Origin of the sequence: Alishewanella sp. BS5-314 (assembly GCF_025377695.1) — a bacterium.
Lineage (GTDB): Bacteria > Pseudomonadota > Gammaproteobacteria > Enterobacterales > Alteromonadaceae > Alishewanella > Alishewanella aestuarii.
This window is the reverse complement of record NZ_JACEHJ010000001.1, coordinates 633,394-748,736: the sequence shown is the minus strand read 5'-3', so window position 1 is coordinate 748,736 and position 115,343 is coordinate 633,394. Positions and strand designations below refer to the sequence as shown.

At 52.2% G+C, this 115,343-nt stretch carries 103 protein-coding genes, 1 tRNA gene and 1 riboswitch (2 of these 105 only partly in view); of the genes, 73 read left to right on the top strand and 31 right to left on the bottom strand.

Going from position 1 to position 115,343, the window contains the following annotated elements; genetic code table 11:
• Nucleotides 1-494, bottom strand: the beginning of a protein-coding gene (locus H1D31_RS03435) for a M3 family metallopeptidase (RefSeq protein ID WP_261256084.1). The gene continues 1,675 nt to the left of window position 1, outside the view; the window shows 494 of its 2,169 coding nt (coding positions 1-494); its start codon is at nucleotides 492-494; the stop codon falls past the left edge of the window.
• A 175-nt stretch (nucleotides 495-669) separates the two neighbouring features.
• Nucleotides 670-2,580, bottom strand: coding sequence for an ATP-binding protein (locus H1D31_RS03430; protein WP_261256081.1), 1,911 nt, complete (start codon nucleotides 2,578-2,580; stop codon nucleotides 670-672).
• A gap of 148 nt (nucleotides 2,581-2,728) precedes the next feature.
• Here H1D31_RS03430 and H1D31_RS03425 point away from each other — a divergent pair.
• Both H1D31_RS03425 and H1D31_RS03420 read left to right on the top strand, forming a co-directional pair.
• Nucleotides 2,729-2,805 (top strand) — tRNA-Arg (locus H1D31_RS03425).
• 549 nt (nucleotides 2,806-3,354) lie between these two features.
• Nucleotides 3,355-3,768, top strand: coding sequence for a GNAT family N-acetyltransferase (locus H1D31_RS03420; RefSeq protein ID WP_261256077.1), 414 nt, complete (start codon nucleotides 3,355-3,357; stop codon nucleotides 3,766-3,768).
• A gap of 20 nt (nucleotides 3,769-3,788) precedes the next feature.
• Here H1D31_RS03420 and H1D31_RS03415 read toward each other — a convergent pair whose 3' ends face one another.
• Complete coding sequence (locus H1D31_RS03415) at nucleotides 3,789-4,283, bottom strand: hypothetical protein (protein ID WP_261256074.1); 495 nt, start codon at nucleotides 4,281-4,283, stop codon at nucleotides 3,789-3,791.
• 139 nt (nucleotides 4,284-4,422) lie between these two features.
• Entirely contained in the window at nucleotides 4,423-5,331 is a 909-nt protein-coding gene (locus tag H1D31_RS03410) for a LysR family transcriptional regulator (RefSeq protein WP_008950860.1), read from the bottom strand.
• Between the two features lie 112 nt (nucleotides 5,332-5,443).
• On the opposite strand from H1D31_RS03410, the gene H1D31_RS03405 reads away from it, so the two are divergent.
• The 4 genes from H1D31_RS03405 to H1D31_RS03390 all read left to right on the top strand — a co-directional run bounded on the left by H1D31_RS03405 (nucleotide 5,444) and on the right by H1D31_RS03390 (nucleotide 11,090).
• Nucleotides 5,444-8,194: a TonB-dependent receptor gene (locus H1D31_RS03405; protein ID WP_261256069.1), complete on the top strand. Its 2,751-nt coding sequence runs from the start codon at nucleotides 5,444-5,446 to the stop codon at nucleotides 8,192-8,194.
• A gap of 42 nt (nucleotides 8,195-8,236) precedes the next feature.
• Nucleotides 8,237-9,109, top strand: a complete 873-nt coding sequence (locus tag H1D31_RS03400; RefSeq protein WP_261256066.1) for an N-formylglutamate amidohydrolase — start codon at nucleotides 8,237-8,239, stop codon at nucleotides 9,107-9,109.
• Nucleotides 9,110-9,113: 4 nt separating this feature from the next.
• Nucleotides 9,114-10,547, top strand: coding sequence for a YfcC family protein (locus H1D31_RS03395; RefSeq protein ID WP_261256063.1), 1,434 nt, complete (start codon nucleotides 9,114-9,116; stop codon nucleotides 10,545-10,547).
• 195 nt (nucleotides 10,548-10,742) lie between these two features.
• Entirely contained in the window at nucleotides 10,743-11,090 is a 348-nt protein-coding gene (locus tag H1D31_RS03390) for a BON domain-containing protein (protein ID WP_261256059.1), read from the top strand.
• Between the two features lie 118 nt (nucleotides 11,091-11,208).
• On the opposite strand, the gene H1D31_RS03385 is transcribed toward H1D31_RS03390, so the two are convergent.
• The 3 genes from H1D31_RS03385 to msrA all read right to left on the bottom strand — a co-directional run bounded on the left by H1D31_RS03385 (nucleotide 11,209) and on the right by msrA (nucleotide 13,384).
• Nucleotides 11,209-11,601 carry a PRC-barrel domain-containing protein gene (locus tag H1D31_RS03385; RefSeq protein WP_261256057.1) on the bottom strand — a complete coding sequence of 131 codons (393 nt, stop codon included), beginning with the start codon at nucleotides 11,599-11,601 and terminating at the stop codon, nucleotides 11,209-11,211.
• Nucleotides 11,598-11,792 (bottom strand): hypothetical protein, encoded by a 195-nt coding sequence (locus H1D31_RS03380; protein ID WP_261256054.1) that lies wholly within the window; start codon nucleotides 11,790-11,792, stop codon nucleotides 11,598-11,600. The genes H1D31_RS03385 and H1D31_RS03380 overlap by 4 nt, the downstream gene beginning before the upstream one ends.
• 296 nt (nucleotides 11,793-12,088) lie before the next feature.
• The gene (gene msrA / locus H1D31_RS03375) at nucleotides 12,089-13,384 is read right to left on the bottom strand and encodes a peptide-methionine (S)-S-oxide reductase MsrA (RefSeq protein ID WP_261256052.1); all 1,296 of its coding nucleotides are present in this window, start codon (nucleotides 13,382-13,384) and stop codon (nucleotides 12,089-12,091) included.
• Nucleotides 13,385-13,586: 202 nt separating this feature from the next.
• Here msrA and H1D31_RS03370 point away from each other — a divergent pair, with 202 nt between their 5' ends.
• The 6 genes from H1D31_RS03370 to H1D31_RS03345 all read left to right on the top strand — a co-directional run bounded on the left by H1D31_RS03370 (nucleotide 13,587) and on the right by H1D31_RS03345 (nucleotide 22,966).
• Nucleotides 13,587-14,582 carry a catalase family peroxidase gene (locus H1D31_RS03370; RefSeq protein WP_261256050.1) on the top strand — a complete coding sequence of 332 codons (996 nt, stop codon included), beginning with the start codon at nucleotides 13,587-13,589 and terminating at the stop codon, nucleotides 14,580-14,582.
• Nucleotides 14,575-15,102 (top strand): cytochrome b, encoded by a 528-nt coding sequence (locus H1D31_RS03365; RefSeq protein ID WP_261256047.1) that lies wholly within the window; start codon nucleotides 14,575-14,577, stop codon nucleotides 15,100-15,102. The genes H1D31_RS03370 and H1D31_RS03365 overlap by 8 nt, the downstream gene beginning before the upstream one ends.
• Nucleotides 15,103-15,333: 231 nt before the next feature.
• Complete coding sequence (locus H1D31_RS03360; RefSeq protein ID WP_261256044.1) at nucleotides 15,334-16,500, top strand: metallophosphoesterase; 1,167 nt, start codon at nucleotides 15,334-15,336, stop codon at nucleotides 16,498-16,500.
• Nucleotides 16,500-17,735, top strand: a complete 1,236-nt coding sequence (locus H1D31_RS03355) for a M43 family zinc metalloprotease (RefSeq protein ID WP_261256041.1) — start codon at nucleotides 16,500-16,502, stop codon at nucleotides 17,733-17,735. Before H1D31_RS03360 ends, H1D31_RS03355 begins: the two co-directional genes overlap by 1 nt.
• A 218-nt stretch (nucleotides 17,736-17,953) precedes the next feature.
• Entirely contained in the window at nucleotides 17,954-20,713 is a 2,760-nt protein-coding gene (locus H1D31_RS03350) for a TonB-dependent receptor domain-containing protein (protein ID WP_261256038.1), read from the top strand.
• Nucleotides 20,714-20,842: 129 nt separating this feature from the next.
• Nucleotides 20,843-22,966, top strand: a complete 2,124-nt coding sequence (locus H1D31_RS03345) for a winged helix-turn-helix domain-containing protein (RefSeq protein WP_261256035.1) — start codon at nucleotides 20,843-20,845, stop codon at nucleotides 22,964-22,966.
• A gap of 7 nt (nucleotides 22,967-22,973) precedes the next feature.
• Here H1D31_RS03345 and H1D31_RS03340 read toward each other — a convergent pair whose 3' ends face one another.
• Both H1D31_RS03340 and H1D31_RS03335 read right to left on the bottom strand, forming a co-directional pair.
• Nucleotides 22,974-24,287 (bottom strand): serine hydrolase domain-containing protein, encoded by a 1,314-nt coding sequence (locus H1D31_RS03340; protein WP_261256030.1) that lies wholly within the window; start codon nucleotides 24,285-24,287, stop codon nucleotides 22,974-22,976.
• A 97-nt stretch (nucleotides 24,288-24,384) separates the two neighbouring features.
• Nucleotides 24,385-26,655 carry a TonB-dependent receptor gene (locus H1D31_RS03335; protein WP_261256028.1) on the bottom strand — a complete coding sequence of 757 codons (2,271 nt, stop codon included), beginning with the start codon at nucleotides 26,653-26,655 and terminating at the stop codon, nucleotides 24,385-24,387.
• Between the two features lie 249 nt (nucleotides 26,656-26,904).
• Between H1D31_RS03335 and H1D31_RS03330 the strand changes: the two genes are divergently transcribed.
• Nucleotides 26,905-27,936, top strand: coding sequence for a LacI family DNA-binding transcriptional regulator (locus H1D31_RS03330; protein WP_039928601.1), 1,032 nt, complete (start codon nucleotides 26,905-26,907; stop codon nucleotides 27,934-27,936).
• Nucleotides 27,937-27,943: 7 nt separating this feature from the next.
• Here the strand turns inward: H1D31_RS03330 and pgmB are convergent, their stop codons facing one another.
• Both pgmB and H1D31_RS03320 read right to left on the bottom strand, forming a co-directional pair.
• Nucleotides 27,944-28,588, bottom strand: a complete 645-nt coding sequence (gene pgmB, locus H1D31_RS03325; RefSeq protein ID WP_261256017.1) for a beta-phosphoglucomutase — start codon at nucleotides 28,586-28,588, stop codon at nucleotides 27,944-27,946.
• Nucleotides 28,585-30,891 (bottom strand): glycoside hydrolase family 65 protein, encoded by a 2,307-nt coding sequence (locus H1D31_RS03320; protein ID WP_261256013.1) that lies wholly within the window; start codon nucleotides 30,889-30,891, stop codon nucleotides 28,585-28,587. The genes pgmB and H1D31_RS03320 overlap by 4 nt, the downstream gene beginning before the upstream one ends.
• Nucleotides 30,892-31,072: 181 nt before the next feature.
• On the opposite strand from H1D31_RS03320, the gene H1D31_RS03315 reads away from it, so the two are divergent.
• On the top strand, nucleotides 31,073-32,302 hold the full coding sequence (locus H1D31_RS03315) for an MFS transporter (protein ID WP_261256010.1): 1,230 nt from the start codon (nucleotides 31,073-31,075) through the stop codon (nucleotides 32,300-32,302).
• A gap of 82 nt (nucleotides 32,303-32,384) precedes the next feature.
• Here the strand turns inward: H1D31_RS03315 and H1D31_RS03310 are convergent, their stop codons facing one another.
• The gene (locus H1D31_RS03310; protein ID WP_261256008.1) at nucleotides 32,385-34,148 is read right to left on the bottom strand and encodes an alpha-amylase domain-containing protein; all 1,764 of its coding nucleotides are present in this window, start codon (nucleotides 34,146-34,148) and stop codon (nucleotides 32,385-32,387) included.
• A 361-nt stretch (nucleotides 34,149-34,509) separates the two neighbouring features.
• Nucleotides 34,510-35,382 carry a DMT family transporter gene (locus tag H1D31_RS03305; RefSeq protein WP_261256006.1) on the bottom strand — a complete coding sequence of 291 codons (873 nt, stop codon included), beginning with the start codon at nucleotides 35,380-35,382 and terminating at the stop codon, nucleotides 34,510-34,512.
• Nucleotides 35,383-35,519: 137 nt separating this feature from the next.
• On the opposite strand from H1D31_RS03305, the gene H1D31_RS03300 reads away from it, so the two are divergent.
• Nucleotides 35,520-35,849: a hypothetical protein gene (locus tag H1D31_RS03300; protein WP_261256003.1), complete on the top strand. Its 330-nt coding sequence runs from the start codon at nucleotides 35,520-35,522 to the stop codon at nucleotides 35,847-35,849.
• Here H1D31_RS03300 and H1D31_RS03295 read toward each other — a convergent pair.
• Both H1D31_RS03295 and H1D31_RS03290 read right to left on the bottom strand, forming a co-directional pair.
• Complete coding sequence (locus tag H1D31_RS03295; protein ID WP_261256001.1) at nucleotides 35,836-36,852, bottom strand: AraC family transcriptional regulator; 1,017 nt, start codon at nucleotides 36,850-36,852, stop codon at nucleotides 35,836-35,838. The genes H1D31_RS03300 and H1D31_RS03295 overlap by 14 nt on opposite strands.
• Before the next feature lie 4 nt (nucleotides 36,853-36,856).
• Nucleotides 36,857-37,756 carry a GGDEF domain-containing protein gene (locus tag H1D31_RS03290; protein ID WP_261255999.1) on the bottom strand — a complete coding sequence of 300 codons (900 nt, stop codon included), beginning with the start codon at nucleotides 37,754-37,756 and terminating at the stop codon, nucleotides 36,857-36,859.
• 226 nt (nucleotides 37,757-37,982) lie between these two features.
• Here H1D31_RS03290 and H1D31_RS03285 point away from each other — a divergent pair, with 226 nt between their 5' ends.
• The 3 genes from H1D31_RS03285 (at nucleotide 37,983) to H1D31_RS03275 (ending at nucleotide 43,683) form a co-directional block, all read left to right on the top strand.
• Nucleotides 37,983-40,817: a TonB-dependent receptor gene (locus H1D31_RS03285; RefSeq protein ID WP_261255996.1), complete on the top strand. Its 2,835-nt coding sequence runs from the start codon at nucleotides 37,983-37,985 to the stop codon at nucleotides 40,815-40,817.
• 62 nt (nucleotides 40,818-40,879) lie between these two features.
• Nucleotides 40,880-42,289, top strand: a complete 1,410-nt coding sequence (locus H1D31_RS03280) for a purple acid phosphatase family protein (RefSeq protein WP_261255994.1) — start codon at nucleotides 40,880-40,882, stop codon at nucleotides 42,287-42,289.
• Between the two features lie 14 nt (nucleotides 42,290-42,303).
• A complete protein-coding gene (locus H1D31_RS03275; RefSeq protein WP_261255992.1) occupies nucleotides 42,304-43,683 on the top strand; it encodes a histidine phosphatase family protein in 1,380 nt (459 codons plus the stop codon).
• Nucleotides 43,684-43,974: 291 nt separating this feature from the next.
• Here the strand turns inward: H1D31_RS03275 and H1D31_RS03270 are convergent, their stop codons facing one another.
• Nucleotides 43,975-44,163, bottom strand: a complete 189-nt coding sequence (locus H1D31_RS03270) for a hypothetical protein (protein ID WP_261255990.1) — start codon at nucleotides 44,161-44,163, stop codon at nucleotides 43,975-43,977.
• 162 nt (nucleotides 44,164-44,325) lie between these two features.
• On the opposite strand from H1D31_RS03270, the gene H1D31_RS03265 reads away from it, so the two are divergent.
• The gene (locus H1D31_RS03265) at nucleotides 44,326-45,444 is read left to right on the top strand and encodes a sensor domain-containing diguanylate cyclase (RefSeq protein ID WP_261255988.1); all 1,119 of its coding nucleotides are present in this window, start codon (nucleotides 44,326-44,328) and stop codon (nucleotides 45,442-45,444) included.
• A 67-nt stretch (nucleotides 45,445-45,511) separates the two neighbouring features.
• Here the strand turns inward: H1D31_RS03265 and H1D31_RS03260 are convergent, their stop codons facing one another.
• Nucleotides 45,512-48,202 (bottom strand): M14 family metallopeptidase, encoded by a 2,691-nt coding sequence (locus tag H1D31_RS03260; protein WP_261255986.1) that lies wholly within the window; start codon nucleotides 48,200-48,202, stop codon nucleotides 45,512-45,514.
• Nucleotides 48,203-48,417: 215 nt separating this feature from the next.
• Between H1D31_RS03260 and H1D31_RS03255 the strand changes: the two genes are divergently transcribed.
• The 5 genes from H1D31_RS03255 to H1D31_RS03235 all read left to right on the top strand — a co-directional run bounded on the left by H1D31_RS03255 (nucleotide 48,418) and on the right by H1D31_RS03235 (nucleotide 54,270).
• Nucleotides 48,418-48,897, top strand: a complete 480-nt coding sequence (locus H1D31_RS03255; protein WP_261255984.1) for a YqhA family protein — start codon at nucleotides 48,418-48,420, stop codon at nucleotides 48,895-48,897.
• 98 nt (nucleotides 48,898-48,995) lie between these two features.
• Complete coding sequence (locus H1D31_RS03250) at nucleotides 48,996-50,690, top strand: class I SAM-dependent methyltransferase (RefSeq protein WP_261255981.1); 1,695 nt, start codon at nucleotides 48,996-48,998, stop codon at nucleotides 50,688-50,690.
• A 107-nt stretch (nucleotides 50,691-50,797) separates the two neighbouring features.
• Nucleotides 50,798-51,610, top strand: coding sequence for an HDOD domain-containing protein (locus tag H1D31_RS03245; protein WP_261255979.1), 813 nt, complete (start codon nucleotides 50,798-50,800; stop codon nucleotides 51,608-51,610).
• 170 nt (nucleotides 51,611-51,780) lie between these two features.
• Nucleotides 51,781-53,370 (top strand): thymidine phosphorylase family protein, encoded by a 1,590-nt coding sequence (locus tag H1D31_RS03240; RefSeq protein WP_261255977.1) that lies wholly within the window; start codon nucleotides 51,781-51,783, stop codon nucleotides 53,368-53,370.
• Nucleotides 53,371-53,373: 3 nt separating this feature from the next.
• Nucleotides 53,374-54,270 (top strand): ribose-phosphate diphosphokinase, encoded by an 897-nt coding sequence (locus tag H1D31_RS03235; RefSeq protein WP_261255975.1) that lies wholly within the window; start codon nucleotides 53,374-53,376, stop codon nucleotides 54,268-54,270.
• Between the two features lie 12 nt (nucleotides 54,271-54,282).
• Here H1D31_RS03235 and H1D31_RS03230 read toward each other — a convergent pair whose 3' ends face one another.
• From H1D31_RS03230 to H1D31_RS03190, 9 genes are all read right to left on the bottom strand, one after another.
• Entirely contained in the window at nucleotides 54,283-57,078 is a 2,796-nt protein-coding gene (locus H1D31_RS03230) for an EAL domain-containing protein (protein ID WP_261255973.1), read from the bottom strand.
• Nucleotides 57,079-57,080: 2 nt separating this feature from the next.
• Nucleotides 57,081-58,661: a methyl-accepting chemotaxis protein gene (locus tag H1D31_RS03225; protein ID WP_261255971.1), complete on the bottom strand. Its 1,581-nt coding sequence runs from the start codon at nucleotides 58,659-58,661 to the stop codon at nucleotides 57,081-57,083.
• A gap of 265 nt (nucleotides 58,662-58,926) precedes the next feature.
• Nucleotides 58,927-60,846 (bottom strand): methyl-accepting chemotaxis protein, encoded by a 1,920-nt coding sequence (locus tag H1D31_RS03220; protein WP_261255969.1) that lies wholly within the window; start codon nucleotides 60,844-60,846, stop codon nucleotides 58,927-58,929.
• A gap of 90 nt (nucleotides 60,847-60,936) precedes the next feature.
• Entirely contained in the window at nucleotides 60,937-61,758 is an 822-nt protein-coding gene (locus H1D31_RS03215; protein WP_261255968.1) for a DUF6544 family protein, read from the bottom strand.
• 4 nt (nucleotides 61,759-61,762) lie between these two features.
• Nucleotides 61,763-62,668, bottom strand: coding sequence for an Acg family FMN-binding oxidoreductase (locus H1D31_RS03210; protein ID WP_261255966.1), 906 nt, complete (start codon nucleotides 62,666-62,668; stop codon nucleotides 61,763-61,765).
• 290 nt (nucleotides 62,669-62,958) lie between these two features.
• Complete coding sequence (locus H1D31_RS03205; protein ID WP_008951932.1) at nucleotides 62,959-63,996, bottom strand: IS110 family transposase; 1,038 nt, start codon at nucleotides 63,994-63,996, stop codon at nucleotides 62,959-62,961.
• Nucleotides 63,997-64,268: 272 nt separating this feature from the next.
• Nucleotides 64,269-64,970 carry a cytochrome c biogenesis CcdA family protein gene (locus H1D31_RS03200; protein ID WP_261255961.1) on the bottom strand — a complete coding sequence of 234 codons (702 nt, stop codon included), beginning with the start codon at nucleotides 64,968-64,970 and terminating at the stop codon, nucleotides 64,269-64,271.
• Nucleotides 64,971-64,972: 2 nt separating this feature from the next.
• Entirely contained in the window at nucleotides 64,973-65,407 is a 435-nt protein-coding gene (locus H1D31_RS03195) for a thioredoxin family protein (protein ID WP_261255958.1), read from the bottom strand.
• A gap of 113 nt (nucleotides 65,408-65,520) precedes the next feature.
• On the bottom strand, nucleotides 65,521-66,441 hold the full coding sequence (locus H1D31_RS03190; RefSeq protein ID WP_261255956.1) for an AraC family transcriptional regulator: 921 nt from the start codon (nucleotides 66,439-66,441) through the stop codon (nucleotides 65,521-65,523).
• Between the two features lie 95 nt (nucleotides 66,442-66,536).
• Here H1D31_RS03190 and H1D31_RS03185 point away from each other — a divergent pair, with 95 nt between their 5' ends.
• The 9 genes from H1D31_RS03185 to katG all read left to right on the top strand — a co-directional run bounded on the left by H1D31_RS03185 (nucleotide 66,537) and on the right by katG (nucleotide 74,815).
• Nucleotides 66,537-66,986, top strand: a complete 450-nt coding sequence (locus H1D31_RS03185; RefSeq protein ID WP_261255954.1) for a hypothetical protein — start codon at nucleotides 66,537-66,539, stop codon at nucleotides 66,984-66,986.
• A 28-nt stretch (nucleotides 66,987-67,014) separates the two neighbouring features.
• Entirely contained in the window at nucleotides 67,015-67,947 is a 933-nt protein-coding gene (locus H1D31_RS03180) for an HD-GYP domain-containing protein (RefSeq protein WP_261255952.1), read from the top strand.
• On the top strand, nucleotides 67,931-68,146 hold the full coding sequence (gene nrtS / locus H1D31_RS03175) for a nitrate/nitrite transporter NrtS (protein ID WP_261255950.1): 216 nt from the start codon (nucleotides 67,931-67,933) through the stop codon (nucleotides 68,144-68,146). Before H1D31_RS03180 ends, nrtS begins: the two co-directional genes overlap by 17 nt.
• A gap of 3 nt (nucleotides 68,147-68,149) precedes the next feature.
• A complete protein-coding gene (locus tag H1D31_RS03170; protein WP_261255948.1) occupies nucleotides 68,150-68,644 on the top strand; it encodes a hypothetical protein in 495 nt (164 codons plus the stop codon).
• On the top strand, nucleotides 68,632-70,242 hold the full coding sequence (locus H1D31_RS03165) for an NRDE family protein (RefSeq protein WP_261255946.1): 1,611 nt from the start codon (nucleotides 68,632-68,634) through the stop codon (nucleotides 70,240-70,242). Before H1D31_RS03170 ends, H1D31_RS03165 begins: the two co-directional genes overlap by 13 nt.
• Entirely contained in the window at nucleotides 70,202-71,104 is a 903-nt protein-coding gene (locus H1D31_RS03160; RefSeq protein ID WP_261255944.1) for a GNAT family N-acetyltransferase, read from the top strand. The genes H1D31_RS03165 and H1D31_RS03160 overlap by 41 nt, the downstream gene beginning before the upstream one ends.
• Before the next feature lie 13 nt (nucleotides 71,105-71,117).
• Nucleotides 71,118-71,654, top strand: coding sequence for a carboxymuconolactone decarboxylase family protein (locus H1D31_RS03155; protein ID WP_261255942.1), 537 nt, complete (start codon nucleotides 71,118-71,120; stop codon nucleotides 71,652-71,654).
• Between the two features lie 61 nt (nucleotides 71,655-71,715).
• Nucleotides 71,716-72,324, top strand: coding sequence for a hydrolase TatD (locus H1D31_RS03150; protein WP_261255940.1), 609 nt, complete (start codon nucleotides 71,716-71,718; stop codon nucleotides 72,322-72,324).
• A 265-nt stretch (nucleotides 72,325-72,589) separates the two neighbouring features.
• Nucleotides 72,590-74,815, top strand: a complete 2,226-nt coding sequence (gene katG / locus H1D31_RS03145; RefSeq protein WP_261255938.1) for a catalase/peroxidase HPI — start codon at nucleotides 72,590-72,592, stop codon at nucleotides 74,813-74,815.
• Nucleotides 74,816-74,870: 55 nt separating this feature from the next.
• On the opposite strand, the gene H1D31_RS03140 is transcribed toward katG, so the two are convergent.
• The 5 genes from H1D31_RS03140 to flgA all read right to left on the bottom strand — a co-directional run bounded on the left by H1D31_RS03140 (nucleotide 74,871) and on the right by flgA (nucleotide 77,984).
• Nucleotides 74,871-76,046 (bottom strand): GGDEF domain-containing protein, encoded by a 1,176-nt coding sequence (locus tag H1D31_RS03140; RefSeq protein WP_261255936.1) that lies wholly within the window; start codon nucleotides 76,044-76,046, stop codon nucleotides 74,871-74,873.
• Nucleotides 76,047-76,074: 28 nt separating this feature from the next.
• Nucleotides 76,075-76,422 (bottom strand): polymer-forming cytoskeletal protein, encoded by a 348-nt coding sequence (locus tag H1D31_RS03135; protein ID WP_261255934.1) that lies wholly within the window; start codon nucleotides 76,420-76,422, stop codon nucleotides 76,075-76,077.
• Between the two features lie 68 nt (nucleotides 76,423-76,490).
• Nucleotides 76,491-76,928 (bottom strand): flagellar protein FlgN, encoded by a 438-nt coding sequence (locus H1D31_RS03130; RefSeq protein ID WP_261255933.1) that lies wholly within the window; start codon nucleotides 76,926-76,928, stop codon nucleotides 76,491-76,493.
• Nucleotides 76,925-77,242 carry a hypothetical protein gene (locus H1D31_RS03125; RefSeq protein ID WP_261255931.1) on the bottom strand — a complete coding sequence of 106 codons (318 nt, stop codon included), beginning with the start codon at nucleotides 77,240-77,242 and terminating at the stop codon, nucleotides 76,925-76,927. Before H1D31_RS03125 ends, H1D31_RS03130 begins: the two co-directional genes overlap by 4 nt.
• 58 nt (nucleotides 77,243-77,300) lie before the next feature.
• The gene (gene flgA, locus H1D31_RS03120) at nucleotides 77,301-77,984 is read right to left on the bottom strand and encodes a flagellar basal body P-ring formation chaperone FlgA (protein ID WP_261255929.1); all 684 of its coding nucleotides are present in this window, start codon (nucleotides 77,982-77,984) and stop codon (nucleotides 77,301-77,303) included.
• A 212-nt stretch (nucleotides 77,985-78,196) separates the two neighbouring features.
• On the opposite strand from flgA, the gene flgB reads away from it, so the two are divergent.
• The 40 genes from flgB to H1D31_RS02920 form a co-directional block, all read left to right on the top strand.
• Nucleotides 78,197-78,541, top strand: a complete 345-nt coding sequence (gene flgB, locus H1D31_RS03115; RefSeq protein WP_409976771.1) for a flagellar basal body rod protein FlgB — start codon at nucleotides 78,197-78,199, stop codon at nucleotides 78,539-78,541.
• A 2-nt stretch (nucleotides 78,542-78,543) separates the two neighbouring features.
• A complete protein-coding gene (flgC, locus tag H1D31_RS03110; RefSeq protein ID WP_261255926.1) occupies nucleotides 78,544-78,960 on the top strand; it encodes a flagellar basal body rod protein FlgC in 417 nt (138 codons plus the stop codon).
• A gap of 12 nt (nucleotides 78,961-78,972) precedes the next feature.
• On the top strand, nucleotides 78,973-79,635 hold the full coding sequence (locus H1D31_RS03105) for a flagellar hook assembly protein FlgD (protein ID WP_261255924.1): 663 nt from the start codon (nucleotides 78,973-78,975) through the stop codon (nucleotides 79,633-79,635).
• Between the two features lie 9 nt (nucleotides 79,636-79,644).
• Nucleotides 79,645-81,039 carry a flagellar hook protein FlgE gene (locus H1D31_RS03100; protein WP_261255923.1) on the top strand — a complete coding sequence of 465 codons (1,395 nt, stop codon included), beginning with the start codon at nucleotides 79,645-79,647 and terminating at the stop codon, nucleotides 81,037-81,039.
• Between the two features lie 10 nt (nucleotides 81,040-81,049).
• Nucleotides 81,050-81,784, top strand: coding sequence for a flagellar basal body rod protein FlgF (locus H1D31_RS03095; RefSeq protein WP_261255921.1), 735 nt, complete (start codon nucleotides 81,050-81,052; stop codon nucleotides 81,782-81,784).
• 11 nt (nucleotides 81,785-81,795) lie between these two features.
• Nucleotides 81,796-82,581: a flagellar basal-body rod protein FlgG gene (flgG, locus tag H1D31_RS03090; RefSeq protein ID WP_261255920.1), complete on the top strand. Its 786-nt coding sequence runs from the start codon at nucleotides 81,796-81,798 to the stop codon at nucleotides 82,579-82,581.
• Between the two features lie 10 nt (nucleotides 82,582-82,591).
• Entirely contained in the window at nucleotides 82,592-83,254 is a 663-nt protein-coding gene (locus H1D31_RS03085; protein ID WP_261255919.1) for a flagellar basal body L-ring protein FlgH, read from the top strand.
• A gap of 7 nt (nucleotides 83,255-83,261) precedes the next feature.
• On the top strand, nucleotides 83,262-84,368 hold the full coding sequence (locus H1D31_RS03080; protein ID WP_261255917.1) for a flagellar basal body P-ring protein FlgI: 1,107 nt from the start codon (nucleotides 83,262-83,264) through the stop codon (nucleotides 84,366-84,368).
• A gap of 8 nt (nucleotides 84,369-84,376) precedes the next feature.
• Nucleotides 84,377-84,832, top strand: coding sequence for a rod-binding protein (locus H1D31_RS03075; RefSeq protein WP_261255915.1), 456 nt, complete (start codon nucleotides 84,377-84,379; stop codon nucleotides 84,830-84,832).
• Complete coding sequence (gene flgK / locus H1D31_RS03070; protein WP_261255912.1) at nucleotides 84,832-86,139, top strand: flagellar hook-associated protein FlgK; 1,308 nt, start codon at nucleotides 84,832-84,834, stop codon at nucleotides 86,137-86,139. Before H1D31_RS03075 ends, flgK begins: the two co-directional genes overlap by 1 nt.
• A gap of 8 nt (nucleotides 86,140-86,147) precedes the next feature.
• Nucleotides 86,148-87,044, top strand: a complete 897-nt coding sequence (gene flgL / locus H1D31_RS03065) for a flagellar hook-associated protein FlgL (protein WP_261255910.1) — start codon at nucleotides 86,148-86,150, stop codon at nucleotides 87,042-87,044.
• A 12-nt stretch (nucleotides 87,045-87,056) separates the two neighbouring features.
• Complete coding sequence (locus H1D31_RS03060; RefSeq protein ID WP_261255908.1) at nucleotides 87,057-88,106, top strand: hypothetical protein; 1,050 nt, start codon at nucleotides 87,057-87,059, stop codon at nucleotides 88,104-88,106.
• A gap of 58 nt (nucleotides 88,107-88,164) precedes the next feature.
• Nucleotides 88,165-89,022, top strand: a complete 858-nt coding sequence (locus H1D31_RS03055) for a flagellin (protein WP_261255907.1) — start codon at nucleotides 88,165-88,167, stop codon at nucleotides 89,020-89,022.
• A gap of 90 nt (nucleotides 89,023-89,112) precedes the next feature.
• Entirely contained in the window at nucleotides 89,113-90,408 is a 1,296-nt protein-coding gene (fliD, locus tag H1D31_RS03050) for a flagellar filament capping protein FliD (protein WP_261255906.1), read from the top strand.
• A 12-nt stretch (nucleotides 90,409-90,420) separates the two neighbouring features.
• A complete protein-coding gene (gene fliS, locus H1D31_RS03045) occupies nucleotides 90,421-90,813 on the top strand; it encodes a flagellar export chaperone FliS (protein ID WP_261255904.1) in 393 nt (130 codons plus the stop codon).
• Between the two features lie 213 nt (nucleotides 90,814-91,026).
• A complete protein-coding gene (locus tag H1D31_RS03040) occupies nucleotides 91,027-91,362 on the top strand; it encodes a hypothetical protein (protein WP_261255903.1) in 336 nt (111 codons plus the stop codon).
• A gap of 1 nt (nucleotide 91,363) precedes the next feature.
• Nucleotides 91,364-92,578: a flagellar hook-length control protein FliK gene (locus H1D31_RS03035; protein ID WP_261255902.1), complete on the top strand. Its 1,215-nt coding sequence runs from the start codon at nucleotides 91,364-91,366 to the stop codon at nucleotides 92,576-92,578.
• Between the two features lie 36 nt (nucleotides 92,579-92,614).
• Nucleotides 92,615-93,043 (top strand): flagellar basal body-associated protein FliL, encoded by a 429-nt coding sequence (fliL, locus tag H1D31_RS03030; protein ID WP_261255900.1) that lies wholly within the window; start codon nucleotides 92,615-92,617, stop codon nucleotides 93,041-93,043.
• A gap of 9 nt (nucleotides 93,044-93,052) precedes the next feature.
• Nucleotides 93,053-93,772 carry a FliA/WhiG family RNA polymerase sigma factor gene (locus H1D31_RS03025; protein ID WP_261255898.1) on the top strand — a complete coding sequence of 240 codons (720 nt, stop codon included), beginning with the start codon at nucleotides 93,053-93,055 and terminating at the stop codon, nucleotides 93,770-93,772.
• 18 nt (nucleotides 93,773-93,790) lie between these two features.
• Nucleotides 93,791-94,648 (top strand): flagellar motor stator protein MotA, encoded by an 858-nt coding sequence (gene motA, locus H1D31_RS03020; protein ID WP_261255896.1) that lies wholly within the window; start codon nucleotides 93,791-93,793, stop codon nucleotides 94,646-94,648.
• Nucleotides 94,648-95,640: a flagellar motor protein MotB gene (locus tag H1D31_RS03015; protein WP_261255893.1), complete on the top strand. Its 993-nt coding sequence runs from the start codon at nucleotides 94,648-94,650 to the stop codon at nucleotides 95,638-95,640. The genes motA and H1D31_RS03015 overlap by 1 nt, the downstream gene beginning before the upstream one ends.
• Nucleotides 95,641-95,642: 2 nt before the next feature.
• Nucleotides 95,643-96,077 (top strand): PilZ domain-containing protein, encoded by a 435-nt coding sequence (locus H1D31_RS03010; RefSeq protein WP_261255891.1) that lies wholly within the window; start codon nucleotides 95,643-95,645, stop codon nucleotides 96,075-96,077.
• Nucleotides 96,043-96,933: a hypothetical protein gene (locus tag H1D31_RS03005; protein WP_261255889.1), complete on the top strand. Its 891-nt coding sequence runs from the start codon at nucleotides 96,043-96,045 to the stop codon at nucleotides 96,931-96,933. The genes H1D31_RS03010 and H1D31_RS03005 overlap by 35 nt, the downstream gene beginning before the upstream one ends.
• Nucleotides 96,934-96,950: 17 nt before the next feature.
• Nucleotides 96,951-97,301, top strand: a complete 351-nt coding sequence (locus tag H1D31_RS03000; protein ID WP_261255888.1) for a FliM/FliN family flagellar motor switch protein — start codon at nucleotides 96,951-96,953, stop codon at nucleotides 97,299-97,301.
• A complete protein-coding gene (gene fliP / locus H1D31_RS02995) occupies nucleotides 97,294-98,034 on the top strand; it encodes a flagellar type III secretion system pore protein FliP (RefSeq protein ID WP_261255885.1) in 741 nt (246 codons plus the stop codon). Before H1D31_RS03000 ends, fliP begins: the two co-directional genes overlap by 8 nt.
• The gene (locus H1D31_RS02990) at nucleotides 98,031-98,300 is read left to right on the top strand and encodes a flagellar biosynthetic protein FliQ (RefSeq protein ID WP_261255884.1); all 270 of its coding nucleotides are present in this window, start codon (nucleotides 98,031-98,033) and stop codon (nucleotides 98,298-98,300) included. Before fliP ends, H1D31_RS02990 begins: the two co-directional genes overlap by 4 nt.
• Entirely contained in the window at nucleotides 98,297-99,076 is a 780-nt protein-coding gene (gene fliR, locus H1D31_RS02985) for a flagellar biosynthetic protein FliR (RefSeq protein ID WP_261255883.1), read from the top strand. The genes H1D31_RS02990 and fliR overlap by 4 nt, the downstream gene beginning before the upstream one ends.
• Nucleotides 99,077-99,079: 3 nt before the next feature.
• Nucleotides 99,080-100,234, top strand: coding sequence for a flagellar biosynthesis protein FlhB (flhB, locus tag H1D31_RS02980; RefSeq protein ID WP_261255881.1), 1,155 nt, complete (start codon nucleotides 99,080-99,082; stop codon nucleotides 100,232-100,234).
• On the top strand, nucleotides 100,231-102,303 hold the full coding sequence (gene flhA / locus H1D31_RS02975; RefSeq protein ID WP_261255879.1) for a flagellar biosynthesis protein FlhA: 2,073 nt from the start codon (nucleotides 100,231-100,233) through the stop codon (nucleotides 102,301-102,303). The genes flhB and flhA overlap by 4 nt, the downstream gene beginning before the upstream one ends.
• Nucleotides 102,304-102,476: 173 nt before the next feature.
• Nucleotides 102,477-102,563, top strand: a riboswitch (cyclic di-GMP riboswitch).
• Between the two features lie 135 nt (nucleotides 102,564-102,698).
• Nucleotides 102,699-103,514, top strand: coding sequence for an OmpA family protein (locus tag H1D31_RS02970; protein ID WP_261255876.1), 816 nt, complete (start codon nucleotides 102,699-102,701; stop codon nucleotides 103,512-103,514).
• A gap of 8 nt (nucleotides 103,515-103,522) precedes the next feature.
• A complete protein-coding gene (locus H1D31_RS02965) occupies nucleotides 103,523-104,845 on the top strand; it encodes a sigma-54 dependent transcriptional regulator (RefSeq protein ID WP_314732990.1) in 1,323 nt (440 codons plus the stop codon).
• A 16-nt stretch (nucleotides 104,846-104,861) separates the two neighbouring features.
• On the top strand, nucleotides 104,862-105,179 hold the full coding sequence (locus H1D31_RS02960) for a flagellar hook-basal body complex protein FliE (RefSeq protein WP_261255874.1): 318 nt from the start codon (nucleotides 104,862-104,864) through the stop codon (nucleotides 105,177-105,179).
• Between the two features lie 13 nt (nucleotides 105,180-105,192).
• Nucleotides 105,193-106,908 carry a flagellar basal-body MS-ring/collar protein FliF gene (fliF, locus tag H1D31_RS02955; protein ID WP_261255872.1) on the top strand — a complete coding sequence of 572 codons (1,716 nt, stop codon included), beginning with the start codon at nucleotides 105,193-105,195 and terminating at the stop codon, nucleotides 106,906-106,908.
• Entirely contained in the window at nucleotides 106,889-107,905 is a 1,017-nt protein-coding gene (locus H1D31_RS02950) for a FliG C-terminal domain-containing protein (RefSeq protein ID WP_261255870.1), read from the top strand. Before fliF ends, H1D31_RS02950 begins: the two co-directional genes overlap by 20 nt.
• A gap of 2 nt (nucleotides 107,906-107,907) precedes the next feature.
• A complete protein-coding gene (locus H1D31_RS02945) occupies nucleotides 107,908-108,567 on the top strand; it encodes a FliH/SctL family protein (RefSeq protein ID WP_261255868.1) in 660 nt (219 codons plus the stop codon).
• The gene (locus H1D31_RS02940) at nucleotides 108,557-109,891 is read left to right on the top strand and encodes a FliI/YscN family ATPase (protein WP_314732989.1); all 1,335 of its coding nucleotides are present in this window, start codon (nucleotides 108,557-108,559) and stop codon (nucleotides 109,889-109,891) included. The genes H1D31_RS02945 and H1D31_RS02940 overlap by 11 nt, the downstream gene beginning before the upstream one ends.
• On the top strand, nucleotides 109,884-110,306 hold the full coding sequence (locus H1D31_RS02935; RefSeq protein ID WP_261255865.1) for a hypothetical protein: 423 nt from the start codon (nucleotides 109,884-109,886) through the stop codon (nucleotides 110,304-110,306). Before H1D31_RS02940 ends, H1D31_RS02935 begins: the two co-directional genes overlap by 8 nt.
• Before the next feature lie 226 nt (nucleotides 110,307-110,532).
• Entirely contained in the window at nucleotides 110,533-112,113 is a 1,581-nt protein-coding gene (locus tag H1D31_RS02930) for a methyl-accepting chemotaxis protein (protein WP_261255862.1), read from the top strand.
• Between the two features lie 9 nt (nucleotides 112,114-112,122).
• Nucleotides 112,123-114,231 carry a putative bifunctional diguanylate cyclase/phosphodiesterase gene (locus H1D31_RS02925; RefSeq protein WP_261255860.1) on the top strand — a complete coding sequence of 703 codons (2,109 nt, stop codon included), beginning with the start codon at nucleotides 112,123-112,125 and terminating at the stop codon, nucleotides 114,229-114,231.
• On the top strand, nucleotides 114,197-115,343 hold the 5' portion of the coding sequence (locus H1D31_RS02920) for an esterase/lipase family protein (RefSeq protein WP_261255858.1). Its footprint extends 746 nt past the window's final position; only the first 1,147 of its 1,893 coding nucleotides appear in the window; its start codon is at nucleotides 114,197-114,199; the stop codon falls past the right edge of the window. Before H1D31_RS02925 ends, H1D31_RS02920 begins: the two co-directional genes overlap by 35 nt.

The following is a 115,343-nucleotide window of genomic DNA, read 5'->3' as shown; positions in this document are numbered from 1 at the left end:
AGATCGTTCCGGGCGTTATACACGCTTTCGATTCGGGCGAATAACGCCGGGTTCAGGCTGATATTATCTGAGTGAGCAGCCATACGCGGCGCCAGCTCGCTTTGAATTTTGCGGCGCTCTTCGTTGCTGTCGGTACCGGTCAGGTTATAGAACACCCGTGATACGCGGGTTAACAGCTCACCGCTTTTTTCCATCGCCACAAAGGTATTCTCGAAGGTGGCGGGCTCCGGGTTATTGGCAATGGCTTCAACTTCAGCCATATGCTGCTTCATACCTTCTTCAAAGGCTGGCAGGAAGTGCTCATCTTTAATTTCAGCGAAGTTTGGTGCTTCAAAAGGTAAGGTGCTTTTTTTGAAGAAAGGGTTAGACACTGTTACCTCGGCAACGGCTGGCGCGGCAGCCTGATTAGCTTGTTGAGTGGGGGCTGTATTGTCAGAGCAGGCGCTGAGCGACAGCACTGCACCAATGGCAGTAGCAAGCAGGGTTTTACGCATTTCTTATCTCCGTGGATAGTTCGGCTAGTTATTGTTTTCGGTACCGCAGGGCGGCGGGTTACAATGCTGCAGTATGCCGTAAAAATCGGGGCTGGCACGGCAGTTTGCAACCAAGTGCCAACAAATTAAGACAAAAGCCCCTGCAGTGCAAATTTTTAGCCCGAAAATGCCGATTTTAGCTGCTTGCCAGCGGTAAGCGGATAAAAAAGCGGCTGCCGTTGGCCAGGCGTTGATAGCCAATGTCGCCATGCATTTTGTCGATCAGCTGCTTGCTAATTGCCAGCCCCAAGCCGGTGCCGCTCTGGGCACGGCTACTGGCACTATCGGCCTGGGCAAAGCGCTGAAACAGCATTGGCTCAAAGGCTGCGGGCACCCCTTTGCCGATATCATCCACCTGTAGTTCCACCTGCTGTGCATGCGTTAGCAGGTGCAGGGTAATAGGTGTATCCGGCTCAGCGAATTTCAGGGCATTGGAGAGCAGATTCAGACATACCTGGCGCACCCGGGCTTCGTCGGCCAGCACCGGATAAGTGGCGGCATCGGCTGTGAGTTCGAATTGCCGCTGCTGACTGCTTGCCAGCTGCTGGCTCAGTTGCTGCAGTAACGGTAACAGGTCAAAGGGCAGTATTTTTAACGGGATATTACCGCTGCTGAGTTTTTCAAAATCCAGTAAGTCGTTAACTAACTGATGCAATTGCCGGCAATTGTTTTGCGCAATCTCCAGCATTTTTTGCTGCTGCGTCGATAACGGGCCCAAAGCGCCACCTACCGCCAGGCTCAGGGCGCCATTAATTGAAGTCAGTGGCGTGCGTAGCTCATGGCTGACAGTGGCAACAAAGTCATTCTGCAGCTGCTCGATGCGTTTGCGCTCGGTAATATCCCGCAGTACCAGCAGTTTATAATAGTGTGCCTGTGGCATCGGGGTATGAAACAACAGCAATTCGAAGCTTTGACCATCGGCCCGCAAACCCTGACATTCCAGTTGTTGCTGCTCCGGGTTTGCCTGCTGCATCTGTTGTTCAATTTGCTGCTCAACTTGCTGAGCATTGGCGAGTAAAAAGGTCCATTTCTGCTCCAGTAAGGCGTCGGCTTTGTAGCCAAAGATCCGGCTACAGGCGCTATTAGCGGTTTGGATCCGACCACTGCGATCGACAGTGATAATGCCATCCAGTACATTGTCATAAATACTGCGTAGCCGCTGCTCGCTCTCGGTCAGCGCATCACGGCTGTGGCGTAAACGGTATACTGCGGCCAGCAAGCGGCTGAGCAGATACAAAATACAGAGCGCAGTGGCATATAAGCCAAGCCGCAGCAACGTCAGGCGACTACTGGTAACCGGGGCTTCTTTTACCGCCATTTGCCACTCAGCCCCGCGGATCGCCACATTTAACTGCAAACTACGTGGGTTAAACAGTTGCTGCTCGCCAAAGAAAGCTGGCGTTACTTCGCCTTCTGTCGTTAGGCCGCGTAGCGCAACCTCTATGCCTAACTCTTTGGCACTGTTGGTTAAAAGCTGCCAGATCGGTGCCAAATCAATCACTGTGCTGATAATGCCCCAGTAGCTACCGTCTTCCAGATACAGTGGATAGCGGTAGATAAAGCCACGCCCGCCTTGCACCAGATCCAAAGGGCCGCTTAATAGCGCCCGGCGGCTACTAATCATGCTGGCGATCGCCGGCCATTGCAGTGGTAAGTCGGGGTAATACAGATTAATGGCCTGCTCATTACCGGCCAGCGGATAGACATGCAGAATGCGGTTGCCGGGGGCGATACCGATATTGCGGATATAAGAAGATTGCCTGACCAGACCCGCCAGCAGGATATCCAACTCCTGTGCTTCTAACTGTCCGGATTTGGCCGTGAGGTAACTGGCTAAACTGGCCGTTAGGTACAACGGGATATTCAGTTCTTTTTCCAGCCGGGTTCGCACCTGATCCGCTGCCGCCAGCTGTTGTTGCTGACTCAGTGCACTTAGCCGTGCCTGCTCGTTACGCAGTAACAGCTCGACACCGGCAATCATAGCCAGTGTTAGCAGTACCAACAGTAAGCGTTGCCAGGTATTCAGAGGGGGCAGTGGGGTTTTCATAAGCCGGCGTGTCCTGACCGCAGTAGCAAAGTACAGATTATAGGCAGTTGCACCGATATTCAAATGCCAGGGCGTCTGTTCGCCTAAAAAAGCAACACAGATACAATAGACTTACGCCGCAAGGCTGTCTATAATGCGCGCTCTGGATGCACCCGTAGCTCAGCTGGATAGAGCGCTGCCCTCCGGAGGCAGAGGTCTCAGGTTCGAATCCTGACGGGTGCGCCAAAACAAACAACCGCCATTTGGCGGTTTTTTGTTTTGTGGTACTCGCAGATTTGAACCTTCTTCGACCAAACGGCAGGAAAGCCGTTTGGCACAGCGCGTAGCGCTGCCCTTTGGGCGAGCGCCAGGGATGGCGCGAGTGAATCCTGACGGGTGCGCCAAACGTCAAAACCGCCATAGGGCGGTTTTTTGTTTTGTGGTACTCGCAGATTTGAACCTTCTTCGACACCAATTTGCCTGGAGCAAATTGGAACAGCGCAAGCTGGCCCCTCTGGGGCGAGTATCAGGATGATACGAGTAAAACGGCAGGAAAGCCGTTTGGCACAGCGCGTAGCGCTGCCCTTTGGGCGAGCGCCAGGAATGGCGCGAGTGAATCCTGACGGGTGCGCCATATAAATCAAGGTCTTAGCTGAAAAAGCGAGACCTTTTTTTATGTTTGAAAGAAAACGTTATAGCGTATTTACAGTATCTCCAATTGTTTTCATCCCCAGCTTGTGACCCAAGTTAAGCAGCCATTACACTACAGCACTTACTACTATTACTTGGTGTCAGATGACGGACTTTATTGTTGATAACAGCAGCGACTTTGCCGAGCAGGCCAAACAAAAAATTGCCGAGTTTAATGCTCAGCATTGGGATGCCAGCCAACGTCAGGCTTTAGGTTTAAAGCAGCTTAATGCGCGTGGCGAAGTGGTGGCGATGCTGGCCGGGCGCACCTTTGGCAACTGGTTTTATCTGGAATCCTTCTGGTTGCAGGAAAGCGAGCGCGGTAAGGGCCTGGGCAGCGCTATGCTGGCTGAAGCAGAAGCGATTGCCAGACATCGCGGCTGCCGTTTTGTGTTATTAGATACCCTGGAGTTTCAGGCAAAACCCTTTTATCAGCGCCATGGTTATCGGGTGGCGTGGGTGCAGCAGGATTACCCCTTTGCCGGCGGCGCCAAGTATTTTATGACCAAGATCTTGTGAAATTGGTACCGCACTTGGCGTTATAAATCCCGGTACTTACTATGCACTATTACTCTCTTCTGCGGGCTTAGTACCAGTGTCGCTGCTACGGCATAGAGACTACCTTGTGGATTGTAGCGATCCCCTTGTTCGAATCTGAATATCACCTGCCAGGTTTTGCGCTCTGCACCGTCATTCTTAAGCGGAACGCCTTCACTATTGGTAACAATAAACCAACTTACCGGTGCCGGCGGCATACGCTGCCCCGGACCTGCATCGTTTTCCCAGGTGCCGCTGCCGTCACTATTGAGTTGCACGCAGCCTGCATTTTTGGAAGGTCCACTCTGACCACCTTCGCACAACAGTTTATCCATAAACTCCGCCGGGAAATCTGCAGTAGGTCCTTTGTGCGCCGTTACTGCGGCACCCCGATATTCCATCGTCTCCAACTGGGAGGCCGCTACTGGATGGGCCATAAAACTGAAAGCAAATATCAGTGATGTGAATAAATTGAGAACCGGAATACGTCGAAACACAGAATAACTCCTGTATGAGGTGGGCGAGCTGAACTTGAGCATAGCTCAGGATTGGATAATCGCCAGCGCGGGCTCGCCAATTACCGGAATAAGCTTGTATTGTTTGAAGCTATGATTAAGAAAATAAAACCTCATACCATTAAGCCCCGGCCGTGCTATTAAAATAATCAATACAGTGTTTATAAAATGCCTGTACCAGCCTTGGCATTGGGGCATAGGCGGAATAGATAAACCCATACTGATGCTCAATTACCGGCTCCAGTGGAATCAGTAAGATCTGGTCATCGGTATATTGCTGAGCCAGTACCTGATTCAGGATGGCGACACCCAGGCCACGTTTTACATAGGCACAAGCTGTTGCCACACTATGGGTTTCCAGCCGGATCTGCGGTTGTACCTGAGCGGCTTTAAACATTAGATCGATCTTTTGCCGCGTTGGCCGACCTTGTCCAAGCATAATCAAAGGGGTGTTAAGCAGCTCATTGACGCCGATCACTGTCTTGCCGGCCAGAGCAAAACTGGCCGGTACCGCACACACCATCGGGCTGCGCAGAATGGGCACACTGATTAAGCCAGGATGGTTTTCCGGTAATTGGATAAAGCCACAATCAATAGAGCGCTGCGCCACCAAATCTCTGGCAACTTGCGGATTATGCGAGTCAATGCTGACCGATACCCGCGGATACTTCTCAATAAAGCTGGCGACGGCATTCACCAAAGGGCCGGAATTAAAGCTTGCCGGTGCAACTACGGTTAGAGAGCCGGTTTCTGTTTTATGAAGATTACGGGCCAGCTCCAGAAAACGCGCGCTATTGCTAAGTAACAGATCGATTTCCGGGGTTAAGTGTTTCGCTTCTTCAGTGGCAATCAGCCGGCTGTGCTCACGGTAAAACAACTGAAAACCAACCAATTCTTCCAGGCTAGCCAGTAACCGGCTGATCCCAGGTTGGGTCAGGCCAAGTTGTTTAGCTGCAGCGGTAGCAGAGCCGGTTTGCATAATGGCCTGAAATGCCTGCAGGCTTCGCAGATTCAAATGCGCTATTTGCATGACGTTTTGTTATGGGTTGATAACAGTAAATCATAATATTGCATAGCTTTGGCGGCTTTGCTAGCTTTTTGGTTAAACAATAACCCATACATAAAAAGCAACGGGGATAACTATGCAGCACAAACCGCTTTACCCAATCTCAGTGCTCAGTTTGGCGATCAGTACCGCCTTGCTGATGAACAGTGCACACCTCAGGGCGCAGGATGCGGCAGCGACTGAACAGGCGCAGCAAAAAGCCGTAGAAGTGATCTCGGTAACCGGCTCGCGAATTTTACGCCGTGGCGAAACCGAAGGTAGCCCGATCCAAACTATTGAACGCTCAGAGATGGATATCAAAGGCGCGATGTCGATCGGCGAGATCCTGCAGCAGTTGCCAAGTGTCGGTGCCAGTTTAAATGACAATGGTTCAGCGGGTACCAGCCACGGTACGGCCAGTATCAACCTTAGAAATCTTGGTGAAAACCGCTCCTTAATTCTGGTAAACGGTAACCGCTGGGTTAATGGCGCCGGTAGTCGGGGGTTCAGAGATTTTGTCGACTTAAACACCATCCCCTATGCCATTATCGAGCGGGTTGAGGTGCTGCAGGACGGTGCCACGGCTATTTATGGCGCCGATGCTATTGCCGGCGTGGTGAATATTCATACCGTGAAAGACTATGACGGCGCCCAGCTTAAAGCCTATGCCGGACAAACATCGAAGCAGGATCGTGAAACCGTTAATCTTGATCTGAAACTCGGCCGTGATTGGGGCAGGCATAACCTGTTTTTTGCCGCCAGTTATTCTGATCAAAAGCCGATCCTGACTCAGGACCGGGCCCTGACGGCTATTCCGTTAAATGGCTTATCACTGGGTACTGCCGAAGGGCTATTTCGGGAAGCTAACCTGGCACAGGTACTGAATTTCCCGATCCCTGCGCAGGGCATTACCCGTGCGCCGGGCTCAGATGGTAATAATCTGGCAAGCTGGCGCCCGGCAACCACCAATGATCGGTTTAACCGTTACCACGATAACTACGTGGTTGGGCCAAATGAGCGCTTAAGCCTGTATGGACAGGCACTGTTCCAGTTACCCGATACTGCGGTATTTCAGGATACCCGGTTGCGGGTCGAGCTGTTACATAACAAACGTGAGTCTGACCAACAGTTTTCAGCGGTTATTCCTACGGTAACAGGTGCCCGTGGCTTTGTGATTGTTAATGATCCCAGAGTGAACCCTTTTGGTGTCGAATTCTCCGGTAATGATTTCTCGCTGAATAACTTCTTTGTTGATAACGGCTTGCGCCGTAACATTCAGGAAGTCAAAACCAGCCGCGCCGGACTGGGAATTGAAGGCTTTTTACCGGGTGACTGGCGCTGGGATATGTTTGCCTCGGTGGCAAAGAACGAGGGCACCTTTACGTCCGCTAACCAGTTACATCTGGATAAACTGGCGTTGGGCATGCGGGCCTGCGGTACGGCCGGTTTAACCGCGAATGTCAGCGATTTATTGGTTGGCTGTGTACCGGTAAATATGTTTAACCCTCTTACCGCTGATATGGTGCGATACATTAATTTCACGGGTGACGATCGTAACCAAACTCAGCAGCAACACCTGCGCTTTAACCTGACCAATGCTGTGGCCGAGCTACCGGCCGGCGATCTGTTGCTGGCTGCCGGTGCGGAATACCGCAAAGAAAAGGGTACCGACACTCCGGATAGCGTCATTAATGCGGCACCGCGCGTGAATCGTTATCAAACCACCTCCTCAGCGCCACGCACCGGCACCGTCGGTGAGTATGATTTATCCGAGGCCTATCTGGAGCTGAATATTCCCCTGTTGGCGGCACAACCACTGGCTGAATATCTGGAACTCAATCTGGCCAGCCGTTACTCCAATTACAGTACCTTTGGTAACACCACTAACAGCAAGGTAGGGTTGCTTTACCGGCCGGTAAGTGATCTGATGTTAAGAGCTACCTGGGCAGAAGGCTTCCGGGCGCCTTCTATTCTGGAGTTGTATGAAGGGGAACGTGCATCTTTTGCTCCGGTCAATGACCCTTGTGCGGCAAACAGCAGTTTGCCTGGTTGTGCCGGTGTGCCCGCCTCTTACACCCAGACTGATGCCAATGTGCCGATCACCATTGGTGGCAATAATCAGCTAACCCCTGAAACATCCGAGAATATTTCAACCGGCTTGGTTTACACCCCCGCCTGGCTGTCAGGATTCAGCCTGACCATGGACTGGTACAATATCAAAATTGATAACACCATCAGCACCTTTGGCACGCAGAACCTGTTAGACCTGTGTGCCTTTACCGGGCGTAACTGTAATGTGATTAGCCGTGCCGGATCGGGGGAGATCCTGAATGTGGTGGATGGGCCGGTTAACCTGAACCGCACTGAGGTGTCGGGTATTGATACCGTAATCCGTTACAACCTGGATACCGCCATCGGCCGCTGGGATTTTAGTACCAGTGTCTCGAAGTTAAATAAGTTTGCTGAATCTTCAACCCTGGCGGACGGCTCTGAGTTAACCACCGACAAAAAAGGCTTTGCCGGAGTACGGGAGGCCTATCCTAAATGGCGCGGTAACTTTACCACCCAATGGCGCAAAGATAATCTGAGCGCGGCCTATAACCTGCGTTATATCGGTGATACCACGGAAACCTTCGCGAATCAGCCAAGAAGTATCGGCTCTATGGTGTATCACAACCTTTCTGCCGGTTATAAATTTGAGCAAGGACTGTCACTACGTGCAGGGATTAATAATCTGTTTGATAAACAGCCTCCAACCTCGCTGGTAAACGTCAATATTAACTTTGATCAGCAAACCTACAATGCGGTGGGCCGTTTCTACTATTTACAGCTGACCTACGACTTTTAACCGCGCCGGGGCACCCAAAGGGTGCCCGGTATTGGATGTATTATGAGAACAGAGTTAACACAAGGCTATAAGTTATTTTTGCCTGCCGGCAACCTTATGCCGCTGATTTTCGACTCGCCGCACAGCGGTATGGAATTTCCGGCCGATTTCCGGTGTTTAGCGTCCGAGGTACAGTTACGTTCAGGCTGGGATGCCTTTGTTGATGAGTTGTGGCAGCCTGCCCATTTGGCAGGAGCGACCCTGATCGCCGCCAGAGCGTCACGGATGTATATTGATCTGAACCGGGCCGTGGATGATATCGATCCTGAGCTGCTTTCCGGTGAATGGCCCGGCGAGTTAAAGCCTACCACTTACAGTAAAAGAGGGATGGGGTTGTTACGCCGCTTTGCTTTACCCGGCGTGCCGATGTACGACCAGAAGCTCGCGGTTAGCGAGGTGCAGCAGCGTATCGCACAGTATTATCTGCCTTATCATCATTGTCTGTCAGAGCAAATTAGCGCCTTACATCAGAAGTTTGGCGCGGTTTGGCATATTGATTGTCACTCGATGAAATCGCAGGGTAACGCCATGAATATCGATCAGGGGCAGGCCAGAGCCGATATCGTGATCGGCGATAAGGACGGGCAATCTGCTGAACCGGGTTTCACCGGCCTGATTGTGCAGTTTTTTCAGGATAGGGGGTATAGTGTCAGTGTAAATTATCCCTATAAAGGGGGCTATTTAACCGAGTGTTTCGCCGCCCCCGCGCAGCAGATCCACAGTGTGCAAATTGAGATCAACCGGGCGCTGTATATGAATGAGCAAACATTCATGAAACATCAGGGCTTTAACAAGCTACAACATGATTTGCAGCAATTGGTGGCCGCAATCCGTACTTATATTACCCAGCGCTTGCCAGCACTGGCCGAGAGGTGAATTAATGTCAGATCAAGCCAAGGTTTCCGCTACGGTTGAGCCTGCTGCCAGTGTCGCTGTAGCGCCGCGTTCCGGGTCAAACCCGATAGTGGTGTTGCTGTTTATTTTACTTATTGCCGCTAGCCTCACCTATTTACTCGATTCGGGGAGCTATCAAAGAACTGATGGTTTGGTGGTAGCGGGTAGTTATCAGGTAATTGAAAAAGACCGTTCTCTGAGTAATCTGTTTGGCTCGGTTACCCAGGCGCCGGCAGGTGAAGCCAGACCTGTGGGGGTAGTTGATGTGCTGCAAGCGATACCCGCAGGTTTGCAGCGGGGAGCCGGACTGATCTTTATGGTACTGATTATTGGCGGTATGTTCGGCATTCTGAATAAATCAGGTGCTGTCGATGCCGGGCTTGAGCGACTAATTAGTGCGGTAAAAGGCAATGTCTACGGCCTGGTGATCTTTCTGATGACCATGTTTGCGCTGGGCAGCACCTTTTTAGGCCTGGCTTCGGAGTATTTGCTGATTATTCCGCTGATGGTTGAGCTGGCACGCCGGCTGGGTATGTCAAATCTGATCGGTTTGGCCATTTTGACCATTGCTGTAAAAGTCGGATATCTATCCTCTATTACCAACCCCTTACCACTGACTATTGCGCAGCCACTCCTCGGTTTACCTATCTTCAGCGGTGCCGGGATGAGAACGTTGTTTTTCGCTGTTTTCTTAGTGTTTGGTATTGCGTATATGCTGTGGGTGATCAAAAAAACCGGGTTTAAAAAACAGCTGGAGATCAGTTTTGACAGCCGAAAACTCAGTGTGCGCCACCTGGTTATGTTATTGATTATGTTGGTTGGGATCGCCGGTTTGGTCTATGCCTCCAATACTTGGCAATGGAAAAATCAGCAGCTGTCTGCCTATTATATCGGTATGAGTATCTTGCTGGCCTGTTGTAGCGGGTTGGGAGCCAGTGGCGCTGCCGATGCCTTTGTCTCAGGGATGAAGAAAATCCTGCTGGCCAGTATCCTGATTGGTGTTGCTTTTGCTATTGCCATCACGCTGGAAAACGGCAAGGTCCTTGATGCGGTAGTGCATGGTCTGGTCAGTATCATCGGAGAGGATAACTCCTATCTGGCTGTGCTGGGGATGTTTGTGTCTCAGTTACTGCTGGATGTGATGATCCCCTCCACCTCTGGTCAGGCGGCGGTCAGTATGCCGATCCTGGGGCCTATAGGTCAGCTTTCCGGCGTGGGAGCACAAACCACAGTGCTGACATTTCTGTTCGGTAATGGCATAACCAATATGATTACCCCAACCTCCGGTACCTTGCTGGCCTATTTGGCTACTGCTCAGGTGAGCTGGACCGACTGGGCTAGATTTATTCTGCCGCTGGTGCTGATTTTTATCGTGTTGGCCTGCCTGATGTTATTTTTTGCGGTATATGTCGGTTTTTAGCGTTTGTCGCATCGCTGGCCAAAGTCGCCATGGGCTTGTCAGCACGGCGATGCTTCATTCCCACACCTTAGTGTTCGCCACGCTAATAAGAGCTTAGGTTTAACAGTGGCTCTGTTTGTTAGCGCACTGATATAGCTGAGGTGTTAGAGGAGAATGGTAAATACGCTGCATTTTGGCAGCGGGCAGGAGCCTATCATGCAGACAATCAAACGTTCATTAATTACACTTGGTGTAGTGTTAGGAGGTAGTTTAGCATTAGTTAATTGTGACCCTGGACCAAATACGCAACCTGGTCCGATTGATTTCACGGTGGCTACAGAAGATGGGGCTGGGGATGATGCAAGAATCACGACAGCGGTTCATACTATGCTGTTGGCAGATGTGGAGTTAAAGCATCTGACGATTGCCGTAGAAACCCGCAAGGGAGACGTAAAGTTGTCAGGCGACGTGGAAACTGAGGCTCAGCGCGAGCATGCAGGCAGGATCGTAGCGGCAACTTCGGGTGTGCACGCAGTGAACAACCAGCTAAAGGTCAAAAATTAACGGTATTTCAGTCAAAATTGCACTAATAACACCAATCCTTAAATGCGAAAAGAAAAGTAACGCTGTTTTTATCCAGCGTTACACTTTCGGGCTGATAAACGTTACGCATTCGAGTGGTTTATCTGGCGTAGTAAGACTCGACTGCGGAGCCCCATGCGGTATCAGCCATATTTGGCCATTTATCTTTGTTAAACCCTGGTGCATTTTTCAGGCGTTCAACATCAATATCCAGAATAAAACGCTTGTTTACCGCATCCAATGATAGTGCGCTCCAGGGAATAGCAAACAAGCGGTCACCCATGCCTAAAAAACCACCGGAAGATAGCACAGCATAACGTATTTTGCCCTGTGCAATATCCAGCATGATGTCGTGAAGCTTGCCAAGTTTCTCTTCCTTCCTATTTACCACATCATCACTGGTGATTGATGACGCACTTAATAGTACCGCTGCACCAGAGCCAAATACTGTAGTCTCGGCTGCACGATTGGGTTGTGTCGTTTCGTAGTTCATTTTTTACCCCTTTTTACGTCGTCATTAATATCAGCTAACACAGCATTGTCTTTAGCTTTTTGTCGCTCAGTTTGGCGTTTCTTGTCGGCATTTTTCTCATGATCTTGCTTGTCGCGATTGGTTTTATCAGAAGTATCGTGGTCTTTGTTTCGCTCGCTTGAAGAACGCTCTTTGGTTTGGTTCCTGTTCATAATGAATGCTCCAATTACAGTGTTCACTGAGGCTCTGCCAACCAGCATGAAGCATGGCAAGGCAGGGTGCAGTGCCTACGATAGTAAAAAGCGTCTTGCGGCTCTGTTCGCTCGCTAACTTATGTCAGGTTATTTTGGTGCTGGCGGTATCTTGTTAAATCGATCTTAATCCAAAAGGGGGTTAGCTCTGTTAGACATGAAACAGCAACATTTATCTAGTTTGTCTGTTTTACGCGCCTTCAGGGTAAAGACGCGCAATGCGGATGGTGAAGTGTTGGCCGGGCTGATCGGGGTGACTACCTTGCCACAAAATTCAGCACCGTCGCATTAATGCAGTAGCGCGGCTGACCATTGGGGCCATCGTTAAATACATGCCCGAGGTGAATGCCGGAGACCGCGGCCAATACCTCGGTTCTTACCATGCCATGGCTATAGTCGGGGCGGGTGGTGACGGCGCCGGCGACCGGCCGGGTAAACGACAGCCAACCGGTACCGGAATTAAAGCGATCTTTGGTATCAAACAGTGCGGCACCGCTTAGCGCATCAACAAAGACCCCATCCGGTGTATTGCGAAATTGCTCATACTGCTGACAAAACGGCCGGTCGGTACCGCTTTGAAACGCCACCCGGTAAGCTTCGCTTTGTTCGCCCAGGCTAAAGTGGCCCAGCACCCGGTAAAAATCGCTGGCAGGCAGATAGCCCTGAATAGCAAACACTTCTTTACCCTGCTCCAGAAAATATAAGGTCGGTGTGGCAACGCTGGGCGTGCTAAGCTGCAGCCCCTGTAACTGAGAAGATTGTCGCAGATGCAGCGGCACTGGTCCCTGATAATGCTTAACTACATCGGCTTTAAACTTATCGCAGTAAGGGCAGTCGGGTGAGTCCAGCATCAGGATCTGCTTACCCTGTAGCAGGGCACTATTGTCCATCGCCAGCTGTGTCGGTGCGCTATCCGGGTTAAAGCGCACGCCAGTGGCATGATCCGGGCAATAGCCATTCGGGTTTTTCGCCAGATAGTCCTGATGAAACGCTTCAGCGGGGAAAAACTCGGGCAAGGGCAGAATTTGCGTTTGAATAGCGCCAAAACCTGCTGCGGTCAGTAACGGCTGGTAGCTTGCGGTTACCGCCCGGGCAACGGCGGCTTGTTGTTCATCCTGATAAAAAATTACCGAGCGGTACTGAGTGCCGACATCATTACCCTGGCGATTACTTTGCGTTGGGTCGTGCATTTCATAAAACTGTTGCAGCAACTGCTGCAGGCTGACCTGCTGCGGCTGAAAGTGAATTTGTACCACTTCGGCATGATTATTGGGGTTAAATTTGTGCCGTTGCCGGGTGATTTCCCGATACAGCGGCCGCACTCCCTTGCCGCCGGCATAGCCGGCTATGACGTCTGTTACGCCCGGCGTGGCTTCAAAGCGTTTCTCAACACCCCAGAAACAACCGGCGCCGACTACCAGCGTGGCAGTTTGCGGCTCAGAGATTGCACTAAAGGCCTTAGTGTCGGCGACGACTGCCACGCTGACACTCAGAGCGACTATCAGTGTCAGGCCCCGCCAGAACCCAAGGTTTATACCAAGCTGCCGATTCATCTTACCCCCCAGATCGCAAATGCCAGCGGCGTGCTGTTGCTTACGTATTAACCGGGCATTGGGACCACCACGTTAAGTGTAGCGGATGCGGGGCGAGAACTGTCGGCTATGTTAAGACTAACTGATCGCTTTCGCCAGCGGAGCGTACTAAACTGCTGGCCAGTTGCGCCACGCTAATATCTAACCAAAAGAAGTCATGCTTATGCGATATGTTATTTTTGCTGCCGCTGCGGGGGCCGTAGTGGCTGCGGCCATTTATGCCGTGAGTTTTAGCGGCCGCGCCCCGGTTAGCGCCCAGGACTTTGTCAATTTACAGCAAGGTTCTCAGCTGCAAGCGGGTTTCCGACGCGCTCATGCCAAGGGCTTTTGTATCAGCGGTGAGTTTCAGTCTTCGGGGGCTTTGGCTGCCTATTCCAGTGCCCAGGTGCTGCAAAGTGGCAGTTATCCTTTTATTGGCCGCATCTCGATTGCCGGTAATAATCCATCTGCCCCCGATCTGAAAGCACCGGTCCGCAGTCTGGCGCTAACTATTCTGCCCGATAGCCCGCAGCAGTGGCGCACGGCAATGAATACGCCGCCGGTATTAGCGGTCGCGACCCCCGAGAAGTTTTATCAGCAGCTGTTAGCCATTCAAAACAGCACAGTGCCGGAGTTTTTTGCCGCCCACCCGGAAGCCCAAAACTTTATTAACTGGCGTAATAGCTATCAGCCCAGCCAGAGCTTTGCTACCGAGCGCTACCACAGTATTAATGCCTTTTATCTGATTAATGCCCAGGGGCAGCAACAAGCGGTGCGCTGGGCGGCACTGCCGCTAACGGATGACGTTGGACAAATTACTGATGCAGAAGCCACAGATGCGCTACAGCAGGAGTTTTTTAGCCGGCTGCAGCAAGGGCCGGTGCGCTTTGATTTACAGTTTACCCTGGCCACCGCCAACGACAATCCGGCGGATGCCACTATTCCCTGGCCAGAAACTAACCCGCAACTAAGCGCCGGTACTATCGTCATTGAGCAAGCCAGTTTGCAGGACGCTGGCGCCTGTAATGCGATTAACTTCGATCCCTTGGTACTGCCGGCGGGTTTTGCGCCTTCAGACGATCCGATTTTACGCGCCCGAGCCGCAGCCTATGCCGAATCGCACCGCCGCCGTGCCCGCGAAGTGTTAATGCAGCAAGTTACTGGAGGTGCCAATGAATAAGCCAATAGTTTATCCCCTGGCGATGCGGGTAATGCATTGGTTAATGGCGGCTTTAGTGCTGAGCCTGGTGTTCGCCGGTTTAACCATGGTTAAGTCGCTGGGCCCCTGGCAGCAGCAATTGCTGGCCTGGCATAAAGCCATGGGCTTACTGGCCATGTTGGCGATATTAGTGCGACTTTATCTCCGCTTGCGTAGTGACACACCAAAGTTGCCAGATAGTGTGCCGAAAATGCAGCAAATTGCAGCGAAACTCACGCAGCTTGGCTTTTATATATTGTTAGTTGTGATGCCGTTGTCCGGTTATTTAATGCAAAATGCCGCTGGTCGCCCGCTGGAGCTGTTTGGATTGCCGCTGCCATCCTTGCTCAATACCGATTTAGCGCTCTATGGCCTGTTTCGCGAGATTCATGGCTGGGCGGCGCTGTTGTTAGTGCTGCTGCTTGTGGTGCACATTATTGCCGCGCTCTATCACGGCCTGATCAAGCGGGATGGGGTGTTTAGCAGTATGCTGCGCCGTTAAGTTGTCGCGCTGCAGCAGCAGGGATGACAGTTATCATTGTCTGGCTAAAGCAGCGCACAAGACGTTTGTCTTGAACAGTATCTCAGATTTAAGATTATGAAAAATAAGCAATAGATATAGAATTGACTCAATAACGGGGTGCAATAGAGTTGGAAAGATAGCGCTGAACAGGTTTTTTACGCAGTCTTGCTGCAGGTAGTGTTACAACCTTAGCAGGAGAAAGCAGTGTTTGTGCGTTCTATCTTAGTCATGTGCAGTTTTACCATACTGTGCGCCGGAATTTATTTTGGTGCTATCAAGGCTGTCACTTCGCCGCCGCAACCGCTGCCCTCAGAAGCTGAGAGACAGCTACTCACACTCCATGATGGCCCTTATGCCTGGTTTTTGCCACAGCAACAGCTGTTAGTGAACTGGGTCTGTCATGGCCAGGTGCAGCAGTTACTGCTTAATCTGCAACAACAACAGGTTATTCCTGCCCGCTGCCAACAGGCACAGGATATTCCTCTGGCTTCCCATCCGATTGCAGCGGCCCCCGAGCTGGATTTCTCAGCTTCTAAGGTCGCCATTATTAGCGATTTACACGGACAGTACGCGTTAACCATTCAGCTATTACAGGCGCAAGGTATTATCGATCGGGATTTAAACTGGCAATTTGGCAGCGGACATCTGGTATTGGCCGGCGACCTGATGGACAGGGGGGAGCAGGTGACTGAGCTATTGTGGCTTTTTTACCGACTAGACCAACAAGCTCAGGCTGCCGGCGGGCGCTTCCATATGCTGTTGGGAAACCATGAAACCATGGTGCTGTATAACGATCTGCGTTATATCCATACTAAATACCGCCAGGTAGAGACTGTGCTGGGTAAAAATTACAGCGAATTGTATGCTGCCGATACTGTTCTCGGGCAATGGCTACGCAGCAAACCTGTGCTGCTAAAACTCAATGATATGCTGATTATGCATGCCGGTGTGCATCCGGATTATCTGGCGCTGGGGCTAAGTATGGCCGAAGTGAACGAGCTATACCGGCAGTCGCTGGGGATTGCCAGAGCAGAGTTAATGGAGCAGCCTGTGTTGGCTTTCTTATATGGCAGGCTGGGGCCAATCTGGTATCGCGGCTATTTTCGGGAAGAAAATGCGATTACGTTAGCTCAGCTTGATGATCTGTTACAGCGCTTTGCCGTCAGGCATATTGTAGTGGGCCACACCTCGATGGACTCTGTTTATCAGCATTATCAGGGCCGCGTTTACTCGGTGGATAGTGACATCAAAAAAGGCAAGAGTGGCAGTTTACTCTTGTGGCTGGATGGCCAGTTCTATCGAGGCTCGCTGGATGGCCGCCGCGATACCGTGCCGGTTTATACACCTGCTCATTTATCTGCACAAGGAAGCGAGTGATGTTGCGTGTTGGATATCGTTGTGCGGTTTTAGGTTTGCTCTGTGCTGTTATTATCCGCTCTGCTTTGGCTGCGGTGAGCATTCCGGTGGTTCATCATGTCAGTCGTGATAGTCAGGGGCTGCACCCGGTAGTGTCAGATGCCGATCTCGACGTGGCTATGCAGCGCTTAAATGCCGCCTATAACGGCATGGGATTATTTTTTTACAGTTATGAGCAGCGTTTTATTGATCGTGACGATTGGCATGCCGGTTGGGAAACCGATAAGTACTGGCCAGATTTGCAGGAGTTGTCAGTTAGTAATGCGTTGAATATATTTCATTTAAATGCTTTGAAAAGTAATGGCAGGGCCAACTTCCCATTTCGGCAGCGTGATTATTTGTTCGTCAAAGCTGCCCGATTGGATCACACCACCCTGATTCACGAGGTTGGCCATTATTTTGGTTTAATTCATACCTTTAGCCGCTCACGCCGCGGCGCCTACTGTTGGAATAGTGCAGATCTGCTGTGCGATACCGCGGAGGATCCCGGTCTGCCAAGGCGGGATTTTGATCCCAAGACCTGCGAGTACCTTGGTCAACAACAGCTAATGGCAATGCCGCCAAGCCGTAACTATATGTCATATGGCCCAGCAAGTTGTCGCGATCACTTTACCCCGGAGCAGAAAGCGCGGATCCAGCATACTTTGATCAATGACCGCTTTTATCTGGGACAACAGATCGGGGAAATTTATCAGCAAAGCTTTGCTACCGTCAGCGATTTTCCGCACCAGGAAAACTTTACTCCCAGGCCCTGGCAAGCCTTTAGCTGGCAGAATGCCGTAGTGGGGGATAGTGCCAACTGGACAGTAGATCCTATTTCATCCCATAGCCGCGTCGGCCCGAAGCAGGCTCAAGTGGGCAGACACTTTGCATTCCTGAATAGTCGGGCCGGTGAAGGTGCCCACGCCGATCTGCTTAGTCCTTGGTATCAGACGACGGAGCTCGGGATGTTACAGCTGTGTTTTCACTATCAAACCGAGGCGGAAGATCACAGCAGCTTAGCGCTATTTAGCCGCACTAACACTGATAGCTGGACACTGTTGTGGCATACCGGGCAGCACAGCAACGGCTGGCAGCAACATTGTCTGACATTGCCACCGGCTGGTGCAGTGCAGTTAAAGTTTAGTGGCACTCTCGGGGACGGTAAAGCAAGCAGTCTGGCACTAGATGCTTTGCGGGTTAGCCTGATGAAGTAGCCAAAAGAGATAAAATAGAGATAGAAGCGTTGTAGAAAAGAGTCGTTATCCATTGTTTTGCAAAGTTTATTGTTAATGATGGACTGGTCAGTTGCCCAGTCGCTGTGACAAGGGTTGCTCAGACAAAGTACATAGCGAAGAGGGCGGTCGGAGGCAGTAAGTCGATCGTTGTTTTAGGTAAAACCGGAATAACAAAAAGATTTCCACAGGAACATAATATGACCAGCAAGCATTATCTTACCCACGCGGTGCAACTGGCGCTAGCCGGCACCCTGAGCAGTTTAGCGGTATCTTTACCGCTGTATGCGAATACCACCCAACCGCAGGCAGAACCAGAAGTTGAGCGGATAGAGGTGACCGGATCCCGGATCAAGCGCACCGATTTGGAAGGGGTTGCACCGGTGACGGTAATCAGTGCCCTGGAAATTGAAGCCAGTGGCTTTAGCAGTGTTGAAGAATTGCTGCAGTCTTCAGTATTTAACTCAGGCCGGACTATTCAAGGTAACGAGAGTAGTTGGACCCAAGGCGCTTCTACCATCAATATGCGTGGTATGGGCGCTAACCGCACCCTGGTGCTGGTTAATGGAAAACGGATCCCACAATATCCAACCGCAACGGGTGGGCAAAGTAACTTTGTTGATACCTCTACTTTTCCAACCAGTGCCATAGAGCGGATCGAAATCCTCAGTGGCGGTGCCTCGGCCATCTATGGCTCAGATGCCATTGGTGGGGTAGTAAACATTATTCTGAAAAATCAGTTTGAGCGCAGCCAGCTGGATTTACGGCATGAAAATCCGCAACTTGGTGGCCGGGATAAGAGCCGCGCTACATTAACACACGGTATGAACAGCCGTTTAGGGCAAACGGTATTTGTATTGCAATATCGTGATGATGAAATTTTGCGCAGTGGCCAGCGTGAATTTACCAGTCGGTTAGGGCCGGATGGTACCGATACTTTCAGCTCAACCTCAGCCTATCTGCGTGATTACAGCCGGGTATTTCACAACCAGAATATTAGTGGTACCAATGCCACCTACATCATGGCGAATCAACAGCAGTGTCAGGAGTTATTTGGCAGTTATGGCATCTGGAATGATGCAGAAAGTCGCTTTAAATGCCGATATGACTCCACCCGGGATGAAAGTTTGCATACTGGCAAGAAGGAGTGGAACCTGGTGATGAATCATCAGGGCGAGCTGAATGCAGACTGGAACTACAATCTGTTACTGCAAGGCAGTGACCGCGAAACAACCCGTGGCAATGGGCAGAAAAGCATTAGCCCAACCATCTTTATGGACCGTGATAACCCCGGTGTATACAGTTATAACGCTGAAGATTTTGCCCGTAGCCGTGAGTTTCGGGTATACCGGCGGTTAGACGACTATGGCCAACGCCGTGATTATACCGGCTTACAAAATAACCTTAATGGGTCGCTAGGCCTGGAAGGGAAGGTGGCGGACTATGACTTAGCACTGAGCTGGGCGTACGGCAAAAGCACTTTTGAACGCATTGGCCGTAACCAGATGCGCGCAGATCGCCTATTGGAGGTTATCAGTTTTAATCCGGCAGACTCGGCTAATCCAAATAAATGGTATCCGCTGGATAAGATGACGCCGGCGCAAGTGGCACACCTGTATGCGGAAACCTTAACAGATTCCGGCTCTGGGATGAACCAGTTCTCGGCAGTGTTAAGTGGTGATGCTTTTGAGTTACCAGCAGGCACTGCGCAGTTTGCCTGGTCAGCAGAGTGGGCCAGAGAGTGGTACTTTGATGAAAAAGATATCGATACCCTGACGGACAATTTACTGGGACAGGGCGGCACCCAAGGGCGCGGTGAGCGTAAGCGCTACGCTACGGCTGCCGAGTTGGCACTGCCACTGTTAGACCAGCCAGGTTCGCTTGGCAAGCTAGAAGCCAGTATGGCATTGCGTTATGACCATTATGATGATCAATCCAATGTCGGCGGCGCGGTGACGCCTCAGGCCGGTTTGGTTTATCGGCCAACAGAGAGTACCTTAATTCGCCTCAACGGTGGCCGTAGCTTCCGCGCACCGGATTTGCATCGTTTATACGCCGGCCCCAGCCGTAGCTTTACCAGTACCAATCAGCATATTGACCCTAATCATCCGCGCGATGTTACCGACCAATTTGAATCTATTACCGCTGGTAACGTGGATCTGGAAGAAGAAAAAGGCAAATTCTACAACCTGGGTGTCGTTAGTCAGTTAACGGATGACCTTAGTGTACGACTGGATTACTGGCGGATCTCCTTAACCGGTGCGGTATACCGGGAGTCAGCGAGTCGAATTTTGGATAATCCTGCCTATGATATGACCGGCAAAGCCAGCAGTTGCCGTGAGCTGGACTCACTGGGTTATATTATGCAGCGCCAACAAGGCAATGATTACCTTGATATTCTTTGTGTACGCCGCGGCGAAATTAACAGTTCCTATGAAGCGTCTCAGGGTATTGATTTTGAGATAGAATATAAACTTGATTTCAAAAAATATGGGCGCTTACGTTGGAAGGCGGATGTCTCGCACACCCTGAAAAAGGAATATCAGGCGTTTGCTGAGTCTGGCCGGGTGGAAGAAACCAAAGATAATTATTTACCGGCCTGGAAGGCGGGGATCGGCTTGCGTTATAACCTTGGCGACTTTGCGCTTAATCTGAACTGGAACTATCTGGGCTCAGCCGAAGGCTGGCATACCTGGACCTTGCGCGACGCCAATAATGCGGCCTATACCGAGCGCGTGTGGAGTAAGCTGGCGCCGCACAAAGAAACCAATTTGAACGCCAGTTATGATCTTAACCGCAGCGTCAAGCTAACCATGGGGATCAATAATCTGACCAATGCGATGCCACCGCTATTTGCCGAAGGGCATCCGAGCCGGAACAGTCATCCGTATTACCAGACGAATAGCGAGTATAACGTGATTGGCCGAACTCTTTACGGCGCTATCCGCTATAAGTTTTAAATGCTGCAGGCCGCAAGCTCCGCTGGGGCTTGCGACTTTTTCCGATATACATTGCCCCTCTTCTGCCTCTATAATCGGTCATGCTTTAGTCGCTAATAATAGCTTTAACTTCAGGTAAGTATTAGTTTAATGAGCAGCCGCTTCTACCTTGGCAAGATACTGGTCGATCAAGATAATCTTACTCTGACCTCAGAGCAGGGCGAGGCTGTGACGCTACAGTTAAAACCGATAGAGGTGCTGGCGTTTTTAGCCAGTCGTTATCCGGAACTGGTCACGCGCGAAGCCCTGATCGACAATGTCTGGGCCGGCAACGCCTATGTCGGTGAAAAAGCCCTCACCAATGCTATTTGGCAGCTTCGTAATCAATTTCAGCAGTTAGGTGCTGCAGATTGTATTGCTACAGTGCGCAAGAAAGGCTACCGCCTGGATTTGGCACCACTTTATGTTGAAACCTTACCGGCAGAGCTCCAGCCTGTAACAGAGGCACCCCTGTTAGCAGAGTCTGAGACTGTGCAGTTGCCGCCGGTCCGACGTGTCGGAGCGGGTTTTTGGTCTGTTATGGCGAGCTGTCTGTTGTTGATAATAGCGGCGTGGCACTACTGGCCGACCCAAGATATCGCCGCACCAGAGCTGCAAGTTACTGCCTTGACGCATGGTAATGGTCGGGCGACCTTTCCTGCGTTATCCAAAGATGGTCGCTGGTTGGCCTTCAGCTGGCAACAGTATGAGCAACCGGCACAACTGTATCTGGCTGATCTGGCGCAACCCGGCAGTTTTAAACAACTTACTTTCTCAGAGCAAAATACCGGTGCAGCAGTCTGGTCGCCAGATAATAGGTATTTGTATTATTCCAGTCTGACACCAGTACAAGGGCGTTGCAGTATCAACCGCCTGACCTTGCAAACGCTTGGCACAGAGGTGCTAACCAGTTGCAGCCGGCATAGCAGGGTGTACCTGGATATTGCGCCTGATGGCAGTTATTTGCTTTTTAGTGGTTCGCATAATAGTGACGGTAGTAGTTTATACCGGTTAGATTTAAAACCTCAGGTGGAGGCGCCGGTCGCTGTACCGTGCCGCCAACATTGCGAAGCCAGAGTGAGGGACCTGGCGTTTAGCGCAGATGGTACACGTTTACTTTTAACCCGGCGCTTGCATCGCTTATCAGAAGAACTCTTTTTGCGCGATTTAACGACAGGCGATGAGCAGCAACTAACTTTTGGTGAGGAGGATATTCTGGGCGTGAGCTGGCATCCGGATGACAGACGTATTGTTTACAGCGCTTTACAGCATGGCCGACGGCAGGGCTTTGTCTTAGATCCGACCAATGGCAGCGTTCGCAATCTGGGGGTGGATGATTTTGGCGGTCAAAGTCAGGCGGCCACCGATGGTAGTATTTTTTTCCATCGTTTGACCAGTGCTACTCAACTGGCGTACTTGTCATTAGCGCAACAAAGCGGCAGTAGTTTTTTCCCACTTACCTCGTCTGATCACCGTTACGAACATCCCGATTTTAATGCTCACAACAATGCATTGGTCTTTATCAGCAATGCTTCTGGCTACACCGAACTCTGGATGGCTTCGCCAACCATGCAAAACCCCAGGCAACTGACCAGCTTAAAAGGGCGGGTGAAATATCCCAAATGGTCGCATCAGGGCGATAAAGTCGCCTTTGTTGCCCGTTTTCCGGATGAAGAGCGGGATACCCTGACGATCCTGGATGTTGCTACCGGTCAACTCACCAGTCTCGAAACCGAGTTGTTTTGGCACAGCCGGCCGTCATGGTGGCAAGATGACAGTGCCATCTTGTTTAGTGCCAACAGCAACCTGTTTAAGCTGGATTTATCCGATCTGCAACTACGGCAGCTGACCAGCGACGGCGGCGTATTTGCCCAGATGACCAGTGATGGTAACTTGCTGTTTACTAAAGGCCGTAATCTGGGGTTGTGGCAACTGCTGCCTGATGGCTCCCAACAACAAATATTGGATGGCCAGCAGTTTAATACCAGTTATGCCTGGTATGTGGACCAGGAGCAGCTGCTGTTCTTACATGAACAAGCCGGCCAACTGATGTTGCGTAGCTTTGACTGGCAGACGCGACAACTGACAGATCGGGTGCAGTTATCGGCTAAGCAAGTCAGTATTCACAGTAATCTGAGCTATGCCGCAGGACCACAGCGCGCTTTTCTGGCTATCGATCAGCAGAGTCGGGCGGACATTATGCAGCTGCGTCATCCGTTACTGCAGCTGAAATAATTAGGCTCTAGCTTTGCTGGCGTAGCAGAAACTCCGCCAAAGCCTGATAAGCCGGTAGCGAGGTCGCGTCATTGGCGCTATTACTGGCTACCGGATGTGAGGCGAAGCGTACTATCACCATTTCTGCTGTCGGGTCGATGTAAATGGTCTGCCCGTGCACACCCCGCGCAGCAAAAGCGCGATGTGGGTTATGAAATACCCACCACATACTGCGGTAGCTGCCACCAGCTAAACTGCTAAAACCGGCAGCGAAGGCGGCTTTATCACCACCCGCCTGAATGCCACGGGCCAGCTCTGGCGCAATTACTCCGGGTTTACCCAAGGCGGCGTCCAACAGTGCCTGCCCCAAGCGGCCCAAATCTCTCAGGGTGGCACTGATGCCGCCACCGGCAAAGGGTGTACCAAGGGCATCAACAGTAACGTAAGCATCCTGTTGCATCCCCAGTGGCTGCCACAATAGCTCTGACACCAACTGGTTATAGGGTTTACCGGTAACAGTGGCAAGTACCCAACCTAACACATCGCTGTTTACGGTTTTATAGCCAAATACCTTGCCATGCTCTCCGGCGGCTGGCACTGTCATCAGGTATTCGTAGTAACCCACGGGTCCCTGATAGCCGGCCGGTTTCGGCAGCGGGTTTGCCGCGGCACTGTATTGCCAGATATCCGCATTGGGATCAGCATAATCTTCACTATATTTCAGGGCTGTGGTCATATCCATCACCTGCCTTACCGTGGCATTGGCAAAGGCCGAGCCTTGCAGCGCGGGTATCAGGGTACCAACCAGAGCGTTTTCATCAAGCTGCCCCCGGGCGATCAGCATTTCTGCCAGTAAGCCGGTTACCGACTTGGTCATCGACATCGCCGCATGATGTTGCTGTGGGCCTAAACACCCCTGGTAGTTTTCGTAAACCACCTTGCCGCGGTGTAGTACCAGCATGCCATCGGTATAGTTAGCCGCCAGGCCGTCACGCCAGCTGATCGGCCGGTCAGCGCCGGTAGGAGTAAACTGTAGTTCGTCAATCGCCGGATTCAGTGCTTCAGGTAATGCTGAGTAGTGTGCAATGGCGCGTGGAATGGCCGCCGTTGGCAGCAATTCACGCATATGGCAAACACTCCAACGTAACTTGGGAAAACTGAAAAAGTTACTGTCAGGTTGGGTAATCCGCCGCTCTGGTGTTGGCGGGAAACCCTGCATCCAGCCAAGCGTTCGGGGATCGGATAGTTCGGCAGAGAGTGGCGCTGGGGCTGCCAGCGTTACCATTGGCAGCTGATATAGCACAAGTGACAAGAAGCAAGGCAGTACCGAAAGTTTAGGCATAGTGTTCATCCCTGAGTAATCACTGTCTACAGCATAGCAGTTTTCAGCATAAAAAAGGCCTTTACCGCAGTAAAGGCCTAAACCACACAGGGAGGGATTAGAAACGGTAGCTGACGCTAAAATCGATGGTGCGCGGCATAATATAGCGGCCATTCGGCGAAGCCGGATTACGCGGATCCCCTTCGGTAATACCTGCTTTATCAGTCAGGTTGGCCACTGCCAGTTGCGCCGTCAGGTTATCAGTTACCTCCAGCTGCAACCCGAGATCCAGCTTGGTATAGCCTGCAAGGGTGACGGTATTGCCATTATCACCATAGCGATCTGAGACACTGGATACAGTACCGTACAGGGTGGCGAACATATCCGCTACCTCGAAGCCGTAGCTTGGCGTTAGCCGCAGCTGCCATTTCGGCTGGCGGATCGCCTGATTGCCGACCACCAGCGGATCCGGGTGATTGGTAATTTCCGTATCCTGAATAGTCGCATTCAGGTTCAGCATAAAGCCATTGTCGGCAATATAGTTGGCATCAATCTCAATACCTAATGCCTCAGTGGTAAGCACTTCGGCCGGCGCGCCGGGCCGGGTAACAAACAATTCACCCTCGACTTCGTTGTAAAAGCCGGTTAGGTACAGGCTATGATTACGCTCGGCCCATTTGTAACCCAGTTCGTACTGAGTCACTTCTTTAATTAACTTGTCACCGGCGGTAAAGGCATCAAAATTATCACGAAAATCGTCAAAATGCGGCATCTTGTTGCCCTGATTGACGCGGGCAAACACCCCCATATTCGGCTGCCACATATAGTTAGCACCCACAGTCCAGGCGGTTTTGCTTTCATCGTAATCAACGGCTTTGCTGACCCGACCGGTTAACCCCTCGTCCACGGTATAGGCAACCTGATGATTTTCACGGCGTGCGCCGGCATCCAGGCGTAACTGTTCGGTCAGTTGATATTCCACTGCAGCATACAGGGCGCGTGTGGTGCCATCACCGGTGGCATCAATATCATAGTTCCAGCTACAACTGTCCTGCAGGTCATTACACGCCAGACCACTTAAGCGCTCACCACCTTTTTGCAGCACATGCCAGGCCTGATTTCCGATAGACCACCAGTCTTTTACCGAGTAGCGGGTTTGGTATAAGCCAAGAGTATAGACGGCGTTGTCGGTGCGTTGGCTTAGTGCCAGATCATTAGTAAAGGCATTGATATCTTTTAATACTACCCAGCGGCCAATTTGCTGCACAAAGGTGTCATCGCTATAGCTGTTACCGGTTGCGGCGCCGGTCACCACCTCATTGGCGCCCCGGATATCACCCAGCCGCACGGCACCACCTTCCGGTACCAGACCAAAGGTGTTGGCCTGACCATTAATATGGCTAAACCGATAGACGAGGCGCCAGCTGTCGGTCAGATCCAGATCGACACTGCCGCCACTGATACCGCCGTTCCAACCGCGGCCATCGCCAAAGTCAAAGCTGGCGGTTTCGCCGCTGGCGCCATAAGCGATAGTGGCCTGGCGGTTTAACGGGCCAATTTGGGTAAAGGTATTATCGATGCCATCGATATTGAGCGGTACCGGTAAATGCCAGACCCCGTGGTCGTCAGTTTGGCGGGTATAGAAATTAATGCTGCCGTTATCCAGTTCTTTGGTCAGGTTAATCGTAAACTGATGGCCTTTCTCCGAGGTAAAACCGGTTTCGCGTGGTCCTTCCGACTGATTAATATAGCCACCTGCCATAAAGTACAGCCGATCAGCCAGTTTACCGCTTAATACCGCGTCAATGCGTTGTTGACCATAATTGCTGGTACTGTATTTCACTAAACCTTCGGTTTGGTCACTGCCTTCTTTTAACACAAAGTTGGTGGTCAGGCCGGGCTGGCCGTGACTGATCACCGGGTTGGCACCGCCGCGTAAGGCTTCCATAAAGTGGATAGTTTCATCGAGGCGGAAAATCGACGAGTTTTCCAGAAACGACAGCGTCGAAGGAGGATAAATTACAGCGCCATTCAGTTGAATACTGAGGAAGGGGGCATCACCGGTGCTGGGGAAGCCCCGTACGAATACATTAGCGCCCGCCACGCCACCAGAGCTTTCAGACCAGACGCCCGGCACCACAGTAAATAACTCGGCAGTGCTTTTGGGGGCCAGTTTGGTAATGTTTTCTGCGGACACACTGGTAATGGCATAGCTTTGATCTACCCGTAAGCCCGACATGCCGCTGGCCTTACCGGTGACAACAATCTGCTCAATCTGGCTGTTTTCAGTGGTGTTTTCTGTCTGTTCAGTGCTGTTAGTCTGGGCAGCGGCCGGCAGACTAAAGGCTAAAATAATGGCACTGGTGATCTTATTAAGCGGTAACCTCATGCGATGTCTCCAAGTCTATCCTGTTGATAAGTTGCCGGCGGTTTTTTGAACATTATTTGCCGTACGCGCTAACATTAGGACAGTTTGCAATCGATTGCAATAGGGCTTTTGTGCTTTTTGCATACGATTGCAGAAAATTTTTCGCAGAATTTTCCATCTCAGCAGTCAGCCGGGGCCGCGAGCATTGCAGCCAGAGATCTGATCGGGCATTATGCGGTGAGTACGGCTAACAAAACGAACAGGTATGTTGTGGTAAAAGAGTGTGCAAAAGTGCTGACGCTGGCGGATATTGCCAGGTTAGCCGGTGTTTCAGAGTCAACAGCGTCGCGGGCGTTACGGGATAACCCGGTGATCAATGCCGCTACCCGGGAAAAGGTGCAGCAAATTGCCGCCGCCCATCAGTTTAAAGTGAATGCTACCGCCCGCAGTCTGCGCACGCAAAAAAGCCATACCATAGCGGTAATTATCCTGTTTGATGCCAAAACCCAGCAAAGCATTACCGACCCCTTTTTGCTGGATATTCTGGGCGTGATTGCCGATGAGTTAACCCGTCAGGGCTACGATATGCTGCTTAGTACCAGCAAGACCACCGACAAAGACTGGCGCAGTTACTACTTTGATTCAAAACGGGCCGATGGCCTGATTGTGATTGGACAGGGCGAGCACGATGAACGGGTGCAACAGCTGGCAGAGGCGGGTGTACCCTTTGTGGTCTGGGGCGCGGCAAACGGTGATGAGACCTTTCCGGTAATTGGTAGCGATAACCGTCAGGGGGCGCGGCTGGCAGTTGAGCACTTGCTACATCAGGGCTGTCAGCGGGTGGCCTTTCTCGGCGATATCCGGCATACCGAGATTGAAATGCGGTATCTCGGTTATCAGGATGCATTGGCGCAAGCCGGCTTGCCGGTCGAGCCGGCCTTACAGCTGAACACCGACTTTACTGCTCAGGATGCCTATCTGAAAACCCAGCAAGTGCTGTTTCAGCAATTGCCAACACTGGATGCGATCTTCGCCGCCAGTGATGCGATTGCCATGGGCGCGATGAAGGCGCTGCTGGAGCACGGCGTGCAGGTGCCGCAACAGCTGGCGCTGGTTGGTTTTGACGATATAGCGATGTCTGCCTACTGCACTCCCTCGTTAAGTACTGTGAAGCAAGATACCCAGGCCGGCGGTAAGTTACTGGTCAGCGCCTTATTGCAGCGTATTCAGGGCGCGGCGGTGCCGTCAGCTCAGCTGCCGGTGCGCTTGTTGTGCCGGCAGTCGAGTTTACGGCAGTTATAATCCGCGCTTACAGTGTCAGCAGTCGCTCCGCGTCTAACGCCTGCAGTGTTGGGAAAACCATTAGCGCCTCGCGTAGCTGCTCCGGCTGGCCGATACCGATAGCGCGCATCCCGGCACGGTTAATCGCCGTCACGCCAGCGGCGGCATCTTCAACCCCGAGGCAATGCTCCGGTGCAATCTGCAGCAGCGCCGCTGCCTGCAAAAAGATCTCCGGATCCGGTTTGCTATGTTTAACTGTGGCGGCATCGGCAATGGCATCAAATTCCCCGGCAATGCCCAGCCGCTGCAACACAAAGGCGGCATTTTTACTGGCCGAAGCCAGGCCCAGTTTAATACCGCTTTGTTTCAGCCGGGCGAACAACTCGCGCACCCCCGGAAATAAATCCGCTGCCGTCATGCCGGCAATTAGCTGCAAATAATGTGCATTTTTACGTGCCATTAAACGTTCTTCTTCGGCCGCAGGCAGTGTCAGGCCGCCTTTTTGTAAGATCAGTCGCAGTGAGCCCAGCCGGTCCACACCTTTCAGGTGCTCGTTATCCTGCTCGGTAAAGGCTATTCCCAGAGAGTGCGCCAGTGCCTGCCAGGCCTGAAAATGATAGTGGGCGGTGTCGGTCAGCACGCCATCTAAATCAAAAATAACCGCCTGAATCATAAGTGAGCTCCCGTTGTCAGCGTAACAGGTTGACCATGGAGATAAAGCGTCAGCGGCTCGCCTCTTAATAGCTCGCACCTGGCTTCTGTGGCCGTGACGGTAATGCGCAGTAAGCGCTGCTGATACTGCAAATGAAAGCGCAATTGCCCCAGTTGCGGTGGCAGCTTGGGCGCCAGATACAGGCCGTCCGCTCTTACCCGCACGCCGGCAAAACCCTGCACCAGGCTTAACCAGCTGCCGGCCATACAGGCGATATGTACACCCACTTCGGTATTGCCATGGTGGTTATCCAAATCCATCCGTGCTGAGTCGCCAAAGAAGTGCTGCGCCCGGGTAATATCGCCGGTTTCCGCAAAGGCGATACTGTGAATACAGGCCGACAAACTGGAGTCATGCGTCGTCAGAGGCTCGTAGTACGCCAGATCACGGGCTTTCTGTGCCGGGCTGATCTGATCATCCAACAGCACATTCGCCAGCACGGTATCGGCTTGTTTCAGCACCTGATGCCGGTAAATCACCAGCGGATGGAAGTGCAGCAACAGCGGGTACTTTTCCGCCGGCGTGTTGGCGAAATCCCAGCGCTGCTTTTGCAAAAAGCTATCATCCTGCGCATGGATTTGCAGCTCACTGTCGTAGGGCAGGTACATCTGACTGGCGGCTTGTTGCCACTTGGCCAGTTCTTTGCTACTCACGCCCAGGCGGTTTGCCCAGGTAGGTTCTGCCGTCAGCAATTCACAGCAGAAGCTCAGCTGCAGCTTTACCATGGCATTGGTGTAGTAGTTGTTGTTAACGATAGCGGTGTATTCATCCGGGCCGGTAACCTGATGGATCTCAAAGCGACCGCCGGCACGCGGATTAAAAAAGCCCAGCTCCAGCCACAGCCGGCTGGTTTCCACCAGCATTTCCATCCCCATACTGGCCATAAAATCGCGATCGCCACTGGCCAGGTAATAGCTACGGATCGCATAGGCGATGGCAGCATTAATATGGTATTGCGCGGTACCTGCCGGAAAGTAAGCGGAGCACTCCTCGCCACCTATGGTGCGCCACGGATAGAGTGCGCCACGTTGATGTGACATCTGCCGTGCCCGCGCTCTGGCGGCCGGTAGCTGGCTATAGCGATGCGCCAGTAACTGTCTGGCCAGCCCGGGTTGCAGCAGGCTCATCACCGGGATCACATAGACCTCGGTATCCCAGAAATAGTGACCATCATAACCCGGCCCGGTCAGGCCCTTGGCCGCGATATTACTCTGGCCGTTACGGCCGGCAGATTGCGCCAGACTAAACAGGTTAAAGCGGATCCCTTGTTGCAGCGCCAGATCGCCGGCAATTTCCAGATCTGCGCCCTGCCAGAACTGCTGCCACCATTGATGCTGTTCGGTCATTAAGGTGTTAAAGCCGGCAGTGGCGGCATCCTGTAACGTCTGCTGTGCCTGCTGGCATAACTGTGCGGTATCGGCACCGGCTGCGGCGTGTTGGTACACCACCAGCTTGTGTACGCTCAGCGGCTTACCTTGCTCCAGGTGTAGCTGATATTCCTGCTGTAAGTAGTTATCTGCGGTTATCGCTGGCGGCAGAGATGGTGTTGCCGCCGGTAATTGGTCCTGCCAGCAGGCGACTACCCAACTGTCACTGCCTTTGGCCTGATGCAACATCTGGCCCCCCTGAGGTAATAACGCTTGTTGCCGCAGGCTCAGGCTATCAGCAATCGACATCACGCCAACGCGCGGATCGTCGGCTTTATGATAACCGGCGTAAGCCGCATCCAGGGCACTGCTCAGTGTTACCGGGCCGCTAAAATTCAGGGCGGTCAGGGTCAGTTCGATAACCAGTAGCTGTGGTCTTTGCTGGGAAATAAAACGCCGGCTCTGCAGCTGCAGTTGTTTACCGCTCTGGCTTTGCCAGATCCAGTTGCGATGCAGTACGCCGCTTTGCATGTCCAGTTGCCGCTGATGAGATAGCGCCCCCCCGATGTTGACGCTTTGCTGGTCCACACTTACGCGCAGTACCTTACCATTAGCTACCTGCAGCATCTTATGATTGTGTTTGGCGAAGGCATAGGCGCTTTCGCCATAGACAATAGGCTCACTGCTGTAGACGCCATTCAGGTAGGTGCCCTCACAGTGCGGCACGCCGGCCGGTGCGCCTTCTTCAAAACTGCCGCGGGTACCCAGATAACCATTGCCCAGACTAAGCAGGGTTTCTTTAAGCATATAGTCCGCAGGCCGGTAGTCGTTATCCGGCAGTTGCCAGGCGGCCAGGGCCAATGCAGTTTCGGATGGGGGTTGCGCTTGGGTTGTCATCACATCACCTGTTTGTTTGCACGCGTCTTACCGTTTCGGGCACTATACAATGAAGATTTATTTAATTGCAATCGATTGCAAAGATAAACTTAAGCGGTGTATAGTGCAAGCGCAATGCTTAAAAAAACCGCAGTACAGACAGGGCTGCGCACAGCGTTTATAACGATAAGAGCAAATAACTATGGCCATATTCCGGATCAAACTCAGTTTAATCCTGACCTATTTTGTGTTCGCTATCCTGCTGAACAGTGTTGGTACTGTGATCCTGCAGGTGATTCACAGCTACCAAATCAGCAAAGAAGCCGCCAGTGTGCTGGAGGGCTTTAAAGATATCCCGATAGCGGTGGTGTCTTTTCTGATCGCGGCCTGGTTACCCCGGCTCGGCTATAAAAATGCGATGCTGATAGGCGTGGCGCTGTTATTCGCCGGTTGTCTGGCAATGCCGCTACTGCCATCCTTTCTGACTACTAAGCTGTTGTTTTTATTGGTAGGCGCCGGCTTTGCGCTGGTAAAGGTTTCGGTTTATGCCAGCATAGGTGTGGTGACCAGCAATCAGGCACAGCATGCGTCTTTGCTCAATACCATAGAGGGCTGCTTTATGCTGGGCGTGCTTAGCGGCTACTGGATCTTTGCTTATTTTATGGATCCGCTGCAGCCAGCGTCTGCCGGCTGGTTAGAGGTGTACTGGTGGCTGGCGGCGTTAGCGGCAATTAATCTGCTATTGCTGTTAAGTACTCAGTTTCCACGTCTGGTATTGCCGCCGGTAACGCATGCCGCAGAAGATTTTTTCGACATGCTGAGGCTGGTTTACCGGCCGCTGGTGTTTGTGTTTGTGATGTCGGCATTTTTGTATGTGTTGATGGAGCAGGGGATCGGCAGCTGGTTGCCGACCTTTAATAATCAGGTACTGGGCTTGCCGAATCAGTTGAGTGTGCAGCTAACCAGCATCTTTGCCGCCAGTCTGGCGCTGGGGCGTCTGCTGGCCGGTCAGTTACTGAAAACGCTGAACTGGTATGGCTTGCTAAATGGCTGCCTGATAGGCATGGCAGTGCTGATTTTACTGACGCTGCCGCTGACCAAAAATGTGGTATTGGCAGCGGAACTCAATCTGCTGAACGCGCCGCTGGCAGCCTATCTGTTTCCGCTGATTGGGTTATTTATGGCGCCGGTGTATCCGGTGATTAACTCGTTTATTCTCAGTGCCTTACCGCAAACCAAACATGCCGCCATGACCGGCCTTATCGTGGTGTTTTCGGCATTGGGCGGCACCACCGGCTCCATTATCACCGGCTTTACTTTCGCTCGCTTTAGCGGTCAGACTGCTTTTTATCTGACCTTGCTACCGTTATCGTTGCTGGCACTGAGTCTGTACTGGTTAAGGCGGCTGCGTCAGCACACACCCGTCAGCTAGTGTTGTGATACCGGTGATAGGGGCGGGATAATCAGGGCGTCATTTAAAGCATGACGCCCTTGTTTGTTACTATACAGCGGTATCAAAATCCGCCGTTAAAGCTCGGATGCAGATTGTTCTGGTTGTGATTGCTGCCACTTTCCCAGTCCTGCCCACTACCACCGGTGGGGCCTTTGCGGGTTTTCCACTCGAAGTTACCTTGCGCCGGAATAGTGACTTCCCAGACGTTGCCACTGGTCCAGGTACCCTCAATGCCGCCACCCCAGTTGGTCAGATCCGGGCTGCTGCCGGTGAAAAATAACGAGAAACCATAACCAACATCTTTGGTCATCCGCAACGTAATAGTGCCTGGTTGATTGGCCGCTGGCGCCTGAGGCACCCAAACCGACCAGCCATTCCCTTCACTGATATTAACCGGGAAATTGGCAAAGCCCTGTGCATTGGTGGTGATGGTGCCGCTGATATTGCCGGTGTAATCGTAAAAGGTGGTGTTGGGTTGACGGCTGTTGATCCAAAACGATTGTTGCACACCCCAGTTACGACCCGATATCAGCATGACTAAACCGGTGCCAGGCACAGTGCTTAGCCCTTCACGTACATAAGCATACACGGCCTCGGTATTGCCAGAATATTCATGGCCAGGGCCATAGGCAAAGTAACGGCGGGCTTCAATCAGCTTATCCAGCGTCGGAGCCATTCCAAACTCATCGTAATCGCGGGCAAAGACAGTCGGCACACCATGTTCACGTAGCATGATGTAGGCGTAGGCCTGGTTCTTATAGCTGATCACCTGTGGCATACCATAAGGATTGCCGGCACGGCTGGTATCATGGTTATCGACAAAGGTTACCGCCCGGTCTCGGTGCCGGCTATTTACCAGGCCTCCCCACCAGCGCATATCTTTGCTACCACTACTTAAGGCCACAAAGTCTTCGCGTAGTTTAAAGTCAAAGGCACGTAAATGCGGCGTATTGACGGCGTCCAGATAGCCATTGATATCACTGACCCAGGCTTCTGCGACAAAGAATATATCGTCGCTGGTCGCCCACTGCACATGATTGATCCAATCGCGGGTAAAATCAGTGTCGACATGGGCAATCGCATCCATCCGAAAGCCACTAAAGCCCACATTGTTGATGATCCACTCACCCCAGGCTTTCATTTCCTGCTGCACTTCAAAGCGGTTGTAGTCAACATCTTCGCCCATCAGATAAGGAAAATGGAACGTATTGCCCCACCATTTGCCGGGATATAACTGGTTGTCCGAGCCATTAAAAGCCGTCCAGTTCCAGTCGAAGTCGTGCCACAGATAGCCCCAATTTTGCTGGGTATAGTGTGCCTGGCGACCTTGTAAGTGATACCCGGTCCAGGCCAAGCCAAAGCCGGGAATATTCTCTTGCACATCGGCGCCCATCCGGTGATTAAACACCACATCAAAATAGGCCTGTATTCCCAGTTGATCGAGGGCACTTAGTGCCTGCTGCAACTGCGCGCGGCTACCATAGCGGGTCGCGATGGTTCCTTTTTGGTTAAATTCTCCCAGATCCCAGAAATCGTAAACATCGTAGCCAACGCTGTTGGTACCATTCATGCCTTTAGCCGCAGGAGGCAACCAGATCGAGGTGATGCCGCGTTCTGCCAAGGGCGCGGCCATAGTGGGTAAATTGGCCCAGAGGCCCGGATAGGCGTCCCAGTAAAACGCCTGATACATGGTATTGTTTACCTGTTGCGGCGGGATCTGCGGTAACGGGTTGGCCTGCAGGCTAAGGCAAAAGCTGAGTGCCGTTACGGCAATAATGCTGTGGCGCAAGCGCTGCCAAATGGAGGTTTTCGCTGTATTTTGCATGGTTTTACCTGAAAATAAAAAGTTTTATTTCCGGCCTGTCGTTGTACTACCCGGCTTCATGCCTTGCCGTCCCACGACTTTGTCCTTGTTGTTACTCCCCGCGCTTCCAAGCGCCACCAGCTGTACCTAACAGGCCTCACGATCTTTGCACTAAAAGTTTGCACAAAGCCCTACTGTTATGGCCAAGTTGGTGCAGGTGAACAAGATGAATACGTATGCAACGACTAATTAACGAAAAATTTGCTCTGTTTTAGGGAAACAGTGGTGTTGCGCGGCTCGCTTCCTCTGCTCTGCGCAGGTCAAAGCAAAGCGCAATCCGGCTAATGGCCGGGCGGCGTTCAGACCGCCGGCGTGTCGGGCACTAGGCCCACATCACTGCGATGGCGGCCAGTACTATCAGAGCCAGGCCGCCGTGATCGGTTCTTTGCAGCTTTTCTTTAAAGAAAAAGGCGGAGATCAGCAGCATAAACAACACTTCGACCTGGCCCAGTGTTTTGACCAACGCGACTGATTCCAGGCTCATGGCGGTAAACCAGCCAATTGAGCCGATGCAGCTGCTGATACTGATCAACAGAGTCAGCCGCGGACGTCGCCACAGAGCCAGCAAGGTGCTGCGCTCCCGCCACAGCAGGTAGCTGAGTAAGATCAGGGTTTGCAGTAAAATCACGACCAACAGCACCCAGGCCGCACCGTGCGGGAAAGGTAGCCCCAGCGCCAGACTGGCCTGCCGTACCCAGAGCGAGGTTAGCGCAAAGCTCAAGCCACTGCTGATGCCAAGTAATAAGACCGGCCACGATAGCTGTCGCCAGCTGGCGCCGCTGAGCAAGAATACGGCTACCGCCCCCAGTAGTACCCCGACCCAACCCAGCAAACTTAACGATTCACTAAAAAAGGCGACTCCCAGTATCGCAGCCAGTATGGCTTCACTTTTCGCCAATCCGGCGCCAATGGCATAGTTGCGCAACTTAAACAGTTTGACCATTAAGGCGGTGGCAATAATTTGCGCAACAGCAGCACCGACAATAAAAAATACAAAGCGGTGGTTGAAGGTAGGCAAGGCCACGGGTTGCCATTGATAAAGACCCGCCAGATACAGCGCTGCCAGTGGTGAAGCCCAGATAAAGCGTGCCAGCGTCACGCCGGCGATACTGACGTCTCGACTTAATTGTTTTTGAAACGCATTGCGCCAGGCCTGCATAAAGGCCGCCAGCAAGGTAAAGGGGATCCAAAGCACTGCAATTACTCATAAGACGTCAAGATGGCTATGCTAACCGATGTTGCACTAACACAGAAGAGAGCGGTCTAACTTTGTATGACCAACGTATCTATTACTACGAGTCATTTGCCATAGCAACGCCAAAGGAGGCTGAGATGTTTATTCTGTTAACAGCCTTGTGCTGTACCGCAGTACTGTATGCGCTTTACCAAAGCCTGGGCAGTTTTTGGGCTGAACGGCATGCCTATCAGAATGCCCGCCACCATGCTCATAAAACCCTGCATGATCAGGTATTGCGGCAGGCATTGCAGGAAGCGGATGCTGCCGGATTAGGGAGTACTTTTCGTGCCTATGTCAGTGGGGTGATGGTAGTAACCGGTCAGGTCAGAATACAGGTTGGCCAGCTGTTGTGGATCTTTGAGCAATTGGAGCAGGGTAAACGTTTTGACCCGGCGCAACCGGTACCCCGTTTTACCAAAGTCTGACGCTGCTGGGGACATGACCGGTCCAGCGTTTAAAGGCTCGTCTGAAATTATGCTCGTCGGAATACCCTAATTCACTGGCCAGTTGCCGGTTGGATAACCTGCTTTGTAACAGCAGTAAGTTGGCCAGATCACAACGTAAATCATCGGCCAGGGCGGCAAAATGGGTGTCTTGTTGTTGCAACAGGCGCTTCAGGCTACTGCTGCTGAGCCCCAGATAACTGGCAAGCTGCTCCAGACTGGCTTGTTGCGGCAGTGCCCGATACAGCTGGCGCTGGATCAGCTCCAATAAACCACGTTGCGGTGGCAAACGGCGGTTTAACTGATAGCAGGCACGGCTCAGATCCCGGAATCCGGCAGCCTGGCGCGTAATAAAAGGCCGATACCAGAGACTAAGCGGAATATGCAGCGCGTCCAGCGGCTGACTAAAGCGCGCCGGGCAGGGCCAGTGACTATTAAAATGCGCCAAATGTGCGGGTGAGGTTTGCTTTAACTGAATATTCAATTCGTCGGCGCGCTGCGTGCCCAGCTGCACCAAACGGACTAAGAATGCCATCGCCAGTTTGATAATAAAGGCTTGCTGTGTGCCCAATTGCACTGCGGGCTTGAGCACTATACTCAGGTGGCTGTCGGTTTTGCGCAGCAACACAAAGATCCCCGGCAACAATTGATGCCGGAAATAATAAAGCTGGCGCAGGCTGGTCGCCAGGTTTGCCGCCAGCGGCAAGCTTTGACAGAGCGAGCTGTGCTTATTGTGTAACAGGCTATCGGCCAGAATAAAGGGCAGTTCCGGGCTGGCTAGCTGCTGGCTGCGTGCAACTAGCGTTAGCCAGTCGCGATGATGGCAGCGGCTCTCGGCCAGGCTTAAATCCTGCTCAAATATCTGGGTGCCGTGTAACAGTTTGTGCAGGTTGGCACCACGGCGCTGCGCTAATTGCAGCAAGTCGGTCACGCCATGCCGCAGTAGCAGGTTTTTGTCGCTGAGGTTAAAGGCGCCCGGCAGCAAGGTATTAGTCCGGCTGTAGCTGATAAGCCTGGCTTTTACGCTTTACCGCCAGTAGCTGTTGTTCGGCGCGGGCCAGTACTGTCGCCGCTTCCGCATGATTGACCTGCTGGCTGGCGATGGATAAGCTTAACTGCTGCTCGCCGCTGTTAAGCAAGGTCAGTTGTTGCTGCAGGTGTTGCGCCATAATATCGGCCTCGCGCTGGCGGGTATTGACCAGTAGCACAACAAAGCGATCACCGGCATAGCGGCACAGTACGTCAGAGCTGCGTAATTGGCTACTGAGTAATTCAGCCAGCTGCACCAGGTACTGATCGCCGGCGGCCATGCCGTGCTGGCGGTTAAAGGCGCTAAATTGATCAATCCCCAGCATCAGCAAACTCAGTGGTTGCTGTTGTTCGCGGTGCAGTTCAATTTCGCGCTTTAGCACCGCATACAGGTAATCCAGACCATACAGCTGAGTCAGAGGGTCCAACAAGCGGTGGTCACGCAAAAACAGCTCCCGCCCTTGCAGTTGCCGGTTAATTATTCGCTGTTCGCGATGCCACCCCACTAAACCATAGGTCAGCGCCAGCATGCCAAGAGGCGCAGGTAGTGACTCCAGCCAGCTCATAGTACGCAAATGTTCCGGGTAGCGTAGAAATTCATCCAGTAAATCAAGGGTAAAAGAACAGACCAGCAGCAGGCTGCCATAGTACAGCCACTCGGTAATATGACCGGAGGGTCTGCTGGTAACAATCAGGGTCAGCCAGCACAAGGCCACCAGCAAGACGATGCCTTCGCCCAGAATATCCAGCCAGTCGATACTGGCCCAGGGTTTTACTTCGCACAGCTGAAAAGCCAGAACAAGGGCTGCCAGCAGCAGTAACAAAGTAAGCGCAATTTTATACCGGTGTTGTCGCCACATAGAGAGATCCGCTTTTTCAGGTACAGCCGCAGCTGCCCGCTTGATAACGGGTATTTTGTGGCAAGCAGATGACACTACCATGACAGCACAGAGCGGGTGCTATTTTAGTCTGAGCTAAAATGACCCGGGTCAGGGTAGCTCAACCTAACGGCAATTTGTCGTTTTTTTGTCATATCCGCTTAGCACACTTGAGCGCTGAATTTGTTGCCTCAGGAAAAACACTAAGATGAAAGCTTTACTTCAACCTGGATTTAACCCGCGCTTTAAACGCAGTTCGCTGATGCTGGCCATTGCGGCGGCTGGCATCTTCAGCGGCGCCGTACTGGCGCAGGGCGCCGATGTGCCGCTAACGGTTTCTGTTGTGCAGCTGGATAGCCCGGCTATTCGCGGTCAGCTCAGTGATGATCGTAACGTACTGCTGCAAGGGGCTATTATCCGCCTGGTCGGCACTAACCGTGAAACTACCACTGATCGGCAGGGTCGCTTCCGCTTTGATAACTTAGCCGCCGGTACCTATCAGTTGGAGGTCAGTTATCTTGGTTATGCGGTAAAACAGGTGGATGTGTTGGTGACAGCGGAGCAGGGCGCTGCCCTGACGTTACGTTTCGCCAACAACCAGGTTGAAGTATTAAATATTGTTGGTAGCCGTGATGCACAGTCACGGGCGCTGAATATCCAGCGCGCCTCGGATAACCTGAAATCGGTGGTATCGTCAGACTATCTGGGCCGCTTTCCGGATGATAACGTGGCCGAAGCGATGCAGCGCTTAGTTGGCGCCTCCATTCAGCGTGACCAGGGTGAAGGTAAGTATGTCAACGTACGCGGTGCGCCGCTGGAATTTGCCAACGTCTCTATTGATGGCGTGCAGGTGCCTTCGCCGGATAGCAGCACTCGGGCCGTTGATTTGGACACCATTCCATCAGACATTATCTCCTTGTTAGAGCTGACCAAGGCCATTACCCCGGATATGGACGCCGATGCCATCGCCGGTAATATCAATATCGTGACCCAGGGGGCTTTGGATAGCAAAGGCCGTATTTTACGCGGCAAGGTATCCGGTGGCCGTAATGAAAAAGGCAATGGCGATGCCTATAAACTGAACCTGACCTATGGCGATAAGTTTAACGGTAACGAAAAGGCCGGCTTTTTATTCTCCGGTCAGCATAGCGAAACCAACCGGGTCACTGATAACGTTGAGCATACCTGGATGCAGCTGGATAGTGGCGCCTATGTGCCTCAGGTTACTGAATTTAAAGATTACGAATTAAAACGCATCCGCTCTGGCTTAAGTGGTCGCTTTGATTTGCGGGTAGATGATAATAAGCACTTTTACCTAAGCCATAACTATTCGCGTTTTGAAGACAACGAGTTTAGGGATACCCTGCTGATTGAGTGGGAGCGCCACACAGCAGATTCAACACAGCAGCAAGGGGTGGCCGGGCGTGCGACCTTTGATAAAGAGTTACGGCACCGTACCTTTGTTAACCGGATCAATACTTCGGTAGTGGGCGGCCGTATTGATATGGATACTTTTAGTACTGATTTTCAGCTATCACACTCCTCTGCCAAACAAAGCTATCCAAACCGTGATTATCTAATATACCGCGAGCGCAGCCGTCCGAGACTGGCATATGATTTTAGCAACCCGGATTTACCGACCTTTCAGGTATTAAACAATGCCGGTGAGGTGGTACGCACCGACTTTAACTTTGCGCCTGCTGATATGAACTGGCGTCGTTATGAGCGTCGTACCGGTGGTGCCGAGGAAACCGAGCAGGCTGCCGCATTGAATTTTACCCTGCCAGGACAGTGGCGCAGTGCTTACTCGGAGCTGAAGTTTGGCGTTAAAGCGCGGCTAAAAGAAAAAGAGAATGACGAAAACCGCTTCCGTAACTCGGTAGGCCGCAATGCGCCTACCTTTGCCGAGGCGATTATTGATAAGCAATCACGGCCTTTCGATGGTTTTTATAATAATGGCCCGAAACTACGCCGTGATTTTGTGTCGGTTTATCGAGATATCTTTGAAAATGCCGACTTCCTGGATCGTGGTGCTGCCTCGGTTACCGGCGATTACCAAGCGAAAGAAGATATCTATGCTGCCTACGCCCAGAATAAACTGGATTGGGACAACACCACTGTGTTGTTTGGCGCCAGGGTGGAGCAAACCAAAAATAGTGGTGATGCCTTCGAGTATGATTTGGATACCGACACCGCGACGCTGCAACAAGCCAGCAAGCGTTACACCAAGTTCTTCCCCAGTGCCCATTTACGGCATGAGCTGGACAGCGGCCTGATTATTAAAGCGGCCTATAGCACCGGTATTCGCCGGCCGAATTTCGTCGACTTGGTGCCCTACTTTATCATTGAAGATCGCGAATCTGGCCGCGGTACTGTCGATATCGGCAATATTGAGTTAAAGCCAACCTATGCGCACAACCTGGATCTGACCGGTGAATACTATATGCCGCCGGTGGGGATGATTTCTGCCGGGGTGTTCTACAAGAAGTTATCGGATCCTATTTTTAAAGCGCGTAGCCAGTTCGTCGGCGGCGACTTTGACGGCTTTAATATGGTGCGGCCAGAAAATGGTGACAGCGGTTACCTCTATGGTCTGGAACTGAACTGGCAGCAAACGCTGGACTTCCTGCCAGGTGCCTTAAGTGGCCTGGGCTTTATTGCCAACTACACTCATACCAAGTCGCAAGCGGATCTGCCGTTTGGAATTGGTAAAACCGAGTTAAATGGTACCAGCCGCCATACGGTAAATCTGGCCTTGCAATACGATATTGAAAAGTTTAGCAGCCAGTTAGCCTATAACTACCGCTCTGAATATATCGACGCCTTTGATACCGCTAATCCGGATCTGAATCTGTACTGGGATGGCCGTGGCACCCTGGACTTTAGCGCCAGCTATAAGTTAACCAAGCAGCTGTCGCTGTTTGTCGAGGCCACTAACCTGACCGACAGCAAAGCGATCCGCTATCAGGGCGAGCGCGGCCGGGTGTATGAACATGAGCAATTTGGCCGCGCCTGGCAGCTGGGTGTCAGCGGCAAGTTCTAACCTTTTTGCTAATCGGCTGTTGCAGGTGCCGCCGTCTGGCGGCCCTGCTGTTCGGAGTTTCTATGAAGTTAACCCTATTCAGCTGCGCTATGCTGCTGGTCAGCACCTCGCTGCTGGCTACAACCGAAATGGGCGCGCAGGCCAAACACTATACGATGGTGCCGGAGCAGCTTAGCCGCTATCAGGCGAGCGCTTTTCCGGATCGGATCATCCTGATCCCAACAACACAACCGGCGCATAGCCAAACCGTAAATTGGCGCACCAACACCGGCTTACTGAAGCCAGAGGCGGAAATTGCACTGGCGCAAAGCGGTCCGGGCTTTGTTTGGCAAAGTAGCCGGGTGGCAGCGACTAGCCAGAGCATTCAAACCGAGAATGGTCTGGCGCTGCAACATAGTGTGACTTTTAGCGATCTTAAAGCAGATACCCAGTATCTGTACCGGGTAAAAGGGGCTGGTACCTGGAGTGAATGGCTGCAATTTCGCACCGCAACAGCGGGCTTTGCCCCCTTTTCCTTTATCTATTTTGGTGATGCGCAAAACCACAATAAGTCTCAGGTATCGCGGGTAATGCGCGAAGCGCTGTTAACCCGGCCAAGAGCTAAACTGATGCTGCATGCCGGCGATTTGGTCAGTAGCCGTGAGGGCAACCATGACAACGAGTGGGGCGAGTGGTTTGATGCCCTGGGCTGGGCTGGCGCCATGCTGAACCAGTTTATTACGCCGGGCAATCATGAATATGTTGAGGACGGGCAGGAGCAGCATCATCTGGTGCCGCAGTTCGCGGCCCAGTTTAACGGGCTGCGCAATGGTCCGGCACCGCTGCAGGAAACGGTGTATTACACCGACTATCAGGGCGTACGCTTTATCTCGCTTAATTCAATGGCGGCGCTGCAGGACGAGGCCATGGCAAAGTTACAGGCACAGTGGTTAAAACAGGTGCTTGGCAACAACCCGGCGCGCTGGACAGTGGTCACTTACCATCATCCGATGTTCTCGGTATCCCAGGGCCGCGATAACCCGCTCCTGCGCCAGCACTGGCAGCCGGTACTGGATCAATACCCGGTTGATCTGGTATTGCAGGGCCATGACCATACCTATGGCCGCGTCAGTCAGCAAGCAAGCAATGGTCAGCTGAGCGGTGCGGTGTATATCGTTTCGGTGGCCGGCCCGAAAATGTATCTGAGTAGCGACACATCACGCCAGCGTATGCAGCGCCTGGCGGAAGATACACAGCTATTCCAGCTGATTGATATCACCGAAAACGAGCTGAAATATCAGGCGTTAACCGTGACCGGTGAGCTGTACGATGGTTTTGTGATCCAGAAACAGGGCAAGCAGCGCACCTTAAAAGAAGCTGCTGACCTGCCGGCAACCCGGCTCTGTGGTACGCCCGCAGAGTTAAGAGTGCGGGCCAGCCGCTGCTGGAACAGTACCGAATTTAATTTACCGGCGCTGCCGTTTAATCTTTAAGTGATGAGAGTGCTATGCAAAAAACGCTTTTAACGTTAAGTCTGACCTGGCTATTAACAGCCTGCCAGCCCGTGCAGCAAGCGGCTACACCAACTGGTGAGCAAGCTACCACGACGCCAGTGGCGGAAAGGTTTTTACTGACCAGTAAAACGCCCTATCAGCCGCAGCAAGACTGGCATAGTTACAGTGCTGCGCCAGCGGGCTTTACTGCGGTAGGCCTGCAACATGTGGCGCGCCATGGCTCGCGCTTTTTATCCGGTAAAGGCGACGATATCTTAATGCTTGAGCTACTGGCGCTGGCCGCCGCTGAGCAGGGCTTAACGGTACGTGGTGAGCAGTTGGCAGAGCTGGTGCAGCGGCTGCATCAGGCGCATCAGCCAGATAAGTATGGTGAAATCTCTGCTTTAGGTGTGCAGGAGCAGCAACAAATGGCCCAGCGTTTACTGGCAAGGTTGCCGGGGGTATTTGAGCAGGCCATCGCGCAGCAGCTGCGGATCGAAGTGTTACATTCGGGCCGTGAGCGTGCCGACCAAAGTGGCGATGCCTTTGTGGCAGGATTAACGGCGGAGCTGCCGGCACTTGTACCCTTGCTTGATGCTGCCAGAGCGGATGAAGCTACGCTGTATTTTTATAAAGCCGAGGGCAGTGAAGATTTTGAGCGTTACCGCGAAAGCGATCCGCGGCTAATGCGGGTGATGAAACAACTGGAAGCTGACCCAGCGCGGCAAGATGCCGCCCTGGCGATGTTGTCCAGACTGTTTAGCCCGGCATTTCTTAGTCGCCTGCAGCAGGGTGAGATTGAGCTGACCCTGCCGGACGATGATGACGCTATTCGTAATCCGCTGGATGCGGCCAATGTACTGTTTAGCCTGTACAGCATTGCCAGTAATCTAACGCTGGAAGGTCCGTTTGATTTTGCTGATATCTTGCTGGACGAGCATCTGTTGCCGCTGGCTGAGCTGGATGATGCGGATTCTTTCTATGGCCGTGGCCCGGCGTTTGCCGGCGATGATATTACCTATCGCTTAGCCGGGCGTTTAGTTGCCGATATGCTGGATAAAGCCGAGCAGCCAAACGGCTACGTGGCCAGTATCCGTTTTACTCATGCCCAGGTGTTAATGCCACTGGCGGCCTTTCTTGGCATAGCCGGCGCCAGTGAGCCGCTGCCGGAAAACGTGCTTTACAGCTACCAAAATAGCGACTGGCGCAGTGGGCGGGTAGCACCAATGGCCGCCAACGTGCAATGGGAAGTGTATCGCAATGCTGAGGGGCTAACCCTGATCCGGATGTTACATCACGAGCAGGAAACCGCCTTTGCCGCACACTGTCAGCCCGTTGCCGGTAGCCGCTATTTTTATAGCAGCAGTGAGCTGCGCCGCTGCTTACTCCCCTAAGCCAATACGGAACTATGCACAGCACTCCGGTACGGTACCGGAGTGCTGTGCATAAGTAACAGGAGTTTTCCACAGTTTGCCCGTTTTTACCGCGCATCTGTGTTTGTACTGGTCAGACCGGTACCGGAGTGCGGTGGATAAGTTCATGGAACTGCCACTGAGGTGTCACAAAAAGGTCATGGGGTAGGGATAAAATAAGCAAAGTAGTGGTTACCTCTACTTCCTTCCTGGATGTTTACCCAAGTGGTTTTGGTTGGGGGCAAATGCCCCCAACATTTTTCATTATTTTAATTAAGCGAAATCCTGGCGGGAGCTAAAGCGTTCCGGCTGGCTACTCAGTTCCTGAATGATCTGCGTAATTTCTTCATCTTCCAGTAACACTTCCTGTAAATGCGATGCAATTTGCTGCGGGTCGCAGCCAGCTTCCTTCAATTTAACGGCAAAGTTTTTATGTACTGTCAGTACGAATGGCGAGGTCATATGGCACCTGTTGGGTTAGCTTGGGAGTCATAATTTGGTCAAAAAATGCGCTAACGTCTAATGAAAAAATTCCGCGCTTTGTGCAAAAGTTAAACGAAAAAAGCATTGCATAAAATGCAGTCGATGCCTAATTTAGTGTATCTATCTGAGTGAAGTATCAGCATGAATACAGAGCAGCTCTACACCTTAGCCATGATGCAGCTTTTGCTGGTGTTACTGCTTGCGTCCAGTCGGGTAAAGCCGCCAGCCCCTGATAAGCCTAGTTTAGGTTACCTGCAATTAGCACTGAGTTTTGATGCACTAAGTTGGTTGCTGTATTTGTGGCCGACACAATTATTACTGCTTTTTGGCTCAAGTTTAGCCAGTGCGATCAACTTCTGGTTGCTGTTATTGTTTGCGTTAAGCCGCGCCGGACGACAAGTTAAGTTACTGTATATCGTACCGCCGGTACTACTGCAGGCTCTCCTGTATACGTATTTACAACAAGATGCGGAGCGACTGCAGCTGCACTTGATGACGTTGGTAACTGCAGTGGTCGCATTACCCTCCGCCTGGTTATTCAGTAGGGTTAAAACCAGGCCGACTAAATCAGATTTTATCTATTCGGCTGTAATGTTGTGCTGGTTCCTGATTTGTTTACTGCGTTCCATCTTGGTGGAGTTCTCTCCGGCCTGGGTATTTTCTGGTTATTTGGTTTCGCAACTACTGTGGCCAGGCATTACCGCGGCCTATGGTATTTTTGCTTTAACAGGCTATCTGGAAGAAACACAGCAGCGGTTAGAGGCCGACTCGCACCTTGATCCTTTAACCGGTTTGTTAAACCGCCGTGGTTTACTGCATCGGGCAACAAGTTATTTGGCCTATTTGCAGCGACAACAGCAAAGTGCCGCCATACTGATGCTGGACCTGGATCATTTTAAGCAAGTTAATGACCGCCATGGTCATGATTGCGGCGATCAGGTGTTAATTAAAACGGCTCAGCTGCTACAGCAACTATTACGACAGAGCGATCTGGTTGCCCGTTGGGGCGGAGAAGAGTTTCTTATCATCTTGCCGAATACTGACAAAGCCACGGCAGAACAAATCGCAGGCAGACTATGCACTGCATTTGCCGGGCAAGATTGGCAAAGTTTAGGTTTGGATAAGCTGACAGTGAGTATTGGAGGTGCAGCTCTACACGCTGGCGCATCCTTTGAGCAAGCGCTGTGCGAAGCTGACTTAGTGTTATATCAGGCCAAGCAGCAAGGCCGTAACCAATGGGTATTTCAACCCACCAAATAAACTTATCCACAGCACTCCGGTACCGGTCAGAGGTCAGACCGGTACCGGAGTGCTGTGGATAACTGGGTTAGCGCAGGGCGCCGGCGTGTGCGGCGCCGCGGAATACGGCGTTGATATACAGCAGGTGCATACCATCGACGTAAGCGCGGAAGTTTGGCTCCTGGGTAAAGGCAATCACCTGGCCACGGCCGTGCGACTGCACCATCACCAGCGGTTTATGGGCAATTTGCTGGCGGTTTTCTTCCCACACAAAGCCACCGGCCAGGAGATCTTTAGGGGCGGCGAAATTGACTACATTGCGGCCATCGTTAATCCGTAGCGGCTGGTAAATATGGTTGCCAACATAGAGGCTGCGTACCTGTTCGGCGATACCGGCGGTTAGCCAATGGTTTTGATCAACCACAGCATTGGCAATAAAGCCCGGCACCCAGTCCGGATCGGCCTGATACGGCTTTAACATCTGCTCGAACTCGCGGTATTCCGCCAACACCCGGCCTGGCACTCTTGCTTCGTTGGCAGGTTTTTCCTGCTCGCTGACCTGATACTCGCGCTTGCTGCTCAGTAGTGGCTTATCGCCCTCCAGCAAATAGCTGGTGGCATTGCCAAGGGTGATCAGTACACCGCCACGCTGCACAAACTGGCGTAAATTCTCGCTGCCGACACTACCCAGTGCCTGCTGATAACTGCCACTACCCGTCGCTGGTAAAATCAGCACCTGATAACGGCTCAGATCGGCACTGCGTAGCTGTGCCGGGCGGATCGCTGTGACCGGATAACCGATACCACGCTCCAGCACAAAGCGGGCACTGCCGGCACTGAGCGGATTCGTCGGCTCATCCCACAGCATTGCGACATTAATCTTTGGCACTGCCGGCACATTAAAGGAACCAAAGTTCGGTCCATCCGTTACCCAGCTGTTATCCAGCCCCTGTACCCGGGCGCCGCTTTGCTGCGCCAGTTGTTGTACCTTGGTGGTTAAGTCAGCCGGATTATCGGCACGGCTTAATACCAGGGTGCCGGCTGGGTAACGCTGACCATTCTGATGCGTAAAGGGCAGATCACTGCTGCGTAGCGTTAAACCCTGTTGCAGCGCCGCACTTAAAAAGCGCGCCGCCGCCATATCACCCCAGGGCACCACATAGCCGTAGCGTGCATCCGGGGTACTGACGCTACCGGCGATCAGGGTATCCGGGCCAACCACAGTGGTATTAACCCGCGGTGCCTGATTACAGCGCTGCATCTGAAGGTTATACATCAGCGGTAACGACCAGGCGGTAACATCGTAAATCTGATCCGGCAGGTTATTGGCGCGGCGCTGCTCCTGTTTCTCTAAAAAGGCTTTATCCATCGGCACCGTATCATCGAGCAGGGTGCGCATTAAATGGTAGCTCGGCTGATTGGTGCGAATAAGGTAGCTGCCCGCCTGATAGTCTTTGCCACAGGCACGAAACGCCTGCTGCGCCTGCTCTACTTTAATGCCATGCTGGGTTAGCACGCCCATCAGTTTCTGATGGCCGGCCAGATCGCGCTCGGCAGCAAAAATAAAGCTACGCAGGCCATCTTTTTCGCCCTGTGCCGCCGCAGTTTTGCGGTACTGATAAAAGTTTTGCAGTAAGGTACTGGCCTGCTGGCTGGCGGTTTCCAGCGTGGCTTTAAAGGCGACAAAATTACGCTGAATACCATCGGCAAACGTCAGGATCTGGCCATCCTGCATCCGGTAATGATGGCCGCGTGCCGAGGCCATCTCATAAGTCATCGATACGCTGCCGTAATACAGCGGCCAGCTGGCGCCATAGCCGGGGTAAAAGGCATCGAAAATCTCGCGGGTAAAGTAGTGATAGCCCAGCTCGTCAAACCATTTGGCATTATTCTGGCCCACCTTATTCAGCACCTGGCGCTGGCTGGCCTGAATATGCGGGTTGTAGGGCTCGGCCTCGGGGCTAAAGTAATATCCCATATCGCCGCCCATTTCATGCGAGTCAACAAATAGCAGCGGATACATTTGCTGCAGTGCTCTAACGCGGCTCGCGGTTTCCGGCTGGGTTAACGAAATCCAGTCGCGGTTCATATCAAACAGGTAGTGGTTGGTACGGCCATTCGGCCAGGGCTCGTTCTGCTCGGCCGACAACCGATCCGGCGAATGCTCCAGGCCTACTGTGGCATAGTAGCGGCTGACAAAACGGTGATGGCCATCCGGGTTTTGCAGCGGGTCGATATAGACCAGGGTGTTGCTTAATATTTGCTGGGTCAGGGCGCTTTGGTCAGCCAGCAAATGATACGCCAAGGCCATTGCCGCATCGGCCGGGCTAATTTCGTTGCCGTGCAGGCTACCGGCAATCCAGACACTGGCCGGCAGGCTGGCGATCAGCTGTTTGGCTTCTGGCTCACTCAGGCTTGAGGGCTCTGCAAGTTTACGCATCCCGGCTTCAATTTCGGCCAGCTTGCTGATATTGCTGCTACTGCCAATTACCGCATAAAACAGCGGCCGGCCCTGCCAGCTTTTGCCATAGTGCACCAGCTTAACCTGCTGCGGATAACGGCTGGCCAGTTGCTCGAAAAAGCGGGATATTGCCGCCGGCTCTGAAATGCGCTCGCCAAACTGATGGCCCAGTAATTCCGGCACCGGGCTGATATCCGGCCGGTAATCACTTTGTGGAAAATACGGCACCGGCTGGGCGGTGCTTATGTCAGCAGCTGAGGCAACACAAGGTAAGGCTGCCAAACTGGCAGTGAGCAAGCTGGTATAAAATAAGCGCATAGGTTCCCGCAGAGTTATCGTGTTTTTTGCTTACCTTAGGCGCAGCAGGGCAGCTGCACAAGAGGCCGCACTGTGGATTGCGACCAGTGGTCAATTAAAAACGGCCATGACATCAGAGCAGTGAGCGTTATCACAAGGAACTTGTTACAGCACCATTACTCCAAGTTGCCTCTAACGTCAGTAAACGGAGCAGGCCTATGTTAAAGGTAAAACCGATGGAAAGAATCTTACAAAGCAGCCGTATTCTGGTGCTACTGACGATAGTGGTTTGTGCGGCCGCCGCTTGCTTACTGTATCTGAGCAGTGCGGTGATTGTGTATAACATTATTTGGGAAACTCTAAGCCAACTGCCCGATACCGCCGATCTAGGCAAAAGGCTGGCAGTAAAATTGCTGAAAGTACTGGATACCTTACTAATCGCATTGACCTTTCAGATTATTGCCACCGGCCTGTACCGGCTTTTTCTGGGCGATGTGGAGAATCTCGACAAAGGCTTACTCAAAGCCATGGATATCAAAAACTTCCATGATCTAAAAATTACCCTGATGCAGGTCGCCAGCGTAATAATGGTGATTCTGTTTCTGGAGCAAGCGGTAGAAGTCGGCGCCACGCTGGAAACCCTGTACTTCGGCCTTGCCATCGCCGTAGTGGTGCTGGCCAGTGTGTTTGCGGCGAAGCAGATGCGGCATTCTTAATGTGAGCCGGTAAATTTGCCGGTTAAGATTGCACTGACTGGGCGTAGCTGCTAAAAAGACCTAAAGTAGCAGCGACAACAACGGCTTAGCTATCCTCAATGAGCAAAACTATCGATATCTATCATCAGCAAGCTGAGCTTTTTGCCGCCCAGTATGATGCGCTAAGTTTTGAACAGGTGCATCAGAGTTGGCAACCGTACTGGCCGAAAGAACAATTGGTGCTCGATATCGGTGCTGGCAGTGGCCGGGATGCATTCTGGCTGGCCGCGCAAGGCAATCAGGTTATCGCCGTGGAGCCGGCAGAGGATCTGCGCCGGCTCGGGCAGTTAAAAACCAGTGCCGCGCTGGCTCCCAAAGTGCAATGGCTCTCTGATAGCTTGCCGGAGCTGAAAGCGACCTATCAGCTCAATCTGCGTTTTAATACTATTTTGCTGAGTGCAGTCTGGATGCATATCAGTCCGTCAGAGCGGCAGCGCACCTTTCGAAAAATAGCCAACTTATTGGCCCCCGGCGGCCACTTTATTCTCAGCCTGCGCTATGGCGACTTTAGCGATCATCGGGTTGCCTATCCGGTTTCGGTAGATGAAATCAACGAGCTGGCCAGCAAATTTGGTTTAGTGCTTAAACATCTCTCCGCACGAACTGCCGATGCTGGCGGCCGGGTTGATGTTGCATGGCAGACGCTGGTACTGATGCTACCGGATGACGGTAGTGGCAGCCTGGGTAAAGTGCGGCATATTGTGGTTAACGACAACAAATCCTCGACTTACAAGCTGGCGCTATTACGTACCCTGGTGCGGATCGCCGAGGCGCATCCGGGCGCCGTTATTGACCGGCAAGATGGGCAGGTAGGCATTGCACTGGGTTTAGTCGCATTATATTGGATCCGCTTGTTTAAGCGTCTGGTCGACAGCGATATGCAACAGAACGCTGATCCGGCGAAAGGCTTAGGTTTCGTAAAGCCGGATGGCTGGGGCAAGCTTGCACAACTCACCGCTGATGATTTCGCGATCGGTAACTTTTATACCGGCGAGGAAGCTCAGGCGTTGCAACAACTGTTCGCGGATACGCTTAGCACCATAAAGGCGGGGCCTGTTACCTATATCTGGCAGGGCGATAAAAGTAATACGCTGTTCCGGATGGAGCGCCATAAAGTAGCAAAACGCAGCCATGTATTAATTGATCGCGATTTTCTGGCAAGTTTCGGTTGCTTTGTTTTAAGCGAGGACCTCTGGAATTGCTTCCGCCAGTACGGCTGCTGGATTGAGCCGTTACTGGTTCAGCAATGGATTGCCGAGATGCAAAAGTATCAACGTAATGCTGAACGGCAAATCTCTCTCGAAAGCTACCATAACCAGCTGCGCTGGCTGGATCAGCAGCATGATACCCGACTGGTGCGGCAGAAAGTTGCAGGACTGCGTAGCAGCGGTGCTCAGATATGCAGTGTCTGGAGTGGGGCGCCACTCTATAGTTTTGATATTGACCACTGTGTACCCTTTAGCTATTGGCCAAATAATGATCTGTGGAATTTGCTGCCGGCCAGTCAGGCCGAAAATCGCAAAAAGCGCGATCGGCTACCGAGCCAAAGCCGGATGCAGCATTGTGCCAACCATATTCAGGATTGGTGGCGGCAAGCCTGGCAAACCGATGCGGAACAACAACGTTTTTTTATCGAGGCAGGGTTATCACTGCCAAATATCAGCCCGGGTTGTCGGGATTTCGCGGAAGTGCTACATGCGATGCAACTACAAATGGTCGGTATTAAACAACGGCTGCAAGTCGCTGAATGGTAAATGTAGTCGGACAAAACACTCTTGAAAATAAATCCGCTCCACCCCCTGCCACAACCGTTGCGGATAGCATAAGCTGAATCTAACACAACACTGCTAAGGGTTCAGCGATGCGTGAGTTAATTGAAAAAGCCACCAGTTTGCCGTCGGTGCCAAAAATACTACAAGAATTAATGGCCAGTTTTCAGAGTAACAGCGTGGGTGGCGAGCGTATTGCTACCCTGCTGGCTAATGATCAGGCCATTACCGCCAAGGTACTGCGGCTGGCCAACTCGGCCAAATATGGTGGTCACCGCAAAATCGGTTCGGTGAAGGATGCGGTATTGGTGCTGGGTACCGATACGCTGCGTACCTTAGTATTATCGGTGAGCTTGTCGTCCAGTTTTAAACCGCTGCCAAATTTTGACCTCAACGCCTACTGGCGCTATTCGTTCCGGATGGCGAACCGCTGTAAATATATGGCTAAGCTGTTAAAAGTAGACCCCGAGCTAGCCTATACCTGCGGTTTGCTGCATGGCATAGGTGAATATCTGATCCATGTGGTTAAGCCAGAGCAGGCGGTACTCATTGATCAAGAAGTGGCGCTGGGTAACCGTCGCCGTGAAACTGAGGTGCGGCATCTGGGCTTTGACTTTACCCAGGCCGGTGCCGAGCTGGCGCGCTACTGGCATTTCCCTGACCAGATTGTGCAGGCGATTGCTCATCAATATGCGCCGGCCTATGGCGGCAAGCTCGACCCTTATGCATCGTTGATTATGCTGGGCCGCTATTTGCTGGAGCATGAAAAAGATGTCAAAGCCGAACGTTATGAACTATTTCCGGCCAAGCTGGCGCATGCGCTGCATTTAAAACTGGAAGACGTTTATCGCCATATCGGCCAGATGCCTGACCTGGATGCCGATATCGACGACATGCTCGGTTAAGCCTGAAGCCGGCACTGCCCCCACCGCATCGTGCTGTGCCGGCCGCTCTGTTTTTTCCCCATCACTTTGAGTGCTGCCCTGATCTGGCTCAAGCTTAGCACGACAAAAATACTGGCACTGCCATAGCAGCAGGAGTAGATTAAACTCGATATCGTTTTTGGTGAGTTTTTATGACCGCATCCAAAGCAGTAACCGAAGCCCAGCCAGCCAGTACTTCGAAAACCACTACCCTAAGCCTGAAGCGGGTAGGTATTGATACCTACCGCGAAAACGTGGCCTATTTACACCGCGACTGTGCCATTTACCGCGCCGAGGGTTTTCAGGCGCTGGCAAAGATTGAGGTGCAGGCGCGCGGTAAGCGCATTTTAGCCAGCCTTAATGTGGTAGACGATGCCAGTATTGTCGGCTGTCAGCAGCTCGGCCTGTCGGAAGAGGCCTTTGTTAACCTTGGTGCGCTGGATGGTGAAGCCGTTACGGTATCACCGGCCGAGCCGCCGCATTCTATCCCGGCGCTGCACCGTAAAATTGCCGGTGAACGGCTAAGCCGTGATGACTTTGCCAGCATAGTGCAGGATATTGCCGCTCACCGTTACTCGAAAATTGAACTTACTGCCTTTGTGGTGGCCTGTAATCAGGGCGAGTTAGACCGCGAAGAGGTATTCTTTTTAAGCGATGCCATGAGTAAAGTGGGGCGCCGGCTCGATTGGCAGGAACACCCGGTAGTCGATAAACACTGTATTGGCGGCATTCCGGGGAACCGTACCTCGATGCTGGTGGTGCCGATCGTGGCCGCGCATGGCATGCTATGCCCGAAAACCTCGTCGCGGGCCATTACGTCGCCGGCCGGTACCGCTGATACCATGGAGCTGTTGGCGCGGGTGGAGCTGCCTTTTGACCAGCTGACCGACATTGTACACCGGCACCGCGGCTGTTTAGCCTGGGGTGGCAGTAGTGATTTGTCCCCGGCGGATGATGTGTTAATTTCGGTTGAACGGCCGTTGTCTATCGACTCGCCGGGGCAGATGGTGGCGTCGATTTTGTCGAAAAAAGTCGCTGCCGGCTCCAGCCATTTATTACTGGATATTCCGATTGGCCCTTCGGCCAAGGTGCGCAGCATGCCCGAGGCACAAAAGCTGCGCAAACTGTTTGAGTTTGTTGCCAAACGGATGGGGCTGGCGATCGAGGTGGTGATCACCGATGGCCGGCAGCCGATTGGCAATGGTATCGGCCCGGCGCTGGAAGCCCGCGACGTGATTAGGGTGCTTAAGAATCATCCGCTGGCGCCGAACGATTTACGGCAGAAGTCGCTGCGCTTAGCCGGCAGAATGCTGGAGTTTGACCCGGATGTGCGTGGCGGTGACGGCTTTGCTATCGCCCGCGATATTCTGGATTCCGGTCGGGCCTGGCAAAAAATGCAGGCCATTATGGCGGCGCAGGGTATGAAAGACTTTGACCCGGATAAGCCGCCGCTGTCGCCGTTAAGTTTTGATGTCGCCGCACCGCACAGCGGTACAGTAGTAGAAATCGATAATGTGCAGCTGGCCCGCATCGCCCGCTCGGCCGGTGCGCCACGTGCCAAAGGTTCAGGGGTCGATTTGCTGGTAAAACTAGGTGAGCAGGTGGAACAGGGACAAGCGCTATACCGGGTGTATGCGGCTTACCCCACAGAGTTAGCCTTTGCCCGCCAGGCTTGTCAGCGCAGCCTGGGTTACCGGATTGGCGCCCCTGAGTTGCTGCTGCCACTGCAGTTGGAGTATTAAAGTATGTCGGTATTTGTATTATGCGCACCGGATGAGGTGCAGGCGGCGAACCGTTTAGCCGACGCCGCCGGTTTACCGTTAATCAGTTATCAGTTGCATCATTTTCCCGATGCCGAGTTAAAACTTACCCTGCCGTTTGCTGAAGCCGTACCCCGCGAGCTGGTGCTGTACCGAAGCCTGGATAAGCCTAACGATAAACTGGTGGAGCTGCTGCTGATCGCCCGCCATGCCCGGTCACAGGGCGTGCAGAAAATCTGGCTGGTGGCACCTTATCTGGCTTATATGCGGCAGGATATTGCCTTTAATCCGGGTGAAATTGTCAGCCAGAAAATTATCGGCCAGTTTTTAGCCGAGCTGTTTGATGGCGTTATTACTGTCGATCCGCATCTGCACCGTATCAGTGAATTAAGCGAAGCCATTCCACAAGGTGCGGCGATAGCACTCAGCGGTGCGCCGCGATTAGCCGAGCTGATTGCCAGCAAACATAGCCGGCCGCTGTTAATTGGCCCCGACGCCGAAGCCCTGCAATGGGTGGCGCTGGCGGCTGAACACATTCACTGTGATTATGCAGTCTGTAACAAGGTGCGGCATGGCGATACGCAGGTTGATATTGCCTTACCCGATATCAGGGTGCAGGGTCGCAATGTGGTATTAATGGACGATGTCGCCAGCTCCGGCCGTACCCTGGCGGGCGCCTGTAGCAAGTTATTAGCTGCTGGCGCTGCCTCAGTCGATGTGGCCGTTACCCATGCACTCTTTGCCGGCGATGCGCTCGAGGTGATTAAGGCCGCCGGTGTCGGCGAAGTCTGGAGTACCGATTGTATCGCCCACGCCAGTAATGCCATTAGTATGGCGCCGCTGCTGACAGCGGCGTTACTGCCGTTATTAAGTAAGTCGTAGTATACGAGCTGTTCAGTTAAGAATGCGCTCCTTATTAAGCTGCTCAATTGGCAGGGGTTTTCCAATATGAAACCCCTGTACCATATCAACATTCAGCTCAGTCAAGCAGTCTAAAATAGCTTGCTCACTAACAAACTCTGCAATAGTTTTAATGTTAAGGCTGCGTGCCATATCAATAATACTTTTGGTGACTAAGCGACTGTTTTCATTTTTTACGATTGTCTTGATTATAGAGCCATCGATCTTAATATAGTCGGGCTTTATTTCGACCAAATACGCAAAGTTTGAATAACCACTGCCGAAGTCGTCTATCGCAATTTTGGCACCGAATTTTCTAACCTGCTTGATAAAGTCAGCCACGCTGTTGAAGTCCTGAATCGCTTCTGACTCAGTGATTTCGAAAATCATGTTGGCACCACCATATTGGTGCAACTTATCAAAAATAAAATTTTTGGTTTGCTGGTCTACAATATCCTGAATCGACAAATTAACTGAGATAATGCAGTTCAGCAGGTTTGCGGTATCAACCGAAATGGTTACTACTTCTCTTGTCAGTGCGCCGTACAGGCGGGTCTTCTTGATATGTTGTAAAAATTCTCCCGGTGATAACAGGCTGCCATCTTTGGTATTAATGCGCACTAATGCTTCGTATTTGGCGGTGTTTTGGAAACTGTCTTTGACATAAGCCAGCCGCTGAAATACCGCAGTGAGGCGTTGCTCCGCCAAAGCATTACGCACTTCTTCGATACAGGAGTATGCCCTTGTACTGGTTAAATCATGTTTTGTCTTAACGACACTGGCAGTGGTGTAACTTAACTTGGCATCTGTCAGGGCGCTCTCTGCCAAAGCCAGAGCGTGCGTTTCAGAAATGCCAACGCCCATGCTAAGCGTAATATCAAAAGACTTTGCATCTACATCAACGCTATGTTCTTCGATCTGAGCTTTTAACTTTTCACACCGCCTGATAAAAACCGTGGTGTCTAAGTTTGTCATGGCAAGTAAAGCAAAGGTTGCACCATTAATCCGGTAAGGCTCAATTCTAAGGTAATAGCTATATTCCTTTAACCGGCCGGCGATAGCTTTTATGATGTCGTCACCATGCTCCATTCCCCAGACATCATTGAGTAACTTAAAGTTACGCACATCAATCATAGCCAGAGCGGTTCTTTGTTGGGTCTTTAAGTCTGCAGAGAGTTTGGTGCGATTCGGCAGGCCGGTAAGGGCATCTGTAGTATGCATCTTTATAGTTTGCCGGGCCTTCACCACGTCAGTAATATCCTGGCGGATACTCAGAAAGCTGGAAATATTTTGCTGCTCGTCCAGCAGTGGTACGACGACAGTTTTTACGTAATACCCGGAGCCATCTTTACGTTTGTTCAGCATAAGCCCCTGCCAGGGCTTTTTTTGGGTGATAGTTCGCCATAAGCTGTGATGCACTTTTGCCGGCATAGCAGGATTTTTAATAATACGGTGGTTTTTTCCTAACAATTCATGGCTTTTATAGCCGCTGATTTCCTCAAATTTTTTGTTTACATAGGTAATATTGCCATGCGGATCAGTCATGGAGACGATAGAGCTATAGTTCAATGCGTACTGTTGTTGCTCCAGAAAAATCATCGCCTCGTTTAATTCTGCCCCGGTAGTTTTAGCTAAAAATGCCAGCGTTTGTAATGAGTTGGGCGTTGCAGTGACCGGTCGTAATGTAGTGAACTGCAACTCAATAGTTTCCGCTTGCTCGGCTAAAACTAACAGAGTGCTGGAAAGGTTATGCAGACTGAAATGCTGCTGTTCTGTGGCAAATTCGCCATACAAAAAGCAACCGTTGGCTTGATTTAAGCTACCAAGCTTCGAAACTTCCTGCTCAATTTGCTGTTGCATAAAAGTTTTCCGGGCAGCACATGAATAGATCAGTGACACTATGCCGTTTTGTTGCTTGAACTGTTGTATTTCTGTGCTCAATCCATGCAGATCAGCAAAGGAGAAATAAACCTGATCGTTAACTTGCAGGTTGCCGGCTAAAATTACACCTTGTTTGTCTGACGTCATGCCAACAGGTGCCCGCAAAAACTGTTGCTGGCCTCTTTTAATCAGGAGTGGGAATTCCATTACTGTATTCGGGAAGCCACTTGTAACATGCTCACCTAAATATTTTCGATAGATCTCCAAAACAGGGGTGTTATCGAGGCTGTAAAGAACATTATTTTTTACCGAAGTGACAGTAAACTTTTGGCCAATCGGGTGCCAGCCGCGGTAACTTATCAAGCTTGCTTGCAGTTTCTCGCCAGATAGTGCAATCCCTACTAAACCGTGCTGATAGAGCTTATCTTCTAACAGCGTAAAAGTACTGTGAAAAACATTATTATCTGCAGCGTACCCTCCGGTAATTAAACAGTCTAGGTATTGTTGGTTAAGCGAGCTTAAAAGCGGCTCTGCGCTATCCTGTAATGCATTAGCAAAACAAATCATTACTTTAGGATGTAATCTTGGCGGCAGAGTGTGGATAGTATCTATACCGGCCGTCAGAGCAGAGTAAAATGGTATAACCTCAATTTCAGTCTCAAAAAGAATGATGTCAATCACAATGGCGTCAGATACGCAGGTACCACGATAAATTTCTCCAGCCGTGGAAGTACCGATCAGCACAAAGTGAGGAAGGCTGGCTTTAAGTATCCGCTGTACGTGCAAGGTTTCGTCCGGGCTACGCCCGGAAAATAGCTGAACAATGCCGCGACCTGAACTCAGCCTGCGCTCGGACAAGTAAGCCTGCAGCTCCTGTTCCGAGCGATAAATCAGGTTTAGGGTGCGCATGGCTAGGTCCCTTGTTGTGTTGCCCAAAACTGATTGGTTAGCTGATCCAATCTTCTGGTGATATTGACAGTCCTCTCCGCAACTTTGCCGCTTAATTTAACGGCATCCAGATTTTCTTGCGCATTGCTTTTGATATTAAGCACGCTTTCACTGACTGAGTTCGCAACCGATGTTTGTTCATTCACTGCCCGTGCAATTTGATCGCTCATACCGGAAATCGTGCTAATCGCATTCAGGATGTTTTCCAGCGCCTGCGCCGTGGCATGACTTTTGGCAACACTTTGTTCCGCTGCCGCTTCACCGGATCGCATGGCACTGACAGCTTGCCGAACACCGCTCTGTAACTGCTCAATGACGTTGCGGATTTCCTTAGTTGATGCTTGAGTACGATTAGCTAGAGAGCGCACTTCATCGGCAACAACCGCGAAACCCCGGCCGAGTTCTCCTGCCCGTGCCGCTTCAATAGCCGCATTTAATGCCAGTAAATTGGTCTGGTCGGCAATGGCGAGAATTACGTCGAGGATTTTTTCAATTTCATTACTACTAACGGCAACGTTATTGATGACCTGCGACGCAGAGTGAATGAGACGTTTCAATTCATTAATGGTACTGGCATTTTCATCAACGACCTGTTTGCCGGAGTTGGCAATTGCCAGTCCGTCAGCTGAGGCGGTAGAGGTTTCTGCTGCGTTGATGGATACGCTTTGGATACTTACGGCCATTTGTTCCATCGCTGTTGCAACCTGCTCTGTTTGTTCAAACTGACGTAAGGTGCCATTTTCGGATTGTGTTACGGCGGCACTCAAACTCTGGGCATTTTCACTTAGGGTTGACGACATATCATTGATGCGGCCAATTAATGCTGCGTTCTCAGATTCAAGTTTTTTAACCGCCAGTAACAAGGTCCCGGCCTCATCATTTCGACCGCTGTAGACATAGCGCGCGACCTTGTCTTCAGAAATGGTTTTGAGTTTTTGTAAGGCAAGCAGCAGCGGCTGGCTGAAGGCAAATATAGCGGCACAGACAACCAGGGTGCTAAATATTGTGGCTAACAGTACGAATAAGGCGGAGTAGTTTAAGACATAAACCAGTACCGGCAACAGTAAGCTGGCAATGAGAGCAAAGGTAATCTTGGTGGGTAGCGATAATGAATCTTCCAGCTTACGTAGAGATTTTCCAGCCTGGATTGCGGCGTAAACTTCTTCTGCACGAGCAATAAATTCGGGTTTCGCTTTACGCCTTACTGATTGATATTCCTCGGTTCTACCATTCTTTTTAATTGGCGTAGCATAAGCATCAACCCAGTAATGGTCACCGTTTTTGCATCGGTTTTTTACAATACCCATCCAGGATTTTTCGGCGCGTAAATCAGCCCAAAACATTTTAAATACTGCGGGCGGCATATCCGGGTGGCGAACAATATGATGGTTCTGACCAATTAACTCTTCTTTGGTGAAGCCGCTGATGTCAATAAAGTCTTTGTTAATGTAGGTGATTTTACCCTCAAGATTTGTCGTAGATAATATATTGGCTTTAGGTGAAAAACTTAGTTCTAGACCCGTTACCGGTAAATTCTTTTTCATTCCAGCTCCGATTTTTATAATTGTTATACAAAAAGTAGGGTTACTTTATTAAACGAGGGACCAGAGAATTAGATCAGTAATATCCATGTTGTTTTCATGGTTAAATATATATTAATTTAGTTTTTGATCAAGTAGTGATTGTCTATACAAGTTTTTATGCGTTGAGAGGTGGTTTTTTAGAGATAAACGGATTTGAATTGATATTTCGAGATTAAAGATTTTTAGGATCTACCCCCGAAGCTCGCTTCGAGGGTGGATCCTTTCATTAAACTTTAAATTGTCCAACCAAAGTCTGTAGCCTTACCGCCAGCTTAGCCAGCTCATCGCCGGCACTGGCGGTTTGTTTTGCGCCTTCTGCAGTCGCATCAGCAGATTGGCTGATATTGACAATATTGCGATTAATTTCTTCCGCTACTGAGCTTTGTTCTTCAGCGGCAGTGGCGATCTGAATATTCATATCATTGATATTAGTCACCGCGTTACTGATGGTTAGCAAGGCGTTTTCCGCTTGTGCGGCTTGAGTTAACCCTTGTTGTGCCTGCTTTTGCCCTTGCTGCATCGCTTTGACCGCATCGTGGGCACCTGTCTGCAGGCGCTCTATCATACTTTGAATTTCTAGTGTCGATGCCTGGGTGCGGGATGCCAGGGTGCGCACTTCATCGGCAACGACCGCAAAGCCGCGACCCTGTTCACCCGCTCTGGCGGCTTCAATTGCCGCGTTTAGCGCCAGTAAGTTTGTTTGCTCGGCGATGCCGCGGATCACATCCAATACCGAACCAATCTTGGTACTCTCCTCAGATAGACGGCTGATAACCAGTGCGCCGTTTTCCACTTCCTGTGCCAATGTCTGAATCGTATGCAGTGTATGTTGCATTACTTTGCGCCCATCCTGGGTTTGTTTATCCGCGCTTTGTGCTGAGCTCGCCGCCAAGGCTGCATGGTTGGCCACTTCCTGCACTGTGGCTGTCATTTGATTCATGGCCGTGGCTACCTGTGCCGTTTCCGATTGCTGACGTATTACTTCTTTACTGGTTTGGTCGGTGATCGAGGACATTTCTTCAGACGCGGTACTAATTTGTTCTACAGAGCTGCGAATTTGCTGCACCATAGTCTGAACTTTGGCAGCAAATTGATTGAATGCTCCGGCCAGAGCGGCAATTTCATTGTTGCCAGCCTGCGGCAGTCTACAGGTCAAATCACCCTCACCCTGAGCGATATCATGCATAGCATTAAAGGCGCTATTGATCGGCACCGTAATGGTTTGACTAATAAAATATGCTAGAACCAGACCGATAATAATGGCTAATGCCGATACGCCCAGCGTCACCATCCGCGCCTGATTAAGCGCTGTCACATAGGTGCTGCGATCCATACTGACTTCGAGGACACCTATTACTTTCCCACTATAATCTTTTACCGGATTTACTAGTACCGCAAATTGGCCATTAGCTGTGGTTACCCGCTCAATCTGGCTGCTTTGCAGGGCTTGTTGCAGGGTAGTGTTCGTGACGAGTGCGTCCCCATCGCGCGAACCACCGAAGCGCTTAAATGCATTACTGTCAATCAGGTACAGGGCCAGGTCTACACCATATTTAGTCTTAAATTGTTCGAAAAATGGCTGTCCGAACGACATACCAAATTCAACGGAGCCTAAATGACGTCCCGACAGCATTATCGGACTTATCCCTCTGATCCCCAGCCCCTCAGCGCCAAATTCTAAGCCCTGAACTGCACGTTGGCTGCGATTAGTTTCTACCACCGTTTGCCGGAAGCCTGATAAATCATCTCCGAAGCGATCCGGTCGATGTACTCTTAGCCATGACGTAGCAGGTGGGGTATGGATTTGAAACTGCACAGCGCCAAATTTCTCACGCATTACTGCAAAGGCAGGTTGTAATTGCGTCGTCAGGTAGTCGCGTTCGCTATCGGCAAAAGCCTGTTGTAACGAGCTGATGTTAGCATAAAAAGTACTTAGGGCGACTGCTAACCTGCCTTCAGATGCGATCTCTGCTTCGGCACTAATGGCAAGTTGTCGTAGCTCACTCTCTTCGGCAGTGTGAATGGTCGAGTTAATTTGATAAGACACTACAGGTACTATCATACCCGCCATCAATAGTAGGACTATGGTAAAGCCAAGGCCTATTCGTTTGCCGATCGAAAAGTTGTTTAGCAGAGTGTTGAGCATAGTTTTATCCATTTAGCTGTTATGCGGCGGCGTGTCATGTTGGATGAGAAAATTGTTTTGTATTCAATTTCGTGTCACGCTAGTTTTACTTTAGTCGTTATTAAAGTAAATGTTGGTAATATCGGCAATAAAAAACGGAAAATAGTCGTTGCTGCCAAACTGGTTACCTGCTTCGACATGGGTGGGTAACCGAAAGCCGGCAAAGTCTTTAAACTGGCTGAGATAGCCGCCAAAGGGCTGTTCGCGGTAAATTTTTTCGGGGTTGGCATTGCTCCAGCGTTGAAAGGTCACTGCGCTGGGCTCACCATTTTCCTTTAGTGTTAACACGGCACTTTGACACAGCTGCTGATACTGTACTGTCACTTCAATTTCCGTGCTGCTGAGTTGGCGCCAGACAATGCCTGGCGCCGGTAGTAGCGCAGCCGGTGACCAGAACAACGCTTCCGCAATATAGCGGCCGAAGGCTGCGCGCTGATGGTCCGCATTTGCGCCAAAGCGGGCCACAGGGACGATGCCGAACAGCCAAAAACGAGTCCAGCTTTCACTGTCTGAACCTGAAAGTCTTAGCCAGCCTTTCTGGGCCTGCATTTGCCAGATAAAACCGGTTGGCGCCGCCAAAACTTGCCTGGCAGACATGCGCAGATAATTGGGGGCTTGTTTATTCCCCAGCGAGAACCAGCCTTGCATTCGGATATCTGCTACGCGGTAAAGGGGCGTCCCGGCTGCGATACTAAAATTGAAGTAACGTTGAACGCCTTCCGGTTGCTCTGTCAGCATGCTGGTGGCAAATTGCGGCGGTTGCCGGGGTTGCTGTTGCCGCAAATAGTTAATATGGTGCTGCTCCCGGCTGGTGTCGGAAAAGCGTAGCAGGAGCAACGCAAACATCGGCAATAAGATAACAAACCACAACATTTTGCTAGTCTCCGCTACTCGTTGTGAAATGGGGGCGGCGGCGAATTCTCGCCGTTGCTTTAGTGGCAGGATAACCGAGCCGGATCAGCATTTGCGGTGCTTGGTTACCGAATAGCTGGCTCACCCTTTGGCGTAAATTTGGCTCCTGTAATGGCTGATTCAGGTACGATGCCTGTAAACCATGAACTGCAGCTTGCAGCAACAGCTGTTGCAAGGCTTCACCGGCACCGAGCCAGTCTCGTGCTTTATCATTTTGTGTACAGAGCAGGCAGACCACAGCACTGTTTAAACACAGTTGCCGGTTACTGTTTGCGACCATCTTACCCAGGTTAGCCCGGCGTATTAGCCAGCTGGCAAAAGGTTGAATGACGCCGGGCAGCGTTAAACCTTCACCTGTACTGGCAGGTTTTAGCCAGCTTGCTAACTCAGCGCGCCAGGTTGTTCTTGCCCATTGCTGTTGATCGCCCTGGGCAACCCAGATCGCCAGTTGCGAAATCTGCTCCGGTGCCAGTTGGATTAACTGGGCGTGCTGCGCGGCGACCAGGCGACTTAGTTCTGGCAGTACGGTATCAGCTAAGTTGTTGGGTAAAAATTTTGCCCGGTGAGTGAAGCGTTTGGCCAGGTAAGGGCTAAAGGTTGCAAGGGGGAGGGCGGCAGTGCTTTTGAGCAGGGTGATAGCGGCCAGCAACGCCGGTTGGTCAGGATCCGGTAGGTACATTACCTCGGTTGACATGCCTTCAGCTGCTGCCGCAACCTTAATATTAAATAATGCGCAACCGCAGCTAATCAGTAATTCACGGTTGTCTGGATCGTTGTCCGCTAAGGCTTTGCTGAAGTCGGCAAATAGCAGTAGCTGTTCGTTGTGCCAGCCAAAGCGCCAGGGCTGGGTATTGTGGCTCGATGGTGCCAAACAAGCCGTCTATGGACTCCCCCTCTATTGCAAGCACAAAGTGATCAAATTTGGCGGTGAATGACTGCAAACGTCTATTCGGCTCGTGAGATTCATGGTTTTGCCATGCTCCAGCCCTGATAACTTTCGCGCACAGGTGCCTCATCGCGTCAACGGTAATGAATACCGGGCTTGTTATCAGGCCCTTCCTGTGCACGGTCGTTGCCGCTTTATTTATCCACTTTGTAGTGCAATTCTTTGGTTGAGAGTTATTGTTAACTCGCTGTTTTTACTAATATGTTTCTTCTACATCATATTGCTAAACCTAAAGCATCTTGCTGCTGCTTTGCCATGATTGCCCAGAGCATTCTGGCTTGTTTTGCGGCGATAGCCACCGCAACAACATTATTTGGCCGTCGCTCTTGTAGCTTATAAATCCAGTCAAACATGGGTGTTGTTTGCGTGGACTTTTGTGCTCGGCTGGCGGCTAACATTACCGTTCGGGCACCTTGAACCAGGAGTGTTCGCAAATAGCGGTCACCGCGTTTAGTAATCGCCCCCAGCTGGGTTTTACCACCGGATGAATTCTGTTTAGGTACTAAACCGAGCCAGGCTGCAAACTGTCTGCCGTTTTTAAATACCGAGACATCACCTGCAGTAGCCACAGCAGCACTGGCGGTAATGCTACCGACACCACAGAGCTCAAGTAAGGCTTTTGCAATGGTATCTTGCTTGCTCCAGTCTTCAATCCGTTTGTTGAGCGCAGTAATCCTCGTCTCTAAATCGGTTAATCTATCTGCGAGGTCGGCGATGCTCTGGCGAAATAGCAGCGGTAAGATTTCCGATTCAGCCACCAAAGGCAACGTTTTAGCCAGTGCTGCGCGGCCCTGATTAATCACAATACCAAACTCGTGCAGGTAGCTTCGGATTTGGTTCATCAGTGAAGTACGTTCCCGTACCCACTGGTCGCGCATACGGTGCATGACGAGCACAGCTTGTTGTGATTCTGATTTAACGGCAACAAAGCGCATATTCGGTCTGGCTAACGCTTCACAAATGGCTTCTGCATCATTGGCATCGTTTTTACCGCCACGCCGATAGGGTGCAACATATTGCGGTGTCATCAGCTTTACCGTATGGCCAAGCTTAGTGAGCTCACGCGCCCAGTAATGCGAGCCACTGCAGGCTTCAATGCCGATAAGCATCGGTGGTTTATTGGCAAAATATCGCAGCATTTCGTTTCTGGCTAACTTTTTAACCATGATGGTTTCACCAGATTTAGCATTAACGCCATGAATTTGAAACACGATCTTTGCAATATCGACCCCACAACGTATAGACTGTTCCATGCGACTTCCCCTCACTTGTGACTGTTTGTTTTGACACTCTCAGTGTGGCACATCGATGCCGGATAGTGAGGGGGAGTCCATGTTATTGCGTTTAGCAGACGCTCTAGTAAGGCCGGGTTGAGGTTGCTCATTGCATCAATTTCGTCAATTTATCTGCTGGCCAGTGTAGCGACTTTGGCCGCGGCGGGGTTAAAAATTGCGCACTTCTTTGATACAGATCCGTTTTCGCAGCCTTGAACTACCTGTGACCAATTGGAGCAGGTAGCCAAAGATTAAATACTGCTCACCCAGTCTGGCAAATAGTCAATTGCCCAGGTTTCCATGACTTTGTCAAAGCCAGTAAAGATCATCAGGGCTATCAGCAATAAAGCATAACCTAATAACTTGCGGCCAAAACTACCAGAGCTGCGCAGCTTGCTAAGCTTTACGCCAGCAGCGTAGCCAATAGCAACCAGAGGTAAGGCAGTGCCTAAGCCGAATGCCAGCATTACACTGAACGACATAAACATATTCTGGCCAGTTGATGCCAGGGCAATGGCGGCACCAAGAGTTGGGCCAACACAAGGTAACCAAACCAGACCAAGTGAGCCGCCGACCATAAACTGAAATGCGGGATGCTCGCTACTTTCATTAATCTGACCACCGGCCGGTAAACGGCTGGTTAGGCGGGATAGCAGGTTTGAAAACTGCATCGATAACCACTCAACGGTTAGCACCAAACCCATTGCCAGCATAAACCAAGCAGCGAAGGTGCGCATAATATCGGGCGATAATCCTGCACTTAGCAGCAGGTATGTCAGCAGTGACCCGCCAATGGCGAAGGTTAGTGCTAAGCCTGCTGCTAAAAACCAGACACCGGTGCGCGATGCTCGCATCGCTGAGGCGGTTACTGCCGGAATCATCGGCAGTACACAGGGTGAAAGCAGGCTTAATAAGCCTGCTAACAGTGCCAGAGGAATGGCGGTAAACTCCATTATTAGTTCACACCCTTATCATGATCGCTTAAGGCAGCAAATAGCGGTTTTTGACGAGTTTCTGCAACGTTAAACCATACTTGTTGTTCGCCACGGTATAAAACTAAGGTGGATTGGCGCGGCGCTTTAAAATAGGTTACCCAATCTTTCTGGTTATCAAAATCGACCTCTAACACCAGAATTTCGCTGTTGGGATTAGCGGCAAAATAGTCGTTTAATACCTTGTGTTGCTTGCGGCACGTTGGACACCAGGGGGCGAAAACGTCAATTAATACCAGCTTATTGTCTGCTTGCGCTTGGCGGAATACCTCTTCAGTAAAGGGTTGTTTATGCTTAGCCAGATGTTCGGCTGCAGCAGTAGCCGGATTAAAAAAGAATACGGCAGCTAAAATAGCCAGTACAGCAACGCCAGCAGTGGTAAGGATTTTAATGTTCATAGGAACCTCTCTGTGGTTAATAGGACAGGTTCAGTGTAGAAGGTTGAGTTGGGACCAACATCAGCCAGAACAACGGTGTAATCAACCAAAACACCGGTGGTGTAATAAGAAAGTTAGTTTTGTAGTGACCGGAAGTCACCCGGCGAAATGCCGTGTTGTTGTTTAAAGAAGCGGATAAAGGCAGTAGCTGATTGATAACCAACTTGTTCGGCGATGCGATCTAGGCTTTGTTCGGTGTGGATCAGTAGGTAGCGGCAACGTTGTAAGCGCAGGGTATCGAGTAACGCTTTGGCGGTAGTTTGCATCACTTTATGGCAACGCTCGGCAAAGGCACTTTTCGATAAAAATGCCAGTGCTGCCATACTTTCCACCGTCCACTCCGCTTCGGGTTTGGCCATAATGGCTAGCACTACCCGGCGTAAAGCCGGATCTTTCAGAGCGGCCAGCATGCCATGATTAATACTGTCGTCGGTCAGAAGTTGGCGTAGTAAGTGCAGCACTACTACGTCACTTAGTCGGCTGATTGCTGCCTGATAGCCGGGCTGGCGAGCTTTTGCTTCAGACTGAATGAGATGGATTAGTGGCCCTAACTGGCCTTTTTGTGCATGGGCTGGTAGATGGATATAATCAGGCATTACCTGAAATAAATTCGCGGTAAGTGGCGATTCAATGCTGATATCGTAACAAACCAAGCCTCGCTCGAGATGTTCAGGTACACAGTAGGGCGCTAGCTCAACTTTTTGGGTATGTTCGGTAACAGGTTGATCACTCAGCCAGTGCCGAATGCTATGACTAAAAAAAATGGCATCACCGGCATGCAACTGAATTTGTTCCTGCAATTTACCAGGAATGGCCATCCACAATTTGCCAGCCGTTACGACATGCAAAGCAGCTTTGTCAGACTTACTACTTAGCATATTCCAGTTATCGCAAAAGCCAGATTCAAAATGTAATTCTGACCCAAACGCCAATTGCCCCAGCAGCTGCTCCAGCGCTTCCGGTGTTTCAGTTGATAAGGGCGTTGTTTTGGTCATTGTAGAGGTAGGTCCGGCTTTCTAAACTGTATCAAGTATTTAGTCTACGGCTTATGCAGCGCTTTGCAAAGTCAAAATCGTTACGGGAATACGCAATGACACAAATTCTTCTTGCCAGGCCACATCCTTTTATCGTGTCAGAAATGCTGCCTTTTTTGCAGCAAAATAATATTGCAGCTGAAAAATTGGAGAGGTTGGCTGAGCTTGAGCACAAAATTGTACGCAGTAAAGCAGCTGTGATTTCGCTAGCGCTGTCATCACCCTTACCAGAGTCTGCTGAACAGGTTTTAGCGGCGATTAAACAACTTAATCCTCGCTTACCGCTGGTGTTCGCCAGTATGTTGCCTTTGGAGCGTGTGCAGCGCCAATTGCTACAGCTACTGCAGCCTTATGATGCCGCTCCTGCTATTTTAGCTGTCGGATCTGTGGTAGGTATGGCAACTCCCGGGCGGAGCAACACCGCTTTGTATTTCAGTAAAGATGATTTAGCCGATCCACAAATCCGCAGCGCTTTTGCTAAGTTGTTGCAAGCGCATATCCACTAGGAGGCTTTGTCCTCTAAGGAGTTTTGCCGTGCTTAACTGGTTTAGACGTCAAAAATATAGCGATCCGGCTGTGGTAGATACCAATCAACTTAGCAAAGACTTGCTTGCCAGCTTAATGGTGATGGCATGGTTTGTTGAGGCCAAAGATCCTTACACAGGAGGACACTTATGGCGGGTATCCCGTTACGCAAATTTGTTGGCACGGGCAGGCTTACTGCCGGAGGCAGACGTTGCAAGGATTACATTAGGTGGCTTTTTGCATGACTTGGGTAAGGTGGCTGTGCCCGATGCAGTATTGGGAAAATCTGGCAAGTTGTCTGATGATGAATTCGCCATCATAAGAACGCATCCTGAAGCCGGTGGGCGTTTGTTAGCCGGGCACCCGCTCGGTCATTTGGTACGGCCAGCGGTCGAACTTCATCATGAACGACCAGATGGTAAAGGTTACCCGTACGGTTTAACTGCTGCGATGATCCCTACCGATGCAGCTATTGTCAGCATATGTGATGCCTTTGACGCCATGACCAGCCTGCGTCCTTACCGGCAGCCGTTACCTCTGGAAAAGGTACTGGCTATTTTACGACAAGAGACCGGCACACAATTCAACTCTTTCTGGTGTGCCCGTTTTATCGATCTGGCGGAGCAAGGAGCCTTTACTGACATTCTAGGGCATACCGATGATGGTATTCCACTTCATACTTGTCCCCACTGTGGTCCTACAGTAGTCCGACAACGGCATCATCATGCTGGTGATGTACTGGCATGTAATTTGTGTCACAGCGAAATGAGATTAGTTGAGCAGCAAGGACAGCTAGCTGTGGTCGCCACAGGTAAAAAAGCGCCTGCGGATTTACAACAACCTCAGGCTGATAAGGTTTTGATAAAGAATATTATTGAAGCCTCCCTGGCGCAGATCCCAATAACTCAGCTTGTAAGATTATCTGATGCGTCGGCTGTTTAGCGTTATAACCAGCCGGCATATTGTACTTGCCGCCATCAAAGTGTCTTTAATAGTGGGTACGTTATTGAATCTGATTAACCAATTTGATGCCTTGTTGGGTGAACAGGAGTGGCGTTTGGGCATGGCAGTGCTCAACTACCTGGTACCCTATCTGGTCTCCTCATACAGCGGCGCGGTACAAATAATCAAAAAGGAATAGCCTGTGCTACAGCAGATTATTGAACAAAACTTCAGTCAACTTGGTTATATCGACGGTATTCTTCGACAGGTTAGTGCTGCTGATTACCAAAAAGTTCTGGCGCTACCCGGCGAGCCAAGTGTTGGCAAGCACGTACGGCATGTGTTGGGACATTATCAACAGCTGCAACAAGGGCTGCAAACCGGGATGCTGGATTATCGCCAGCGTGAACGGCAACAGCTGATTGAAACAAACCCACTCGCCGCTTTAGGGTTGTTACAACAACAACTTGACTGGCTAGCAACATTAGCAGGCTGTGAAGCAATACCAATATTTCATTACCAGTGTGCTGAGGGAAAAGGTCATAGCTGTTTGCTACGGGAGCTGGATTTTGTTGCCAGCCATACTGTGCATCATCTGGCAATATTACAGATTGTGCTGTTGCAACTCGGCTACCAGCTGCCTGCCGAGGCAGGGGTGCATAGTTCAACCCTGGAGTATCGGCGATGTGCACCTTAAGCTGGCAATACCGGGAAGACGGTTTACATTTGCTGTTTAATCGTGACGAGCAAATACAGCGTCCGGCGGCCCTGTTACCAGAGCGCTATCAGGAAAACGGTGTCACAGCATTAATGCCGCTTGATCCTGTGGCCGGTGGCAGTTGGCTGGCAGTTAATGAACTCGGACAAGTTTGGTGTCTGTTAAATGACTATACCAAAGGAAGTCGAGTGGCTACAGCAGGTTTATCCAGTAGGGGCATGTTGATTAAAGCACTGGCGCATATGTCGGCACGTCAGCAGCAAGATACCCTGCTACAGGTGGATAAACTGCAAGCCTATGCCCCCTTTAAACTGGTGTTATTTCAACAGCTGCAAGAGCCGATCGTCTGGCATTGGAATGGCCGTAGTCTAACGCAGCATCTGGCAGTCCGCTCGCCCATCTCGAGCTCTAGCAAATTACCTGGGGTGATCCCAGCGTTACGGCGTTGGTATTGGCGGGCTAAGGTGAAAGACATAACCACAGCTGCCGAGCTGCTGACTTTGCAGCGCAGTAGCAAACCAATTAATGCTTTTTGTGGTTTGGCGATGCAGCGCAGCACCAGCCAGACCGTCAGTACCTGCTATCTGCACTGTGATGCCAACGGTGTCAATTTCCGTTATTGGCATGGACATCCCAATACCCAACAGCTGCAGCCAGACACCAGTTTGCAGCTGACTTGGACGACTGCTTTGCATTTGCAGCACAGTGGTTACCGGCCAATTGATTTACCGCAACTCGCTAAAAGCGCGGTGCCAGCTTTTGCGGCACGTCTTCGTCCCTGGCAGTGGTATGGATTACAGCATTGCCTTGCGCAGCGACAACTTAACCAGGCTTTACAACAATTAAGTGCACAACCCGACCAACGATTCTGTGACAGCGCACTGCAGTATTTGCGGGTGGAGCCGCAGTTAGTGGCTTGTCGCTGGCCCAGTGCAGAAAGCCGGCCGGTATTTGTCGCCAACCATCCGACCGGTGGTTTAGACGGGCTAATGCTGATCGCCTTACTGCAAAAACGTTATCCGAATTTACAGGTGGTGGCAAACGACTTGCTGCAAGCGATAGTGCCATTACAAGCTAATATTTTGCCGGTGTCGGTATTTGGCAAGCCTGCCGCCGCTGTACCACAGCTGACAGCCGCTTTTGCTTCTGGTCAGCCGTTACTGATTTTTCCTGCCGGGCGCACAGCCCGGTTTAATGCGCAGCATCAGCTCGATGATGGGGTCTGGGCTAAACTGGCGATTACGCTATGCCGACGGGAGCAACGTAGTCTGACGTTAATCCATATCGATAGCCGCAATTCCCGGCTGTTTTATGCGCTGGCGGCGCTTCGCCTGTGGTTTGGCATTAAGACAAATTTGGAGATGCTACTGCTAAGCCGGGAGATGTTAAAGCCGGCCGTGAAGCACCCCAAGATCTTTGTTGATGTGCCGATGCATCCGGTCGAACTTGATGCGCTGGCCGATACCGACTGGCAGCGGGCACAGCGACTGAAGCGCCGCGGTATGCAATTACCGATTTTATACAAGGAGCAACAGGATGCAGCAGGCTATACCTCTTGCGGCCGCAGTCGCGGCTGAGTCGATGCAAGCTGAGTTAGGCGGGTTAACACCGTTGGCGACTTTCCGTGGGCTACTTATTTTTAGTGCCGATGCGTCGGATATCCCCAGTACAATGCAGGAGATCGGCCGGATCCGCGAAGCGGTATTTCGCCAGGCTGGCGCGGGGCGCAACCTGCCACGGGATCTTGATGATCTGGATTACACCGCTCCTGCTTACCAGCAGTTACTGGTTTGGGATCCTGAGCGACTGCAACTGGTCGCCATGTATCGCTATCAATTGGGGTGGTTGGCGGCCGATGCGGGGCTACACATTTTACGGACCAGTCAATTATTTAGGTATAGCGAGGCTTTTCGTGCTCAGGTCTTGCCTTACGCTATTGAATTAGGCCGCTCGGTGGTGAATCCGGCTGCCGCGGCACATACGCTTGGCTTTTTTGCGCTTTGGTTGGGCTTGGGAGCGTTATTGCGTCGGCATCCGCGATTACAGTATTTTTTTGGTAATGTGACGCTGTACCCGCAACTGGGAGAGGCAGCGATGCAACATATAGTGCAGTTTTGCCAGCAGCTATATCCACCGCCAGAGCCCATGCTACAGGCGCTGCCAGAGCTGCTATATCGCAGCAAGCCGATGATGGTTGACGCCGAATTATTGCATTCCGCCCCCTCAGAGCGGATTAAAGCACTTCAATACGGTTTACAGGCATTGCACTGTCGAGTTCCACCAGTGCTGCAGTCGTATTTAAGTGTTGGCAACGGCATTTGGTTTGATGATGCCGCACTGGATCTCGATTTTGGAGCCGCATACGAGCAAAGCATTATCGTCCCCCTACACGCGTTAAGTCATGCCTTTCGGCAACGTTTTCTTGATTGTCAGCTATAACAGGAGAAATACCATGCAGCACTTTCCAATACTTGACCGCGATAGCGCCCCGGAACAAAGCCAGATCTTACTGGATGCTACCGCCAAAACGATGGGCCGAGTACCAAACTTATTCGCCGTTATGGCGGCTGCGCCTGGCTTACTGGCCGGCTACCAGCAGTTGCATCAGTTGGTGATGGAGAACAGCTTTAATGCCACGGAAAAAACCGTGGTTTGGCAAACCATTAACTTAGAACATGGCTGTCATTATTGTGTGCCGGCACACGCTGCCATTGCGGCCATGCTTAAGGTAGAGCCCGCTATAGATCAAGCTTTGCGGCAGCGGCAACCGTTACCAGAGCCGTTAGCTAGTTTGCAGCACTTTACGCAGTTAATGGTGCAACAGCGCGGCCAGGTCAGCGAGCAGGATGTGGCGCAGTTCCTGAGCGCCGGCTATCAGCCGCGGCAGGTGCTGGAAATTGTGCAAATGATTGCGCAAAAGGTGATGAGCAATTACACCAATCACTTGGCGCAAACGCCGCTGGATGAAGCTTTTAGAGCCTTTGCGTAATTGACAACGCAGGTTACAACATTGAAACTGAAGACTATCTCATCTAAGGTTAAAATGACGCATGTTAAGTTACTTCCAGCAACAACGTCTGACTTTACAAAGTGGCACTGCCTTGCCGGCGACGCAGTCTTTACTGCAGTTAGCCGGGCAGGCGGAGCTTGAGGCGACGCTCAATCCCAAGCCTGATGCCGCTGCCGTGCTGGCAGCGATAGCGCAGGCCTATCAGGACGGCTATGAGCAGCAGGCGTCAACCGAGTTTGAACTACAAGGTATTGCTTTTGCCGGCAGTGGCGACCCTTTGTTGGCCCTGGAGCTGCTGTCACAAGTATTACCGGCTTTTAAAGCACAGCGCCATGGTGTGCCGGTTACACTGGTGACTTATGGCCTGGTGCCGGCTGCAGAGGCAGAACAGCTATGCCAGCAGTTAGTGGCGCTGGAAGTCGAGCGGCTGGAAATCTATTTTCCGGCTGCGAATCCTCCGGCCTATCAGCAGGCGGTACAGCCACAGCAATACGGCTTTGCCGACGTTTGTCAGTTTATTCATACTGCCGCCGAAGCGGGATTACAGGTAAGCTGCTTTGCCTATGCCCCGGTAAAACAGGCCAGTGAAATCCGCGCGCTGGCCAAAGAGTTGGGGGCGCGGGACTGGCAGCTACGGGACCCTGGCTAAGCACTAAATTATTACCGCCGCAGCGGCGGTAATGGCGCGCCAGCCCAATAAATTCAAAGCTATCCATTTTTATGATTAAACCAATCGGTATTAATCATTTTGTCATTTTTCTGTCATCCACTACCTTTTTAACACCGCATTACACTCCCGCTGCAAGCGCCGAGTGTGGTTAAAGCCTTAATTTTATACAAATAATTGCCGCAGCTTAGCTGCAGCCTGTTTGTGTTGCGCCATTTTGGCGCTTACTAATCCAGAGGTAGAAAAAATGACCAATAAAAAACGCCCAATTTTGTCCGCTTTAACGCTGGCAGTAACCCTTGCCATTGGCTCAAGTGCCGCTGTTGCCAAAGCAGGGATGACCGACAATCAGTTCTGGTGGCCGGAGCAACTGAATCTGGCGCCGCTGCGCCAGCACAGCGTCGAATCTAACCCTTATGGCCCCAACTTCAATTACGCCGAGCAGTTTAAAACCCTCGATCTGGCGGCGGTAAAAAAAGATATTGAAACCCTGCTGACGACGTCGCAGGACTGGTGGCCTGCTGACTGGGGACACTATGGTCCCTTTATGATCCGGATGGCCTGGCATAGTGCCGGCGTATACCGGATCTTCGATGGCCGCGGTGGTGCCAATGGCGGCCAGCAACGTTTTGAACCGCTAAACAGCTGGCCGGATAATGCCAACCTCGACAAAGCTCGCCGCCTGCTGTGGCCGATTAAACAAAAATACGGCAGTAAAATTTCCTGGGCCGATCTGATGGTATTAACCGGTAATGTGGCGCTGGAGTCGATGGGCTTTAAAACCTATGGTTTTGCCGGTGGCCGCACTGACGATTGGGAAGCCGAAATCGTGAACTGGGGCGCAGAGAAGCAATGGCTGGACAGCAAACGCTATAATGAAAAAGGCGAGCTGGCCAAACCGCTGGGTGCCACCCAGATGGGCTTAATCTATGTTAATCCGGAAGGCCCGAATGGGGTGCCGGATCCACTGGCGTCAGCTAAAGAGATCCGCGATACCTTTGGCCGGATGGCAATGACCGATGAAGAAACCGTGGCGCTGATTGCCGGTGGCCATACCTTTGGTAAGGCGCATGGCGCACACAAGCCGGAAGACTGTGTTGGTAAAGAGCCGGCAGCGGCCGGGTTGGAAGAGCAGGGCATGGGCTGGACCAGCAAATGCGGTAAGGGCAATGCCGAAGATACCGTGACCAGTGGTTTAGAGGGGGCCTGGTCCGCTAACCCAACGCGCTGGACCACCCAGTATCTGGATAACCTCTTTGCCTTTGACTGGGTGCAAACCAGGAGCCCGGGTGGTCATATTCAATGGATCCCGGCCAATGGTCAGGCTGCCAACCTGGTACCGGATGCGCATATTGCCGGTAAACGTAGCGCACCCATTATGTTTACTACCGATATCGCACTAAAAGAAGATCCGATTTACCGCGAAATTTCGCTGCGTTTTAAAGAAGATCCCAAGCAGTTTGAGCTGGCCTTCGCGAAAGCCTGGTTTAAGTTAACCCACCGCGATATGGGGCCGATCAGCCGCTATCTGGGGGCCGAAGTACCAAAAGACGCGCTGATTTGGCAGGACCCTATTCCGGCAGTTGATCATAAACTGCTCGAAGCTCGCGATATCGCCGCTCTGAAAGCCAAGTTGCTGTCATCCGGTTTAACGGTACAGCAGCTGGTAAAAACTGCCTGGGCTTCTGCTGCCAGCTTCCGTGGTACCGATATGCGCGGTGGAGCTAATGGCGCCCGCTTACGCCTAGAGCCGCAAAAAGACTGGGCTGTTAATGATCCGCAACAGCTGGCGCAGGTGTTAGCGGTGCTGGAGAAAGTACAGACCGACTTTAACAAAACCCTGCGTGGCGGCAAAAAGGTATCGCTGGCCGATGTGATAGTACTGGGTGGTGCGGCAGCGATTGAAAAAGCCGCCAAAGATGCCGGCTTTACCATTACGGTACCCTTTACACCGGGACGCACCGATGCCAGTCAGGCGCAAACTGATGCCGACTCCTTTGCGGTATTGGAGCCAAAAGCCGATGGCTTCCGTAACTTTTACAGCAGCGACGCTATCTATTCACCGGCAGAAGCTCTGGTAGACCGTGCCAATATGCTGACCTTAACGGTGCCGGAAATGACGGTACTGGTCGGTGGTTTGCGAGTGTTGGATGTGAACAGCGGTGGCAGCAAGCACGGGGTCTTTACTGATAAGCCGGGTCAGCTGACTAACGATTTCTTCGTTAACCTGCTGGATATGTCGACCCGCTGGGCGAAAGCAGAGCAGGAAGGCTTGTATGAAGGTTTTGACCGTAACAGCGGTGCACGCAAATACACCGCCACCCCGGTTGATCTGGTATTTGGTTCACACGCTGAACTGCGGGCAGTGGCGGAAGTGTATGCCGCTAACGACGGTAAAGAGAAGTTTGTCCGCGACTTTGTGGCCGCCTGGAATAAGGTGATGACCTTAGATCGCTTTGATCTGAAAAAGTAAGCTTAGCCACAATACCAAGCCCCGCTCGTCGGGGCTTTTTATTATGGCTTCGGCGTCAGGCTTTTAAGACAAAGGTATTACGACCGGCTTTTTTGGCGGCGTATAAGGCTTCGTCCGCACGCTTTAATAGCTGCATCACTGGCTCGCCCTTTTGCTTAACACAGCAACCCAGACTGATGGTGACATTAACGGTTTTTTCCGCGCCATTACTGCCGCGCGCTTTTTTGCCGGCGTTGCTGTCTTTGGGTCTGCTATCGTTGCGGATCACCAGTGGGTAGTCAGCGATCGCCAGGCGCACCTCTTCCAGCTTTTCTTCGAGAGCGGCTTTTTTGTTATGGCTAAATACCAGTGTAAACTCCTCACCGCCATAGCGGTAGGCGGTTAGACCTTTTACCTTACCCAGAATAGAGCCGAGTAATTTCAGTACCTGATCGCCGACATCATGGCCATAGGTATCGTTAAACTTCTTAAAGTGGTCGACATCCAGCATACAAACGGCACTGTTTCGTCCCAGGCGGTTAAGGTGTGCCATCAGGGCGCGACGCTGCGGCAGCTGTGTCAGTTCATCAATATAGGCCAGATGTAACATCTGAAACGCCAGTGCCAGCAGGATCGCCAGACAGGCGGCGACCAATGGCCAGTTTGCCAGAGCGGTACCTGCCGGCAAGGCCAGGTCTAATACCAGCGCCAGAAAGATCGCAAACTCGCCCCAATATGCTGCCTTGCGCGGTTTAAGGTTAATGGCAATGAGCCACAGGCCAGCGAGAATACTAAAGCACCAGCCGTGTAACCAGGTCAGACTGCTGCCGCTAACAGGCGCTTGCAGTACGACAGCGGGTAAGTCCGCCCGCTGCACTGCGGCAGCTAATGGCAAATACTGACCAAGCAGCAATAACAAAGGCCCTGTCAGCAGCAAGGCCAGCCCGGATGGTTTTAGCGGTGAAGGTTTGGGGATCAGGGCCAAAAGCAACATCAGCAGCGCACACAGTAAGGGTAATAGCGGTAACTCGCCGATAGCTGCTGTGTTTTGCGTGAGCCAGAAGTAAGTGGCTAACAGAGCCAGCCAGTAAAACCAGTCGGTTTGCCGCATCAGCAGGCTAAGCAGACCAATGCTGGCCAACGCGATATAACCGGTTTGTGGAAAAGGCAGTAGGCTAAATAGCGCCAGGTCGGGCGCCACTCCCTGAGCCAGAAGTAACAGCAGCACAGGTGATAAAATGATCAGGGGCACAGGTACCTCAGTGTGTTAGCCTGACAGCTTAGTCTGTCAGGGAGTTCTCTGGTAGCAGAGGGGGATCTTCAAACTGATAGGGGCAGCTTTGCCCGATAAAACTGGCACCAGGTTCAATACTCAGTTCATTGGTATATAAGGTACCTGTTACTGCCGCTGATTGTAAAATATGAATTGCCGGCACGGTGCACTGACCGCTAAATTCGCCTTTGATAAAAAGTTTAGCTGCCCGGATCTCACCTTGTACTTTGGCGCCGGCAGCGATAATGACATTACTGCTACTGACGATATCACCTTTAAAAGTACCTGAGATTTGTAGTTCGCCACTCAGCTCCAACTTGCCCTCAAGCGCGCAGGTGCCGGAGATCAGAGTCATCTGTTGGATAGCGGCGGGTTGGTGTTTAGAGAAAAAAGGCATCGATTCAGACTTCGCTAGTTAGTGAGTTAGCGTACAAAGGGCATGGCAGGATAATGATCCTGTTTGCTTAGTCCGGTGAGCTTACCCAGTAATTCACGTTGCGCCGCCAGCAACTTACCGCTTTTCTCATTCAGTGAGTGACAAAGCCGCGATTTCACTGCCAATTCATGCAGCAGGCGTTGCACCGCGGGTTGCACCGCCGCTGGCAGGAGGCTGACCAGTTGTTGCATCCCCGGTTTATCCGCACGCAGCCCCAGCAGGGAAAACCATTGTTCGCGTTGCTGATGACTGTGGCTGAGAGCTTCCATCAGTGCCAGAGCCTGCTGATTCAGCGTTTCCAGTTGCACGGTATTGCGTTCACTCATCGCCTCGTACTGCAGTTGCAACACTGTGGTCAGAGTATCCAGGCGCCTTTTGTCTTGCTGCAGGCTACTGACAACCTGCTTTACCATCTGGTTTTTCATCGCTTGAACAGATCCAGCACGTTCTTATGCATGTCCAGCATGGATTCAATTAATTGTTCATCCTGCAACGCCAGTTTATCTTCAGCCAGAGCTTTCTGGATCAGCGATACCTTGTCAAGGTCTACATCGCTGGTATTCGCCAGATTACTGAAAGATTGCTGCAGCTGCTGACTGGAGGCACTCACCTGACTCGATTCCGCTTTATCGGTAACCCGCTTTACTGCATCCTGCTGCGGTGGTACTACCGGTTGTTGCTCATGGCTGACTTTGTTAACAGCTGATAGTTGCAAAGAGTTATTGGCATCAATATTCATAGTTGCGCTTCCGCGTAAGGTCCTTACCAGTACTAAGCGACCGGGTTAAACAAAAACTTTAATTTCTTTTTGCGATTGTTTCTACCAGATTCTCGCCAGTCACTACTGCTTCTATCGTCATCCCGGAACTGTTATTCCGGACCTTGATTTTCTGTCCCAGTTGGCCATTTTCCAGCGCCGTGCCCTGGGTACTGGCACTAAAGCCGTCCAGGTTAACGGCGATCGTGATAATGGCGCCGTTATTAACCAAAAAATGCTGACTCAGTAAGTGCCGGCCAACCGGTTGGCCGGTGCTGATGCGCCGTCGTACTTTCAAGCCTTGCAGGGCTTCGGTTGCTAACTCGAAGCCATGTCGTAGCTGACTGATTTCATAGGGCGCCAGCTGCAACATATCCGGATGTAAAATTTCGTCCCGTTCGATGGTCCGGCTGGCTACCACTAAGTTCACCCAGACTTTGATCTGTACCACAGCCCGGCCCTGCCAATGCTGGCCCGGTGCCGTGCATTGCAACTGATAACTCAGCCGGCCTAATGGTGGCTCCTGCGCCTGCCGCCGGCTAATGTGCAGGCTTGGACAATCCGGCATGCCGGCCGCTGCCCCTGATACCTTTACATCAATCTGCTGCTTTTGGGCTTTAGTGCCCACTTGTTGTAAGTAACGCTGTAGCTCGCGAGAACTCTGTTCATGTAGCTGTTGCTCAACTGACTTTGCAACAACGGGTAGCGCAGACAGCCCCAGCATGGTTAAGAGCAGGAAGTGCAGGCAATTCCGTAGCGGAAGTATTGCTTCCGCTTTGGCGTAAAAAATACGCAGTGAATTTCTGTAAGCTATTGAACTTATTGAGCTTGAAAAGCTGGCACAAAGCTTGATGCCCTGAGTCACTAACCTAGTGGTCATGACCCCAAACCGGGTGGAGGAGGAAGCTGGTGGAGATTTTCGGGAAAGCATTAGGAGTGCATCCATTTGCATTACAACTGCGATTAGAGCGTGCCGAAATTATTGCAGGCAATCTGGCGAATGTCGACACACCTGGTTTTTTAGCCCGGGACATCGACTATCAGCAGATCCTGCAACAGGTAGAAAGTGGGATCCAGGCCGGTCAGAGCCGGCCGGCATTACCTGAGTTGGGACATGAACTGTTGTACCGGGTGCCATATCAAGCTGCTGCCGATGGCAATACCGCAGAGTTGAATGTGGAACAGGCAAAATTTGCCGGGAACAGTATGGATTTTCAAACCAGTTTTACGTTTTTAAATATGAAGATCAGTGGCTTGCATAAAGCTATTCGCGGAGAGTAAGGATGTCATTTTCAGCAATTTATGATGTCAGTGGCAGTGCCATGCGGGCACAGGTGATGCGGCTGGACACTATCGCCTCCAATATGGCGAATGCCAATACCGCAGCTGCCACTGAAGCCGGCGCATACCGGGCGTTAAAGCCGGTATTTGCTGCGCTCTACAGCCAGACGGCCGAAAAGCAGAGTTTATCAGCGCAGGTGCAAATGCTGGGTGTGACCGCATCCGATCGCACCGTTGAACAGCGCTTTGAACCAAACAATCCGTTGGCGAATGCTGATGGTTACGTGTTTTATTCCAACGTCAATCCACTGGAAGAAATGGCCGATATGATGGCCGCGTCACGCAGCTATCAAACCTCAGTCGAGGTGATGAGCCGGGTTGCCAGTATGCAGCAGAGTATTCTGCGGTTGGGTCAATAACAGGAGGTCCAGGTGACAGCAATCAGTGGTTTTGCCAACGCAACCGCGACGACGCAGACTAACCCGGTAGCCCGGAACAGCGTTGAAGCAGAAGGTCTGTCAACGATGTTTTTGGAATTACTGGTGGCGCAGATCCGGCACCAGAATCCGCTGGACCCGCTGGATGGGACCCAGTACGTCAGTCAGCTCGCCGAATTCGCCAACGTCGAAAGCTTACAGGCGATGAAAATCAGCCTGAATAAAAACAGCAATCTGTTAGATAGCTTGCAAGCGCTGGAGGCGACGGCCTTGGTCGGCACCCTGGTCGATGTCAAAGCCGATGCCGTGGTGCTGGAGCAGCGCGCCGCAGTGCGTGGTGCCATTAACCTTGGCGTTGAAGCCGAGGCGGTCAACGTCAAACTCTACAGCGCCGACGGGAATTTAGTCAGTGAGCAGCAACTCGCCTACAGCGGTGTTGGCACCCTGCGCTTCGAATTTCCGGCACAGGCGGTAGGTGGGTATTACGTTCAGGCAACGGCGACCATTAATGGCCGGCCGCAGCCGCTGCAAACCTGGTTAAGCGGTGAGGTGGAGCGGGTGTCGGTTGGTGCCAGCAAGGACGACATCATGCTGCAGGTAAACGGCCTTGGCAACCACGGGTTACTGGAAATTAATCAGCTGGCCTATAAGGGCTAAGGAATCAACATGTCTATTCTGAACATCGGTCTGAGCGGTCTGGCCGCGTCGCAAAAAGCGCTGGAAGTCACCAGTAATAATATCGCTAACTCTGCCACCGCCGGCTATAAAAGTGCCACTGCCGAGTTCGCTGCCGTTTATAACGGTGGTCAGCGCGGTGGGGTGATGGTTAACGATATCCGGGAAAACTTTACCAAAACCGGCAATCTGGTGAATACCGGCTTTGCCTTGGATCTGGCGATAACCGGTAAGGGCTTTTTCGTGGTCTCCGACAACGGCCGGTTGGCCTATACTCAGGCCGGACAGTTTGGTCTGGATAACCAACAAAATATCGTCAACGCCAATGGCAATAATCTGCAGGGATACGGCATCGATCTGGAAGGCAATCTGGTGCCCGGGATCCTGACCAATCTGAAAGTAGAAGCCACTAATATCCCCGCCAAAGCCACAGCGCGGGTTGATTTCTCGCTAAACCTGAGTGCGTCGAGCAACGTGATCCCTTATCCGGTTAACGCAAACCCGGCGACCGGTCCGCTGACTGATGCTGAAGCTTTCGACCCGAAAAATGGCAGCGCATATAACTTTTCGCAATCGACCGAGGTGTTTGACTCACTCGGTAATAGCCATACGCTGACTCAGTACTTCAACCATCTGGGTAACAATGAGTGGCAGGTCATGTACTTCGTTGATGGTGAACCACTGGTCGTTGATGATCCGGCTGTCGCCCCGGCGACGTCTGCCCAGTTGGGGTTACCTAACGGCGCTACCCTGGGCACTCAGTGGGTAAAAACGGAGAGTGGTTATCAGGCTGCCGCCGTTGCTACCGTCACCTTTGGTGCTGATGGTCAGATGCAGCCTTTGGGCACGCTGCCTGCACCGCTGACCGCACCGGATGACAATAAAGTCGACCCCTATAACCAGCGCGAAATTGTGCTGAACTTTGCTGCAGCCGGCGCTGAGCCGATGAGTGTGACCTTAGACATGGTTAAGACAACGCAGTTTGGCAGCGCCTTTGCGATGTATACCAATAATGCGGATGGCTATACCGCGGGTGAGTTTACCGGAGTCAGCGTTGCAGAAAATGGCATGGTGTTCGCCAACTTCTCAAATGGTGCCAATAAGCTGCAGGGACAGGTGGTGTTAGCCTCCTTTGCCAATATGGGCGGGCTGGAAAATGGTAACAACAACCTGTGGTATGCCTCAGCCGCTTCAGGTACGGCGTTATATGGTACGCCGGCGGAAGGCAGCTATGGTGGTTTGCTCTCCGGCGCCTATATGGGCTCCAATGTGGATGTTAGTGAGCAACTGGTTGATTTAATGAAGTTTCAGCAAAACTATCAGGCCAACGCCAAAACCATCAGTACCGCAGATCAGATGATGCAAGTGTTGTTTAACGCGACCTAAGGGCTGAACGATGGAACGCTTAATCTATACCGCAGTATCCGGCGCCGAGCTGGCGCAAACCGCGCTGCGGGTCACCGCCAACAATCTGGCTAACGTCAATACCGCAGGTTTTAAAGCCGATATTGAGCAAGCGCAATCGATGATGGTGGCGGGCAATGGTTTTCGCACCCGTTATCAGGCCCAGCTGATGCCGGTAGCAACGGATCTGGCCGCCGGAGCCATTATGGAAACCGGGCGTGATCTGGATCTGGTGGTTAGTGACGGCGGCTTTATTGCGGTACTGGATGCCAATGGCGAAGAAGCCTACACCCGGGCCGGTAATCTTCAGGTGACGGCTGATGGCCAGTTACAAGTAAGTGGCTATGCCGTGGCGGGTGCCCAGGGGCCCTTGGTGCTACCGGAGTTTGGTGATATCGATATCAGTGCCGATGGCACCATCAATCTGTTACCGGTCGGTGGTGGCGTTATTGCGCAGGAAGGGCAGATTAAGCTGGTGCGGGCGCAAGGGCAACCCATGCTGAAAGGTCTGGATGGGCTACTGCGACCGCAGGATGGTGCCGTACTGGCAGCGGACGCCAGCGTTAGTGTACGCAGCGGTATGCTGGAAGGCTCTAACGTCAACGCTGTGGAGCAGATGGTGGCAACTATGAATATCAGCCGCCAGTTCGAGATGAATATCAAAATGATGAAAGCTGCTGATGAGCTGGCCGTAACAGGCAACAAGCTGATTAGCGGTGCCAGCTGAGGAACAGAGCGATGAATGCAGCATTATGGGTAAGTAAAACCGGTCTGGCCGCACAGGATATGCGGATGACGACTATCTCCAATAACCTGGCCAACGTCAGCACTGTCGGTTTTAAAAAAGACCGGGTGGTATTTGAAGATCTGTTCTATCAGGTCCAGCGCCAACCGGGTACGCAGGCTGACGAGTTAAATCAGGTCCCGTCGGGTATCCAGGTCGGAACCGGGGTGCGGATCAATGGTACTCAGAAAATCTTCACCGAAGGCACCTTTGAAACAACCAATAATCAATTGGATGTCGCCATTGCCGGTCAGGGCTTTTTTCAGATCGAAAGCCCGGACGGAGAAATTCTCTATACCCGTAACGGCCAGTTTCAGCTAAATGCCGAGTCGCTCATCGTCAACAGTAACGGTTTACCGCTGGCGCAAAATCTGGATATCCCGGAAAACGCGACTAAGGTGACCATCGGTCGCGACGGTACCGTCACGGCGGTGATTGCCGGTGAGGTGGAGCCAGTCGAAATCGGCCAGATTTTGCTGGTTAACTTTGTCAACCCGGCAGGTTTGGAAGCGCTGGGCGGCAATCTGTTCCGCGCCACTGCTGCCTCAGGTGAGGCGGTTGAGGGCGTGCCGGGTGAAGAAGCCTATGGCAGCCTGCAGCAGTTTACCCTGGAAGGCTCCAACGTCAGTGTGGTGGATGAAATGGTCAATATGATCGCAGTACAACGTGCTTATGAGATGAATGCCAAGGTCGTCTCAGCCGCTGATGATATGTTGCGCTTCCTGAACCAGAACGTCTAAGGAGCAACAAATGAAAGGATGGCCACTGTTCCTGCTGTTGTTGACTGCCTGCAGCAGCAAACCTTTTCCCGGCGCCAATTACGAAGATTGGCCTGAGGTCAATGCGGAGTATTTTTTGCAGGAGCAGGAAGTGGCTGGCAATAGCCCGGGTAGTCTGTACAGCGACCATTTTATGTTCGCCTTGTATGAGGACAAGCGGGCATATCGGGTCGGCGATATCCTGACCGTGGAGCTGAACGAGCGCACCCAATCCAGCAAGCAGGCCGATGCCAGCACAGGTCGTAGCACTAATATTAATGTCGGGGTACCGCTGGCTGGTAATCTGAATACCAGTGACGCGGCGCTGCAATTACGCTCCAATCAGGCGTTTGATGGTGAGAGCAGTGCCAGCCAGCAAAATTTTCTGCGCGGCTCTATTACCGTCAGGGTGACCCAGGTGTTGCCGAACGGTGCCTTGGCAATCCGCGGCGAGAAATGGATCCGGCTGAATCAGGGTGATGAGTATTTGCGCTTGCAAGGGCTGGTGCGGCCGGAAGATATTGATGTGACCAACCGGATCTCGTCGCAGCGGATTGCCGATGCGCGCATCAGTTATTCGGCCAAAGGTGAGCTGGCACGTGCCAATCAGGCGGGCTGGTTTAGCCGGATCTTCTCAGTGGTCAATCCGTTTTAGGTGAGCTATGCGTAAAGTATTAAGTCTGTGCTGGATTTGGGTGCTGCTGTGGGGCAGCGCCGGCGTGGCTAAGGAGCGGCCGCTGCTGGATCTGGTTGATGTGCAGGGCGTGCGGGAAAACCAATTGGTGGGTTACGGCCTGGTGGTCGGCTTACCCGGCTCAGGCGACCGGGCACAGGTTAAGTTCGCCGCGCAGTCGCTGAATAATATGTTAAAGCAGTTTGGGGTGCAGCTGGATGAGAGTTCGCTGCCCAAGTCCCGCAACGTGGCGGCCGTGGCGGTACAGGCAACACTGCCGGCGATGGCCAGCCCGGGGCAAAGTATAGACGTGACTATAATGTCGCTTGGGGACGCCAAAAGCCTGCATGGTGGCAGTCTGATGTTGACACCGTTACGCGGAGTTGACGGTAAGGTCTATGCGTTAGCGCAGGGTAATCTGGTGGTGGGCGGCATGAATGCCAGCGGCGCCAACGGCTCCTCGGTCACCATTAATACGCCAACAGCCGGGATCATCCCGAACGGTGCCATTATCGAACGTTCGGTCACAGACTTTTTTCAAACGCAAAGCGACGTGGTGTTAAATCTGAAACAGCCGAACTATCAAACTGCGCGCAATATCGTTAATGCAGTGAATCAGGTGTTCGGCCCCTCGGTTGCCCGGGCGGAGAACTGGGGGAAACTGGTGTTAAGTGCACCGGCGGATCCGAATAGTCGCAATACCTTTATGTCGATGCTGCAGGATATCCGGGTACGCGAGGGTGCCGGGCGGCCTCGGGTGGTGTTTAACAGTCGCACCGGTACTGTGGTGATCAACGAGCTGGTCCGGGTTAAACCGGCGGCGGTGACGCACGGTAGCCTGACGATTACCATCACCGAGACTGAAGGGGCCGTGCAGCCAAATGCCTTTGCTGGCGGCCGTACCGTGCCGGTACAGCAAAGCGATGTCAATATCCGGCAGCAGAGAAACAATATGATGCTGTGGCCAGAGGGCACCTCGCTGGAAACCATTGTGCAGGCAATCAATAGCCTGGGCGCTACACCGGCCGAATTAATGTCGATCCTGATTGCGCTGGATAATGCCGGTGCGCTGGAAGCGGATTTGCTGGTGATCTGAGGAAAATCATGAAATTGGATACCACACAGCTGTTGGCCTTCGATCCGATGCAAAGCCAGCGCATTCATCAAAACCTGTCGGAAACTGATAGCTTGCAGCAGGCGGCAGAGCAATTTGAAGCGATCTTCCTGCAATTGGTATTGAAAAATATGCATACCGCAACGGACGCACTTGGCACTGAAGATGGCCTCTTCGCGTCGAAAGAGCAACAGTTGTTCCGGGATATGCATGATGCCCAGTTGGCGCAGCACCTGGCCGGACAGCGACAGTTAGGTTTGGCTGAAGCCATAGTGCGGCAATTAGGCGCCGGTTTGACTGAGACGGAAAATAAATTTAAGGAATTACACGCTGCGGTCGCTTTGCAGGATCAGGTGCCGGTGCAGGTGAATCCGGCCATTGATTACCACAGCAGAGGGTTGGTGCAACCCTTGTTGCTGCCACTGAGGCCGGAGGAGCTGAACTGATGAGTCTGTTATCAAATGCCGTAAGTGGCCTGAACGCCGCGAATCTGGCGTTGCAGGTCGCCGGTAACAATACTGCCAATGCGGCCGTGAAAGGCTATAGCCGTCAGTCCGTGTACCTGAACACCGCCAGCGGTGCGCTGAATGGAGTTAAGGTCACCAAGGTTGATCGTATCGTGAACAATTACCTGAATCACGATATCTGGCGCAGCAGTGCAGATATGAGCTATTACCAGGGATTTCAGAGCTATTTGGGTTTTATTGAGCAGGTGGTTGGTGCTGAGTCGCTGAACCTGAATGATGCGGTCGCGCAGATCACCTCGGCATTAAACGCAGCGCTGGCGCAACCTGACTCGCCAGCCTACCGGCAACAAGTATTATCGACTGCGGATGCGCTGGTGCAGGATATGGCGCAGCTTAATGGCGCGCTGGATGGGCAACGCTTAAAGCTTGGCAAAGAGTTGTCGGATTTGGCCGCCAACAGCAGTTCTTTGACGGCACAGATCGCGGAGCTGAATCAGCGCATCAGCAAAGCGCAGGCGCTGAACGAGCCAGTGGCAGAATTGCAGGATGGACGCGAGCGGTTGGTGACGGAACTGGCGGGTTATCTCAACGTCAGTGTGCTGGAGCAGGCAGATGGCTCAATCAGCATCAGTACAATCAACGGCTCACCGCTGGTAATTGGCAATAAAGCGGCCAGCTTTAGCGTACTGGATAATGCGGTTAGCGTGAGCTTCAACCAGCAGCAGTATCCATTAACCGCGACTATCGGCGGGCGGCTCGGCGGTTTGATTGCGGTACAGCAGCAAGTATTGGAGCCGGTGACGGCGCAATTTAACGACTTTCTGGCGACAATGGCCGACAACGTCAATGCGGCGCTGGCTGCCGGTTTTGATTTGAATGGTGACGCTGGCAAACCTCTGTTTGTCTATGAGGCGGCAAGTCCCCTTAGTTCGCTGCGGCGCAATCCCGATATTACGCCGGCTGAACTGGCGTTTCGCGGTGACGCTACCGCAGGTGTGGGCGATAACAGTAATATCGCCGCCATCGTCAATGCCTTTAACAGTGCCGCGCCGGGTTATAACAGTCTGATCGGTGAGCTAGCCATTCAGAGTAAGCAGGTGCAAAGCAGTATCAAAACCGCGCAAATTCTTAATAGCAATGCTGTTAGCGCGCGGGAGAGTATCAGTGGTGTCAATCTGGATGAAGAAGCCGCCAATATTCTGTTTTATCAGAATATGTACGCCGCCAATGCCAAAGTTATCAGTACGGCGGATGAATTGTTCCGCACCCTGATCAATGCCTTCTAGGAGAGCCTATGCGAGTTAGTAGCAGTCAGTTTTATACCGATAACCTGCGTTATATTCAGCAAAATAATACTGAGCTGGCGAAACTGACGGTACAAATGGCCACCAAAAACCGTATTCAGCGCCCCTCTGATGATCCGCTTGGCGCCGTGATGTTACTGACGCTAAATGCAGAACTAAAAACGCTGGAGCAATACGGCGCCAATATGAATGCGGTCAACTATAGCCTTGGACAGCAGGAAACCCAGCTCAACGGTATTGTGAATACGCTGTTGTCGTTACAGGGGTTGGTGACCACCGCTGCCGATGGCAGTGCCGGCGATACCGAGCTCAGAGCGTTGGGGCAGGAAATGTCGGTGCTGTTTCCGGCTATTCTGGATTTCCTGAATGCCAAAGACGGCAATGACCGTTACTACTTCTCCGGCAGTTTGAGCGATACACCGCCTTTTGTGCGGGATTTGGCCGGTATCTATAGCTATCAGGGCGATGCCCTGGTGCGGCAGGTGAAGGTCTCCGACACCTCCAGCGTCGCCAGTAATATTATCGGCGAAGCGTTGGACCCGGCGGCGGGCTTTTTGAATCAGATGCAACAGTACCTGGATCTGATTAACAGCACTCCGGCCGGAGGGGTGGGTGATGAATCACGGCAGATGATTGACAACATCAACAGTTTCCTGGCCAATGTAACCGGGGAGATCACCCGTATCGGTGGCATTCGGGCGTCGCTGGATGAACTGGCCATCGCTAACAGTGAAATCGGTCTTTTTACCGAAGAGCTGAAGGAAGAAGTGAAAACCATCAACGACGCTGAAGTCTTTATCCGGCTGAATCAGGTGACGGCATCCTATGAGTCGTCATTAAAGGTCTATTCCACCGTGTCCAGGTTGTCCCTGTTCTCCATGCTATAGTAAGGCGATGCCATGATAGTAAAGCCAGGCAGCAGCCCGGTTGTCGCCACCACCCCGGTTAAGGCGAAAAAAAGCCAGCGTGGCGAGCGGCAAAAACTGGCAGCACAGTCATTACCGCGCAGCGCCAGCGCGGGGGCTGCCCGGCAAATTGTGATTCTGCAGCGTTGGGCGCACACTGCCGGCCTGAATTATACCCTGAGCCGCCAGCAGCTGGCGGAACAAAGCTATCGCTATCTTTACAGTGCGCTGGAGCAACTGCGCCGGCCACTGCAACAGAACTACCAAACACATCTCTCTGCCGCAGAAGCACAGCAGTTGCAGCAACAGCTGGCCCAACTGGTGGTATGGCAGGACAGCAATGACACCGCGCTCGATGCAGAGTGGCTGCCGCTGCTACAACCGCAAAGCCGCTGTCAGCGGGTCCTGACCTCTCGTATTGATTTGCTGTCGCAGCGTGCTCAACCAGAGTTAATCCGTATTTTACTGGGACGCAGCGGCGATGCTGTCAGTATTGAGCTGGCTGCTGATGCGACACCTGAGGCTAATTTAGCGCAGTTAAAACAGGCCTTTTCACGGCTACAGATCGCGGTAGAACTGAATGCCGCAGCGCAGTTGCAGTTTAGTGTCGCTAGCGCAGAGCGGCGTAAGCTGGAGGAAAACTGGCAGTTAAGTGGTGATGGTATTCGTGTCGCGGCAGGTAATCCGATCAGTGTCAGTTTGCAGCGTCCGCTTGGCCGGCTGGCCAGGTTGGTGCAAAGCGTGGCTGCGGAGCAGAATCCGGCGGCGCTGGTCAGCTACTTTAGTGAGGCGCAGCAGTATCTGCGCCAGCAGCTAAAAGCGCTACAACAGTTACAGTCGGAATTGAGTCTTACGGTAAATCAATATGCGCCACCATACCCGCCAGAGCAGGCTGCTGAACTGCAGGCGATCAGTGAGTTGCTGCTGGCGGCCATGCAACCAGAGAGTCCGCTGGCGGTCAGTGCGTTACTGGCACAATCCCAGGTATCTGCGCCTTTAGTCAGTTTTGCCCTAAAAATCGAAAAATCCGGAAAATTTATTTAAGTTCCCGTCCAGAGCTGTCGCTTTACAGTTATGAGCATCAATCACAGGAGATTTAACGATGGCTTTATCTGTTCAGTCCAATATGTCCTCTAAACTGGTACAAACCCAGTTAACCCGCACTAACAATGATCTGTCAGTGTCTCTGCAGCGTTTAGGTACTGGCTTCCGGGTCAACTCAGCTAAAGACGATGCGGCCGGTTTACAGATCGCAACCCGTCTGAACGCGCAGTTACGCGGCCAGGAAGCGGCGATTGGTAATGCCAATAACGCCAAATCTATGCTGCAAACCGCCGAGGGCGCTTTTGACGAGATGACCAATATCGCGCTGCGGATGAAAGAGCTGGCCACGCAGGCAGCCAACGGTACTAACGAAGCTGGCGAATATGATGCGCTGGATGCCGAGTATCAGGCTCTGGGTGAAGAACTGGCCAACATTATGGCCAACACCTCTTACGGCAATGGCACTAACCTGTTAACTGATGCTGGTAAGTTTGGCGTCGCTGGCGGCGTTGATTTCCAGGTTGGCGCTTCTACTGCTGAAGTGTTAAACGTTGATGTTTCAACCGAAGTTCAGGCGCTGAATGCGGCTATCGGTCTGACCGGTGCCTTAGCGGTTGGCGATCTGCAAAGCCAGGCTAACGGTACTACGGCTATCGGTACAGTAGATGATTTAATCGACGATATCGGTGCCGCCCGCTCAGCTCTGGGTGCGTCGATGAACCGTTTAGACCACACTATCAACAACCTGCAAAATATGGCGCAAAACACTGACGCGGCCAAAGGTCAGATTATGGACGCCGATTTTGCCAAAGAAACGTCAAATATGACTAAGCAGCAACTGTTGATGAACGCGGGTATTTCGGTACTGAGCGCCTCTAACAGCACGACTCAGCTGATTGGTTCTTTACTGCGTTAATTCAGATAGCGCTTACCTCTGGCAACAGCAGGTAATGTTACCAGGCTGGCGGCGTCATGCCGCCGGCCTTCTTAGTTTGAGGGCTTTTTTATGTCATTTATGTCGATTGATCCCGCCAACCTGGCCAGCCAATATACCCAGATTGAACGTGCTAAGAAAGACAGCTTGCTGTCGGCGAAAACGACCGCTTTTAATGCGCAACTTAATGCCATAAAAAAGCTGGAAAGCCAGCTAAAAAGCTTTGTCACCCAGCTGGGTAATACTCAGAAAAATCAGAGTTTACTTCGTAATACCGCCACCAGTAGCAACGATAGCACGGTAAAAGCCACCGCCAGTAACAAGGCCGTGGCCGGTGAATATGAAATTTTTGTGCAACAGCTGGCGCAAAATCATCAACTCGCGCTGTCGTTTACACCGGATACCACCTTACCTGCCGATGGTGACTTTACCGTAGCTTTTGCCGGCGGCAGTTTAACGGTAGATTTAGCCAATTTACCTGCGAACGCCAGCTTAACGGATCTGGTGAATGCCATTAATAACCATGCTGACAACCCGGCGAATAGTGGGGTGCGGGCCACGTTATTGCGTAGCAATGGCGAAACCTTTTTGATGATTTCAAGTGAAAAAACCGGTGCGGATCAAACCGTAAGCCTGAATTTTAATGCTGGTGGCAGCGATGGTACTGTGTTGCAAACTGCACTGGCCGGGCAGCAGGTGTTAAAGCAGGCACAAGATGCGCAACTGCGGATCGGTGCGGATAGTGCTTTAACTATTAGCTCCGCCACTAACACCCTGACTAATGTGATTGAAGGGGTGACGTTAGAGCTGGTAAAAGCCCAAAGTGCAGGTGATAGCCCGGTAAGGCTGCAAATTGCGCAAGACCAGGGCGCAGCAAAAGACAATATTAAAAAAATCGTGGACGATTTTAACGCCCTGCACAGCTTACTCAGCTCTGATGGCAGCTTAAAAAACGACTCTACCGCACGCGGCATCCAGAATTTATTGCGCAGCAGCGTGCAGGGTGAATTTGCAGGAAAAAGTTTATACAGTGTTGGGCTGGAGTTTGACCGTAATGGCAAACTCACGATTAATAACAGCCGGTTAGAAAAGGCATTAGCTGAAGATCCGGAACAGTTAGAGGCTATGCTGAGCGGAGAAAATGGCTTACTCAGTAAAATGACAACCGCGTTGGAGCCTTACAGCAAGAGCTTTGGCATTATGAGTAAGAAACAGCAGACCGTCCAGGCGAGTTTAGAGGTGGTCAACCGGCAAAAGGCCCGGCACGATCTGGCGATGGAGCAGGTGTATAAGCGCTACGTGCTGCAGTTTACCCAAATGCAGGTGACCATTGCACAGTTGCAAAGCTCAATGAACAGTTTCGGTTAACAGGATCATAGTATGTTAGATTTTGGCAATGGTTATCAGGCGTATAAAAATACTTCAGTGGATGCCAGGGCGGCTGGTGCCGACATTCATAAGTTGGTACTGATGCTGTTTGATGGCTTTATGGACGAGCTATCGCGGGTAGAAGGACATATCCAGGCCAGACGTTTTGACCGCAAGGCGGAGAGTATTGATAAGTTGGTGAAAATCCTCGGCGGCCTGGAAGCCTCTTTGGATCAGGACAATGGCGGGGAAGTCGCCGCCAATATGCAGCGGTTATATCAATTTTGCGGTAATACCTTGTTGCAGGTGTCGTTACAGAATGATCTGAGTCAGTTGACGCTGGTGCGTGAGATTATGACCAACTTACAACAAGGCTGGCAGGGGTTAGCTGAACGCATCAGCTAACTGAACCGGGGCTGAAGCTGGCCGGCAGTTGTTTCCTGCAAAGCGGAAGTAACACTTCCGCTTTGCACTTCCTTCTTTAAATAAATTCTTATTTTTCAGTATTTTAAATCTTGGATCGCTTTTTGCCTATCAAATGCCAGTCATGCTTTTTACTGGTAGCAACCAGCGGGCACAACAGGAGATAAGCCGGTCAACAGACCGGCAAATAAAGCGATGCTGAAACAACAACAAATCCAACAGTTTGAACAGCAATTACTACGCCTGCAGAAACAATTACTGCTGCAGGCGGCTGCGGGTCAATGGACTGCAGTACGCCGCTGTGATCAACAAGTTTGCGCTCTGGTAAAGCAAATTAATAATGCGGGTTTAAAAGCAGAACTCAGCTCAGCGATGCAGGTGATGACGGCGCATTACACGGCGGTATTGCAGCAACTGATGCAACATCAAAGCGCTCTGGCGACCTTGTTGCAGCAATCAAGCCAGGATTTACAAGGGATTTCTGCTTATCAGCAAACCATGGATGCGATGATTGTTGGCAGGGATGACTAAGATGACCTTTGGTATTTTTGGCATCGCGGTGGCGTCAACGCAACAGGATAGCCGGGTCAGCACCAATGCCGCGGTAATACCGGAAGCGGAAGAGCCAACCACAGAGTCTGTTACCTTTCTGATGAATGAGCTGGTAGCCGGGCAGGAGGCGGAAATGGCGCCGTGGCAGCTTTTGCTATCAGAAGCGCAGCAGGCAGAATCCGCCTCGCTGGTACCTTTGGCATTGGCGCAAGCAACAGCCGACAATCCGACGCACGACCTGTTGTCTGATGCACCGATGCTGCCCCAGACACATTCGCTGTTGCAGGCGCTTTCTCCGGGCTTTAGCGCCGGGCCATCGTCATCTGAGCCGCTGTTAGACACTGGCACGCAGTCGGCTCTACCTGAGCTAAATACATTAGCAGACTCAAAGCAAGGCTTTGCCTTGCCGTTCTCCGTTCAGGCGATGCCGGTTGTGCCACCGTTTGACGGTAAGGTGCCAACCCCTTTGATAATCCCGGCTCAGTCATCGCTGACACTGAACCCGCCGCAGAACACAACTGGACAGTCAGGCCCCGTACCATTCCCACCAGCAGATATTTTGGCAAAGGCTACCGAGCAGGTTTCAGCTTTGCCATCAGGGCTGCAGGCTAAGAATGTTAACGCGGGGCTGTCGTCAGACTTACCACTTAGCCAGCTCACACCGGTGGCCGCAAACTCAGTTACGCTGACCGGCTTTGCCAGCGGTTCGACCGCAGCGCTGCCATCAACTTTAGCAACAGGTGCGTCTGTGCCGCTGCATCAGTGGCAGAGTCTGAGTTTGCACACACCGGTGACTCAATGGGGTAACACCTTATTTAATACGCTGCAGGACAAACTGACGTTGCAGCTGGGGCAACAAATTCAGCGGGCACAAATCCGGCTGGATCCGCCGCAGCTGGGCAGTATTGAGCTTAGGATCACCATTGACGGCGACAAAACCAGCATTCAGTTGCTGGCCGGTCAACCTCAGGTGCGGGAAGCCATGCAGCAAACTGCTGAGCTGCTGCGCCTCAGCCTGGGGCAGCATACCGGGGATGCCAGTCTGATCGATGTGCAGGTAGGTGAATTTTCGCAGCAGCAACGCTTTTTTAGCGAGGACGTGGAGCCTGCTAACCTGGTTATCGCTGCTGATGACGAGAGTGATGCTGACAGCAGAGCACCGGTCAGCCATGGCTGGATTGACCGGCTGGCCTGATAACCCAACAGATGACACCGTTGTAAGGATAGAACCATGAAGAACCTGTTACTGATTATCGCTGCCTTGCTAGTGGCCATTGCAGCCGCGCTTGGTGGGATCTGGTATAGCAATTCCACTGCTGCGCCGGTCCCGGCAACTGAGAGCCGGCCACTGTTTCATCCGTTGGAGCGCTTTGTGATCAGTGTTGCGCATGAACACCACTCGCGCTATCTGGTGTTAGAGCTGACCTTGGTCACCAGTGATGCCCAGGTCCTGGCGGTATTGGAGGAGGCTGCACCCTTACTGCGCAATGCTCTGGTTGAGCAGTTCGCCAATACTTCGCATCAACAAGCGCGGCAGGCGTTCCAGGATATTACTCAGGTGCAGCAAAGTATTTTGGAGCGGTTTAACACCACCTTACGCGGTAATAAGTACAGCCAGCAGATTGAGCAGGTGCTGATTACCAACGTCTTTATTCAGTAGGGCCCGACCATGCTGGCAGAGCAACACTGGTCAGAGTCAGAACAGCAGCACTGTTTCAGGTTGACGCCACAGGAAGAAACCCGGCTGCTGCAGCAATATGGCTATCTGGTAAAACGGGCGGCTGCACATCTGCGCAGTATGCTGGGCAGTGCCGTCGATAAGGATGATTTACAGCAGATTGGCTTAATTGGCTTGCTCAGTGCTATTCGCCGCTACGGTAGACAGACAGACGAACAGTTTGAATCCTATGCCTTTAAGCGGGTACGCGGCGCCATGCTTGATGAATTTCGCAAGCTGGACTGGCGTCCGCGCCTGCTGCGTCAGCAAGCACATCAGCTGCGGGATGCCTGCCGTGAGCTGCAGCGACAACTTGGTCGTCCGGTTACTGATGAAGAGCTGTGTCAGCATCTGCAAATTAGCCTTGAAGACTTGCTGGAGTTGCAGTATGTCGCCCAGGCAGAGGCGATGGAAAGTTTAGACCAGCTGCTATCCGGACAGGCGGAGGAACAACTGGGTAGCAGTAATCTGTCTGCGCTGGAGCTGAAGCTATCGCTGGAAAAAGTGATGGCCTCGCTACCGGAGCGCAGCAAGCTGTTGCTGCATCTGTACTACACCTACGAGCTGAATATGAAAGAAATCGCTTTGGTGCTGAATTTAACGGAGTCCAGAGTGTGTCAGTTGCACCGGCAGTCGGTGGAATTAGTCAGCAAAAAACTGGCACAGTGGTAATTATCGGGAAGAATAAATATGCAGAAAATTCTGGGTTTTGCGTTGGTATTGGGGGCTGTGGTCGGTGGCTTTATGTTTGCCGGGGGCAATGTGGCGACACTGTGGCAGCCGGCAGAGTTTGTCATTATTTTTGGCGCAGGGCTGGGGGCACTTGTTGTTGGTAACTCCCGCACTGTACTAAAAGAAATGCTGAATCAGCTGAAATATCAGTTTAAGTCAGACCAGCAGGCGGCCGAGCTCTACCGGCAGTTGCTGTTGTTGATGTATCAACTGTTGGAACTGGCGAAGAGCAAAGGTTTGCGGGAGCTGGATGAGCATGTCGAAAACCCGGAAACCAGTTCCATCTTTTTATCCTATCCGCTGGTGCTGGCGAATCAGCCACTGGTGATCTTTGTTTGCGATAACTTGCGCCTGATGAGTATGGGAAAAATCAGTGCCCATGATTTTGACAGTATGCTAGAGCAGGAAATTGCTACCATAGAGCAGGACAAGCTCAAGCCATCTGGTGCGCTGGCGGTGATTGCTGAGGCGATGCCGGGCTTCGGCATTCTGGCCGCGGTTGGTGGCATTATTATCACGATGCAGCACCTGGACGGGCCGCTTAGCAATATCGGCTACCACGTAGCTGCGGCCCTGGTTGGCACCTTTCTTGGTATTTTTGCCTGCTACTGCATGTTCGCGCCTATGGCTTCGGCGATGGAGCAAAGCGTGAAAAAGCAAATGGCGTTGCTGGAATGTGTGCGGGCGATTCTGGTCTCACATGCCAAGGGGCATGTGGCTATTGTGGCAACGGATTCTGGCCGTAAGCTGATCAATGCAGAGATTAAGCCTTCTTTCACGACACTGGAAGAATGGATTAATAATAAGGCTGCCTGATGAACAGAACTGCCCCGGTTATTTTCAAGCGCAATAGTCGTCGTACGGTCAAGGCTAAGACGGGCGGGGCCTGGAAGGTTGCCTTTGCCGATTTTACCCTGGCGATGATGGCGTTTTTTATGGTGCTGTGGATTATGGAAGTGTCCAGCGTAAAAGAGCGGGCTGAGATCGCGCACTATATGCGGACACACTCAATTTTTGACGGCAGCCCGAATCCTTTTAAACCTGAAAACAGCCCCTATCCGGTTGATCTTGGTGGTTCGCCGTCGGTAATTCGGCAGCTCGATAGCAGTGCCTTGCCGCCGGACAGCCCGGTACCTGGTATGTCGGACTATTTGCAGATCCCGGCCGGTGACGAAGCGCCACAGGGCGGCAAAGGCAAGGCGCTGACATCCTTACTGGAAGGGCAGTATGACACTTCAGCCGAGCTGAATCTGCTAATGCAGACTCTGGAGCAACTGGCCCGCGATCAACTGGCAGATCAGCATATCCAGATCGATATCGTGCCGTCCGGATTACGGGTGATTATCCGTGATAACGAACAGCAACAGATGTTCCGCCGCGGACAGATCCGGATGACGCCATTCTTTGAGGATCTATTACTAAGTCTGGCGCCGGTGTTTCAGAAAGTGCAAAACAAACTGATTATTTCCGGTCACACCGACAGCACCGCCTTTAGCGGTTCTCAGTACAGCAATTGGGAGTTATCCGGAGATCGGGCGCTGCAGGCGCGTCAGGTTCTCTCTGCCGGAGGCATGCCAGGTAACAGAGTGGCGCAGGTGTCTGCGTTCTCGGCAAACCGTCCGCTGAATACAGATAATCCGCAAGGTAGTGAAAACCGGCGCATCGAGTTACTGATCCTGACCAGTGACGCTTTTTCAGAACTAAATAAACTCTTTGCCAGCAGTGCCGAACAAAGTCCGGCCGTCGCAGATGCTGCGGCAGAAGCACGGCGGAATCAGCCGGTACTACGAACCAATCTGATGAATTAACTATGCCAAAGGTAGTAACCGATTTTAACCGTAAATTTTTTCGTTGGTATTTTGCCAGTGCCACCCAGCCAACAGCGCTACAAAGCCGTGGTGTGGCATTAAAGTTATACGCCGACACCTTATTCAGTGCTGTGTTATGCCATGCGGTATTAAAAGACATCAGTTACGGCGGTGCCGGGGTGTTGGTACCGGCCAGTGCGCAATTACCAGAGCAACTGCTGCTGGTATATGCCGGTAAGCACAAGCTAAAGGCAAAAGTGGTTTATCGGCGCCAAATCAGTGACAAGTTGTCGTTTCTGGGGCTGCGTTGGCTACCAGGCAAGGAACAATATGTATTGCAGTTGCTGCGTACGCTTAGCAAAAAAGCCTATCGCAAGCAGTTAGAAGAGATAAGTGAGCAGCATGAAGCAACTCCGGCCCCGGCCAAAATTAATTAAAGCTGAGCAATCCATTGCCGCGGATCCTTATCCGTTGACAGTGGAACAACGCCAGCATCAGCAAGCGGCACTGCATTTGAAAGCACGGCTGAACGAACTGACTCAGGTGTTGCAAATCGAGCTAAGCCGGCTACTGCACGATGTCGACTTTACGTTGGATCTGCAGCTGTGTCAGGGCACGACCTTACACAGCTGGCTGGCTGAACCTGGCCGCTTTTTATTGGCCAGTGCCTTGTCGGTGCCGCAACAGGATTGCGGCTATCTGGCGATGGACTACGTCAGTTTGCATCATCTGGTCGATCTGAGCCTGGGGGGCGAACTGACCCGTCAGCCTGACGTGGCAGATAAGGTGGAGTTAAGCCGCAGCGAGCTGCGGGTGACCAGCCGGCTGCTGCAAAAGCAGCTGCAGGCGATACAGACACTGTTATTCGGCGAGCAGGCGGCTTTTCCGGCGCAGCTGCTGCCGTTATCACAGTGCCCGCAAGGGGTACGCTATCAGGCGCTGAAGGTCAGGTTGCTGCTAAGCCATGAGGCTCTGAGTTGGTATCTGTGGCTGCCGGTCAGTTTTTTTATGCCGACCGGCAGCGCAATACCTGCTGCAGAGTCAGCGCAACCAGCGGTAGATTTAAGCCGCTGGTCACAGATCCCGGTAAAAGGACAGGTCCAGATGGCACGCTGTAAAGTTAACTTAAGTCAGTTGCAGCATTGTTTGCGCACCGGCGCCATCTTGCCCTTAGAGCTACCTGCTGAAATGCCTTTAAATCTTAATAACAAAAGCCTGTATCTGGGGCGGGTAGCCGAAGAGGGTACTGCGTTGGTGTTCCAGATTACTGCGGCTGTAACGCGAGACAACTAAATATGACGGAGAACAAGATGGCGACGGGGCTAAATGGCACTTTGTCTGAACTGGATATGCTGGATCTGGATGAAATGCTCGACACTCCTCCGGCAGCCAGCGTCGCGCCGGCAGGTGATAATATTGCCGCTTTTTATGATGTGCCGCTGACGGTCAGCCTGGAGGTGGCGACGACAGAGGTGACACTGGGCGAGCTAAGCCGGGCCGCAGTCGGCGATGTGTTGCCACTGGATAAAGCCATAGGTGACGCATTGGATGTGAAAGTGAACGGCGTGTTTTTTGCCAAAGCTGAAGTGGTGATGGTCGATGGCAAATACGGCCTGAAATTTGTCAGTAACCCGCAGCAACCGGCGACGTCTAATGCGTAAGATTGGCTGGGTGTTACCGATATTGTTGCTGTTCTCGCCCGGCTTGCTGGCGAATGAGATCACACTTTTTTCGGTACAGGATACTGCAAGCGGTCAGGATTATAACGTTAAGTTACAGATCCTGTTGCTGATGACAGCGCTGAGCCTGATCCCCGGTATGCTGATGGTGTTAACCTCCTTTACCCGGATCATTATCGTGCTGGCTATTTTGCGACAGGCGCTGGGCTTGCAACAAAGTCCGCCCAACCGGGTGCTGATCGGTGTGGCCCTGATGCTAACTCTGCTAATCATGCGGCCGGTATGGCAGGAGATTTACCAACAGGCGTTTAAACCCTATCAGGCGGAGCAGTTGACGTTGGAGCAGGCGCTGGCTGTTGCCGAGCAGCCACTACGGCGCTTTATGCTGGCACAAACCCGCGAAAACGAGCTGCATCAGGTGTTGTTAATCGCTCAAGAGCCGACCACTATGGCGGCGGAAGAGGTGCCGTTGGAGGTGCTGATCCCGGCTTTTGTTCTCAGTGAGCTGACAACGGCATTTCAGATCGGCTTTATGCTGTTTATTCCGTTTTTGATTATTGATTTGGTCGTGGCCAGCGTGCTGATGTCGATGGGGATGATGATGTTATCGCCGTTGATTGTCAGTCTGCCGTTTAAGCTGATGATCTTTGTGCTGGCCGATGGCTGGTCTATGGTCGCCGGTACCCTGGCTGCCACCTTTGGAGCCATCAGGTGAGTCCGGAACAGGCAACCGAGCTGATCGCGCTGGCGGTCTATACCATTATTAAGATGCTGCTGGTGCTGATCGTTCCCGGACTGATCCTGGGGGTCATTGTGGCGGTGATCCAGGCTGCAACATCGGTACAGGAACAAACGCTGACCTTTCTGCCCAGAATGATCCTGACGCTGTTGATGGTGGTCTTCGCCGGACACTGGTTGGTCCGTACCTTACTCGACTGGTTTGCCAACCTGAGTCAGATTATTCCCGGGGTATTCGGGTGAGTTCGCTGATCAACCTGACCACTGCCGAGCTGATGACCTGGATTGGTACCGTTTGGTGGCCCTTTGTGCGTTTTTCTGCCTTGCTGTGGGCAATGCCAGCCTTTGATAATCCGGCGGTACCGCCGCGGGCACGCATCTTACTGGCGCTATTTCTGAGCTTTCTGGCCGGCCCTTTGTTACCGGCAATGCCGGCGGTAGATCCCTTTTCGCTTGATGCCGTGTTACTGACAGTGGAGCAACTGGTGTTTGGCATAGTGCTGGGATTAGCACTGCGGATGCTGTTTGAAGTGTTGGCATTGGTGGGGTTGATCCTGTCTATGCAGATGGGATTGGCGATGGCGATGATGATGGATCCGGGCAGTGGCGACAATGTCTCGCTGCTCAGTCAGCTGTTCTGGGTGATGACGGTGCTGCTGTTCTTTGGGCTAAATGGTCATTTGATCACCCTGGCGATCCTGGTTGACAGCTTTAGCCTTTGGCCGGTTGGCAGCAGTTTATATCAGCTGAACCTGATGCTGATCGTCCAGTTGTTTGGCTGGATCTTTGCTGCTGCGCTGCTGATCGCCTTACCCGCTGTGCTGGCAATGCTATTGGTGAATCTGACTTTCGGTGTCGCCAGCCGTTCGGCACCGTCACTTAATCTGTTCGTGCTGGGTTTCCCAATGACGTTACTGCTGGGTTTTGTTGCGGTTTTTCTGACGTTAAGTCAAACCGGCAGTGCTTTCTCCGGCTTGGCCAGCCATGTGTTAAGCAGCATGCGACAGCTGATGGGGTAGCAGATGGCAGAGCAGAGCGGCGGACAGGAAAAAACCGAACAGCCCTCCGAGAAGCGGCTGAAAAAAGCACGTGAAGACGGGCAATTAGCACGCTCGAAGGAGTTAAATACCGCCATCCTGCTGATGCTCGGTGTTGCCGGGATCTTGTGGTTTGCCGGCTTGTTATATGAGTTTTTTATTTTACTGATGCAACGTAGTTTTCAGTTGGACCAACAGATGCTGGCAGATCAAAAACTGCTGCCGCTGGCGATCGGTGACGCATTGTTACAGATGCTCACGGCCTTGTTGCCATTTTTGTTATTACTGTTTCTGGCCATGTGGATTGCCGGCTCTTTACCCGGTGGCTTTAACTTCTCCGCCAAGTTGGTCAGGCCAAAGTTCAGTAACCTGGATCCATTAAAAGGCATCGCCCGCATCTTTAGTATGAACGCCCTGGTTGAGCTGGCAAAGTCGGTATTAAAGGTGTTGTTACTCGGCGGCTGTCTGTATGGCTTTTTAAGTCATATCTGGCAGAAATTACTGTTTTTACAGCGCGTCAGCCTGCAACAAGCCTTAAGCGAAGGCCTGGGGCTACTGGCGCTCTGTCTGATGCTGACGGTGACCTTATTGCTGCTGGTTGCTGCGATCGATGTGCCTTATGAGCAACACAAGGTACTGAGTAAGATAAAGATGACCCGGCAGGAGGTAAAGGAAGAGCGTAAGTCAGCCGATGGTAGTCCGGAATTAAAGAGCCGGATCCGACAAATTCAATATCAGCTGGCTAACCGACGCATTGAAGATCGGGTACCCAAAGCCGATGTGGTGGTGATGAATCCCAGTCATTTTGCGGTTGCCCTGAAATACAGTGAGCAGAAGGCAAAGGCGCCTTATGTTGTCGCCAAGGGCGTTGATGAGATGGCGCTGCGGATCAAAGCGGTTGCTGAGCGCTCCGGCCTGACGGTGCTGGAATTACCGCCGCTGGCGCGGGCACTGTATTTCTCAACCCGGGTCGATCAGGAAATCCCTAAAGCTCTTTATACCGCTGTGGCCTATGTTCTGACTTATGTGATGCAGCTCAGAGCCTGGCGGCAGGGACGGGGGCAACAACCGGCGCCCATCCCTGAACTTAAGATCCCAACTCATCTGCAACAGCAGGCTAACAGAGGAAGTAAAACGTGAATTGGCGTAGTTTAACTCAGCCCTATACGGCGATTCCGGTGCTATTGCTGGCGATTCTGGCAATGGTGGTGTTGCCACTGCCCGCCTGGATGCTGGATTTGCTATTCACCTTTAACATAGTGCTGTCGGTGATCGTACTACTGGTCGCCGTTTCTACCCGCAAGCCATTAGATTTTTCCGTATTCCCGACCGTGCTGCTGGTCGCGACGCTGATGCGCCTGACGCTGAATATTGCATCGACCCGGGTGGTGTTACTGCACGGCCATGAAGGCTCTGATGTGGCGGGCCGGGTGATCCAGGCCTTTGGTGAAGTGGTGATCGGCGGCAACTATGTGGTCGGTATGGTGGTGTTCGTGATCCTGATGATTATCAACTTTGTGGTGATCACCAAAGGTGGCGAACGGATCTCAGAAGTCGCGGCACGCTTTACGCTGGATGCTTTGCCCGGTAAGCAGATGGCAATTGATGCCGACCTGAATGCGGGTTTGATTGGGCCAGAGCAGGCCAAGGAACGACGCCAGACCGTATCGCGGGAAGCGGATTTTTACGGCTCGATGGATGGTGCCTCTAAATTTGTCCGTGGTGATGCCATAGCCGGCTTAATTATTCTGGTCATTAACCTGCTGGGCGGGATCAGTATCGGGGTGTTCCAGCATGGCCTGGGTATGGCTGAAGCCTTCCAGCGTTTTGCGCTGCTGACTATTGGTGATGGTTTGGTGGCGCAGGTGCCATCTTTGCTGCTTGCCGTCGCTGCTGCCATTATCGTTACCCGGATGAACGATGAAGGAGAAATGTCGGATGAGGTCGGTCGTCAGTTACTGGCGTCCCCCCGGGTACTCTTTACCGCCGGTGGCATTATGGTGCTCTTGGGGTTGGTACCGGGCATGCCGGGCATGGCCTTTATCGGCTTTGGCCTGCCGCTACTTTATGTGGCCTGGCGCCTGCAGCAAAACCGGATCCATCCGCAGGTGGCCGAAGCCGAGCTGCTGAACGAAACCCTGGCCGTACCGGCAGAAACACTGAGCTGGGACGATCTGCCCTATGTCGACACGCTGGCGGTCGAATTAGGCTTTCGTCTGGTGTATCTGGCAGATAAAACACAGGGCGAGGAGCTGATCCAAACCCTGCGTGGCGTGCGCAAAGCCTTGTCAGAGCAATGCGGTTATTTACTACCGGAGGTTCGGGTCAGAGATAATCTGCAACTGAACCCGCAGGAATACCGGATCAAGTTGTCAGGTGTGACGCAGGCCAGTGCCCGCCTGCAGCCACAACAACTGCTGGCGCTGAATACCGGCGACACCTATGGCCAGTTAGACGGTGAGTTAACCCGGGATCCGGCCTACGGCCTGGAGGCGGTGTGGGTCGACGGTCAACAGAAGGCCAAAGCACTGAATCTGGGATATTCGGTGGTTGATCTGGCAACCGTCATCGCCACTCACGTTGGTAAGGTGGTGAAAGATAATCTGGCAGAGCTGTTCAGCTATGAGGATGTCAAACAGTTTCAGAAGCGCCTGACTGCGGTTGCGCCCGGTTTGGCGGAAGCGTTGGAAAAGGCGCTACCGGCTAACTTACAGCTGAAAGTCATGCGTAATCTGCTGCGCGAGCAGGTCAGTATCAGCGACGTGGTGACCATCGCCAGCGCCCTTATTGACAGTGCAGATGTAACGAAAGATCCGATCCTCCTGACCTCCGATGTGCGCTGTGCGCTGCAAAAGGCCTTGGTACAACCATTGCTCGGTGAGCGTGATGAGTTAGCGGCATACAGTCTGGACGAAAAGCTGGAACATACGCTGTTAAGTGCACTGAATCAGGCGATGCAATCCGGGAAGGTGGCACTTGACAGTTTTCCGGTGGCACCAAACCTGCTCAGCCAGTTTCAGCGCAATATGCCCTTAGTCAGAGAGCAGTTGCTGCAAGCAGGTGTAACACCGGTGCTGGTGGTGGTGCCTCAGCTACGCCCGCTGCTGGCACGATATGCCAGAACCTTTACCCGTAATGGCTTGCAGGTGCTGTCATACAACGAAATTCCGGAAAGTGTAAGGGTAAATGTGCTGGGTGCACTCGGCTAACACCTATGTATTTGTTTTTAAACATTGAAATTCTGTCAGCCAAGAGTGATTCGCCGTCTTGTCATCAGAATTTCATCCGGAATTTCTTGCTAAGCTATCGGAATTCCGATATCTTTTTGAATGTTATTCAGCTTGGGTTCAGTTTTTGTTTAAACGAAACTAGCCTGACAGAGACAATTAAAAGGCAAACTGCACCGAAAGGGCAGGACGCAAAGCCTCCGGTCTAAACGCATAACGCGGATGATAGCGGGGTTGCATTAACTCAGTGATATTCTGTAATGAGTGTCAGCGCCCCCGGCTTGCCCGGTGTTCGCCCCCCTGAAAAGTGCAGTTTCCTTTTAATATGTGTAGTAACTAAGTATTAGTCTATTAAACATGTTGATGGGAACAGCGATTTGACATCTTATCTTGCTTATTGGCTAACAAGCCTGTCGCTTCTAAGCGCACATTATCAGCAACCGCCGGAACAGGCGCGTTGGGTACTTGTTGCCGATCCTTTCTTCTGTCAGTTACAACAACAGGTCACCGGTTTGGGGCAGGTGCAGTTTATGACCGCACCGGCCGAGCCGTTAACCCTGCAGTTTGAGTTCGAACAGCCGAATTTACATGTCAATTCTGCCCGGTTACAGGTTATTGATGCCGACTGGCAAGCACCCGCTTTGCGCCGCGGCGGCACCGTTTTTAGTGCCTCAGCAATTGCAGCGCAACGTATCGAATTTCGTGAAGCACCATTGCTATGGTTGCAGCAACTGCATCTGGGGTATTGGTTGCTGTTCGAGTTTCAGACGGACGATACCGATGTGCGGTTAACGCTGACCAGTATCGAAGGGCGCCAGGCGGTGGATGGGTTCCGGCAGTGTGTGACGAAGATGGCACCGCTGACCTGGCAGCAAGCCCGGGACCTGAGTCTGGAAATGCAGCGGGGGCAGCGCACTCTGTCCAGCGCGCAGCAAACACAACTTCGACAACTCGTCAGCTATCTGCAGTATGACAAGGCAGTGCAACGCATTTTGATTGATGGGCATGCTGATGATACTGGAGATCAGCTGGCCGATCGTTTGTTATCCCGGGAACGTGCCGATGATGCCGCAGCATACTTCCTCGAACTGGGGGTAAAAGCTGCCATGCTGGAAGTCAGAGCTCATGGTAACCGTTATCCGGTGGCTGCCAATCAACCCAACCGCCGTGTCGTTGTCAGGCTGATCCGGTAAGGACCAAGATGAGATTATCGATGAATAAAGATTACGTACTCTGGCTAAGTCAGCTTAGCCCGTCGCAGGAAATGGCAGCTTGTATTAACGCTGAAGGTTTTCAGCTGTTACATACCGATCAGGCCCAGGAGGTGCTGAGTTACTGTAATACATATCAGCCTTTGGTGATCTTCGCCGACAGTAATCTTGGCAAGATGGATTTAATTGATTTGGTGCTGTTGCTGAGCCGGCGCTTACCGACAGCTCATATTGTCAGTCTGGTAACAAAAGAACAAAGCGAATTGGCCTCGGCGAGTTTGCAGCATGGCGCTATCGATTATCTGCTTAAACCCTTTATGGCTTCGCAACTGAAGACCACTTTACGCAACGCCAGAGCGATGCAGCGTGGGTTGACAGACATTGTCGCCGTATCGCAGTCAAGCCGGCAGATCCTGCAACTGGCAAACCGTGCCGCGCAAACGGAGGCCTCAGTTCTAATCCTGGGCGAATCGGGAACCGGCAAAGAAAAACTGGCGCAGTTTATCCATCAGGCATCTGAGCGCGCAGCTAAACCCTTCGTCGCCGTGAACTGTGCCGCCATCCCTGAAAATATGCTGGAAGCCATGTTGTTTGGTTACAACAAAGGGGCTTTCACCGGCGCCGTTGCGCAGCAAGTGGGTAAGTTTGAGGCGGCAAATGGCGGCACCATCCTGCTGGATGAGATTTCAGAGTTGCCGTTAAATCTGCAGGCGAAGTTACTGCGGGTATTACAGGAGCGCGAATTAGAGCGGCTTGGCAGTAATCAGCGGATTAAGCTGGATATCCGGGTTATTGCCGCCAGCAATAAAGATCTGCGTACCCAGGTGCAGCAGGGCATGTTCCGGGAAGATTTATTCTACCGGCTTGATGTTCTGCCACTGAGCTGGCCGGCGCTGCGTGAGCGGCGGGACGATATCTTGCCGTTAACCGAATTTTTTATTCAAAAGTACGCACAGGGCAAATATACCCTGAGTAAAGCTGCCCGCGATCTGCTGGTGCAGTACAACTGGCCGGGTAATGTGCGGGAACTTGAGAACACCGTGCAACGCGCCTTGGTGATGGCCAGAGGCAGTGAAATCCAGCCACAGGATCTTAATCTGCCGGCCTGCTATCTGCCGGCAGCCAGCTTTTGTGCCGGCTTGCTTAAACAAAGTAAGAAGCAGGCTGAGTTCGATTACATTTTGGATTTATTGAATAAATACAATGGTCACCGTACCAAAACGGCGGAAGCGTTGGGGATGAGTACCCGGGCGCTACGTTACAAGTTGGCCGCGATGCGTGAGCATGGCCTGGATTTAGATGCTTTTGCCTGATTAAAGGGAATAACAGATGGTTTCGCCAGTAAATAATCAACAAAGTTTACTAAACATTATGGCCCAGATGCAGCAGGTGGCTGCCGGTGAAAGAGTGATGCCGGCAGATAACCAAATCGGCCTGGCCGCGGATTTTAAACAGGTTGTGCGGGCAGTGAATACTGAGCAGAACATCGCTGCGGATCTGATGGCGGCGGTTGATGCCGGACGCAGTGATGACGTAGTGGGTGCCATGGTCGCCAGTCAGAAGGCCGACTTGAGTTTCTCGATGCTGATGCAGATCCGCAACAAGATACTGAGCGGCATTGATGATGTAATGCGCATGTCGCTGTAAGGAAACGATAAAGATGAAAGGCGAACTTGCAACCAAGCTGCCGGCGTCACTACCGGACGGCGCACTGAAAAAAAAGCTTGCTGACCTATCCGGCAAGGTTAACTGGTTAAAGACCGAAGACAAAAGTCTGGCCGTGATAGCGCTATTGGCCACTCTGGTCGCGGCGACTATTGTGCTGATCCTCTGGACCTCGGCGAAAAACTATGTGCCCTTATACGGACAACAGGAACATTACGATAAAGCCAGTATTCTGGAGATTCTGGATCGGGAAAAGATGGTATTTCGGATTGATACCGATACCGGCAATATCCTGGTGCCGCAGAGCCGGTTAGCAGATGCCAGGATCTTACTGGCCGCAAGGGGGATTAAGGCGGCGATGCCAGAAGGCTTGTCGACTCTAGGTGACAAAGTCAGTATGGGTACCAGCCAGTTTATGGAGTCGATGCAGTATCAGCATGCGCTGGAAGGCGAGCTGGCCCGCACCATTATTACCATGGAGGGGATCCGCAATGCGCGCGTGCATCTGGCCGTACCCAAGCGCAATTTATTTGTCGGCCGGCAGGAAGAAAAATCCGCGGCATCGGTGATGGTTGATCTGGCGCCTGGTTACAGCCTGAAACCGCAGCAAGTTGAAGCCATTGTCAGTCTGATCGCCGGCAGTGTGCCCGGACTGCAAAGTACCCAGATATCCGTTGTTGATCAACGCGGTAAATTACTGACTGGTGAGACTTTCGATGATTCCCCGGTCGGAAAGGAAACCGATAAAAAGCTGGCCTTTATCGAAAGGTTGGAGCGCAATATTGAGCAGCGGGCGGCCATTATGCTGTTGCCAATCCTTGGTGATGGCAATTTCCGGATCCAGGTGTCGTCAGATGTCGATTTCAGCGTAGTGGAAGAAACCCGGGAAGCGATCGATCCGGCTGCAGTGGTGCGGGTAGAAACCATTAAAGCAACCAATATGGTCGACCAGTTAGCAATGGGCATCCCCGGCTCATTGGCCAATCAGCCGCCGGTAGCTAACACAGAAGCTGCCGAGAATAACAATCAGCGGGCATCCGAGCGCAGTGAAACTAGCCGTCAATTCGAAACCGGCCGGGCGGTGACTCATACCCGGTATGAAGTGGGGCGGTTAAAAAATATGAGTTTGTCGGTACTTGTGAATGAAGCGGTTGCCGGTGAGCAGGGCTGGACCCAGCAGCGACTGAGCCAATTGGGCGAGATGGTGAAAATTGCAACTGGCTTTCAGGCAGAGCGCGGCGATCAGTTCAATATCACCAGTTTTAACTTTGTTCCGGCGGAGCCAGTGCCAGAATTCGGTGGTTTGCAATGGTGGCAGTTACCGGAAGTGCAGGAATACGCCCGCTATGTCTTTGGCTCCCTGATCGCCTTGGCCCTGATCCTGTTCGGTGTCAGACCTCTGGTTAACCAGTTGGTAAATGGTCGCAAGGGCGAGACGGCGGAACCGGTTGTAGCCCCCGTGTTGCCTGGTGCAGCTACAACGACCCAGGCGGTCGCGCTTCATGCAGAAGACCCGCCGCCACAGCCGAGCGTCCCGGTGGCAGATACCGCCAGTCCACTGGCTAAAATTGCACTGCCGCAGCTGGGTTCTGAGTTTGCCGAGCAGATTGCTCATATGCAGTTGCTTGCCAACAAAGAGTCTGAGCGGGTTACCGCGGTGATTAAGTACTGGGTGGAAAGAGGGGTGAGCCTTGAATCAACTAAGAACTGAGTCTGCGACGGTCAGCGATCTGGATCGGGCAGCAATACTGTTACTGAGTATGGGTGAAGAAAATGCTGCCGGCATCATCAAAAAGCTAAACCGGCACGAAGTCCGGGTGTTGTCTGAGCGGATGGCAAAGATTGCCAATGTGACGCAGGAAGATGTTGCCAGCATTCTGAATGACTTTTTCGACTGCTACCGCAACGAGAGTGGCGTGAGCGGCGCATCCAGGCTTTATCTGGAGCGGGCGTTGGACAAGGCCGTAGGCCGTAAGCTGGCCCGCGGTATGCTGGACGATATTTTTGGCGGCGCCCTGGCCGATGACATTCGCCGGCTGGAATGGGTACCGCCGGAGTTGCTGGCACGTTTTCTGGAGCAGGAGCACATCCAGATGCAGGCACTGCTGTTGGCGTTCTTACCGGCAGAGCAGGCCAGCGCCGTGATTGCACTCTTTCCGAAAGAAAAACATGATGACATCTTGTTTCGGATCGCCAGCTTGCGGGAAGTCAGTGAGCATGTGATGGACGATCTGAAACATACGCTGGAAAGCTGTATTGAATTTGTCGGCGAGCAGGTCGGGGCGCGGGTTAATGGTGTTGAGCGCGTGGCAGAGATTATGAACCGTTACAGTGGCAACAAAGCCGAAGTGATGGAGCTGCTTAAACTGCATAATGCGGAAACCGCCGAAGCGATTGAAGATAAGATGTATGATTTCAGCACTCTGGTGAAACAGTCGGAGGATGTGCTGGCGCAGTTGATGAATGAGATCCCTGATGATCTATGGATAGTGGCTTTGAAGGGGGCTGAAACATCACTGATGAACAATATTCTGAATGCGTTACCGAAGCGGCTGGGGCAGGTATACCGGCAACAAATTGAAGCCATGAAAGCGCAGCCGGTGACTAAGGTTGAAGCGGCCCGTGCTGAAATTATGGCTATGATCCGGCAAATGATGGCCAATGGCGAAATAGAGTATCGGCTCTATGACGAAGCGACGCTGGGGTAAAGATGACGACGGCCTATCGCTTTCCGCTGCTGGCGCGCACTGATGTGCAGAAATCGCCGTTGGAACTGGCTGAAGAGGCCTATCAACAGGGTTTTGCGGCAGGGCAGGCTGCTGCGACTGAACAGGCCTTGCAGCAGGGGATCCAGCAAGGCCGGCAACAGGCCGCAGCCGAAGCCGCGGCCCGCGAAACTGCTTTGCGGCAAAGCCTGACGCAGGATTTTCAAGTGCAGTTTGATCGCCTGGCGACGCAGTTCCAGCAACGGCAACGTTATTCCGAGCAGCAATTGCAGCAGCAGCTGTATGAACTGATTTGTGGCTTGAGCGAACTGGTGCTGGAATTTGAACTCAGCCTCAACCCACAGCAATTAGTCCACGCCATTCACAGTACCCTTGCCGTAATCAATCAGCAGGACCAGGTCACCAGCATCCAGCTGTCTGCAGCAGATGCCGAGCGTCTGCAACAATTAAATATTACGCACTTTGCCGATATCAGCTGGCAGCGTGACGAACGTCTGGCCAGCGGAACAGTGCAATTCTGCGCCAACTCCCAGCTGCATCTGCTGGATTTCCGTCAGCGCCTGCAAGAGGCGTTGCTGCAGGTACGGCAAAGTTTGCTGGCACCTCTGACTCAGGACGCGACAGGTATTACAGATGCATCCTGAACTGATGACCCGGCTGCATAAACTGAGCAACGAGCTAAAGCCTGTGGCGCGCTATTATAGTTTTGGCCGTCTGGTGAAGGTGAACGGCATGATTATGAGCGTCGCCGGCGGGCAGTACAGCATGGGGCAGCGCTGTCAGGTTCAGAGCCAGGATGGCCGCTGGTTTGACGCCGAAGTGGTCGGGTTTGACGGTGACGTGGCATATCTGATGCCGTTGAGCACGGCGGCCGGCCTGTTCGCCGGAGCCCGGGTCAGGGCGATTTCCCGCGATTCTCAACTGCTTGTCGGTAAGGCCTTGCTGGGGCGGGTGTTGGACGGCCTGATGCAACCGCTGGATGGACAACCTGCTCTGACCGAGGGGGAAAAGATCAGCCCGGTGTTAGCGGCGGTAAACCCGTTACAAAAGCAAGTGGTGACGCAAGCACTTGACGTTGGGGTCAGAGCGTTAAACGGCCTCTTTACGGTCGGGCAGGGGCAGCGCATGGGCCTGTTCGCCGGTTCTGGGGTCGGTAAAAGTAAGCTGCTGGGGATGATGACCCGCTTTACCAGTGCCGATGTGGTGATCGTCGGCTTGATTGGTGAACGGGGCTGGGAAGTAAAGGAATTTATTGAACACAGTCTGGGTGCCGAAGGTCTGGCTAAGGCGCTGGTGATTGCGGCACCGGCGGATCAATCGCCGCTGTTACGGATGCGAGCTGCCGAACTGAGTCATCGTCTGGCTGCGTATTTCCGTGATCTGGGGTTAAATGTTTTACTGTTAGTCGACTCTCTGACCCGTTATGCCCAGGCGCAACGCGAAATTGCACTGTCAGTCGGTGAGCCACCGGCCACCCGCGGTTACCCGCCCTCGGTCTTTAGTAAGTTAACCCAATTGGTCGAAAGTGCCGGTAACAGCGCCAGCAGCATGGGCAGCATGACCGCCATATACACCGTCCTGGCTGAGGGTGACGACCAGCAGGACCCAATCGCGGACGCGGCGCGGGCTATTCTGGATGGCCACATAGTGTTAAGCCGTGACCTGGCGGAGCGCGGTCATTATCCGGCCATTGATATTGCGGCCTCGATCAGCCGGGTGATGCCAAATATTGTGGCTGAACCCCAATTGAAAGCCTGCTATCAACTGAAGCGCTATTACAGCCGTTATCAGCAGGTACAACAGTTACTGCCGCTCGGCGCTTATCAGAGCGGCAGAGACGCTGAACTTGACCGGGCGGTGGCGTTATACCCAGCAATCGAAAAATTTCTGTGTCAGGGACTGCATGAAAAATCCGATATGGCAGATACCCAGACTCAGCTTGCGGCGTTAGGGCTAAATCATGCTTGAACAGTATCTGAAGCAGCAGGATGACAACCTGCAACTGATGTTAAAGCGCCGCCAGCAGCTGCAACAGCAGGCAGAGCAGGAGCAGCGCCGTTTGTTGGCGCTAAGTCAGCATCTGGCGACAATGGATGGGCCGGAACAAATGGCCTGTAGTCTGAGTTTACAGAATCTATCCGGCATCAAGCAGATCCTGCACAGTCTGCAGCAGGAGCAGCAGCAGCGCACATCAGCGGCCGCTGCGGAAGTGGCACGCCAGCAACAAGTCTGCGTAAAGCAGGCGGCATTAAATCTGGGCCTGCACGATATACTCAGCCAGCAGCAACGTCAGCAGCAGCTAGAGCGTAGTCGGCTGGAACAACGACAACAGGACGAATTGTCCCAGCAACTGCTGCAACAACGCGCCCGCTTTACGCCCTAACCTTTTCTGCCTGTCTTCGCGCCCAGCCTCCTAAAATCAGCTGGCTCTCCCGTATATTCTGTCAACTGACTGCGAGTTCGCCGCGGTAATGCCGGGTAAGTGGCTATACCGACAAGGGATAAAACCATATTAACTAAATGGGTATTGACGGCCTCCGCTGAACACTATATAACCACACTGTATGCATGGTTATGTGTCAAAAATAAAAACAACAGCAGGACGCCACATGAAAGAAAATCTACCCGTTACCGGACGTGAGCAGCCGGTTCCCGCCGATGCGAATATTCTTTCTACCACTGATCTCCATGGTAAAATTAAATATGTTAATCAATGCTTTATTGAGATTAGTGGTTTTGATAAAGCAGAGCTAATTGGTCAGAATCATCATATTGTCCGGCATCCTTCGATGCCTGCTGCCGTATTCCGCCAATTCTGGCAGCGGATAAAAAGCGGTCAGCCCTGGATGGGGATAGTAAAAAACCGCTGTAAGAATGGTGACCATTACTGGGTGGACGCCTATGTTACGCCCATTTGTCAGGCGGGACAGGTTAACGAATATCAATCGGTACGTCGCCGGGCAAAACCGGAACATATTCAGCGCGCTGAGCAGGTTTATCAGGCACTGATTCAGGGTAAAACTCTCAGACAGTTAAAGACGGCGATGCCGCTGCGGTGGCAACTGTTACTGCTGTGCAGTATGCCAGTGCTGGTGGGGATTGCCGTAGCTACCCTGCTAAGCGGGTCACAGGCCAGTCTGATTTACCCGTTATTGGGGCTGTTGCTCTCGACCATGCTTTGCTGGCAATGGCTAAAGCCGTTACAGGCGTTAAGCGAGCAAAGCCGTCGCATCACTGACGATGCGGTTGCCCGCTATATTTATACTGGCCGGAATGATGAGCTTGGGCAACTGCAACTGGCGCTGCGCTGCCTGGAAGCTGAAACCGCCGGCGTGGTGGGCCGGGTAGCCGATTCGGCGACTGCGCTGGCTGCAGGGATTGGGCAGTTAACCCGTTCGGTGAATGGCTCCAGGCAGGAGATCCATGCTCAGTTTGCCGAAACAGAGCAAGTTGCCAGTGCCATTCATCAGTTGTCGGTCAGTGTGCAGGAAGTGGCTGGCAGTGCCCGTTCCTCGTCCGATGCGGCCGATAACGCCTTGCGCCAGGCTCAGCACAGCAAAGCCGTCACCGCGCAGAGTCTGGCGGCAGCAACAGGCTTACAACAGCAGCTTAGTCAGAGTGAACAGTTGGTACAGGCGGTTGCAGCCAGTAGTACTGATATCAGCCAGATCCTGGAATTGATCCGCAGTATTGCGGAGCAAACCAATTTGCTGGCGTTAAATGCAGCGATTGAAGCCGCCCGGGCCGGTGCCGCAGGACGAGGTTTTGCGGTAGTGGCCGACGAGGTAAGATTGCTGGCCAGTCGTACTCAGGGAGCAACCAGCGACATTCAATCAAAAATTTCGCGTTTGCAACAGGTTACAGCAGAGGCGGTTATCGCTCTTGGGCAAAGCCAGCAAGGTGCGGTCAGTTGCGCCGAACTTAGTCTTAGTACGGCCCAGCAGCTGGAACAAATACTGCTATCCATTCATAACATTACCGCACAAAACCAGCAAATTGCTGCTGCAGTCGAACAACAAAGTTATGTTGCAGATACCATCAGTCAGAATATCACCAGTATCCGTGATCTGGCCAGCCGCAGTCTGAGCAATGCCGAACATACCGCCAATGCCAGCGACGAAATGCACGGGGTGACGCAGGGCTTTGACGCCCTAACCCGGCAATTCTGGTCCCGGCAACGCAGTACTTAAGGAGCTGTTATGCTGGTAGAGAGCACCCAGGAGCTGCAGCAGTTGTTGAACTTGTTCTCGGAAAATGTGCCGGGATTTTTCTTTCAGTTGGAACGGCAACCAGATGGCTGTTTTTGTCTAAGGCTAGTATCAGATAGCGCAGCCCAATCGCTGGGCATGGCACTGACCGAGATCCGGCAGAATGCGGCTCTGGCGTTAGCCAGGGTACATCCGGACGATCTGGAGGATTTACGCGACACCATCCTCCACTCAGCACAGCATCTTAGCCCCTGGAGTTTGCAATTCCGCTATCAGCATCCCGCAGGTGACTACCGTTGGTTTGAGGGCCACGCGACGCCACGCCAGCTAAGCGACGGCAGTCTGGTCTGGCATGGCTACGTTAATGATATCAGTACCATCCGGCTGCATGAGCAGGCGCTGGCGGAATACGCGATGCAGCATCGGGAAATTGTCGATAATATCCTGGACGCGATCATTACTATTGATCAAGGTGGGCTGATTGAAACCTTTAACAACGCAGCTATCCGTATTTTTGGTTACCAGCCGGCAGAAGTGATCGGCAAGAACGTTTCTATGCTGATGCCGGAACCCTATCGCAGTGCTCATGACCAGTATATTGACGCTTATCAGCGTACCGGTGAAGCGAAGATCATTGGCCAAAGCCGGGAGACCAAAGGCCGGCGTAAAGATGGCCGCTTATTTAATATGGAGCTGCGGATCAGCCGGATTGAACGGGTTGATAGCTACAAATTTATTGGTATGGTCCGCGATCTGTCTGAGCGCAAAAGGACAGAGGTGTTAATTGAAAAGCTGGCCTTCTATGATCCGCTGACCCAGCTGCCAAATCGCCGGCTGTTAAAACAGCGGTTGGCGGATATCCTGAAGCAACGCCAACCAGGCGAGGAGCTGGGTGCCTTGCTGTATATTGACCTGGATAACTTTAAGCACCTGAATGACTCCCTGGGCCATGGTACCGGCGATCAGTTACTACGCCAGGTCGCTAGTCGTTTACTGCAAAGTGTACGTCAGCATGATACCGTCGCCCGATTAGGTGGCGATGAGTTTATTATCCTGCTGCAGAATTTATCACCGCTAAAGCAGGTGGCGCTGCAGCAAGCCGAGTTGGTAGCAGAAAAGGTACGCAGTACGCTGAATACCCCCTTCACCCTGGAACAGCTCAGTTATGTTAGTAGCCCCAGCATAGGGATTACGCTGTTTTCTGATGATAACCACAGTATTGATGAATTGTTGCAGCAAGCAGATCTGGCGATGTATCAGGCCAAGGCCGCCGGTAAAAACAGCATTAAGCAGTTTGATGTCTCGATGCAGGTAAAAGCCTCGGAGCGCACCCGACTGGAAAGTGAGCTGCGCGAAGCGATTAACCGCCAGCAGCTGCAGTTGTACTATCAGGGATTACACGACGCTGCGGGGCAGTTGTTGGGTGCTGAAGTCTTACTACGCTGGTTTCATCCGGAGCTTGGCAACGTCAGTCCGGCACGCTTTATTCCGATCGCAGAAGAAAGCGGCCTGATTTTTGAAATCGGCAGTTGGGTGATCGAGCAAGCCTGTCAGCAGCTGAGTCGTTGGCAGGCACAGCAGTTGGTGCCGGGACTGAAGCTGTCAATTAATATCAGTGCCCGGCAATTTCATCAGGATAATTTCTTACCCAAAGTGATGCATATTCTCGATCGTTACAGTGTCGCCCGTGACCGGCTGCAATTTGAGTTAACCGAGAGCATTTTGGTATCCCGGGTTGATGAGGTGATCAGCAAAATGCAGGCGCTCAAGCAGTACGGTATTGCCTTTGCGCTGGATGATTTTGGTACTGGCTATTCTTCGTTAAGCTATCTGAAGCGCCTACCATTGGAGCAACTGAAAATAGATCGCAGCTTTGTGGCAGATATTCTGCACGATCCCAATGACGCTGCCATTGCCAGCACCGTGATAGCGCTCTCTGCTGCCTTGGGACTGGGGGTGATTGCCGAAGGTGTCGAAACTGCGGCGCAGCGGGATGCGCTGGCGGCGTTGGGCTGTTATCATTACCAAGGATTCTATTTCAGCCGGCCAGTGCCGGGCGGAGACTTTGTTGCATTACACCGGCACACCGTTACGCATTAAGTTGTTCTGGCTCATGCTGAGCCTTGGGTTACTGCATGGCTGTGCGATGGTCTCAGTGTCGGATATGGATAGCCGTGATTACCTGAAACAGCGCCGGGGTGATGTGCTGACCACCGGCGATCTCAGCCTGTATGCGGGCACTGTGTTGCAAATACTGGGGCAGGATGAGCGCAGTTGCCGGCGCCAGGCCGCGCAATGCGCAGAGATGTTGACGACCGCCATTGGCCTGACGACTGAGCAGCGCCTGTCGACCATGGCCGAGCTGTGGTTGTATGAAGCTATTAATGGTGTACGACCACCGCGGCAGGATCCGCAGGCGGAAATCGATGCCTATCTGATGAGCGCCCGCTACGCTTATGCCTATCTGTTTTATTCCGGTGTTGCTCCCTACCGGCGCCTGTTTGCTGACCGTCAGACTCAGGTGCGGGACTACTACAATTTTGCTACGCAACAGGCTGCGACCCTGCTATTCGCCGGGCGCGAACGTGACTGGCTGCAAGACCCGCAACAACAATTTCGCACTACCAACTGGCAGGTACAGGCGCAGCTGCAACATCAGCGCTTCCGGCGTCAGGCTTTACCAGAGCGGTTGGTGGCAACCAGTAGTCTGTCATTTAAAGGCTTACGCAATCAGTATCGCCGCGATGGTTTAGGCGCCGAAATGGTAGCCGATACCAAGGTGGGGCGGGATTGGCGTACTGAGCAGGGGTTTGCCGAATTACCGGTACCGGTGGTAACGGCGTTATTGAGTTTTGGTGGCGGTACCCTGCAGGAGGTGCTAGTGACTAAGGAAGCCACCTTGCATTTGCTGGATCCGCTGCAACAAAAAGAGCTCTATGTGGCCGGGAATCTGGTGCCGCTGGCGGCGAATTTTACCGCCGGTTATGGCTTATGGCTGGCACGCTCCGATTTTGCCCGCCAGGCATTCTGGAACCTGATGGGTGCCAGCGATGCCCTGGCCGAGCCGCAATTATTTTTGCTGCAGCCCTTTGACCCCAACCGGAAAATTATTCTGTTGCTGCATGGGATTGCCAGTAGCCCGGAGGCCTGGGTTAACACCGCGAACGAAGTGCTGGGGGATGAAGCGCTGCGCGAGCGCTATCAGTTATGGC

Excerpts from the sequence above, each read along its gene's own strand:
- H1D31_RS03430 (WP_261256081.1), bottom strand. The coding sequence starts at position 2,580 with ATGAAAACCCCACTGCCCCCTCTGAATACCTGGCAACGCTTACTGTTG.
- H1D31_RS03420 (WP_261256077.1), top strand. The coding sequence starts at position 3,355 with ATGACGGACTTTATTGTTGATAACAGCAGCGACTTTGCCGAGCAGGCC.
- H1D31_RS03410 (WP_008950860.1), bottom strand. The coding sequence starts at position 5,331 with ATGCAAATAGCGCATTTGAATCTGCGAAGCCTGCAGGCATTTCAGGCC.
- H1D31_RS03405 (WP_261256069.1), top strand. The coding sequence starts at position 5,444 with ATGCAGCACAAACCGCTTTACCCAATCTCAGTGCTCAGTTTGGCGATC.
- H1D31_RS03400 (WP_261256066.1), top strand. The coding sequence starts at position 8,237 with ATGAGAACAGAGTTAACACAAGGCTATAAGTTATTTTTGCCTGCCGGC.
- H1D31_RS03395 (WP_261256063.1), top strand. The coding sequence starts at position 9,114 with ATGTCAGATCAAGCCAAGGTTTCCGCTACGGTTGAGCCTGCTGCCAGT.
- H1D31_RS03390 (WP_261256059.1), top strand. The coding sequence starts at position 10,743 with ATGCAGACAATCAAACGTTCATTAATTACACTTGGTGTAGTGTTAGGA.
- H1D31_RS03385 (WP_261256057.1), bottom strand. The coding sequence starts at position 11,601 with ATGAACTACGAAACGACACAACCCAATCGTGCAGCCGAGACTACAGTA.
- H1D31_RS03380 (WP_261256054.1), bottom strand. The coding sequence starts at position 11,792 with ATGAACAGGAACCAAACCAAAGAGCGTTCTTCAAGCGAGCGAAACAAA.
- msrA (WP_261256052.1), bottom strand. The coding sequence starts at position 13,384 with ATGAATCGGCAGCTTGGTATAAACCTTGGGTTCTGGCGGGGCCTGACA.
- H1D31_RS03370 (WP_261256050.1), top strand. The coding sequence starts at position 13,587 with ATGCGATATGTTATTTTTGCTGCCGCTGCGGGGGCCGTAGTGGCTGCG.
- H1D31_RS03365 (WP_261256047.1), top strand. The coding sequence starts at position 14,575 with ATGAATAAGCCAATAGTTTATCCCCTGGCGATGCGGGTAATGCATTGG.
- H1D31_RS03355 (WP_261256041.1), top strand. The coding sequence starts at position 16,500 with ATGTTGCGTGTTGGATATCGTTGTGCGGTTTTAGGTTTGCTCTGTGCT.
- H1D31_RS03350 (WP_261256038.1), top strand. The coding sequence starts at position 17,954 with ATGACCAGCAAGCATTATCTTACCCACGCGGTGCAACTGGCGCTAGCC.
- H1D31_RS03345 (WP_261256035.1), top strand. The coding sequence starts at position 20,843 with ATGAGCAGCCGCTTCTACCTTGGCAAGATACTGGTCGATCAAGATAAT.
- H1D31_RS03340 (WP_261256030.1), bottom strand. The coding sequence starts at position 24,287 with ATGCCTAAACTTTCGGTACTGCCTTGCTTCTTGTCACTTGTGCTATAT.
- H1D31_RS03335 (WP_261256028.1), bottom strand. The coding sequence starts at position 26,655 with ATGAGGTTACCGCTTAATAAGATCACCAGTGCCATTATTTTAGCCTTT.
- pgmB (WP_261256017.1), bottom strand. The coding sequence starts at position 28,588 with ATGATTCAGGCGGTTATTTTTGATTTAGATGGCGTGCTGACCGACACC.
- H1D31_RS03320 (WP_261256013.1), bottom strand. The coding sequence starts at position 30,891 with ATGACAACCCAAGCGCAACCCCCATCCGAAACTGCATTGGCCCTGGCC.
- H1D31_RS03315 (WP_261256010.1), top strand. The coding sequence starts at position 31,073 with ATGGCCATATTCCGGATCAAACTCAGTTTAATCCTGACCTATTTTGTG.
- H1D31_RS03310 (WP_261256008.1), bottom strand. The coding sequence starts at position 34,148 with ATGCAAAATACAGCGAAAACCTCCATTTGGCAGCGCTTGCGCCACAGC.
- H1D31_RS03300 (WP_261256003.1), top strand. The coding sequence starts at position 35,520 with ATGTTTATTCTGTTAACAGCCTTGTGCTGTACCGCAGTACTGTATGCG.
- H1D31_RS03290 (WP_261255999.1), bottom strand. The coding sequence starts at position 37,756 with ATGTGGCGACAACACCGGTATAAAATTGCGCTTACTTTGTTACTGCTG.
- H1D31_RS03285 (WP_261255996.1), top strand. The coding sequence starts at position 37,983 with ATGAAAGCTTTACTTCAACCTGGATTTAACCCGCGCTTTAAACGCAGT.
- H1D31_RS03280 (WP_261255994.1), top strand. The coding sequence starts at position 40,880 with ATGAAGTTAACCCTATTCAGCTGCGCTATGCTGCTGGTCAGCACCTCG.
- H1D31_RS03275 (WP_261255992.1), top strand. The coding sequence starts at position 42,304 with ATGCAAAAAACGCTTTTAACGTTAAGTCTGACCTGGCTATTAACAGCC.
- H1D31_RS03270 (WP_261255990.1), bottom strand. The coding sequence starts at position 44,163 with ATGACCTCGCCATTCGTACTGACAGTACATAAAAACTTTGCCGTTAAA.
- H1D31_RS03265 (WP_261255988.1), top strand. The coding sequence starts at position 44,326 with ATGAATACAGAGCAGCTCTACACCTTAGCCATGATGCAGCTTTTGCTG.
- H1D31_RS03260 (WP_261255986.1), bottom strand. The coding sequence starts at position 48,202 with ATGCGCTTATTTTATACCAGCTTGCTCACTGCCAGTTTGGCAGCCTTA.
- H1D31_RS03255 (WP_261255984.1), top strand. The coding sequence starts at position 48,418 with ATGGAAAGAATCTTACAAAGCAGCCGTATTCTGGTGCTACTGACGATA.
- H1D31_RS03250 (WP_261255981.1), top strand. The coding sequence starts at position 48,996 with ATGAGCAAAACTATCGATATCTATCATCAGCAAGCTGAGCTTTTTGCC.
- H1D31_RS03245 (WP_261255979.1), top strand. The coding sequence starts at position 50,798 with ATGCGTGAGTTAATTGAAAAAGCCACCAGTTTGCCGTCGGTGCCAAAA.
- H1D31_RS03240 (WP_261255977.1), top strand. The coding sequence starts at position 51,781 with ATGACCGCATCCAAAGCAGTAACCGAAGCCCAGCCAGCCAGTACTTCG.
- H1D31_RS03235 (WP_261255975.1), top strand. The coding sequence starts at position 53,374 with ATGTCGGTATTTGTATTATGCGCACCGGATGAGGTGCAGGCGGCGAAC.
- H1D31_RS03230 (WP_261255973.1), bottom strand. The coding sequence starts at position 57,078 with ATGCGCACCCTAAACCTGATTTATCGCTCGGAACAGGAGCTGCAGGCT.
- H1D31_RS03225 (WP_261255971.1), bottom strand. The coding sequence starts at position 58,661 with ATGAAAAAGAATTTACCGGTAACGGGTCTAGAACTAAGTTTTTCACCT.
- H1D31_RS03220 (WP_261255969.1), bottom strand. The coding sequence starts at position 60,846 with ATGCTCAACACTCTGCTAAACAACTTTTCGATCGGCAAACGAATAGGC.
- H1D31_RS03215 (WP_261255968.1), bottom strand. The coding sequence starts at position 61,758 with ATGTTGTGGTTTGTTATCTTATTGCCGATGTTTGCGTTGCTCCTGCTA.
- H1D31_RS03205 (WP_008951932.1), bottom strand. The coding sequence starts at position 63,996 with ATGGAACAGTCTATACGTTGTGGGGTCGATATTGCAAAGATCGTGTTT.
- H1D31_RS03200 (WP_261255961.1), bottom strand. The coding sequence starts at position 64,970 with ATGGAGTTTACCGCCATTCCTCTGGCACTGTTAGCAGGCTTATTAAGC.
- H1D31_RS03195 (WP_261255958.1), bottom strand. The coding sequence starts at position 65,407 with ATGAACATTAAAATCCTTACCACTGCTGGCGTTGCTGTACTGGCTATT.
- H1D31_RS03190 (WP_261255956.1), bottom strand. The coding sequence starts at position 66,441 with ATGACCAAAACAACGCCCTTATCAACTGAAACACCGGAAGCGCTGGAG.
- H1D31_RS03185 (WP_261255954.1), top strand. The coding sequence starts at position 66,537 with ATGACACAAATTCTTCTTGCCAGGCCACATCCTTTTATCGTGTCAGAA.
- nrtS (WP_261255950.1), top strand. The coding sequence starts at position 67,931 with ATGCGTCGGCTGTTTAGCGTTATAACCAGCCGGCATATTGTACTTGCC.
- H1D31_RS03165 (WP_261255946.1), top strand. The coding sequence starts at position 68,632 with ATGTGCACCTTAAGCTGGCAATACCGGGAAGACGGTTTACATTTGCTG.
- H1D31_RS03160 (WP_261255944.1), top strand. The coding sequence starts at position 70,202 with ATGCAGCAGGCTATACCTCTTGCGGCCGCAGTCGCGGCTGAGTCGATG.
- H1D31_RS03155 (WP_261255942.1), top strand. The coding sequence starts at position 71,118 with ATGCAGCACTTTCCAATACTTGACCGCGATAGCGCCCCGGAACAAAGC.
- H1D31_RS03150 (WP_261255940.1), top strand. The coding sequence starts at position 71,716 with ATGTTAAGTTACTTCCAGCAACAACGTCTGACTTTACAAAGTGGCACT.
- katG (WP_261255938.1), top strand. The coding sequence starts at position 72,590 with ATGACCAATAAAAAACGCCCAATTTTGTCCGCTTTAACGCTGGCAGTA.
- H1D31_RS03135 (WP_261255934.1), bottom strand. The coding sequence starts at position 76,422 with ATGACTCTGATCTCCGGCACCTGCGCGCTTGAGGGCAAGTTGGAGCTG.
- H1D31_RS03130 (WP_261255933.1), bottom strand. The coding sequence starts at position 76,928 with ATGAAAAACCAGATGGTAAAGCAGGTTGTCAGTAGCCTGCAGCAAGAC.
- H1D31_RS03125 (WP_261255931.1), bottom strand. The coding sequence starts at position 77,242 with ATGAATATTGATGCCAATAACTCTTTGCAACTATCAGCTGTTAACAAA.
- flgA (WP_261255929.1), bottom strand. The coding sequence starts at position 77,984 with ATGCTGGGGCTGTCTGCGCTACCCGTTGTTGCAAAGTCAGTTGAGCAA.
- flgC (WP_261255926.1), top strand. The coding sequence starts at position 78,544 with ATGTCATTTTCAGCAATTTATGATGTCAGTGGCAGTGCCATGCGGGCA.
- H1D31_RS03100 (WP_261255923.1), top strand. The coding sequence starts at position 79,645 with ATGTCTATTCTGAACATCGGTCTGAGCGGTCTGGCCGCGTCGCAAAAA.
- H1D31_RS03095 (WP_261255921.1), top strand. The coding sequence starts at position 81,050 with ATGGAACGCTTAATCTATACCGCAGTATCCGGCGCCGAGCTGGCGCAA.
- flgG (WP_261255920.1), top strand. The coding sequence starts at position 81,796 with ATGAATGCAGCATTATGGGTAAGTAAAACCGGTCTGGCCGCACAGGAT.
- H1D31_RS03085 (WP_261255919.1), top strand. The coding sequence starts at position 82,592 with ATGAAAGGATGGCCACTGTTCCTGCTGTTGTTGACTGCCTGCAGCAGC.
- H1D31_RS03080 (WP_261255917.1), top strand. The coding sequence starts at position 83,262 with ATGCGTAAAGTATTAAGTCTGTGCTGGATTTGGGTGCTGCTGTGGGGC.
- H1D31_RS03075 (WP_261255915.1), top strand. The coding sequence starts at position 84,377 with ATGAAATTGGATACCACACAGCTGTTGGCCTTCGATCCGATGCAAAGC.
- flgK (WP_261255912.1), top strand. The coding sequence starts at position 84,832 with ATGAGTCTGTTATCAAATGCCGTAAGTGGCCTGAACGCCGCGAATCTG.
- flgL (WP_261255910.1), top strand. The coding sequence starts at position 86,148 with ATGCGAGTTAGTAGCAGTCAGTTTTATACCGATAACCTGCGTTATATT.
- H1D31_RS03060 (WP_261255908.1), top strand. The coding sequence starts at position 87,057 with ATGATAGTAAAGCCAGGCAGCAGCCCGGTTGTCGCCACCACCCCGGTT.
- H1D31_RS03055 (WP_261255907.1), top strand. The coding sequence starts at position 88,165 with ATGGCTTTATCTGTTCAGTCCAATATGTCCTCTAAACTGGTACAAACC.
- fliD (WP_261255906.1), top strand. The coding sequence starts at position 89,113 with ATGTCATTTATGTCGATTGATCCCGCCAACCTGGCCAGCCAATATACC.
- fliS (WP_261255904.1), top strand. The coding sequence starts at position 90,421 with ATGTTAGATTTTGGCAATGGTTATCAGGCGTATAAAAATACTTCAGTG.
- H1D31_RS03040 (WP_261255903.1), top strand. The coding sequence starts at position 91,027 with ATGCTGAAACAACAACAAATCCAACAGTTTGAACAGCAATTACTACGC.
- H1D31_RS03035 (WP_261255902.1), top strand. The coding sequence starts at position 91,364 with ATGACCTTTGGTATTTTTGGCATCGCGGTGGCGTCAACGCAACAGGAT.
- fliL (WP_261255900.1), top strand. The coding sequence starts at position 92,615 with ATGAAGAACCTGTTACTGATTATCGCTGCCTTGCTAGTGGCCATTGCA.
- H1D31_RS03025 (WP_261255898.1), top strand. The coding sequence starts at position 93,053 with ATGCTGGCAGAGCAACACTGGTCAGAGTCAGAACAGCAGCACTGTTTC.
- motA (WP_261255896.1), top strand. The coding sequence starts at position 93,791 with ATGCAGAAAATTCTGGGTTTTGCGTTGGTATTGGGGGCTGTGGTCGGT.
- H1D31_RS03015 (WP_261255893.1), top strand. The coding sequence starts at position 94,648 with ATGAACAGAACTGCCCCGGTTATTTTCAAGCGCAATAGTCGTCGTACG.
- H1D31_RS03010 (WP_261255891.1), top strand. The coding sequence starts at position 95,643 with ATGCCAAAGGTAGTAACCGATTTTAACCGTAAATTTTTTCGTTGGTAT.
- H1D31_RS03005 (WP_261255889.1), top strand. The coding sequence starts at position 96,043 with ATGAAGCAACTCCGGCCCCGGCCAAAATTAATTAAAGCTGAGCAATCC.
- H1D31_RS03000 (WP_261255888.1), top strand. The coding sequence starts at position 96,951 with ATGGCGACGGGGCTAAATGGCACTTTGTCTGAACTGGATATGCTGGAT.
- fliP (WP_261255885.1), top strand. The coding sequence starts at position 97,294 with ATGCGTAAGATTGGCTGGGTGTTACCGATATTGTTGCTGTTCTCGCCC.
- flhB (WP_261255881.1), top strand. The coding sequence starts at position 99,080 with ATGGCAGAGCAGAGCGGCGGACAGGAAAAAACCGAACAGCCCTCCGAG.
- H1D31_RS02965 (WP_314732990.1), top strand. The coding sequence starts at position 103,523 with ATGAGATTATCGATGAATAAAGATTACGTACTCTGGCTAAGTCAGCTT.
- H1D31_RS02960 (WP_261255874.1), top strand. The coding sequence starts at position 104,862 with ATGGTTTCGCCAGTAAATAATCAACAAAGTTTACTAAACATTATGGCC.
- fliF (WP_261255872.1), top strand. The coding sequence starts at position 105,193 with ATGAAAGGCGAACTTGCAACCAAGCTGCCGGCGTCACTACCGGACGGC.
- H1D31_RS02945 (WP_261255868.1), top strand. The coding sequence starts at position 107,908 with ATGACGACGGCCTATCGCTTTCCGCTGCTGGCGCGCACTGATGTGCAG.
- H1D31_RS02940 (WP_314732989.1), top strand. The coding sequence starts at position 108,557 with ATGCATCCTGAACTGATGACCCGGCTGCATAAACTGAGCAACGAGCTA.
- H1D31_RS02935 (WP_261255865.1), top strand. The coding sequence starts at position 109,884 with ATGCTTGAACAGTATCTGAAGCAGCAGGATGACAACCTGCAACTGATG.
- H1D31_RS02930 (WP_261255862.1), top strand. The coding sequence starts at position 110,533 with ATGAAAGAAAATCTACCCGTTACCGGACGTGAGCAGCCGGTTCCCGCC.
- H1D31_RS02925 (WP_261255860.1), top strand. The coding sequence starts at position 112,123 with ATGCTGGTAGAGAGCACCCAGGAGCTGCAGCAGTTGTTGAACTTGTTC.